The organism is Sphingobium subterraneum, from assembly GCF_014199435.1.
Taxonomy (GTDB): domain Bacteria; phylum Pseudomonadota; class Alphaproteobacteria; order Sphingomonadales; family Sphingomonadaceae; genus Sphingobium; species Sphingobium subterraneum.
Window position 1 is genome coordinate 225596 of record NZ_JACIJP010000004.1, and the last position, 91273, is coordinate 316868.

The window sequence follows — 91273 nt, forward strand, 5'->3', positions numbered from 1 at the left end:
CCGGCGGCAATAAGCTTGTCACGCACTTCATCGAACGCGTCGGCTCCGTTGCGGCTCATCGCGTTCACGATCAGCACGGCTTGCCGTGGCAGAGTTCGGTCAGCAACCTTCGGTTTGTCCAATATGCTCATCCTGTCATGCCGGACATCTCGCTGATGGGGTGCGATGACCAGTTGGTTCCGTCATGCGTGAACCGCTCATGGCTGCGCCGCCGGAATGCGCTGCCGTCCCAGGCTATCACCTGCAACTCGACTTGGTCATAACGGTATGCGTGAATCCAGTTGAAACTCTGTAGCTGATCGTTGCGCAATCTCGTTGAGGTCGCTGTTCCTGCCTGCATGACCAGAACCGAGCCTGCCTTTTCCACCATTTTGTGGGCAGCTTCCGCGAAGGTCTGATGGAAATGACCCGCCAAAGCCAGGTGCACACCGGCTTCACAGACTGCTTTTGCAACATCGCGATGTCGACGGACCGCCTCGGTTAACGTGCCTCCGTCGCCGATGGGCATGGCGTAAAGCGGATGGTGCGTCACAAGGATGCGGGTTTTTTGGGACGGCACAGCTGCGAAACGCTCCTGCAACATGGCGATCTGCTCGTGATTAATGCTCCCGTCTTTTATCGTGAGCGATCGTGCCGTATTGATACCCAGAACAGCCACCTCATCATTTTCGAACCATGGACAGAGATCGTCATCGATATAGCGCTTGTATCGCCTCAGCGGTGCAGCAAAACGACTGACTATATCATAAAGCGGGACATCGTGATTGCCGGGGATCACGAGGATTGGCAGGCCGGCGTCACGCAATCGCTGAAGATAAGCGGACGCCTGACGAAACTGCCCGACCCTTGCCCGCTGCGTCAAATCTCCGCTGATTATAATGAGGTCAGGCCGATGGCTCTCTAACCAAGCTTCTGTGCCCGCGACAATGGAAGGATCATGTGCGCCGAAGTGGATGTCCGAAAGATGCGCGATACGTGCCACCCGTTATGAACTCGGAATATCGCCATTGGTTCAACTCTGGCGTCCAACTCTTTCATCGCGACGATAGGTGTCCGAAGCTGGGCCTCGAGACGATGGGGCATGGGACCACACAGCGTTCAGGCCCAGATGGAAGTCCAATGTGCTGAAAAAAAGGCGACGTTCGCGCTGTATAACGGAACGCCTGAAACTTGCCGTCTGTTCATGGAAGCCAGTCGCGCCAAATCCGGATTGTTGCGGGCCGCTTCTGGAGCAGCCGTTTTAACCAAACAGTGGCAAAATATTGTCGGGCTCTTCAACTCTTTGGTTGGTTGGAACGATAAATTGAACGTCTGGCGATTGGCGTTGCATGCTAGCGAACTTCTGGGTCGGAAACGGACATCATACTGCAGATCTTTGGACATTCTGGCGGCAGCATCCACGAATATCAGCGGCGGGTAGGCAATTTCGGCCTGATGTTCGTGATTTTGCCATCTGTCATGATGTCATGTTCGGTTTGTACCTATCCTTCAAAACCCATTCTCAGTGCTTCGCCACCGCCCTTGGGTAGCACGGTCAGGCGGCCTGCACGCGTCCCACAAATTGCGCGACATGGGCCTTGAGGTCGCTTGCCCCCGCCAGCAAGGACTGCGCCATCCGATTGATGTCCTGTGATTGCGATGCGGCGGCGATCACATCCCGGCTGATGCCGTCGATATTGGTGTAAATTTCTGTCCCCGCCTGAACGACCTGCACGACATTGTCTGCGGCGCTCCGCGTAACCACGCTTTGCGATTCGACGGTGGCGTTGACGGACTGGGAAACCGTGTCGAGGCTGCTGATCAGCTGTTCGATACTGAGGTGACCGGCAACGACATCGGCGACGGCGGTGTCGATATCGCGCACATAATGGGCGACCTGCTGGGCCGCGTCACTCGTCTGGTTCGCCAGCGCCTTGACTTCCTGCGCCACCACAGCGAAGCCCCGCCCGGCATCACCTGCACGAGCGGCCTCGATGCTGGCGTTAAGGGCCAGAAGATTGACCCGGCGCGCCAGCGACTGGATGAGGTCGAGGACGCTCTCGATAGACCGGGCGGATGCGACCAGACTGTCTGCCTTGGCAGTGCCTGCGCGAACCTGCTTAACGGCACCCTCCGCAGCTGTGCGTGCGGAATTGGTCTCGGCATGCAGCCGATCAAGGGCGAGGGCCAGTCCGCGGCTTTCATCCGCCATCTGGCTCATGCTGGCCTGCACCTGCAAGGCTGCACCGGCCACAGACTGGGCGCGCGCGCCGTTTTCGCTCGACCGTGCGGTCGTGTCTGATGTCGCCTCGTGAATACGCGCCGCGACGTCGGCCAACAGCGCCGCAAGTCCGGTGGTGTCGTCATGAAAACGGTCCACTGCCTGCGTCATGCGGTCGATGCGTTCCGCTTCCCGTGCTGCGGCGATCTTCAGCAGCGTTTCGTTGTCCAGCACGCTCTCCAGTACACCGTTGCGGGTCAGGATCATGCCTTCCTTTCCGTCGGCGGAAGCATAGGCATCGAGCATGAACCCAATATCGGCATCGACGTCTACCATCGGGCAGTCCCGAATATAGGCGTCGACGCAGGAGCCCAAGCCGGGATTACGCAGTAGGGAATGTCCAAAAGGGCTGAACAGGATGCGCCGGAAATCCTTTTCGAAGATTGCGCCCACCGGCCGGTGCGCACTATCGACGACCGGCAAGAGGCGCATCTCCGGATGGACTTCGTACAGCTCCATCACACGGGACAGGCGGTCGCTTCTCGTGATGAAAACCGGTTGTCGATTGGCAGGTTTGGGATGGTTCACCGGGGACCCATTATATGTTGCTGTTCGGCCCCTGCTCATAATCATGAGTGGTAAACTCCGCCTTACCGGCGCTGTCATGCTCTTGTCATGATTGAACATTTTCGATGGCGATCCACCGGGACAGTTCCTGCCGATCCGCGCTACGGTGCCGGGCCATTGAACGGCTTTTCCCTGCGGCCACGTCCCTGTTTGGGCGCATTTCAGGACATGTGGTACACAGGTACGTTCAGAAGCAGGTGTCCCGCATGAATCAGGAAATCGAACTCAAACTCGATATCGCCGCTGAAGACGCCAGCAGGCTGCTCGCGGCGAAGCTGTTCCCTGGCCGCCGGACATCCGTGCATCAGGATTCCCTCTATTTCGATACGCCCGATGGTCTGCTGCAGAAAGGCGGCCTGTCCCTGCGCATTCGCACTGTCAAAAAGCGTAAGGTTCAGACCGTGAAGTTGGCGAAGGCCGGTGTGGTCCTGCGGGGCGAATGGGAATTGCCCGTGCTGGACGATGTTCCGGTTCTCGACGGCGCGTCGCCGCTGAAAGATTTTCTCGGCGAGCGCGGCGATGACCTCCGGCCCCTATTTCGCGTCGAAAACCTGCGGTCGCTCTGGACCGTGCGCACTGCCGACGCCGCGGTGGAAATTGCGTTGGACCGCTCCACCCTCCGGGCCGGAGACCGGCAGGCGCAGCGGTGCGAGATCGAACTCGAACTGCAGGGCGGCAGTCCTGCGGTGCTGTTCGCATGGGCGCGCGACATCAACACGGTCGTGCCCGCACGGATCGGTGTGCTCTGCAAAGCCGATGTGGGCTATCGTCTCGTGCAGCACATCGCAGGGGCCAGCAAGGCCGAACCATTGCCTCTCGACGCGACGCTGTCAGCCGGCGAGGCGTTCCGGCATATCGTGCACAGCTGTCTGCGCCAATATCGTCTCAACGAGGATATCCTGCTCACGGACAGCGATCGTTCGGCCGTACATCAGGCGCGCGTCGCCTTGCGGAGGCTGCGGTCCGCGCTCAGGCTCTTCCGCCCGATGGTCAAGGGCCGGCGGCACGATCGGTTCGCCCATGACCTTCAGTGGTTGACACGCATTCTCGGGCGAGCGCGGGACATCGACGTGCTGCTGTCGGAAGAGCTGCCGACCGACATTCAAGTGCTGCTGCACGAAGCACGGCGGAAAGCCTACGCCGATGTCCGCGCCGCGCTGGAATCGCCCAGGGTCCGCCTGCTGATGATCGAACTGACCGAGTGGACCGAGACCGGCCGATGGCGGAGCAAGGCTAAATGCCGGGATTTGCGGGACACGCCAGTGGCAACATTTGCGCGCGAGCGACTCGACGCGCTGTTTCACAATTTAGGGCATGATGGTCATCATCTGGACGATATGGATGAGGAGGAACGCCACACGCTGCGCAAAAAGGCGAAGCGGCTGCGCTATTCCACCGAATTCTTCGCGAGTCTGTATGACGCGGGAAAGACCCGCAAGCAGTGCGTGCGTTTCCTCGCTGCGCTGGAGGAGCTGCAGGACCGGTTGGGCGCATTGACAGACAGAAGCATGCGCCAAGCCTTGTTTGACGAACTCGGCCTCGGCACCGTGGCTATGCCCGATGACGGGAAATCGGCGCAGGCCCATGCGCATATGCTGGCGTCGGCGCAGGACGCGCTCGATCAACTCGTCGATTGCAAGAAATTTTGGCGAGACCTGTAGCACCATCTGTCACGTCGTCGTCACACCTTCCCCCTATGCGCTCAGGAATGAGAAGGCGGAAGGAAATGCCGTGGCACACAGCGCTAAACGCACGATCAAGAACGCCGTCGTCCACCATGACGGCGCAAGCCGCCAAGGCTTGCTGGAGCGGGCGTTCGCCTTCGCCTTCCGGGGACTGGTCTACGCCCAGATCTGGGAAGACCCGGTCGTGGACATGGAAGCGCTCGCAATTACGTCCGATTGCCATGTCGTAACGATCGCGAGCGGGGGGTGCAATGTCCTTAGCTACCTCACCGCCAATCCCCGGTGGATCACCGCTGTCGATCTCAACACGTCGCATGTCGCACTCAACAAGCTTAAGCGCGTCGCTGTTCGCCGCCTGCCCGATTACGCGGCGTTCCGGCGGTTTTTCGTCGATGCTGATACCCCGGAAAATGTCGAGGCGTATGACATGCACATCGCTCCCTATCTCGATGCGACATCGCGTCGCTATTGGGAAGGGCGCGATCTGGTCGGCCGACGACGGATCGGCATGTTCAGGACGGGCGCTTATAAAAAGGGCCTGCTGGGCTCCTTCATTGGCGCAGCGCATCTCTGCGCGAGGCTCTACGGAATTGATCCCTCGGCCATCCTGGCGGCGCGAACGCGGGAGGAACAGCGGGCGCTGTTCGATGCGAAACTGGCGCCCCTGTTCGATCGAAAATTTATCCGGTGGCTGACGGATCAGCCGGCTTCGCTGTTTGGTCTGGGGATCCCGCCCGCGCAGTATACGGCTCTGGCGGACGGGGGCAGCATGGCCGATGTCTTGCGCGCTCGGCTGGAGAAGCTGGCCTGTGACCACGACCTTGGGCAGAATTATTTCGCATGGCAGGCATTCGGACGCGGTTACGCAAAGAATGTGGACGCACCGTTGCCACCCTATCTTCAGGAACGGAATTACCGGCAGGTCGTCGAACGGGCCAACCGGGTATCGGTGGTCCATGCCAACATGACGCATTGGCTGAGCGCACAGGATGATGGAACGCTTGACCGTTACGTTCTGCTCGACGCGCAAGACTGGATGACGGATGCACAGCTCGATGCGCTGTGGCGACAGATTACGCGCACGGCGCGTTCCGGAGCACGCGTGCTGTTCCGGACAGCGGCCGGGCCCTCGCTCCTGCCGGGGCGCTTGTCCCCCGAACTGTTGGACAGGTGGGATTATCATGCGAAATCGTCGGCGGATTATACCCGTCGAGACCGGTCGTCGATCTATGGTGGCGTCCATCTCTATACATTGAAGGCCTGATCCCGTGCTGCAGGCTTCGGAAGCCCATGCCCTGCGCATGGACGCCATCTATGGCGCGCAGCGGCATATCTACGACGCGACCCGCAAATATTATCTGCTCGGCCGCGACAGGCTGCTTGGCACTCTTCGCCCAGGGCACGGACAGGCGGTGCTTGAGATCGGTTGCGGCACCGGACGCAATCTGGCCGCCGCGGGCAAGGCCTATCCGACTGCTCGTCTTCACGGACTGGATATTTCGGCAGCGATGCTGACGTCGGCGTCAGCCAAGTTGGCACGGGCCGGGCTCGCGAACCGGTGCCGTCTGGCCAGAGCCGACGCCGTCGGCTTTCATCCTAAAACATTATTTGGCATTTCCCACTTCGACCGCATTTTTCTGTCCTATACGCTCTCGATGATCCCCGACTGGCAGGCAGCGGTCGCTGCCGGTCTTGACGCGCTCGCTCCGGGCGGCGAGCTTCACATCGTTGATTTCGGCGATCAGGCGGATCTCCCCGACTGGTTTGGGAAAATGCTGGTCACCTGGTTGCGCAAGTTCGAGGTCACGCCCCGCACAGACCTGCTCTACCATTGCGAGACGCTGGCGCGCGATCGCGGCATGCTCTGCACAAGCAAGCGATTGTTTGGCGGCTATGCGTGGAGCGTGGTCATCCGGGCCTGACCGTCCAAGCGCTACAAGCTAAGCATCAACGCCGCCACCGGCAATATGAGGATCAGGTGAAGCCTATCATCAGCGCGGGCTGCGCCGCCGTTGATGCCGGAGCCCAGACCCTGATCGTCTCGCGCGCCGCGGGAGGCGCAGCGATACTGCTCGTTCCGGCCAAAGCTCCAGCATGAGAGCAAGTGCGTCGGCCGACAGGCGAACCGCCCGTTGGATCATGCATGCCCTGTCCCGCTGACGCGCATGGCCCACTACGCCACAGTTAGGTCGGAAACGCAAATTGCGCTCAGCATATCGTGTCAGGGCTTTGCTTTGATGGTTGCGCGCACAAGATGTAGTCCTTCATCGTATGGAGCTACAAGGAAGGGAAAAAACAATGAGCGAATTGATCATATGGACCTACGACTGGGTGCCTAAGGGTCCACGCGGCTTCGTGCGCGACCTACGGCTGAGATGGGCCTGTGAGGAAGCCGGCCTTGCCTACAGCGTGCGTTCGGTCCCTTTCGACGGACGTGAAACCAATCACCTGTCGCGCCAGCCGTTTGGCCAGGTGCCGTATCTTGATGATGGCGAACTGAAGATATTTGAGAGCGGTGCGGGTCTGCTCCATCTGGCCCGCAAAAGCGAAAAGCTGATGCCGAGCGATCCCGTCGGCGAAGCGGAAACGGTTCAATGGATGATAGCCGCTCTGAACTCGGTTGAGATGGTCACGGTCCCTTGGTGGTTCCTCGGATTATCGGGCACGAACGACAATGGTCTTGAAGGCTGGGCAGAAAGCCGCCTCAATCATCTCGAGGCAGTCCTAAGGGATAGGGAGTGGCTGGCAGCCGATCGCTTCACGGCTGCTGATCTTCTAATGGCAGATATCCTTCGCATCCCGAAGGTTCGCTCGTACGGTGATCGACCCGCAACCGAGACCTATCTGGCCCGCGTAATGGACCGCCCGTCGTTCAAGAAAGCCTACGCAGATCAACTGGCGCACTTTGCAGCGGCCGATGAAAGCAGATCGCCTGATGGCTGACCTTAGAGAAAAGTCCTTAGGCTCATGATCATTAACACATGTCCAGGAACATCAACATCGCGGTCATCACGTCTGCCAGGCATTATTTCCGACAGCTGCCATCAGCTGCCATTCGTTCATGGGAGGGGCAGCGCTACGAACGGACTGCGATATCAGGTGTGCTGAGATAAGGTCACAGAGAATTTCCGGGCGTGGTTGACCGATACCCACAGAAGGGCGCGACTTTGCGAGCTAGCAATAGACAAGGAGACTCTGGACCAGATATCCTAAAAGCAAAGCACAGCTCTCTAGCATAGCACCTTAATGTAGCCTCAAGGTCAAAAGCTTTTTGTATCTGCAGGTGTCGACGGTGGGCCGTTCGCGGCTTTGTTGCGTTGGAGCGGGGTGCAACCTTCTTCCTACAGCCCCGACCCATATATTTTGCTGTTGACGGGAGCAGGTCTGCTGATCGCTCTTGTCGCCTGGCTGCCGCTTGCCCTGAAGCGGCTGCCCCTGTCCCTGCCCATCGTCTGCATGGGGCTGGGTGCCGCGATTTTCTCGCTGCCTGTCGTCACGCTCCGTCCTCTGCCACTCGATTTCCCGCAAATCACAGAACGTTTTACCGAGTTCGTCGTGATTATCGCGTTGATGGGCGCTGGCTTAAAGCTGGATCGCCCTTTCAGTTGGCGGAAGTGGGGCGTTACCTGGCGGCTTCTGGCTGTCACGATGCCGCTCGGGATCGTTGCGATTACTCTGTTGGGCACCGGCCTGTTGGGGCTGTCCTGGGTGGCGGCGCTCTTGCTCGCGGCAAGCTTAGCGCCGACCGATCCGGTACTGGCGGCCGACATCCAGGTCGGACCTCCCAAAACCGGCGAGGAGGACGAGGTTCGCTTCGGGCTCACATCCGAGGCAGGCCTGAACGACGGCTTTGCCTTCCCGTTCGTGCATCTTGCGATCGCTCTCGGCTTGGCGGCTACCACCGGTGAGCCATGGGCCAGGCAGTGGCTGCTTCACAATGTCGTGTGGGAGATCGGGGCGGGCGTGATCGGCGGCTGGCTTATTGGCCGACTGTTTGGTTGGTTGACGTTCCATGTCCCTGCCGACACGAAGCTTTCCAAAACGGGAGACGGTCTCATTGCGATCTCTGCCACCTTCTTGTCCTATGGCGTGACCGAACTGATCCAGGCCTACGGTTTCCTTGCTGTTTTCGTTACCGCATTGACATTACGTCGATCGCATCGCGATCATGAATTCAACCGACAAATGCACGACATCACGGAACAGGTCGAACGCCTGGCAATGATGGTCCTGCTGCTGCTGTTCGGTGGGGCACTGGTCAGCGGTTTATTGGGACCGCTGGAAGCTATGGACGTGGTAGGAGCAGCGATCATCCTGCTTATCATCCGGCCACTGAGCGGAATGATTGCTCTGGCCGGGTTCAAGGCCGACCTGTCGGAGAAGATGACGCTAGCCTTTTTCGGTATCCGGGGTGTGGGCTCGTTCTACTATCTCGCTTATGGCCTCAACCATATGCAAACGCCCGTAGGCGAGCGCCTATGGGCAATCGTCGGTCTTGTGGCACTGCTCTCCATCCTGCTTCACGGCCTCACCGTGACGCCGGTCATGCGGCAGCTCGACAGGCTCCAGGGTCGAGATCCAGACGCCGAAGATGCGACGGCGTCCCCCGGTCCACAGGAACCAGCCTCGCACATGCGCTGAACGCGTTCTCGCACCCCCGCGCGGATCGCGGCGTTCGTTCAATTGCTGCCCTTCATTGCGGTTGATACGTAGTCTGGCAGCTGCCGTACATAAGTCAAATAGTCCAATAATGTTATCTTGATGAAGCTGCGGCAATGCGGGCTTGGCCTGAGAAGCGATTGATAATCCGTCCTGACGGATACTGCCATCCTGGTATCATTCTCGAACATCTCTCGACCCGATCTAACCTATAAACGCGGTGGGCCGGAGTGGCGTTGTGCCACTCCGACGTCGCTAAGCCAGCTGTATCAGAGGGCGACAACCCCGCCGTCGTTCTTCGTGATGACGACCGTTGCCGAGCGTGGGCGGCCGCTGGCGGTACCCGATTGGCTCGCAGGCCAGTTACTGGTGATCGTGGAAGACGTGCCGTTCTCGCCGGGATGCTGGATATTGACAAAGATCGTACGGCCATCGGGCGTTGTATCGACACCGGTGATCTCGCATTCCTTCGGGCCGACGAGGAAACGACGCAGATTGGTGCCCGGTGCCGCACCAACGCGGGTGGCCTGCGTGGCGGTCGCACCGGATTGATCCTGATTGGTGATAGTCCGTGTCCCGCCGTCGCCCACGGTGCCCGGTATCGCGGCCAGCATCATGCAGTTGGTGACATCGGTATAGGCACCGTCGTCGGTCTGGATCCACAGTACCGGCTTGACCAAGCCGCTGGCATTAGTCGAGCGGCCGAACCACAACCCATCGGGGCTGGAGAAGTCGTTCGTCGCATCCAGTGCGGAGATGTTGACGTTGGTGGGGTTGAGGTCCGCACCCGCGCCGAAGGCATAGATGTCCCATGCGAATGCCAATGCTTCCGATGTGTCGCCTGTCTCGCGCAGACGGATGATATGGCCATTGGGATTGCCAAACTGGTTCGAGGATCCCTTGGGATCGTTATAGTGTCGCGGGTTGGCGGCATCGGTTGCGTTGAGCGGCCGGGACGCGGCGTTGGTGTTGGTGAGCGTCAGATAGACTTCGCCGGTTACCGGGTTGATGGCGGTCCATTCGGGCCGGTCCATCTTGGTCGCGCCCACCACGTCGGCGGCGATACGGGCGTTGACGAGCACGTCCGCCTGATCCGCGAAAGGATAGGTCGTGTTGCTGCTGGTCAGCGCGCCCTGCCCGAACACGAGCGGGAGCCATTGGCCGCTGCCGTCTGCATTGAACTTTGCGACATAGAGCGTGCCGGTATCCAGATATTTGTCCCCCACCGCGAGCCGGTCCGTGCGGCTGGCATCAGCTGCGTCCCACGCCGCGGCGGAGATGAACTTGTAAAGATATTCGTTCCGCGAATCGTCGCCCATGTAGAAGGCGGGCTTGACACCAGCGACAAAGCGTGAGGGCCAGCATCCTTCGTGCCCCATGCGGCCCAGCGCTGTGCGCTTACGCGGTGTGGACGCGGGATCATAGGGGTCAATCTCGACCACCCAACCGAACTGGTTGGGCTCGTTGCGAAAATCGCCGGTGCCGTCCGCGGCCTTGGTGGCGTCGACGCTGGCGTTCCAGCGCGAGAAAAGCGTGGAGGCGGTCGAGGGCACTACTGTCGCCCAGCCGTAATTGCCGCTGCTGCTCGTCACGCCATAGCGGGTGAGAGAGGTGATTGATTTGGGGTTGATGCCCCCGGCGGCCAAGCGGGCCGGGTTGTCGGTTCCGGTTGGCCGCCGGAAATAGCCCGCCCAGTTTTCTTCGCAGGTGAGGTAGGTGCCCCAGAAGGTGTGGCCGACCGCACAGTTGTTGATCGTCCCGCGACCCTGCGTGCCGTCCGTAGAAAAGGCCGTCTTCATCAGCGCGCTGCCCCGGGCCGGTCCGTTGATCGCCACAGCCGTGTTGGGCGTGATGCGGCGGTTAAGGCTGGAGTTCTGCGCATAGCTCCATGCTCCGCCTGCTGCCTGCGTGACTTCCACGATGCTGACGCCATGGGCCTCGATCTCCTTGATCGCTTCGGCCTCCGGGCGAACGCCGCCGGTGCTGGTCGGGCCATTGGGGTGGAGATAGACTTGCGTGATATTCTCGTGGTTCATGACGAGAACGCCGCGCGTGTTGCTGGCGTCGTCACGCGTGGTGCCGGTGGCGGCCAAGCCAAAGAAGTACATGCCGTCATGATGATCGCCTGCGCGCTTGGCGAAGTCCGTGTCGCTACCATCATTGGCGTAAGCGGCCGTACCGGCCGCAATCGGATCACCCAAGCGATAAAGCACGCTGACGGTGTAACCCGTCGGTACGGTGACGACGTCGTTGAGGTTTTTGGGCACGGCGGTGAAACCGAGGGTCGCCGGGCTGACCGTCACGGTCGTTTCGGCGGACGTCGCCTTGCCCTTGTCGTCGGTTGCCGTGAAGCGGAATTTCAGGTCCGTCGCAGCGCTGACGCTGGGGGCGAGGAAGGTCGCGCTGTTGGTGGTGGCACCGGTCAGTGTGACCGTAGGGCCGGAAAGCTGGGTCCAGCTGACGTTTGAAACCGCCTTGTCGTCGGTTGCGGTACCCGCCAGCGTCACTACCCGGCCAGAGTTGGCGGTGCCGTTCTGTCCGGCGTTGACCACGGGTGCCGCATTGTCATCCCCGCAGGCCGACAGCATCGTCGTGCCGAACAGCGCGAGGGCGGTGGCGGACAGGCCGCCCATCAGCGTCTGGCGACGGGAATAGCGCTCGTCCACGATATGGGAGAGCATCGGATTGGCCGAGTGGTTGGTGTCGATGTCGCCGTCGCTGTAGCCAAATTCAACCGGAGTGGTCATGGGAGAATCCTCTGTTGGAAAACAGATGTTGGGCTAGCTGGGGAATGCGTCACTTTCGTTCCAGAGGCTTTGCGATTCCATGACAATGCACAGCTAATCAGGTCAGCAAGCCTTTCGACCATGCGATCGCGGAAATGCCCCGCTTGCCTCCAGTCCGGTCAAGCTGCACAACGATGTCGATCACGCTCGCCGCATAGTCCAGCGTTTCAGCACGGCTGAGGCCGATACCTGTCTGCATCGCCATCAGCGCAAGTTGCTCCAACGCGCCGCGCGGACTGTTCGCATGAAGGGTGGAAAAGGAGCCGGGATGGCCTGTGTTGATCGCGCGAAGGAACGCGATCGTCTCCAGCCCGCGCAGCTCCCCCAGCACGATGCGGTCGGGGCGAAGGCGCAGCGCTGCCTGTAACAAATCGTTGGCGGAGACCTTCGCCTCACCCAATTCACCCTTCACCGCGATCAGGCCGACGCCATTCTCGCCAGGCAGCTTAAGCTCGGCCGTATCCTCCACCAGCACGACGCGTTCACCAGCCGGAATTTCGCGCAGCATCGCGTTAAGAAAGGTGGTCTTGCCCGTCGATGTGCCACCGGAAATGAGGATCGTTTTTCGCCGCGCGATCGCGTCGCGCAAAAAAGCGATAGGTTGTGCGTGCATATCGGGCATCGGCGCCTCGGACCGTGTCACGATCGGCCCCGCATCGTATGCGTCGAGCGGCAGGTCGAGCAGCCGGTGGCGGCGAATGGCAAGAGCCCAGTGCGCACGGGTGGCAGGGGGACCAACAAGCTGGATGCGCCCGCCCCCTACGCCGTCCGCATCGGGCAGGGTCGCAGCAAGCAGTGGATGCTCACGGTTGATGCCTTGATGGCTAGTGCGCGCCACCTGTTCGGCAAGGCGCTGGAGCAGAACGTCATCCACTTGCGGCATGGCGATGCGCTGCATGCCGGGGTGCAGCGCATCCTCGATCCATAACTCACCAGGGCGGTTGATGAGGATTTCCGTTACGCTTTCTCGTTCCAGCCACGGTCGGAAGGGCGCGAGATAGGCGTCGAGATAGACGCTGCGTGGCGAAGGTATGGAGGCTGGCCCGCCAAGCGTGAGGACCGCACCGCTCATTCCGTCGCAACTTTGGAAAAATCAAGATCGCGGGCGGTGAACACCCGAACCGGTTCGCCCTGACGCACCCTGACGGTCGGACCGATCTGCCCGGTCTGTCCGATCGCTGCCGCCGCGGCGGACTGCCCGCCACCGCCGACCACAACGCTGGGCACCCCACCAGCGATCGTCGACAGGCCGCTGATCACGGACAGCAGCATGGCCGATCCGAAGCGCTCGAAGAAATGGCTGTTGACCTTACCGGCCAGTCCCGTCTCGCCGGAAAAGCCGGTGGCGGGCGACGCAATGTTCACGGACACCCCGTCCGGCCGGATCAAGCGGGTCCAGACGACATAAGCGCGCTTCTGTCCGCCCTGCAGGCCGCTCTTATACTGGCCGATCAGGCGGGACGAGCGCGGCACCAGCACACGGCTTCCATCGAAACTGCGCACATCGGCGCTGACGACCGCGCGCGCATAGCCGGGGACGTCGGTGTCGATGGCAGTCTCCAGCACGGCGGGGATGAGCGTGCCCTGCGCCACGGTTGTCTTGGGATCGATATTGGCCGCTGCGGTGGCCTTGCCTCCGCCCACGCCGCCGATGCGGCTTGCGAACTCATCGTTGGGCGTCCCCCCTGCCGGGTTCCCGCCTGCGGGGGAGGCGAGAGCGGGTGCCGCCGCCTCCGGCATGGCGCTCGCGTCGAACACGATCGTCGGATTAGCATAGGAGTTCGCCGCTGGTGCGGGGACGGGCGCTTGCGACAATACCGGCTGCGGGGGAGGAGCGGCCGGTGCTGGGGCCGGGACGGCGTTCGGCATCGGCTGTGGCGCGGGCGGTGTGACGGGGGCCGGAACCTGCGCGCCCTGCGGCGAGGGGGATGCGTCCCCCTCGCCGGTGCGCACACTGTTCATTGTCCAAAGCGTCACCGCGCCAAGCATCGCGACGAATGCAACGCCCGCCGCCAGCCCGATCCCCTCCCGGCCGCGCCTCTGCTGGCTGACGCTTGGCAGGACCCGACGCGTCGCCAGGTCGATAACATCCGCGCTTTCGCGGGGATCACTATCGGCGTCCCGATCCGGACGGAGGGCGAGATTTTCCTGCATACGCATACGTCATTTCTCCTGGGGTCGTGTGGCGGCGGCGAGCGCCTTAGCGGCCGTATCCGCAGCGACCGGCGCTGGGCGCGGCGCGGTGTTTTCCAGCGTGGCACTGTCGCGTCCCGCGCGCAGGATCAGGACGCCCGGCACGCCCTCGATCACAATCATGTCTCCATGCACGGCATAATTGATCGGCCCCTCCGCACCGCGATCGTCGCGCACGAGGATGGCGGGGACGGGCGCACCTGCGCGCCAGCTCACATAGGTTGCCTGCCCGTCGTCATAGATGCGCGCGGGGAGCAATGCCTGCTTGCCCTTTGCCTTCCACGCGAAGTTGAGGTTCGCAGGATCCACCACCGGCTGACCTATGACGGCCTGCTCGGCGGGGGTGAGTGGAGCCAGTGGCGGCGTCTGCGGCTTCGGGGCATCCGGGTAGGTGAAGCGCAGCGCATAGAGCGGACTGGCGCCGGGCAGCGCCACCAGATCGAAAAAATAGCTATGCCGGTCCGTAACTACCGTCATGTTGGTGCGCGCCCGGGTCGCCAGCGGCTTGACAAACAATAGGTTGGCCCGCTTGTTGGGCGTGATTTGCCATGCTGTGGAGTCGCCTACCGCGACGTTCTCGATATGCTCGTCCTCAGCGAACAGGATGGACGCCTGCACCCCGGCTTTCCCCTCGATCCGCACGACCTGGTCGGGGATATAGAGGCGGCTTACAACGCGCGCGTCTGCCGCGTGAGCGGACGGGGCGGCGAAGGCAAAGCTCGCGGCGAGCAGCGCGGCGCGCAGGGTCATCTCATCATCTCCCGGGAACGATAGGGCTGGGCTGCAAAGCGGCTGCCGATGCCGCGCGCACGGCGGGCGGGGGTGGAAGGCAGCGTTGCGGAAATGGGAGGCGTCGCGGCGATGACTGTGCGGGTGCTCCGAGTCGAAATCACGCCGGACTCGGGTCCACCAGTCGGCATGACGGCAGGCGCGGCGATCAGCGTACGGCGTGACAAGGACGGGGATGCCATCGGCTGCGGACCCGACAGAGCGGCGGGGGCGGAGCGGTCATGCCCTGACGTCCCCTCTCGCCCTTGCTCACCGATGGCGGGCGCGAGGCCGAAGACCTGCCATGCCGCGACCATCGATCCGGCGACCTTCATCACCATGCCCATCAGCGCCATGTGTACCGAGGCAATCAGGAACAGCGCCATGGCGGCGCGTGCGTCGATCCCGGTGTCGCCTGCCAGATTGCCGATCACCGGCACCATCAGTTCGAGCGAAATGCCGCCTCCCACCACGACGAACAGGGGTACCATCGCTGTCATCACCGCGCCGCGCAACCAGCCGACGAACAGGCCCCGCGTGCCGTCGAACAGCGCCAGCACCACGAACACCGGCCCAACCGCCAGCAGCACGGCAAGCGCGATCCGCGCCGTCACCAGCAGGCCGACCGTGCCGAGCAGCAGCAGGACCGCCGCCAGCCAGATGAGGTTGTCCGGGCTGAACGTGCCCTGCGCCGCGACGCGGGCGGTGACGACTGCGGCGCTCGCGTCGGCGACGACCGGGGCATTGTTACGCGCCTGATCGCTGGCCTGCTCGATCGCGGCGAAAATGATGTCGAGCTTGTCGGCGAACATCTGCGTCGCCGGTCCGCTTACGCCGGTCATGGCTCCAGCCAACTGGTCGGGAGCGCCGGTCGCGAGGTTCCACACGACCCCCTGATAGGCCGCCCAGCTTGTTGCAAAGGTCAGCACCAGACCCAGCGTCAGCATCCGCGGCGTCAGCGCCGAAATGCCGATCCGGCTGCGCCCGGTCAGCAGTGAAAGGGCGAAGAACACGATGTAGAGCGTCAGCAGGATGGTCAGTGCTGGTCCCATCGCGCCGGCTGCCCCGAACAGGCGTCCAAATGCACTCGCCGCCGCTTCGTTAGCGAGGCAATCGACGGCGCGCAGCGCGGGCGCAGCCCCCGCCGATGCGTTAGCCGTCAGAGTATCGCATGTGCTCATTCTGCGGCCTCAGTCCAGATGGGTGTATCGCCATCACCCGGCCATGGCGTTCCGGTGAGTTCCGGGAACCAACGGGACGGGGCATCGCCCAGCGTCTCGCGCAGCAGGTCAAGCCGCCGTACAATGCTCTCTCGGCCCGACAGCACGGTCAGCACTTCGGGCATGCCCGACAGGTCGAGCCGGACGACCACCGATGCGTCGCTTTGCCGCACCAGAAAGCAGCGGCTGTGCGCGGGCAGCGTGCGAATGAGATCCAGCTCGTGCAACGTCAGGCCGAAGCCGTCGCAATAATCCTCCTCGCGAGCGCGGGCATTGGGCATGAACAGCATCGTGGCGGTCTGTTCGACCAGCGCCGTGGCAATGCGGCTGTCGAGAGCATCGCGCGCGCTCTGCGTCGCAAACCCGACCAGCGCGTTGCGCTTGCGCAGCGTCTTGAGCCAATCACGGATGCGCGCGGCGAACACCTCGTCGTCCAGCGCCTTCCAGCCTTCGTCGATCAGGATCATCGCGGGCGTGCCGTCCAGCCGCTCTTCGATGCGATGAAACAGGTACATCATCACCGGCGTGCGCAGGCGTGGGCTTTCGAGCAGCGCGGTCATGTCGAACCCGATGACGCGGGCGGAGAGGTCCAGCCGATCCTGGGCATTGTCGAACAGCCAGCCATGTTCCCCATCACGGATCCAGGCCGATAAGCGGCTTGCCAGATCGCCAGATTGCGGACGGCGGCTGCCGGCCAGCAGCTCGCGGAAATGGGTGAGGCGACGCAGTGCGGGGTCGTTGGCATAGGCGGCGTCAACGGCGGCGGCGAGGGTAGCTTCCTCCTCCGGCCCTCTGGCGTCGAGCAGCACGCCGAGCCAGTCGCGCAGGAAGGCACGGTTGGTAGCGGTATCGGGCAGGTCGAGCGGGTTGAACCCGGTGGGCAAACCCGCCGCAATGCGCGAATAGCTTCCACCGATACCGCGGACGAACACTTCCGATCCGCGGTCCTTGTCGAACAGGATCGTGCGCGGCGCGAATTTCTGCGCCTGCGCGGCAAGGAAGTTCATCACCACCGTTTTGCCTGACCCGGAAGGACCGATGACGGAAAAATTGCCTAGATCCGCCTGGTGGAAGTTAAAGAAGAACGGCGTGGCACTGGTGGTCTGGAGGAGCGTCACCGCCTCGCCCCAGTGGTTGCCGCGCGCTTGCCCCATCGAGAAGCCGTGCAGCGATCCGAAACATGCCATGTTGGCGCTGGAAATCAGCGCGCGGCGCACAAGATAATCTTCGTTGCCCGGGAACTGCGCCCAGAAGCCGGGTTCGAGATTCACGTCCTCTCGCACGGCAACAACGCCCGCGTCGGCCAGCGCGGCGGCGCATTGCGCTGCGACATCGTCCAGCTCGGCGAGCCACGCGCTGCGCACGAGTACAGACAGATGATGATCGCCAAAGCCGACCGCACCGCTGCCCAGCGCGTCGCGGGCCGCGCTCATCTCCCGTCGCTCCGCTACGGCTTCCTCATCCGCCGAGCGCAGTCGCCGCAGGGCCAGATCGATGCGCTCACGCGCAACCTGCCGGTCCGAAGGCGCATAGCTCTCCGTCAGCACCATCTCGCACGGCAGGCGCAACAGCGCGTCAGTGAGACCCGGCGCGGTGCTGTCGGGATAATCCTTGAGCGAGACGAGTGCGGCAAAGCTCCGGTCGTCCTGCCCGCCTGCACCCGCCAGTTCCATGGCATCAAGGCCAAAGCTCACCCGGCGATAGGGAAGCATCAGACCGATGTCGGTGCCGTCGGCGGGACGGCGCACGGGGCGCATCTCGCCGTTGTAGAGCGCGGACAACAACTCTAATATCTCTGAGCAGGTGCCGGTCGCGCCTGCATAATCGCCGAGCATGCGCGCTCCATACGAACCCAGCGACGCGGCGAGCGCTCCCGCCGCGGCCCGCAACGCGCGCACATCGCCGGGTTCCGCCTCAACCGCCGCGCGCCCACGCTTCGCCATGCGTGCAAAGCGTTCGCCCCAGCCGGCCTTGCCACGCGCCGGGCGGCGTATCAGCGTCACAAACTGGTCGTTGACGTAGAGAGTCCCGCCCGCGAGCCGGTCCTTCCAGCGCGCATCGATATGCGCGGCCAGCGGATCGTCGAACACGGCATCCAGCTCGACATGCACCCGGCGGCGGATGACATGATGGTAGAGGACGAAACGCGCATCGAGGCTGGCACGTAAAAGCAGTTCGCGAGCCGCGGTGCGCGCATTCAACTCGTCTGCATCTGCCGTTTCAAAGGCGAAGCCCGGCACGTGGAGCGCCAGCATGACCGATCCATCGCGCAGCAGGACAACATTCTCGTCCACCAGTGCCGCATACGGCAGGCGATCGCCCGCCAGCGCTTCCTTTTTCGCCCATGGCAGCGCCCTGTTGTTTCCGGTCATGTCCTGTTCCCAGTCGTTAGGGTGCGTAGCTGTTGCAGTGCCAGCGCCGCCAGTTGCGAATACGCGGGCAGCGGCTGACTTTTGCGATCCACAGGTCGAAGACCCGCGGCTCGCGCAGGCAGGCGAGATAGCCCGCCCCATGCACGCCGAGCGCGACCGGCAAGGCCCAGAAGTTCTTGGTGATAAGGAACGCCTCGGTCGTCACCGCTGCATTGATGATGAAGAAGCTGTAGGTCACGCCCGCGAACATCTGCGGCCGCGTCAGCGCGCGATGCACGGGGTGGCTGACCAGATCCATTGCCTACACCGCCGACTGAATTCCGGACACGATCGCGCCCGCGCCAAACAGGATGAAGCAGCCAATAATGACCGTCGCGCCAAAGCGCCAGTTGAGCCGCCCCGTCAGCATCATGAAGCCCACCGCCGCCACGGCCATTACTGCCACCGCCGTGGCGACATTGCCCAGCAGTGTTCCCTGCAACCAGGCGAGCGCGGCGACGATCGGGCCGGAGCCCTGCGGGTCTACTGCTGCCTGCGCGAAGGCGGGAAGCGGCACGGCCATGCCCAGGGCCGCAGCCAGCCAAGCAAGCTCTTTCAATCGCATGTCTTCATCTCCGTACAGGGTCGGCTAGCCGCGAGAGGATCGCGGCGACATAATCTCGGGTCTCGCGGATGGCGGGGATGCCCCCGGCGCGGCGCACGCGTTCCGGCCCGGCATTATAGGCGGCGAGCGCTTTCTCTACGTCGCCGTCAAAGCTGTCGAGCTGCAGCCGCAGATAGCGCGCGCCACCCTCCAGGTTGGCCGAGGGATCCGAGGCGCTCACGCCCATCTGCCGGGCGGTGCCGGGCATCAACTGTGCAAGCCCTTGCGCGCCGACAGGGGACACGGCATCCTCGCGCCACCGGCTTTCCTGCCATACGACGGCTTCCAGTAGTGCCGGGCTAATGTCGTATTTCGCGGCGAGCTGTCCTACTCGCGCACGCCAGCGATCCGGCCCTGCGTCCGCGGTAGCTTGGGTTATAGGCGTTACGTCCGGTTCAGACCGGGGCGCAGCGGTCGTCGGACGATCGGATACGCGCGTCATCCCTGATATACTGATCTCGAACACGTCGGCATGTGCCGGCATGCTCGAAACGGCCGCCAAGAGGGCGGCCGTCACGCTACTAACTAGAGAATTAAGATTCGTTCTGCGCCGCATGCATTGGCGATGCGTAACTTCGGTTACATGCGTGTGACATCAGACTTCGTTTGCGTCAGGTGGTGTCTGAAACGGAGCCGACGATGGCCGAAAATCCGTGCTCTGCAACGCTATCTCAAGCACAAAATAATGCTCTGTCCCGCTGTTCCGTACCAACCGTGCAGCGCCTCAGATCACGGAGTATAAGCCGCGCTGAACAGGAACATCCCCCAGCCAACTGCCACAATAGGAAGCTTAGACCAGATGCAGATTCCCGTACTCTCCGAGTAAAAAACTTCAGTGCGATCAGCGTGACGGCCATCGCTCAATTACTGCCGTTCATTGCCTCAGATGGGTTCGTCGATACCTGTCGTACGTTCATGAGATGATTCCGGCTTCCCGTGGTCTTGCGAGGAGCCGGAACCAAGATCAAATTTCGGTTCGTTCTGACAAAGTCAGGGCATCGTCGACGTCCACACCGAGTTACCGGACGGTGTTCTCGATGTTCGTATGGCCCAACAAGATTTGGACGGCGCGAAGATTGCCGGTAGCCTTGTAGATGAGCGACGCCTTCGTTCTTCGCATCGCATGAGTTCCATACTCTCGTTTGTCGATGCCGATCGTGGAGACCATTCATCGACAGGACGCGCATACTGCCGTGTGCTCAAGTGACCGAGATAATCGATTCTGCTTGGGAACACGAAGTCTCGGATTGTTCCACCGCGCCGATCAAGCCAAGCTTTCAGGCTCTTGCGCGCCTCGGACATTATTTCGAATTGTACCGGACGGCCAGTCTTTTGCTCGATTACAGTCGCGCGATCACGAAATGAACCTGCGCTCATCAAGTCGCCTATCCTGATTTTGACCAGATCACAGCCACGCAATTTGCTATCGATAGCTAGGTCAAATAATGCGCGGTCACCCAGCCGCCTATGTTCATTAAAATAAAATCGGATTGCCCAGATATCGGGTGGATCAATCGCCGTTTTTGGATAGAAGCATTAACAACTTGCGATGCCCGCCGATGTAACGCCTGGAATGAGCTCAGAAATCGCGACTAGCGTTGGAGGCTATTTATTCCATTCCGCCAAGCTGTCGCCTGTATCTGCATCCTCCAGAACCACTTGCGTAAATTCTACTGCAGCAGCGCAAACCGGCGGCCCTGAGTGCGTAGTCACAACGCAGTGTATTGGCTGGCCGTCGCCATAAGCGCGAATTCGGCCTATCAACTTCAGGTGGAAGCCCTTGGCACCAACAGTTTCGGTTTCCGGGACCTTGCCAGTGTAGGAATAGGGTCTTGATCCGCGCCTGAGAGTCCGGGGCGCATCGGGGGAAAAATACTGGACGAGCGCAAATGTGTGCATTGGCGAAATATCGGGCGCCGCGACCGGCGTTGCTTCTCCAACGGGAGAAGCTGGCGCAGTCTCGGATGATAGGGACGCTGGGCAATTCTCGGAACGCGTCCAGGGACGATCAATCCAGAACCCTTCGGCGGCATCATAAATGACACCCGCAGCGAGGGTCTTGATCGTTGGATCATCGCCCAAAACCTGCGGGCGCGCATTGATCCGCAATACTCTGGTCTTGGGATCGATGCTCCATTCTCCCCAATCCGCGAGCATGCCTTCACCGCAGCCAAATGGAAGTCGCAACTCGAACGTCCTGTCGACAAGCTCGCGATTTGCCTTGGGCAGCGCATTGCCTGCAGCGACTTCGTCAGCGGCCACTGCAGCAGCCGCCAACAGTTCGGCACGCCCGACTGGTTCTATTGCAGCAACTGGCAGAGGCTGTGGCGCTTGAGTATTAGGCGTTTCTACTGTGGCGCTGTTATTGGATGTCGGCTCGGTCCCACCCTGACAACCAGCCGTCGACAACGCAATCAATGCGATTGACAGCACCATGATGCCGCTTTGATGCAGCTTCCCTTTATCTCCAGAAATATCTTTCATTTTCAAAACCTAGCATCGATTGTCCGCAGCGTCATCTACCGGTAAGCAGGGCGACTGATGACGTTGGAACAGATTATAACCTTGGCGGTCCTAGTCGGCGTCGTCGCGGCGCTCATTGCCGACAAGATGCGTGCAGACGTTGTGGCGCTAACGGGTGCGGCCATTCTGCTGGTAACCGGGGCGGTGCGACCCAGCGAAGTCCAGGGCGCGTTTGCCAGTCCGGCAATCCTCACGCTCGCATCGCTCTTCGTCATAGCCCATGCGCTGGAATTGTCAGGCCTGCTCGACAAGGCGATCGAAAAGGCGGTCGTGCTCTGCCGACGCACCGGCGCGGCAGGCTTGTGGGGTCTGATCTCACTGTCAGGCGTAGGCTCGGCGTTCCTGAACAACACGCCGATCGTCGTCGTCGCGGCCCCTGTCATCCGCGATGTGGCGAAATCGATCGGTCTGGATCCACGCCGTTTCCTGATGCCACTGTCCTACGTGGCCGTACTGGGTGGATGCTGCACCCTGATCGGCACCTCGACAAACCTCCTGGTCGATGACATGGCCCGTTCTTCGGGACAGGCACCGTTCGGCATTTTTGAGGTTACCCCAGTGGGCCTCGCGATGGCTCTCGCTGGCGGCCTCTACCTCATGCTGTTCACTGGCAGATTGGTGCGCAGTGGTGGCCCATCAGCAGAACCCCAGACTGCCGACGATACTGACCGCCCATCCGCCATCGAACGCCGCGCCGTCAGCCATGTCGACCTCACGGGAGATTCGCTCGAGGACACGCGGGTCTATGCCGCGGTTCACCCCTTCCGTCCGGGCGTGGCGATGGTTTCTGTCGCAGTATTCATAGGTGTAATCGCGTTCGCGGCGCTGGACCTGGTGCCGATCGCCGCCGCTTCCTTTGCCGGAGCAATCCTCCTCATTCTGCTGCGGGTCATTTCTCCGGACGAGGCTTATTCGGGCCTGCGTCCGGAAATCCTTCTGCTGATCGCTGGCATGGTGGTCATCGGCATCGCGATGGAGCAAACCGGCTTGGCTGCCGAGGCAACCGGATGGATGGTGGCCTCGGTCGATGGGGTCGGGCCGCTTGTGGCTCTCATCCTTCTTTACGGCGTCACCCTGCTTCTCACCGAGCTTCTCTCGAACGCCACCGTAGCCGTTCTGCTGACGCCGGTTGCGGTAGCATTGGCAGAGAGTCTCGCGGTCAGTCCCCGACCTTTTCTGGTGACGATCATGATGGCGGCAAGTGCGGCGTTCGCTACGCCGTTCGGGTATCAGACCAACGTGCTGGTCTACCAGATGGGGGGATACCGTTACACCGACTTCGTTCGGGTGGGTTTGCCGCTGAACCTGCTGACATGGGCGGTCGCGGTCATCGCAATCCACAATTTCTTTCCATTTTGACACGGCTCTGCAATCGCGAACCAGTCGGCACCACCGCGCAGACTGGTTGTCTCACCGTCCCGGCTTGCCTAAGCGGACGGCAAGAAGCTCTGGGCACGATATTGGCGACAAAACTATCGGCTGGACCCCGGTGCTTTGTTGCGCCGCTCGGCAGCGGTGATCGCGGCAGTACTGCTTGGGCTTGTCGCGATTGCATTTGCCAAGAGTGGAGAAGCCGCGCCACAGATAGCTGATCGCGCGTTTGCGGCCTCGCCCTGGCTGGCAGCCACCGCAATCCCCCTTCATCTCCGTACTGGTGGTAAGGGTCACGCGGCGGTGGTTTCCGGAAGCGCCAACACAGCGGCCGTTCATGCTCAGCCGTCCACTTTCTGAAAGCCGACCTAGGTTTATTGAGATCTGACCGCCCTTGGTCCGCTTGACATAGTTGATAGGTGCACGTCAGTGCAGTCGTCATTCAAGCGCAGTGCCGCTATGGCAAGGCATGATATAGGTTCTGATCAATGCTACGCCTGCCTGGTGAAGGATGAGAGCTACAAGGTTGCGATTTGTTACAAGATGTCGACGATGGTCATAAACAACAGCTCAATCCGTGTGCCGCGCGATCTGCTCATTTCGCGCAAAGTCGTGAGCGATGCTTTCGACGCGGCCGACGATTGGATCGTCGAGAACACCGCCGCGGATACCGTTGTGATTACCGCAGACATCCTGTTGGCGGACCGCTGTCTGAAGTTGGAGCCACCGTTATCTCTCCAACTGGCAAACCTTTTACGGGCTCCTCGATAGGTAGCGCCGTCGCCATGCGGGCGATCATGTCCGATCTGCGTGCTGGCGGTGATAACGTGGGCGGACCTGCCCCCTTCAGCAAAGCCGATCGCTCGCGCTTTCTCTCGACCCTCGATCAAGCACTAGTGAAGTTACGACGAGGGACGTGATGCCAGCGTGTCTTTCGGTTTCCGCTCACTATCGGCCGCCGCGTATCAGACGGCCAAGGATCGCTCCAATGAGCCCGATTCCGCCTACCACGAGGACAAACCAGACGATGCGGAAGCTGAGCAGGTAATCAAGGCTACCCGTTGCGATGCTTGCCTTCAAAGCCGCGACGACGCCGGCATCGCCACGCAGGGCCGCACGCTGTTCGGCTTCGAGATTCTTCGCCGCGACCGCTTTGGCGGCAGCTTCTGCCCGTCGCTCAGCCTCCTCGGCGGGCACGGCGCAGGCCATATTGATGACGAGTGTGTTCTTTGTCGGTTCGCCTTTCCATGGCCGTGTACTGCCATCTGGACAGCGCAATTTTCCGGCTTCGGACTGTTCGAGTAGCCCCGTCAGGCCTCCCATAGTATCGGCAGGCTGTTGAGCGACGGCAGGCATCGCCGCCACGGCCAAAGCGATTGCAGTGAACATAGTCGACTGAACTTGGCGCACTCCCATCGCTGTCTCCCTAAAGCATCGTTCCCTATTCGGCGCTACGTCTGGCTGTCAGTTTATCATTTGGACAATTTAATCACCAAAAGAAATTTCTCCACTGCCCCCGCCTCGCTCTTGGTGGGACAGGCAAGCGTAACTGCGTGTTTTCGCTACGATCCGGGCGTGTGGATGATGATGTTCGCCAGCACAGCGAAAAAGGTCAGCGCCAGATTAAGGAAGCCAAGGGTCAGGGTGAAGCGGCGGGCATCGCGCATGACCGGCATCAGCACGAGGGGCAGAATTGCAGATACGGCCAGCAAACCATATTGAAACGGAATCCACCAGTCCGCGTGACCGGGCGGCTCCTCATGCGGAAGATATCCGAGCAGCGGTTCGGCAACGATCGATACGATCCAGGGCAAAAGAAGAAGAATCAAGAGCGGCAGGCGTCGCCGTGCCGGGGAACCCTCGCGTGGTAGAAAGCGCAACGCACTCACAATTATCAGGCCGATGAAGGCGGCAAACAGCGGTAACACGGGGGCGTCAGTGGTCTGAAACGCGGCAACAACCAATAAAAGAGCCAAGCCAAGCGGAACCCATGTCAGCCAGCGATAGCGTGGTGGCCGAGCGCCCGGTGAGATGGGATCTCCGCCCTTTTCAGGCAGCACTGGTTCAGGTTTGGGAGGCACTTCATATTCAACCGGCGGCGGCTCGATCGGTTCTTCTGGCTCAGGTGCGAAGTCAATTGACTCCATTTCAGATAACGCCACCTTGCGTAGCGTTGGTATGTGACTGGAAAGTTCGCCTTCCGGTCCGATGAACGCAAGGCTGGTCTGACGGCTCAGGACGTTGGCCACCAAAAGAACGTCCGCCGCCGTTTTCGGCGTGGCGGATTCGACAAATCCGGCGGCGGCAAAGGCTCTCAATGCGCGCGCATTGGGCGCTATCTCCAGCAATCCTCCGGCATTTGGGTGCGCCCCTTCGCTCGGCAGGGGAGCGGTGACGCAGATTTCGCCTGCCGGTGTCTGCATGGACCCGAAAACCCAGTCGTCCCGGTCGCTGATGATAGTGCCATTGGGATTGCGGGGGTGGCGGAATGTCTCGATGCCGCGTTCAGACGTGACTTCCCAGCCGCCCGGGTGGTCGACGTGCCATTCACGGTGATCGAGTGTGCCGCCATTGATGGCAGCAAAGTGAAGGCAGATCGGTCTGGAACATTCGACGCCTATTTCCTCTTTCGATATCAGGTGCCGGTCGCCAAAGGGCTGGCCGGTTATCCGCACCAGCAAGGACGGGAAATCCGCGCTGACGGATACGCTCGCGCTATGGCGCTCCGCGGTGGTGACCAGAGCGTCGACATCAGAGAGGCTGAAAATAGCGGCCTGTCGTTTGGCGCTCAGCGGAATTGTCAGGCTGGCCCTGTTCTCTTCCGGTCGATCGAGCGGTCGGATGCTCCAGATCTGGACATCCACCTTTGCTCCAGGTTCGATCCCGGCAATAGAGATGAGCTGGATGCCACCCACGAGAAGTTCATACAGAATGGCCCTCCGTCCCTCGGCGACCGCTGCATCATGGGCGCGGCGGGCGTGTTTGCCCGGTTGCGCGCTGGCGTGATACTCGACGCCACCAATAGCAACGATCAGGCGGTAGACTACTTCCTGTGGCGCAATTGGCGGCAAGGTCAGTACCGCCTCAACCATCTGGTCGGTCGAGTTTGTGAATGTCCTGATGACAACGATATGCGCCAGCGGCGGCAGCGGCATGACCTCAACATGGGTCGTCTCCAGTAACAGTGGAGGCAGACCGGTCAATTCTGTCCGGAAAAGCGCGGCGAGAGGGTCAACGAGCAGCGTGCTTGCGTTCATCGGGTGCCTCCTTTGACAACAGTTCCTCAATCTTCATGGCACCCTTGGCTGCAATCGTGGCCACATCGCCACCACTTCCGATCAGTTCAGGCGCGATGACGAGCGTCAGGCCGGGCATGATCGGCACGGGAATGCCTTCCCGCGCATCGAGCAGCAGGCGGATCGCCGCAGGCGGAAAGCCCAGGCTGCGTAGTCGTTCATAGCGGCGGATCGCCGTGACATGCACCGCACTATAGGTCGCGTATGTTCTTCCTCCCATCGGCGGAGGCATGAACCCTTCGGCGATCAGATAGCGGATATGGCGCGGCGTTGCCCCCGTGGCACCGACCAGATCATCAAGTTTCAGACCGGTCATCGCAGGGTCACAACTTCTTCCTGTATTTTGGAGCGAATTCGCATCCAGATGTCCGCCATGATAACACCTGGAATAGTGCGACTGTCCCTACGCACTTTGTGGGTCAGCCATCGCTCCCCGGTAGCGAGCAACGCTTCGCGCGCTTCGCTGTTTTGCGTAAACTTGGCCTCGCAGGCGTTCCGCATCAGCGCCCAGTGCTCGGGGGATCCGGCAGTGATCGAGACGCCCTCATAGACGAACTCGGTCGGCTGATCGACGCTACCGCCCCGGCCCTTGGCTTCTCCCCCCCACAATTTGGCCATGGCCCGACGCTCCACCGGGTCGAGCCGTTTCAAGCCCTGCCAAAAACCTTCAATGCTGGCATAATGCTGGCCACCCAACTCAAATGGCGTGTGCGCCAAATTCGAGATCGGCGCGAAACTTGGCGCAATGCTTTGAACAATGTTGAGCGGCGCGCGGCGCGCATCCTCTTCGGGACCAATTTCACTAAATGCCATGCCGCGATCCGTTGCGGCGTGAAGCTGAAAGATATGGCAGTCCGCTGCCCTCAGAAGCGCGCAAATCGCTCGCTCCTCAGGCGTCTCCGCCGCTAGGCTCACCACATTGTTTCGGAAGCTGAGCTTCATTTTTAGTCTTCCTGCCTCATATTTTCCCAGATCCGGCAATCTGCGCACATTTGTCCGCAATTTCGATCATGTCGGAACGCATCGCGCTTGGCGCGATGCTCAGGACTGTGTCGCCCGATATCAGTTCGACATAGTGTGCGTTCTGAAGCGCTGCATGGAGTTCGGGACTAAAGGGCAGATCGCCCTTTACCTTCACCGCGCCATTTTCGTAGCTCAAAATGCGTTCGTTGTCGGCGTTGAACACGTGGCCATCGACACGCAGAGTGAGCGATTGCGAGACGCGGATGCCATTGACCGTCCAAAAATCTTCGAACCCCTCCAGACGCCGCTCAGGAAATTTACCGACCAGATACCAGATCGTGATCGGATTTCCCGCATCATCGGGATCGCAGCTCAAAGCACCCTCGTAATTCTGATCCTCATCGGCAAATCCGAGGCCGGAGACGGCCGCATTCAGCACAAGCATTCCCACACGATTTGCCTTGGGATAGGACGGCGCACTCGGAACCGGTAGGACATTGGGCGACAGCCCGGCAGACGCAGGTTCCTGTGTTTCCGTCGCCGGTGCCGACGCTTCCGTTGCGGTATTTGATACCCCCTTCGCGCCATCCTCCGATGGCCGCAGGATCATCAGTGCCAGCAGGGGCAGCCCGATCACCAGACCGGCGATCATGATCGCGCGGGCTGAAAAGGGTTGCGTCGATGGCCGGAGCGGTGGCGGTGTATCGCCTTGCGGCGAAGGATCGGAAGCGCTCATCTTGCACCTCCCGCAGCCATCGCAGCGCGCCAGAGCGGCAGGCGCTCAGCCAGCGTCGTACCCTCATGAGAATGCGCCCCGCCATTGGCCAGCCGCCGCTCATTCACCTTGCCGCCTTCGGGCCGGTGGACGAGGGTCAACTGTCCAGGGATGTTGGGATGGGTTACGACGTCGAACAAAGTAACCCACGGCATAAGCGCTGGCGTATCGCCATAAAGCAGATGGATGCCTTTCGGATCCAAGGCATAGGCCAGCTTGTCGACGACAGGCAGTGTTGCTGCTTGAAAACTACGGCGCGCGCCAACGATGCCCCACACAATCAGCCCCAGGCCGATCAAGGGCGAGAAGATATAGGCCGCCAGATAGATTTCATGACCAACCGCAGTGTCTGGGCCACCCCACCACCACATCGATCCAATAGCAAGACCGAGCAGCCCCTTGCCAATCAACTCGCCCCACGCATCGGCACGCGCCTGCTCTACGGTGCGGCCGGGAAGGAAAAACTCTTCGCGCTGTTCGAATGCCATTGTGATCTCCCCAGTCATAGCGTGGAACGACTCGATGGGTTTATAATGACAAATATTTTGTCAAAAGAAAGAAAATTCGTTAAGCATTCGGTACAACCTCTGTTGGAACGGATAGAAAGGCTTAAAATGAGGTACTTGATAGCAATGATCGCGATAGGCGCATCAGCGGTGATCGCGCCTTCGACACGCCTGAACGCTGAGCAATATGTAACCGGCGCAGGCGCGCAAAGCTGTGCAGACTTCGTCCGGCAGGCAGGCAAGGATGGTCTGTCCGATCCGGCATCCCTGCAATGGGCTTTGGGCTATATTACTGGCCGAACGACCGCGACGAACGCGTGGCATCGACCATTTACTGGGCCAGAGGGTATTGCCCTCGACCTTCTCTCCTATTGCCGGGCGCACCCCGTCCGCCAGATTGACGATGCGGCAGCCAGCTTCTTCGAACGAACAAGATACTGCAAGACCAAACACGGCTGTCGTTAGCAGCGTCATACATGCGAGAAGGTGCACGACTGTTCCCGACTATGATGGACGGTGCACATCAGCCATCGCTGCGGACACTCCCGCTCAATAGCCGTCGTTCACGATCTCTGAACTTGTGTTCAAAACCCGCCGTTGCACCCGGTGGCTGGCCATAGGCATCATGGTCAACGTTATGTTATTCCGGTATGTTTAAGCGTCGCGGCAGTCGTCCTTGATTGGAAGGCGTTTGACTGACGTCGCGTGCGCATCCGCCAGAAAAGCACCGGCATAGGTGGCATCTATAAGACCCATTTGCGATTTCTCACTGGCTCGAAGGAATTACTCTTGGGATGCAGCGCATAAAATTGACTTTCCAAGGGCCAGACCGCCAGTTGTCTGGAACAGTGGGCGTCGCGTGCGCCCATATCGGTTTTTGCTTTTCGAAATCACCTCATTGTTCAACGAGGAATGTATGACAAGACTGAGGGTTAAAGCCGCGGTCATAGCGTTAGCAATGCTGACTTCGATCCAATGCCCGGCATATGCAGCAAAGACTGTGGCGAACGAGTCTATGCCATCCGCCGCCCCGACCATTTCCTCCGCGACGCCAAAATCGGCCGCGGCAACACCGTTCATCGTCGAAGATTTTAAGGTTCCGACCGTGGTTGAAACCCCAAACTTCAAGATCATGCCACTGGGCCCCAATTTGGTGAAAATCGATTTTGATGCCTATATGTCGTCGATCAACCACTTGCAGAAGACTTTCACTCGCAGCACTACTTGGCCTCACAAAGATATTTCGGATGCGGATGCCATGCGGGATATGGAAACCGAGCAAGCAAGGTTCAGCAAACGGGAGTCGTTTGCCTATGCTGTGCTGACACCCGATGGCAGCCGCGAGCGTGGCTCGGTGTATGTCCGACCAAGTTCAGTCAAGGGCTACGATGCCGAGGTCAGCATGTGGGTAACCAAGGCCGAGTATGACGCAGGCTTCGATGCTGAGCTTTACGTATGGGTCAAGCGTTGGCTGCAAACGGATTGGCCTTTTGAAAATGTTGCTTATCCGGGGCGTGCCATAGAATGGAACGCCTGGGATTCCGCCGTAGCTGCAAGTGCAACTGGGACGCCGGGGCAGTAATATCGAATTACAAGAGCCGCAGTCGACGACGGCTGCAAGAACGTTCGGCATCGACTTTTCCGTCAGCCACAAAGGATAGGATTTGGTCTGCTGCCGCCAACATAGCGGCCGTTCAATGTGCCCAGTGCAGCGCCTGATACCTGTCCTTCGTTCAGCCGCGGGCGCTGTCGCATTTTGCTACAGTTTTCGCTTCTCTGCACAGGTTCTGCACATCATCAGCGTTGTAAATCCTTGGGTTGAACGACACAGCCTGCGCATCGCGCTGGCAATGCTTCCCGCTATCAATGGGAGGTAATCATGACCGTTTCAGGGTTTCGTTTGCAGCGCAGTTTTATATGGAAACTGGCGGTCGCGTTTGCGCTGGTTGGCATTGGCGATCTGCTGTTTTTCCAGTGGGAACTGGCCGGAGGCAATCTCGGTATATACGGTCTGGCGCTGCTGGCCGGTATGATCGCGGCGCGTCAAGGCGTACGGCGGGACAGGCGCGCGCTGTTTGCTACTGTGGCTGCAACACTGTTCGCGTTCGCGATGATCTATGATGCAAGCCTGCTGGCATGGACCTTGTTCTGGGTCGCCGCCGGAATGGCCGCGCTTCTACCCGCCAGCGGCCACTTCGATGACGGCTGGCGCTGGTTCCAGCGACTGCTCCTGCACGGGTTACGAACGCCGTTTGCGCCGATTCTGGATGCCAGGGGTGTGCTTAAGGCTAAACGCAGACGTCAGAACAGCCGCCTTGACCTACGAGCAGGCATACCAGTGCTGATGCTCCCCTTGATCGGCAGCGCGATCATCCTCGCATTGTTCTCGGCTGCTAATCCGGTGATCGAGCAGATCCTCGCCAGCATCAGCGTGCCCGAGCTATCGTTTCAGACCATCGCCCGAATGATGCTTTGGACCGTGCTCTTCATTGCGGCGTGGAGCCTAATCCACCCCCGTCTTGCCCAGCGCCTCCTGCCCACATTCGATGGCAGCGGCGACCTTGATATGCCTGGTGTTTCCATCGCCTCGGTCAAGCTGTCGCTGATCGCGTTCAATCTGCTCTTCGCGATGCAGAACCTTATGGACGCCGCCTATCTGAGCGGAGCCGTTCCTATGCCCCAAGGCATAACCCTAGCCGAATATGCGCATCGCGGGGCCTATCCATTGATCATGACAGCGTTGCTTGCCGCGCTGTTCGTAATCGTAACGTTGCGCCCCGGTTCCTCCACTGCGGCCGTACCGATGATCCGCAGGCTGGTTGTGCTTTGGATTGCGCAGAACATCCTATTGGTCGGCTCCTCGATCTTGCGGTTGCTCGATTATGTCGAAGCCTACTCGCTTACCGTGCTGCGCATATCCGCGCTGGCATGGATGCTGCTCGTCGCGGCCGGGCTGATGCTGATCTGCTGGCGGCTGCTCCGGGCCAAAAGCGCGAGCTGGCTCATTAACGCGAATCTCACCACCGCTGCGCTCCTGCTGGCGGTCGTAAGCTTGATCGATCTGGGCAACGCCGCGGCATGGTGGAACATCCGCCATGCGCGGGAGGCCGGTGGAAAGGGCGCTGCGCTCGACCTGTGCTATTTGAGCGAACTCGGCAGCTCGTCGCTGTTGCCTCTCATCGATCTGGAGAAGAACCCTGACCTCAAGCCCGCATTTCGAGAAAGGGTTCAGGCGGTAAGGAGTGACATCCACCGGCAGCTTCGCTCACAGATGGTTCACGCCTGGACGATGCGGGGAGAGCAAAGGTTGTCACAGTCGGAGCAATTGATCCAGACGCTGCACCAGATCCCGCTCAAACCCGCCATGAGAAACTGCGACGGCAGTGTTGTTCCGCCCCAACCAGTCATTAGTGTTCCAACGCCTGCAACGCCGACAACACGGCCCCGGCCAGAACCAACTGCATCCGTTCCTACGCCAAAGCCATCAACCACGTTGACAGCCGAGACGCGGAAATGATCATGTGCCCCATGCCGCGCACCATCCTTGTCGTCGATGACGATCCGCACATCCGCCAGTTGCTGGTCTTTGCCTTCGGCAAGGCAGGACTAGACACAATCGAGGCGCAGGACGGCGAGGAGGCGATCTCCCGCGTCGAAGCCCATGCGCCAGATCTCGTTATCCTCGACATCAACATGCCGCGCATGGACGGGCTGGAAGTCTGCCGCCGCCTGCGCGCCGCGGGCGACGTGCCGATCCTGTTCCTATCCTCGCGCGACGACGAGATCGACCGGGTGCTGGGGATCGAACTGGGCGGCGACGATTATGTCGTGAAGCCCTTCTCGCCGCGCGAGGTGGTCGCCCGCTCCATGGCAATACTACGCCGCACGGCCGCCAAGCCGCCGGAGGTCGACGCTGCGGCTGGAGCCAGCCACCATGGCAGCCTGACACTCGACGCCGATGCATGGACTGCGAGCTGGCATGGCGAAGAAATCGCGCTCACCATTACCGAGTTTACGATATTGCGGACGCTCGCCTCCATGCCGTCGCGCATTTTCTCGCGCGAAATGATCATCGACCGGCTACATGGTCCCGGCTTTGCAATCACCGACCGAACGATCGACAGCCATATTCGCAATCTACGGCGAAAGTTCGCCGATGCGGGCTGCGAGGACTTGGTCGAAACGCGCGCCGGCGTCGGCTATCGGCTCGGAAGCTGCACGGGGCGGTCCCAATCCGCATGATTGCGACGCTGAAGGCCTTCGTCGCCCGCCACTGGCCTGTGCTGCGACTGAGGACAATTCTGTTCGGTACACTGCTGTTCGTGGCGGCACTGCCGGGGATAAGCGCCATCTTCCTGCGCGTTTACGAGAATGCGCTGGTGCGCCGGACGGAAGCGGAGCTGGTGGCACAGAGCGCGGCACTGGCGGCCAGCGCTGCCGTCGACTGGCCCGGGCGGAAAGGTAGGATTGCCACGCAGGCCGATCCGTTTCTGGACGCAGTCGACAGAGGCGACAATTCCTATGGAATGCCGACCTTTCGCGATCATCCAACCGAGATCGATCTGCGCTCTTCACCCATTCTTCCACCGCGACCGCCAGCGAAAGCCGCCAGGGAACCGCCCGACCCGGCAGCATTGTCCGTGGCCGATCATCTGCAACCCGCCTTTGAGGAAACCAAACGCACGACGCTGTCGTCGATCATCATGCTCGATGCGCGCGGAACGGTTCTGACCGGCCCGGATCGAGGGCGCAGTCTTGCATTCCTACCCGAAGTCCACTCGGCGCTCGGCGGCAAGCCTATGACAGTGTTACGCATCAACGAGAATTACGGAGCGCATTATCCGTTCGAATGGCTGAGCCGTGCGTCTAACATTCGCTTGCACCACACGCGCCCGATCACGGTTGATGGGCAGGCCAAAGCGGTGGTTCTGGTCTCACGCTCTCCGCGCGCGTTGTTTCGCGGCATTTACGAGGATCGCGGAAAGATCATACTGGGCGTCGTTGCGATCTTCCTGCTGCTGATCGTCCTGTCCGCTGTTCTCTCCCGCGCAATCGTGCGGCCGATCGAAAATCTGAGCCGCACCACCCGGGCCTTGTCTTCCGGAAGGCATGTCAGCCCCGTCCGACCATCGTTGCAAGTGGTCGAAATCCGCGACCTGTTCCGCGATTTCGAGGTGATGGCCGCCAGCATCGACAAGAGGTCGCGCTATCTGCGCGATTTCGCCTCCTCCGTCAGCCACGAGTTCAAGACGCCGCTCGCCGCGATCAGCGGCGCGATCGAGCTGCTGCAGGATCATGCCGAGGATATGCCCCCGACTGACCGGGAACGCTTTCTCGCCAATATGGCGGCGGATGCCGAGCGCCTGTCCCGCCTCGTCCGCCGACTCATGGAGCTGGCGCAGGCCGATCTTCGCATGGACGGGGTGGAGGAACAGACCGACATTGCCCCGACACTGGCCGCTGTGGCGGATGGACTGGGCGGATCAGGCTTTGCTGTTCGGCTGGACCTTCCGGATGCGCTTCCCGCGCTCGCAATTGATGCGGACGCGCTGGAAGCCGTGCTCACCACACTCGTCGAAAATGCCCGGCAGGCGGGTGCAAGCAAATTGTCGGTATCGGCTTCTCGGAATGCTAATGAGGTCAACCTTGATCTTGTCGACGATGGCCCCGGTGTGCCTCCGGCCGATCAGGCTCGCATCTTCGATCCCTTCTTCACCAGCAAACGCGAACAGGGCGGCACCGGCCTCGGCCTGTCGATCGCCCGGTCACTGTTGCAGGCCTATCGCGGTTCGCTGGAGCTGGTCCCATCGGAACACGGGGCGCATTTCAGGATCACGGTCGGGGCGGCGTGAACACGATCATCCCACGCCCGCTGCCGGAGCATTCGCTCCTTTCTGCCTATAACACGAAGGGGTATTACACGGACTGCTTCGCGATCGAAGTTGCCAGGGATATTTCGCAGCAGCAGTTCGTAACGGCATTCTACACAAGCCGCCTGTTCAAGGTCGAACGGTTCATCCTCAAATGGCTCGTTACGAAACCTTCGACCGACCAGGAAGCCAAACAACTGGCCATTGGTTCAACCGACAGCTTTGCCGCCTGGACCGTGGAAGGCCGGATGCCGGAACAACTTCTCCTTTGCGATTATCAGGGGCGAACACGGTCATGGCTGATGGTGGAACCGATTGGGAGCGGCACCGAGACGGCTACGCAGCTCTTCTTCGGCACAGGTGTCGTGTCGGCAACCAATCGAACGACGGGTCGCAAATCGATGCAAATACCCTTCCACCTGCTGCTCGGTTTTCATCGTCTGTATGCGAGGGCATTGCTCCGCTCCGCAGCTGTGAACCTTGCTGCAGGCAAATAGCTCCTCGTCCTAGAAGCCAATCGGCTGGGCCATGGCCGGCTTCACGGCAATTTCGGCTCTCAGCCGCTCGACAATCTCCTTTGCATTGCGTGCCGGATCATGGCGCAACTGGCGCGCAACGACGGCGAGGTCGCCTGGCGTAAGCCCGTGCACGGATGCCAGCGAAGCAGGTGGCTCAACACTGAAAAACGTTCTGAAGGCCCGTTCCACCTTGGCTCCCGAAAGCGCGCGCAACTCCACCTTGAAGATGAAGCGCCGCAAGGTCGCCGGATCCAGCCGCCAGCCATGATTGGTCGCAGCGACCACAGGCAGCGGGTGACGGTCGAGCCAGGTCAGCAGCTCGTTGACCTGGCTGACTTCCCAGTTGACGCGGGCAGTGCTCCGATCAAACAACAACGAATCCACCTCATCGAACAGGAGCACGCTTTCCTTCCGCCGTGCCTCGGCAAAGGCTTCGGCAATGCGCTCCTCCGTCTCTCCGACCCATTTGGAAAGAAGGTCTGAGGTCCGTCGCACCAACAGCGGGCGATTGAGGGCGCGCGCGAAGTGGTGGGCGAGCGCGGTCTTGCCCGTGCCGGGAACGCCGGTCAGAAGCAGCGAGACATCCAGATGCTCGCTTGTCCGCAGGCATTCGAACAGAGGAGCAAGCGGCCTGTCGGTTTCGAACAGGTCAAGATCGACCGGTCCGGGACCATCGAGCGGAAGATCGTTGTCGCCTCGCAGTGCTTTGACCAGAGCGCGGGCAGGACGCAGCCCGCCGTCAGTCTCACCCGCCAGCCGCGCGCCGCGTGCGGAAACGCGCAGCACCGACGCTGCCTCAGGTGTATTTTCCAAAAGCCCTTCCCAGCCGCTGCCGGGCGTAACGGCTTCCTCCTGTGCGACATGGCAAAGCATGCGCATGGCGGTGCTTTTCGAGGGCAGGTCCAGTTTCAGGATGTGGCTCATCCGGCGCAGGATCGCCGGATCGACATTGCCGATGGCGTTGGTGGTCCAGATCACGGGAACCGGATTGGTTTCCAGCAGGCGGTTGACGAAGACCTTGCTGCCCTGACGCCCGCGCATCCAGTCACCTTGAATCGGCTGGGCATCCCCGATCAGATCTTCCATCTCGTCGAAGAGAAGTGCGGCATCGCCCTTACCGGCAAGCAGACGCTGGCCCATCTGGAAGGCGGCGATGCGATCGCGCCGGTCGGGCTCGTCGCCATCCCCGTCTGCCTCGCCCGCACTATGGAGCGAAAACCCGGCCGCTGCGGCTAGGCTGCGCGCAAACTCGGTCTTGCCCGTGCCCGGCGGGCCATGGATCAGAATGTTGATGCCTCTGGCGCGTTCGCGCCTTGTGCCTTCGAGAAGGCGGCAGAGAAACTCGGCATCCTCGACGTGCGCAAAGGCCGACAGCGGCAGGCCTGCGGCATGGCGCGGACCGACCATCTGCGTGATGATACCCGCCTCGCTCTCCGGCTGGCGGTCGAGCAGATTCTCGAGCGCCCAGCGGATTTCGAGCCCCACCTGACCGCGCCAGTCGGCACGAAAAGTAGCAAGACCCATCCGGAAAAGCGGATTAAGCCGCACCCTCCGTTCGGCCTCCTGTGGCTCGGCGCCAGCCGTCTCGCCAATCATCGCAGGCAGGTCATTGCCGGAACGGGAAAGTAATTCGTCGAGTTCACCGGGCAGGCACAGCCGGTCGAGCGCGAACGTCACCCCGACGATCGCGCTGTCAATCTCATCTAGGCGCAGCAGGGCGGACAGCTCGCGCGCGAGCCGAAGCACGCCATTGCCGTCATTGGCGCCGTCGTCCGCGCAAGGTCCATCGACCGCGACCGCACGTTTGAGTGCGGTCCAGCTGAGCTTCTTCGCCTCCACGGCCTTGAGACCGAAGAGCGTGGAGCCATTGGCCCGCCCGAATTCGAGCAGACCTTTGGCCTGTTGCGACGCGGCAGTCATGCCGCGCAGGGCCCGACGCAGCATGCGCCGGGTGATCTGAATCTGGTTCATAAGTCTCGCTTCGCGAACGACCGTGCAGACGCGCGTGGTCGCTGTTTCAGTTTCCATATCTATCGGGAAACCGGGCAGCGGCATTCAGCCCCTGCCACGGCGAGGAGACGCCTAGGCGAAGGGCTGGAACGCGGCGGGCACGGCGCCCGAGAGAATGCGTGAGTCCAGCAATGATTTTCTCCTGCCCACGGCGGAATTGCCGTTCAAGCGGTGGGTCCCTTAGCCGAATCTGGTCGCATCTGCAATGCCGAAATCATATTGAGGCATTGTCCACCGATCGACCGCAAGAACCGTGCCTCACCTCATGATGACGAGGTGGCGTCCGCCATCCTGACGTTCGAGCCTGACAGTCTTGCCGGTGAAGCGTCGCGCGATGTCGATTGCCGTCAGCATGTGCTGGCTGGGTTTCACGGTCGTGAAAGCGCCACCGCTCGCAAGCACGAAGGGCAGGATCACCTGGTCCGCGAGATAGGGCCCGGCGAAAGCTGTGCTCTCGATATAGCCTTTCATCCGCGCTGCCGACGTCTTCGCCAGCCGCTCGGCGGGCACGCCAAGTTGGCCGAAGCCGCTGACGACCTCGGTGACATTGGCATAGCGCGCTTCCAGCAGGAGGATCACGCCCGGCCCCTGATCCACGGGCAGTTCACGGATCGCAAAGGCGTCTTCGGGCCAGCTGGCAAGGTCCAGCCTTGCCCGGTTCAGCATGCGCTCGGCGATATCGAATGGTAGGCCGGTAAAGACCGCCTGTCCAGCGACACCAAGCTGCTCGCCGCGATCCATGCAATCGATCGAGTTCAACGCCGCAGGTGTGATTTCAACCTCGATCCGCCCTCCGCCACGCGGATAGAAGCCGTGGCGGATCAGCTTGGCTGAAACCATTGGACCCATGCGGTTGATGATCGGCAGGAAGGTTCGCTCGATGAACTCGAACGGCGGCGCCAGCATATTGTGTGTGCCGCCCTCCAGCACGACGCGCGAAGGCGCATCCGCCAAAACGAGCGGCATCAGGATGGTCTGCAGGACAAGTCCGGTGCTTCCGGCGGTTCCCACGGCAAAATGATACTCGCCGGGCACGACGCGGCCCGGACTGAAGATCAGCTCCGACGAACCGACGCTCAATCCCTGGCATTCGGCATTGCCGATAACGGAGGCCGCCTCGACTGCGGTCACATGCTGACGCATGAGGCCTGGCTTCGAGCGGTTGCCGCGCACGTTGGTGATGCGGAATGGCTCGCCGGTAATTAGCGACAGCGCGCAGGCGTTACGTACGATCTGCCCACCGCCTTCGCCCTCCGATCCATCGATTGTGATCATATTCATCTCGATTTTTGCTTGCATTCTAATTTCGTTCTCTGGGCGGCCACCAGAACATCCAGTGTTCAGCCCTTCGATTATCCGAAGTTCTTATCCCGAAATCCCCACCGTCAATCTCAACATCCGTGAACGCAGAAGCCAGTTTTTGCAGCCGCCGATTACCCACTGTCAGGACAAGCCGATCATTTTCCGGATGGAGAGAGAGGTCTTGCGCATCGGGTTGATATTCGATCCTCACTCTCGAAAATTGGCCAAAAGATTTTTGATCATAATTGGGCACCCGTAAAACATCGTCGGTAATCGAATCGAGCTTCAATGTTCTGTGGCACGCACCACCGCCACTCATTCGATCGAGAAGATTCCGGACGGAGCGGCAGCCGGCCGGGTCGGCTGAAAAATGCCAGCCACGCCAATCACGCCGGGGATTTGCGTAACGCCAAATCCACAGCCGGCCCTCCTGAACCCACTTGCTGACCCATTCCGTCATGGTCGACCACCCCCGAGATTATGTGCGTGAAGAGGATCACCCCTTCACGCAGACCACCTGCTTCAGTGTGTGCACGATCTCCACCAAATCGGCCTGCGCGGCCATCACGGCTTCGATCGGTTTGTAGGCCTTGGGCGTCTCGTCGATGACGCTCTCATCCTTGCGGCATTCGACGCCGGCGGTATCGGCGATATGCTCGTCGAGTGTCACCAGCTTCTTGGCCTGGGTGCGTGACATTACGCGCCCAGCACCATGGCTGCAGCTCTCAAACGACTCCGCATTGCCGAGACCGCGTACGATGAATGATTTCGCGCCCATCGAGCCCGGGATGATACCCATGACGCCCTTCGCCGCGCGCACCGCACCCTTGCGGGTAACGAGCACATTTTCGCCGAAGTGGTTCTCCCGCCGCACATAATTGTGATGGCAGTTCACCGCTTCGAGCTCGGCGTCGAAAGGCTTTGCGATCTGTCCGCGCAGCGCCCGGATCACATTGGTCATCATCATGCGCCGGTTGAGCGCCGCGAAATCCTGCGCCCATTCGACCGCTTCGACATAATCGTCGAAATGATCTGTCCCTTCCGGGAAGTAAGCGAGGTCCTCGTCGGGAAGGTTGATGAACCACTTGCGCATGTCCTGCTTCGCCAGCTCGATGAAGAAGCTGCCGATCGCATTGCCAACGCCGCGCGAACCCGAATGGAGCATGATCCACACGCGCTGCTCTGTATCGAGGCACAGCTCGATAAAGTGGTTGCCTGTTCCCAGCGTCCCCAGATGAATGAGGTTGTTGGTGTTCTTGAACCGCGGATATTTCTCCGTGATCCGGTCGAACCGCTCCACCAGCGTTGCCCAGGCATCGACGATCGCGGCCGGCGGGTCACCCCACGAACCGACATCACGCTTGCCACGGCCGACATCGCGGCCATGCGGTACGGCACGTTCGATGGCCGAACGGATGCCTTCCAGATTATCCGGAAGGTCGCTCGCCATCAGCGAGGTGCGCGCCGCCATCATGCCGCAACCGATGTCGACGCCGACCGCTGCCGGGATCACCGCGCCCTTGGTCGGGATCACCGAGCCAACGGTCGCACCGATCCCGACATGCACGTCCGGCATCACGGCGACATGCTTGAAGACGAACGGCATCTGCGCCGCCTTGGCAAGCTGCTCACGCGCCTTGTCGTCGACGGGAACGCCGCGCGTCCACATCTTCACCGGCACACTGCCTTCGACATGCTGCACATCAAATGTTCTCGTCTCGGACATTGCAAAATTCCTATAGCTGGATTTGGGCGGCCGGCCCATTCCGGCCGCCCCGGTTCCGCACGCCGGTCGCATAATCCGCTACGACCGACGCAGAAATATATAGCAGGAGCCGTGCCAACTCTTCGGAATCGGCGAAATAATTCTCACAGATGATTGATTTCAATGAATTTAATTTAAATTTGCGCAAATCGCCGTCTAAAGGCGCGTTTACATTTTCTTATCGAAATGAATAGTATTTTATCCTATGGGATAAGAATGAAACCGCTTACTGTAATCGGATTTCTTGGTTCAAGGCTGGACGCAAGCAAATTAGGGCCATCGCGCTGGAGCAAGTGGCGTCCCACCGTTGGACTCACCATGCATGAGGATCTGCGCGTCGATCGTCTGGTGTTGCTCCATGGTACACCGCATCGCCGCCTCGCCGAATATGTGTCCGAGGACATCAGTTCCGTCTCTCCCGAGACAAGCGTCGACATGCGCGTTCTCGACTTCAAGGATCCGTGGGATTTCGAGGAGGTCTATGGAAAGCTGCTCGATTTTGCCCGCGCAGAGCCGTTCGATCCCGACTTGGAAGACTATCTCGTTCATATCACTACCGGCACCCACGTCGCCCAGATTTGCTTGTTCCTGCTGACCGAAGCGCGCTACCTGCCGGGTCGCCTGCTGCAGACCCAGCCTAGACGCGGATCGCCCGACCCCGCCGGGACGTGGAGTGTGATCGATCTCGACCTCTCGCGCTACGACAGCATCGCAACGCGCTTTGCTGTGGCAAGCTCGGAGAGCACGTCTTTCCTCAAGTCGGGCATCGATACGCGCAATGCCGCCTTCAACCGGATAATCGACGAGATTGAGCAGGTTGCCGGACGATCTCGTGCACCCATGCTACTGATGGGACCGACCGGCGCGGGCAAGAGTCTGCTCGCGCGGCGTATCTACGAACTCAAGAAACTGAAGCACCAGACCGTCGGCCCGTTCGTCGAGGTGAACTGCGCGACGCTGAAGGGTGACAGCGCGATGTCGGCGTTGTTCGGGCACAGAAAGGGCGCTTTCACCGGCGCGGTGGCGGACAGGCCTGGTTTGCTGCGTTCGGCGGACAAGGGCATGCTGTTTCTCGACGAGATCGGGGAGCTTGGTCTTGATGAGCAAGCGATGATCCTGCGTGCGATTGAGGACAAGCGCTTCCTGCCGGTCGGTTCAGACAGGGAGGTTGGGTCTGATTTCCAATTGATTGCCGGCACCAACCGCGATCTGGGCGATGCGGTCGCCGCTGGTGCGTTTCGCGACGACCTCTATGCGCGCCTTAATCTTTGGACATTCCGCTTGCCGGGCCTTGCCGACCGGCGCGAGGATATCGAACCCAATCTGGACTATGAGCTCGATCGCTTCGCGGAGCGCGAAGGCGCCATGGTGAGTTTCAACAAGGAAGCGCGGCTGCGATATCTCGCTTTCTCCACCTCGCCCCAAGCCATTTGGGCAGGCAATTTCCGCGATCTCGCCGCGAGCATAACACGCATGGCAACGCTCAGCCCCAAGGGACGCATCGATCTGGATTGCGTGGAAGCGGAAATCAGCCGATTGCAACGACTGTGGTCGGGGCAAAGCGACAATCACACCGATGTTATTACCGAAATCCTCGGTGAACAGGCTGTTTCGGATATGGACCTTTTCGACCGTGTCCAGCTTGCCGAGGCGCTCCGCGTCTGCCGCGCCAGCCGCTCGCTGTCCGAAGCAGGGCGCACCTTATTTAGCGCGTCACGCACTCGGCGTAACAGTTCCAACGACGCCGATCGTCTGCGCAAATATCTCGCACGCTTCGAACTATCATGGAGTGAGGTTGTAGATCGTTTCGACTGAGGTCGCCAACAAAGCGGACTCTCCTTGTTCCAAGGGTATCACCCGAGAGCTGTCGTTCATTCAGTCAATCCCGGCGATCCAAAAAGCGACAAGGGTATTTTATTAGCGAAGTCGACGTTATGTAGTGGCGGGACGATTGCGGACGGTTGATTAAACGAGAGATAGCGTTTTTGTCCGCACCTGCCAGATGAGTAGCGCAACCGCGGCGAGTACGCCCACTAGCCCGGCAAGCAAGAAGGCCGCATCGTAAGCGCCAACAATTTCACGAATGAGGCCTGCCCCAAAGGCCGCGGTCGCGGCACCCGCTTGATGGCCAGTCTGAATCCATCCAAACACGATCGGTGCTTCGCTCTCGCCGAAAGCTTGGTTGGTCAGCTTTACGGTCGGCGGGACAGTTGCAATCCAGTCCAGACCATAAAATACGGCAAACAGCCCGAGGCTCGTGGCATCGAAGGTCAGAAACGGCAGGGCCAGCAAAGAAAGGCCGCGAAGACCATAATATGCCACCAGTAATTTGCGCGGATCGTAGCGGTCGGTGAGCCAGCCCGAAGCGGTTGTACCAACAAGATCAAATAGCCCCATCGTTGAAAGCAGGCCCGCTGCGGCTATTGGTGCGATCCCGCGATCTCCACAAAATGCAATGAGGTGGGTGCCGACAAGCCCGTTTGTGGTCAGCCCACAAACAAAGAACGTACCGAACAGCAACCAGAATATCGGACGCCGTATAGCTCGCCCAAGCACCACAAAAGGCATTCCCAGCGTCCCGCGCGGACTAGGCTCCACCGGGGCATCCACAGCTTCGCCAAAGCGCGTCGTGCCGATGTCTGCGGGTCGCTCGGGTACCAATATTGCCACCAAAGGTATAAGCAATGCGCAGGCAATGCTCACAGTCAACACAGCCGGACGCCATGCACCGGCGCTGGAAAGCCAGGCCAGGAACGGCAGGAAGATCAACGCGCCGGTTGCGGTGCTGGCGCTCAGGATTCCCATCACCAGCCCTTGATGCTTGGCAAACCAGCGGTTGACCACTGCTGCCCCCAACACCGAGGCGACTGCTCCTGTTCCTAAGCCCGATATCACGCCCCAGCTCAGAATGTAGTGCCACGGTTCGCGCATCCAGAGGCTGCTGAGCGTCGCTGCGGACATCAGGATCAGCCCCCCGAGCATCGTCCGGCGAATGCCGATGGTGACCATCAGTGATGCTGCAAAAGGGCCAACCAAACCGTAAAGGAAGATGCCTACCGCTGCCGAGAATGAGATTGTTGTGATGCTCCAGCCGAAATGAAGCGTAAGCGGCACCATCAGGACGCCAGGCGTCGCCCGCAACCCCGCCGAGATCAGCATCGCCTGAAACGTGGTCGCGACCACCAGCATGATCCGCGTCCGTGGCGATATCCGCAACTGGCGGATCATGCGGGAAGCGCCTGACTTGCGCTAACGATACCGCCCAGCGCTACTGCAAGGTCGCGCCATTCGTCAGCACCGATCGCGGTGAGCATCGCGTTCTGGGCATACTCCCATTGTCCCGTGGCATTGGACATGGCCACTTTGCCGTTCGCGCTGAGAGTCGCCACCTTCGTACGCTGCCCCGCGCTAGATATTATGACCCAGCCCTCGCGCTCCAAGGGAGCCAGCGCGCGATAGAGCGAAGTGCGATCCATCACCATCGCTTCGGCAAGCCGACTCAGTGGAAGCTTGCCGAAACGGTCCAGATGACGAAGTATGGCGAACTGGGTAACTGTCATCCCGGTCCCTTCCATAACCAGATCATACGCACGGGTGACCGCGCGCGACGCTTTGCGCAGGGCGGTACAGATGCATGGAGTGAGGGAAAGACTCGGGCCTTTATGATGCATATGCATCAAATAGAGCGGTTGGTAGAACAGTCAATGTGCCGCGTGATCGCTCCAATTCCGGTCGTTCGCGAGGGCCGATTTACCTGTTGATACCTGCCAGTCGTTCATATGGATGAAGGCCACATAAAGAGCGACCCTTACTCGGTTCGAGAAAGTCAACCGACAAGCGAATTCGCTTGTAAATCCTTTTCGATTTGCATCTTCCTCGCTTTCAAAGAAGATATGCGGAAATGAGGGGAATTGAATTGCGCTTTCTAACTTCGGCCTTCCTAGTCTTGATTCTCGCGCCTGGATTGGCCCGTGCCGATAATAACCAGATAACTATCGGGCCTGCCCCCCGGTGGGTCACTCCATCCGAATTGATGGCGGTTCCGGCAAATGCAAGCGGTGCGGCCTTTATTCGGCTGCAGGACGCCCTCGTCCATTTGAACGAACAGGGCCAAGAGCAATATGCTGGCTACCGCGTCAAGATTCTTCAATCCAGCGCGCTTGAAGCTGGCAATATCTCGATTTCATGGAACCCTGCAGCTGGCTCTCCGATCATCCACAACATAAAGGTCTATCGCGGCGATCAGGTCACTGACGTTCTGAAGACCACGTCTTTCGAGATACTGCGGCGGGAAGATCAGTTGGAAGCCGCGAGACTGGACGGCAGATTGACCGCAGTACTTCGCGTTCCCGACCTTCGGGTCGGCGACGAGTTGGAAGTGAGCTACACGATCCATGTCAATGATCCCACCCTAGGAAAGGATGACGCTGGATTGCTATTTCTCGGGTCCAGTCCTCTCCCCGGCCGCTATCATCTGGAGTTGAGTTGGGACGATGGCTGGAAGCCCAGCCTTAAGATGACGCGGGATATGACGGCGGTTGTTCAGAATGGTGAGCGTGCCGTCGATTTTCGGTTCGACAACCCAGGTATCTTGGTTCCGTCCAAGGATGCACCGGGGCGTTTCCAATGGCAACGTGTTGTCGAATTTAGTAGCTTTTCGGAGTGGGCGGGTGTTTCGCGCCGCCTAGCGCCGATTTTCGCCAAAGCAGCCATCCTGTCGTCCGGATCGACGATCAAAAATGAGGCGAGCGCAATTGCTGCCAGCAATCCTACCAAGTTGGGCCGTGCAAGCGCCGCCCTCAATCTGGTGCAGCAGAATATACGCTACATCTTTATCGGCCTTAATAGTGGAAATCTGACACCAGCGATGGCCGATGAGACCTGGCAGCGCCGTTATGGCGATTGCAAGGCCAAGACGGTGCTGCTTCTGGCACTCCTTCGCGAAATGGGCATTGAGGCAGAGCCAGTGCTTGTAAATAACAGCGGGACTGATGATGGCCTTGACGAGCGCCTGCCTAGCCCGCGCATGTTCGATCATGTTCTTGTACGAGCGCATATCGATGGCACTTGGTACTGGCTTGACGGCACACTTCCTTCAGTTGTTCCGCCGAGCACTACGCCGACTTTGCCGTATCGATGGGTTCTACCACTGACCACACAAGGAAGTTCTTTGGAACACATCGAGTGGCGTCCGGCAAACCGACCTGACGAAATCAACTTGACAGACATCGACACGCGCGCCGGTTTCGATCAACCCGCGCATGTGGTCAGCACATCGATCAAGCGCGGGATCGAAGGACTTCAACAACAAGTTCAGCTATCCGGCGCAACCCCGGATCAGCTAACCAATGCGCTCAGACAGAGCTTGGTGGGCAATACATGGCAGACGGTCGAAGACGTCAAATGGCGCTACGACGAAAAGGCTCAGGCGAGCGTGCTTACCATCGTTGGCACCTGGAAGCTCGACTGGGAAGATGATGGAGATGGTGCTCGTTCCATGGCTTTGCCCGGCGGCGGCTTCAGTCCGCCTGATCGGCGGGGTCGTGCTGCCGATCAGGACCAGAATCTGCCTTATTACAACAAGCCAGACTATGATTGTTACGTCACGACCGTCCGGCTCCCCACCTCGACTCGATCCGGGCAGTGGGCCTCCAAACCGGGGTTCGATACCCACATATTCGGACGGAATTATTACCGTGCCTTTGCGTTGCGGGGCGGAGCCATCCGCATGATCCGTGGCTCTCGCGTTGAGCGTCAGGAGATTGATGCCGCGTCCGCACGAAAGGACAATGAGCGCATTGCCGCATTCGATAATAGTAGAGGCTATATATTTTTCGATCCAGCGGGGCAGCAAAAACCAATCGCAAGCGCACCCAATGTCCCATCTACTGACGAAATCGACTGGACGGCGGACAATGTGCCATGCCTCTCAGCAGATGCCCGGGATAAACCTGCTGGGTAACTAGCTGTAGCCGTCACCCCGCGATTAGAAATGGTCCCGCTGGTAGCACAATGGCTCGTGGCCGAGCACTGCAGGAAGGGAAACAGTATGAATTCGATTAGAATGTTGCTGATTCCCTTGGCGATTATAGCCTGCGTTTCATCTGCTTCCGCCGATACGCCGGAGGCAAGTCCTCCGACGGCGACGCCTCTGGGTTCGCCCGGATTATGGTTGGAATCTGATGATTATCCCGCAACCGCCTTGCGATATGCCATGACTGGCATGACGTCATTCAGAATGACGGTCGACGCCACCGGCAAGCCCAGTCGCTGCGACATTGTCGAGAGCAGCGGGTTTGACGTGCTTGATCGCGCCACTTGCAGCCGTCTCATGGCCAATGCAAAGTTCTCGCCTCCGCGCGATCCAGCGGGCAAGCTTGCGGAAGGCACATATGCGGGTCGTGTCAAATGGGTCATGCCAGCCGGTGCGCAGTCTCCAGTGAGTGAAAATTTCGCGTCGATGCTGCTGTCAATCGATCAGGCGGGCAAGGTTATGACATGCAAGGTCGCGGTCCATATACCGGCGATAGCGGCGACGCGCGAAAAGCCCTGCGAACATGAGGCAGAAATGATGCCGCTCGTCATGGGTATTGCGCTGCGTGGAAATTATCAGGGGGCATCGGCTGAAGTCGAAATCCGTCAAGCGGATGTCTTCACACCTGACCTATTGGCGCGTGTGCTGGCTCCAATGCCCGGTTATGAGCAGCGCGCGCTCAATGTTACCGTTTCACAGCGAATACGGACGGCAGGCTTGGCCAATGCAAGTATATGGAACAGCGTGGAAGCGATCAAATGGCGACGGACTTTTGCGGCACTGTCGTTGACCAGAAATTTGATCCGCCATTCTCCACATTCGACAAAGATGGCAATGCGAGCGGATGGCATATTGTCCGAATGCTGCTGAAAACCGAAAATAAATGAGATTATGATAGCGCGCAGTCAGGCGATTTCTTACCGTAGGTAGATCGACAGCCTCGTTAAATTGGTTGGGCGGATCGAGAAAATACCACCCGATTTCTCGAACGGTAGGGTTGAAGCCGCTCAGTTGCAGACATTGACCCTGTAGTTTGCGCTCCTTGAAACCGGACGTCCGTTCATTCACGCATCTCGGAAGGGCGGAGCAGGCGGTTAAGAAACCAATGGCCAATAGGAATATGTCCGCCCCCGGCATAATAGGTCGGATTGGTTGACGTTCGAGCGGCACCGCTCTCCCCAGCAGGGCCTTGTTGACGAGGTAACGCAAAAGGGCAATCTGATCACATGGCGCAAAAGGATATCGAGGTGGTCGGACGCGATAGGGAGCGCCTTGTTTCGGCGTTGCAGCTCGCCGCTGTTGGCGACGCTTCCAGCCTTCGTATCGTCTATAAACTCACCTCGGCGAAACTATTCGGCATTTGCCTCCGTATCTGTGGGAACAGGCAAGCGGCGGAGGATATCTTGCAAGATGTCTATGTGAAGGTCTGGCGCCGGGCAGGCTCCTTCGACTCCCAGCGTGCCAGCCCCATCTCCTGGCTGGCGATGATTGCGCATAACGCCGCCGTCGACTGGCGGCGAGCGCAGCATCACCATGGCACGCTTGATGATGACGCCGTGCTTTCCATCGCTGACGAAGCTCCGTTGGCCGATGCCGTTGCCGAACAGGATGAGGATCGCCGCCGCCTTCTTTCCTGCCTAGATGGACTCGACGAAAGCCAGTCGAGTGTGATCCGCCGCGCCTTTCTGGACGGCATGACCTACCAGCAATTGTCGGACGAAAGCGGCACCCCGCTGGGCACGATTAAGAGCTGGATCCGGCGCGGCTTACAGAAATTGAAGGAGTGCCTCAACGATGGTTGATCCATCCCCTCCCACGCCCGATCGCGACACCCTCGCCGCCGAGCTAGCCTTGGGACTGCTCGAGGGGACCGATCGCGTGGAAGCATTGCGTCTGTGTCTCTCCGATCCGGCCTTCGCGGCAGCGGTCGAGACCTGGAGCCTGCGACTTTCACCGTTGTTGCATGCCATTCCGCCCGTTCAACCGCCCGAGCATATCTGGAAAGCCGTGGAGGCCCGGACCGGCATTGGCCTTAGCAGGGATGTCTCCAATATACACAGCCTCCGCCTGTGGCGTGGCGGTGCGCTGGTCTGCGGGGCCATCGCGGCCAGCCTGGCGCTGTTCATCGCAGTGCGACCTTCCGATTTGAACGCGCCGGCGCCTATGGCTGTATCCCAACTGGTGGGGGCACAAGGCCCGGCCATCATGGCCATCGCCTTTGACGCCCGGCAGGGCGTGCTGCGCCTCAGTACGACATCGCTTCCGACCGGCGACAAAAGTCCCGAACTGTGGGTCATCCCCGAGGACGGCGTGCCGCGCTCGCTGGGCATTATCGGAACCGAAGGACAAGAACTGACGGTCGACCCGGCTCACGCCAAATTCCTCAAAAGCGGGGTGACGCTCGCGATCACGATGGAGGATACCGCTTCCGCGCCACACAAGGCGCCAAGCTCGCAGCCGGTTCTTACGGGCAAAATCACCGTTATTTAACGACGCCTGCATCCATTTCGTGTCCGCTTGCGTATCTTCACCTGCATCCCACTATCCGGGGTGCCAGATCAAGGATGCTCGACATGAAAGCCTATTCTCGGACGCTCGCACTCGCTTTCGCTACCACCCTCTTCCTCACTGGCGCCAGCGCGGTGCAGGCGAAGAATCCGATGGTCGGCGGCGCTGCCATGTACCCGACCAAGGACATCATCGACAACGCCGTTAACTCCAAGGATCACACGACGCTCGTCGCCGCCGTCAAGGCTGCCGGCCTGGTGGATACGCTGAAAGGCCCTGGCCCCTTCACGGTCTTCGCGCCTACCAACGCTGCCTTCGCGAAACTGCCTGCCGGCACGGTCGAGACTTTGGTGAAGCCCGAAAACAAGGCGACCCTCACCAATATCCTGACCTATCATGTCGTCCCCGGCCGCATGACCGCGATGGACATTGCCGCTAATGCCAAGGCTCATGGCGGCAAGGCCGTGCTGACCACGGTCCAGGGTGAAACGCTGACGGCGTGGAAAGACAAGGCCGGTGCCTGGTGGCTGACCGATGCCAAGGGCGGCAAGGCCAAGATCACGATCGCCAACGTGATGCAGTCCAATGGGGTCATCCATGTTGTCGACACGGTGCTGATGCCCTGATCGAAGGCGGGGCCGCCGGTCATGCCCGGCGCCCCGCGCCCTATTCTTGAGGAGGATACGCAATGGACGTGTTTGTTGTTCTTCCAGCCGCCGCACCTTTGCCAAGCTTTGCATAACCGGTGCTGTCGGCGCAGCCGTATGGCCGACGCCGGGGATTGGCAGCGATGCCGCTGCCGCAACGTCGGCACCCGTCAAGCTGACCGACGCTGAATGGCGAACGCGCCTGTCTGCGCAGGCTTATGCCGTTCTGCGCAAGGCGTCCACCGAACAGCCGTTCACCAGCCCGCTGTCGAAGGAACACCGCAAGGGCCGGTTCGTCTGCACAAGCCGACATTTCACTCGACTTCGCCTGTGTTTCGAGCATTGCTATCCGCACTGAATCGCGCTGGCTGAGCCCGGCGCACCCCTGACCGAAGCGCTCGGCGGGGCTTGGGGTGGTGGAAGCAGCAACGGTGCGGCTTCACATCAGGAGACTACCCATGCCCAAGATCATGACCTCAAACTCTACCGCGAAGTCGCCGCTGAGCGGCAAGCTTCGGCGCGTCCTTGCTCTGCTGGCGCGGGAGGAGGGGGCCAGCGTTGCCGAGCTCATCGAGGCAACCGGCTGGTTGCCCCATACTGCCCCTGCGGCGCTCTCGGGGCTGCGCAAGAAGGGCTACGCAATCACCAAGCCGAAGGTCGATGATGTCACCCGCTACCGGATCACCGTCGATGCGTAAGGCGGAGCAGGAGCTGGCGGCGTTGGCCGGGCTGTCGGGTACCCAACTGCGCGAGTGTCGGTTGGCTCTGGAGAAGACGCCACTGCCATCCGTGCCCGAAGCGCTGCTGCGGCGCCTGCTGGCGCAGCGTCTGCAGGAGCGGCGGCTAGGCGGCCTGCCGCCGCTGGTGGCGCGCGAGTTGGAGCGGTCGTTGAGCAGGCAGGCTCCGACACTGTCTCCTTCGCGACCCGATCAGCCGCGCACGCTGACTCCACGCTCGCTGCTTTCTGTCGATCTTCCACTCGCCTGGACCGACCAGCGCATAGCCCTCGGGTTCGCCTGAGCCAAACCTCCTGCAGTCAGAATTTTCGCGCCTGAGACGGCGGGCGATAGCGCGCACGGAACGATCGCGCTATCGCCCGTCTCTGGCTGCACCCACAGTTGTGTGACAGCCACAATCCCCCCATAACTGCGCCGCTCCGAGGGCTAGCCGCTCACTGGTACCCTTTAGGGGATGTCTTGCAGGACTGTTTGGTGCGGTCGAGAAGACTCGAACTTCCACGGCCTTTCGGCCACAACGACCTCAACGTTGCGCGTCTACCAGTTCCGCCACGACCGCACATCACAGGTAGAAACCGGTCACCCGGCATCTGGTAGGCGCTGGCCATTAGCAAAGGGGCGGGGGCCATGCAAGCGCCCTTTCTCCGCTTTGTGGGTAGCGGCGAAAACGCCTCAATTTCCGCGGTTGACGAAGCCCAACGACAGATTTTCCGCGTTCTTGGGGATGTCGAGGCGGCTCTCGTTGATGCCCGCTTCTTCATTGGGCTTCAGTTCCGCCTTGTCGGCCTTGGTGATCCAGCTGAACACCAGACGGTTCTGCCCGTCGCGCAGCTCCACCAGTACCGGCGGTACTGGCAAGGTGGACGTACCGCTGTTCACCAGCCGCGCGTTGAAGGCGAAATATTCCGAGCCGTTGGGAAGTTTTCGTCGTTCCGGTGGCTTGGGGAGGTAGAAGAGCAGGTCCGGCTCGCCCGGATCGGCAACCAGTCCGGCGCGCACCGCCCATTCCGGTGGCCCGTAATACCACAGTGCTCCGCCGAGCAGGGCAACGACAAGGAAAAAGCCGACCGCGACCATGGTCCATAGCTTTGCGGGATTGCGCCGGGGCCGGAACGGGACTTCGGAGGCAAAGGGGCTCGCGTCGTCGTCCCCGCCGGTCGAACCGAGTGAACGGTCGAAGACATCGTCGACAGCGAAATTGCTTGCCACTTCGGCGGTGGGAGTAGGGGGAACGCTTTCCGTCGCGGCCGCCGGTTCCACGGGGGGAGCGTCGGCCGGGACGATGTCGAACCCGGCATCCTGCGCGATCGCATCGACGCTGTCCCGAGACGCCAGGGGTTCGTCCGATGCGGGCGCGGCAGCGGTTTCTGCCGCGCTCGCCGATATTTCGTTGAACCAGTCGTCCATCCCATCATCGGCCGTAATTTCGGCAGTCGGTTCCGCCACAGGCGCAGCCTCTGGGGCGGGGGCCACCGGCTGCGGAGCGGGGGGCGGGGATGGTTCCGCAGGCGGGGGCGCCGTCTCGGGCCGTGCAGCCAGCACGACGCCATCCTGGAACCAGCTGTGCTTGCATGCTGCGCAGCGAACCTGACGGCCGTTTACGCCAATGGCATTATCGGGGACGACATAACGGGTCGCGCAACTGGGGCAGACGAGGATCATGACGCTTCATAAGCGCGCAAGGGATCGACGCGCAAGTGACCACGCGCAAATGACGTCATGATTGCAGCACGATCGGCAGGGCACGCGCGGCAAAGCGCAGCATTCCCCTCCGACAGGCACGGAATAAACGCGGGACAGGGAAGGGCGTTCCCGTCCCATATCCTTGCTTTACGGCCCCCTCCGCTTGTGCGATGGACAGCAAGCGGGCTGTTCGCACAGCAGTGTTCTGGGGCGTTTCTCTCTCACTCATGTCGACGATCATTCAGTTCGAAAATGTCGGCCTGCGCTATGGTCCGGGGGCGGAAACGCTGTCCGATATCTCCTTTTCGCTCGTGACCGGGGGTTTTTATTTCCTCACCGGCACGTCGGGCGCGGGCAAGACCTCGCTGCTCAAGCTGCTCTACCTCGCCCAGCGGCCGAGCCGGGGCGTGCTGCGCCTGTTCGGCGAGGATGTGGTCATGCTGCACCGCTCACGTCTGCCAGGCTTTCGGCGCAGGATCGGGGTGGTGTTCCAGGATTTCCGGCTCGTGCCGCATCTCTCGACCTATGACAATATCGCCCTGCCGCTGCGTGTAGCCGGGCTGGGTGAGGACCGGATCGCCGAGCCGGTGCGCGAGATGATGGAATGGGTGGGGCTGGGTGATCGGGCTGATGCGCGGCCCGCCACCTTGTCAGGTGGAGAGCAGCAGCGCGTGGCGATTGCCCGGGCCGTCATCGGCCGTCCGGACATCTTGGTGGCGGACGAGCCGACCGGCAACGTCGATCCGGACATGGCGCAACGGCTCATCGGCCTGTTCGAGGCATTGAACCGGCTGGGCACGACGATTGTGATCGCGACCCACGACTTGCCGCTTATCAGCACCATAGCGCATGCGCAGATGATGCGGCTGGACAAGGGGCGGCTGATCGACCCGACCGGCAGTCTCCGCTATCCCCCCGGCCATGCTCCCGCGCCGGTGGAGGAGGGGCGCGCATGAGCCGCGTCGATAATCCCCGCCGCGCCGCAGCGGCAGCACGTAACCGCCTGCTTCCGGAGGGCCGCGTCGGCGGTCCGATGCCGTGGGTTATCGCAATCATGATGTTCCTTACGATTTTAGCGGCGGCGGCAGGGCTAGGGCTTGCCAACGGGTTGTGGACCCTCCGCGGCGAATTGGCAGGACGGTCCACGGTGCAGCTTGTCGAGGCGGACCGGGTCGTCCGCGATGCGCTGGCTCAGCGGATCGCGACGCGACTTCGCGCGCTTCCCGCAGTCGCAGCGGTGGACATCGTGCCGCAATCCGCGCTGGCCGACCAGTTGCGGCCGTGGTTGGGCGAGGCGGCGGATGGCACGGATCTGCCCGTCCCGGCACTGATCGACATCAGCGTGCGGCCAGAGGCCAGCGCGCAGGCGATGGCCGAGATACGCACGGCGCTGAACCGGATCGCGCCGCAGACACGGATAGAGGCGCACGCCGCCTATCTCGCCCCGGTGGAGCGGCTGATGCGCTCGCTGATGTGGCTCGCCGCGCTGCTTGTCGCGCTGATGCTTGTCGCGACGGGTGCGGTGGTGATGCTCGCCGCACGCGGAGCGCATGCCGCCAACCGCGCGACGATTGATATTTTGCATCTGATGGGCGCGACGGACGTGCAGGTTGCTCGTCTCTTTCAGCGCCGCACCGCGCTCGACGCGTTGTTCGGTGGAGCGCTGGGGCTGGTGACGGCGGCGGGTGCGATCATGCTGTTGGGCGACCGGCTGGCGGCGACAGGGTCGGAACTGACGGGACTCGTGCACCTCCCGGGATGGGCGTGGGTCATTCTGCCGCTGATCCCGGTGGGCGCGGTGCTTCTCGCGATGCTGACGGCGCGCACGACGGTGCGCCGCGCACTGGAGCGCAGCCTGTGATCGCGCGGCTGCTCGGCTTTCTGACCCTGCTCTGGGCGCTGGGCTTCGCATGGTTTGCGTTGCTGCTGCCCCAGCCGCTCGACGGGCGGCAGACGGACGCTATTGTGGTGCTGACCGGTGGGGCAGGGCGCATCGACCGGGGCCTTGCGCTGATGCAGGCGGGAGCGGCGCGGCGTATGTTTATCTCCGGCGTTGACCGGACGGTCCGCCCGCGCGAACTCGCGGCCCGCTACCACGCTCCGCGGAAGCTGTTCGACTGCTGCATCACGCTGGGCCGGGAAGCCATCGACACGCGCTCCAATGGCATAGAGACCGCGCACTGGCTCGACCGGCGCGGCTATGACACGGTGCGCCTCATCACCACGGACTGGCATATGCGCCGCGCCGCGTTCGAGCTGCGTCAGGCGCTGCCCGAGAACATTGTGCTGGTCTACGACGCGGTCCCGAGCCAGCCGCGCTTTTCGGTGCTGTTCAAGGAGTATCATAAATATCTCCTGCGCCGCGCCGCCGCTCTGATCGGGATCTGAACGCGCCATGTCGATCATCATTCTGGCCATCCGGTCCACGCTCTTCGCCATTACCTTCTACGGTCTTTCCGTGTTCTGGATTCTCGCTGCGATTCCCGCCGGATTGTATGGGCAGCGCGCGATGCTCCCCTTCGTGCGAAGCTGGGGATGGATGCACCGGCTGGCCTGCCAGTGGATCTTGGGTCAGCGCGTTGTCATCATCGGCGAGCTGCCGCAGGAACCCATGCTGTACATTTTCAAGCACGAGTCGATGTTCGAGACGATTGACCTGCTCTGTCTCTTTCCCGAACCAGTGATCGCCGCCAAGCAGGAACTGCTCGACATTCCCGGCTGGGGTTGGATCGCGCGGCGGCATGGTGTCATCCCGCTCGAACGCAAGGCGGGTGCAAAGGCGATGCGCCAGTTGCAGCGCAAGGCAAAAGAAGCAGTGACCTCGGGCCGGCCCATATGCCTGTTCCCGGAAGGCACCCGTGTGCCGCATGGGGAGTGCCCGTCGCTGCGTTCCGGCTTCGCGGGCCTGTACCAGTTGTTGAAGCTGCCGGTTGTGCCGGTCGCGATCGACACCGGGCGCCTGTCTCCGCGCAATGGCTTCCTCAAGCGTCCTGGCGTCATCACCTACAAGGTCGGCGAAATCGTTCCGCCCGGTCTTCCGCGCGACGAGGCGGAAGCGATCGTCCATGCCGCGATTAATGCGCTCAATACGTGCGATTGCCTGACGGGGAACGGCGCTCGCTGAGCGCGTCGATCGCCGCCCATCCGGTTCCGCCCAGCGCCGTTAACCGCTGCCCTTGCCGCGCGGTCATTCCGCCGAGCGGCACGACCGGCAGGTCCACGCCACGCCGCGCCAGCCCGAAGCGCACCGGTCCCAGCGTCGGCGCGCCGGTGTGCGATCGCGTGCTGAAGACGGGGGAAAGGAACGCGACGTCTGCTCCTGTGCGCCGTGCCACCAGAAGCTCCGGCCGGTTGTGGCAGGGGGCGGTGTGGATCAGACCTCGGGAATGCGTGCTGGGCCGCGTCTTGCCATGCCAGCCATCTGCGCCCCATGCCCGCGCCTGCCGCGCATTCCCTGCGAGGATCAGCCAAAGCCGACGTCTGCGCGCCACCGCCCGCATCTGTTCGAACAGCGCCCGCCGAGCCCTAAGCGCCAGTCCATAGTGGCGAAAGACGATGGCCGACCCGGCGGGGAGCCCCGTCATCGCCGCCATCAGCGCATCGTCATCGATCCGCTCGTCCGTGAACAGCCAGCGTCGCGGCATATCTGGTCGGAAGGGGCGGAGGGCGGTTCCGATTTTGCGGTGGCACGGTGGCATGCCCCTGCCTATAGCGGGCGGCATGAGCGGAGAAAACACCATGAATGCGGCGGATCGTCTGGCGGATGTCACCGCCCGCATCGCGACTGCGGCGCGCCCCGCCGGGCGCAAGCCCGAGGACGTCACCCTGATTGCGATTTCCAAGACGCAGGACGCCGATGCCATTGCGCCGCTTATCGCGGCGGGCCAGCGCCATTTTGGGGAAAACCGCGTGCAAGAGGCGCAGGCAAAATGGCCCGCCTTGCGCGCTCAGGCGCCCGGCATCGTTCTGCACCTCGTCGGCCAGTTGCAGAGCAACAAGGCCGAGGACGCCGTGGCGCTGTTCGATGTGATCCATTCGCTTGACCGCCCGTCGCTCGTCACAGCACTGGGGAAGGCAATGGCCGCGCAGGACCGCTCTTTGCCGTGCTTCGTTCAGGTCAATATCGGGGCGGAGGAGCAGAAGGGCGGCTGCGCCATTGCCGACGTGCCAGCTTTGCTGGAACAGGCGCGCGCCGCGCATATTCCGGTCGCAGGACTCATGTGCGTGCCACCCGCGGATGTGGAGGCCGCGCCCTATTTCGCCTTGCTCGCCAAAATGGCGCGAGAGCAGGGGCTCTCGGAGCTCAGCATGGGCATGTCGGGCGACTATGAAACCGCCGTCATGCTCGGCGCCACTTATGTGCGGGTGGGGACGGCGCTTTTCGGCGCACGTAGCTAAAAAAGGGCCGCTCCCCCGATGGAGAGCGGCCCGCGCGACCCCGGTTTTCCGGTTGTTCTAGAATTTCCCGCGCAGCGTGATGCCGTAGGTGCGCGGTTCGCCCAAATAGGCGGAGAAGATCTGCGTACCCGATGCGAAGCTTGGTGATCCGAAGGTCTGCACCTGAGCGACCGATCCGCTGCCCTGCAACGGCGAGTTGAACGCGACCTGCGTATATTCGGTGTCGAAGATGTTCTGGCCCCAGAACTCGATCGCCCAACGCTGGTCAGGTCCGCGAATACCGATGCGGGCATTGAAGATCGAATAGCCGTCCTGCGTCTTTTCGGGGAACAGGTCAGACCCCGTGTTGTAATCGCCCGTCATACGGCCATCGATGTAGAACAGTGCCGACAGCCCGTTGGAGCCGATGTCCGGCGTCCACGCAAAGCTCATCGTCGTGACGATCTTGGGAGCATTGCTGTTAATGTTGCCGGGAAGCAGGAACAGCGCCGGGTCAAGCGGCGTCTGGCCATTGCTGCTGCCGACCAGCCGGTTCTTGAACTGCGCCTCGGTATAGGTGAAGCCACCGCTCACCCGTACATTGCGGACCGGCGATGCGGTCAGTTCCAGTTCGACGCCCTGGCTGACGAGGCCTGGTGACACGTCGCCGGAAGCGCAGCGCCCGCCACCTGCGTTGATCGTGCCTGCTGTCAGTCCGCTGTCGCAGCCGTTGATGTTCTGCACGACGAAGCTGGTGCCGTTGAAGGTGTTGAGCTGGAAGTCCTTGAACTCCTGCCGGAATGCGGCGACGTTCGCGCTCCAGTGACGCTGGTTGTATTTCAGGCCGACCTCGAACGCGTCAACCTTTTCGGCGGCGAAGCGCAGGCTCCCCGCGTCGGCGTTGCTACGGCCTGAGAAATACGTCGCGGGCGAAGATGTCCCCGTCGACAGCCCTGTATTGCCCAGCTCGAACCGGTCGAGGTTATACCCGCCCGCCTTGTAACCACGCGAATAGCTACCATAAACCAGCAGGTTGTTCGTCGGCTTGTAGGACAGGACGGCGGTGCCCGACAGCTCGTTGTCCGTGAAGCCGTCCTTCGGGTTGAGCGCGTTCAGGCCCGTGCTGCTGTTGCCGAGGCAGGCGAGGGTCAGAACGCCCCCTGCCGCATTCGCAGCCGCAGCGCCCAGTCCGCCGCTTACAACCGGCGCGAGGGCTGTCTGCAAATTTGCGCAGGTCAAATTGTTGTTGGCGAATGTCGCGGAGAAGTCTTTCTTCTCATGCGTCCAGCGCAGGCCCAGCGTCAGATCGAGCTGATCGGTGACATGCACAATATTGTGAGTGAAGGCAGCAAACGTTTCGCTCTTCTGCCGGTAGCGCGCATCGGTGTCGCCGGTCCCCGTCGGGATATTCAGCAACGCCGTAAAGGCTGGCCGGAGAGGGGCAGGCACCGCTCCGTTGATCAGGGCCGTTACGCCAGCGGTCGAAGCGCAGGCTGCGTAAGGGAAGTTCGCAGTATTGAACGGTGCGCTTGTCGTCGTCAGGCTGTTCGTCAAGAGGCGGCACGTCGCGAACTTTCCATAATCCGCGCCAAAGCGGATGTTGTCCACCAGCGTCAGATCCTCGTGCGAATAATAGCCGCCGACCAGCCAGTCGAGCTTGTTGTTAAACGCCTCGCCCTGCAACCGCAGTTCCTGGGTGAAGGTCTTGAACTGGCGATAGGTGTTGGGATCGCGGTAGAGAATATCCGCACGATTATAGTCGTAATCGCCGAAATCGCGCGACTTGTAATTGCGATAGGCAGTGATGCTGGTCAACTTCGCCCCGCCCAGATCGTAGTTGATCTCGCCGGACAGGCCCCAGTCCTTCAGCTTGCTCACATATTCGCGGCCCGGCGTGATTGTGGCGTTGCGCGCATAGGGATCGACCGTGATCGGCTGGCCCGCGATGGCGGCGAGAATGGTCGCGATCCGGTTCGTCGGGTTGGTCACGAAATCGCCCGGCACGCCCGGCGTGACGTCCGCAGTTTCCCGCGTGCCGATATACACCGCCCCGCAGCAATGCTCGTCGCGGTTGGTATAGTCGCCAATCAGGCGGATGGAGAGCGCGTCATTCGGCTCGAGCAACGCCTGCCCGCGCAGCAGATAGCGGTCACGGTCGTTGGTGTCGCCGACCTTCTGGCCCGCCGCGTTGACGAGGTTCATGAACCCGTCGCGCTTCGACCATACGCCGTCGAGACGCAGGGCGATCTTTTCGCTCACCGGTCCCGTGACGCTACCCGACACCCGCCAGAAATCATAATTGCCATAGGTGATTTCACCCTTGGCCCCGAATTTGAATTCGGGCGCCTTGGTGACGATATTGATGAGGCCCGCCGAAGCGTTGCGGCCGAACAGCGTGCCCTGCGGCCCGCGCAGCACCTCGATCCGTTCAACTTCGCCCAGGTCGGTGAGGCCCGCACCGGTGCGGGAGCGGTAGACGCCGTCGATAAACACCGCGACCGAGCTTTCGAGGCCGGGGTTGTCACCCACCGTACCGATGCCGCGAATGCGCGCAGAACCATTCGCTTCCGATCCGGTCGAGGACACGAGCAGCGACGGCGCAAGCTGGTTAAGCTGACGGATGTCGTTCGCACCGCTGTTCTGCAGACTTGCCGCCGTCACGGCCGAGACGGCAATCGGCACATTGGAAAGCGGGCTGGCGCGACGTGTCGCCGTAACGATGATCGTGTCGTCCGGTGCCGCTTCCGCAGCGGGTGCGGCGGGCGGAGCAGGCTCCTGTGCATGGGCGGACAGATTGGCGATGGCGATGATTGCGACTGCACTGCTCGAAAGCAACCGAAGGCTCTGTGTCATATTTGCACCCTCTATTTATATGCGCTTATGCGTCATATTTTATGAACGACAGTATGAACGATAATCCGCATGAGACAAGTATTCTCCCAAAATCCCGAACAGCGCGACAGTTATGCAACACCGTAGAAATACAGACGTTAAAACTTGATGATGCCGTAGGGGCAGGAACGTTTTTTCTTGCGGTAACGCCCACTCCGCACGATTCGCCAGTTCAATTTTCAAACGATTGTTGGCGGTGCGGAAGAGCGAATGCTGCGATGCAAGAGAAGTAGTGCATTCTCGCCCGTCATCACTGCGTTATGCCTGTCGGGGCATTGAAAGGAGGGGTGAATGTTGGGGCGCCCATAATCCATTGGCGTCCGCTTGGTTCCCGCCAAAACTAATCCCATGTCAATCTGTTCATCGATGACATGCGCCAGCCAAAAAAAAGCCGCCCCGGAGGGCGGCTGAAAGTTTTAGGAGAGGATGCCTGAAAGGCAGGTTCTTTATGTCGCGAATCGGATTATGCTGCAACTGCGAAATAGGACTATTGCATTGCAAAATTTGCAATCGTCATAAAAGCGTCGCATTCCGTAACGTCAACGCGCTCCGATTTTTTTGTTTCAGTGTCCGTCCTGCTCGCCACGCTTCAATCCTGACAGTGCCAACTGCGAATCAATTTGCTCCAGTAGGCGATCGAGTCCGGCCTGATCTTTTGCCTCTGCGCGGGCGACCAGCACATCCTGCGTGTTCGATGCGCGCAGCAGCCACCAGCCGTCGGTCGTGTTGACGCGCGCTCCGTCGGTGTCGTTGACGGTCGCGCCGTCGGCCTGCAGGCGGGCAAGCACTTCGTCGATCACGGCAAACTTGCGGCTCTCGTCGACCTGAAAGCGCATTTCGGGCGTGTTGACCATCGCGGGCATCTCGCTGCGCAGCTGCGTCACGCTCTTGCCCAGGGTGCTCGCGGCACGAATCAGGCGTACGGCGGCATAAAGCGCGTCGTCATAGCCATAATATTCATGCTTGAAGAATACATGGCCGCTCATTTCTCCGGCGAGTGGGCTGTCCGTTTCCTTCATTTTGGACTTAATCAGGCTGTGCCCTGTCTTCCACATCAGGGGCTTGCCGCCCAATTCTGCAATCCGGTCGTACAGCGCCTGACTGGCTTTCACATCGGCGATAATCGTGGCGCCGGGCAGCTCCTTCAGGACCGGTTCGGCGAAGATCGCGAGCAATTGATCGCCCCATATCACCCGGCCTTCTCCGTCGATGGCGCCGATACGGTCGCCGTCGCCATCGAAGGCCACTCCGAAATCGAGCTTCTTCTCGGCGACAAGCGCTTTCAGGTCGGCCAGATTCTTCTCTTCTGTGGGATCGGGATGATGATTGGGAAAATTGCCGTCGACATCGGTGAACAGCGTGTAATGCTCACCCGGCAGGAGCTTGACGAGCTTCTCGACGACAGGGCCGGCTGCGCCGTTGCCCGCGTCCCAACCGATGCGGAAGGCCTTGCCATCGAAACCCTCCAGCAGCCGCGCGGTGTAGCGGTCCATGATGTCGACCGTTTCGCTTCCCGCGCTGCCGTCGACCCAGTCGCCCGCGCTCGCCATCGTGCCGAGCTTCTGGATATCCTGGCCGAAAAAGGGACCGTGCTGAAACACCATCTTGAAGCCGTTGTAATTGGCGGGATTATGGCTGCCGGTTATCTGGATGCCGCCGTCTACGTCGAGCACCGCTTCGGCATAATATAGCATTGGCGTCGGACCCATGCCGACGCGCACCGCATAAATGCCGCTGTCATTAAGGCCGCGCACCAGCGATTCTTCGAGCACCGGCGAGCTGACCCGGCCGTCATAACCGACCGCAACGCGCGATCCGCCCGCGCGCGCGATGAGCGTGCCGAAGCCGCGCCCGATCGCATAGGCATCCGCCTCGCCGAGTGTTTCGCCGATGATGCCGCGAATGTCATATTCCCGCAAGGATGTGGGATGGAAGCTGTGAGTCATGGGTTTCCTGTCTGTTCAGGGTGGGAAGAGGGATGCGACCCCGCTCGTTCAACAAGATGGCGTAACAATATGTTGCGCGCGCCGTTTATTTTTTCGGCGAGGGCCTGCGTGCCCCCGGCGTCGGGATGGATTTTCGCGATAAGATGACGGTGCGCGGCGCGGATCGCCGCTTCATCCGCGTCAGTGGACAGACCGAGCAGCGCGCGCGCTTCGGCCACCGCCTCGGTCTCGGCCATCGAGGCCGCAAAGGTCGTGGGCTTAGGTGCCCGCTTTCCACCCTGCCACCGCCGCCACGCATAGAGCAGCGCAAGACCAAGAGGCACACCGCCGATCAGCGCATTCCCCTTGGCCGCCATCGCCGCCCCGACGATCGCCATGCCGAGCATGATGCCATCTGTGCCGGTCATGCGCCGCAACCGCCCGGTAAAGACCAGCCAGGCCGCCAGCCCGACGACCAGCAGAAGCAACAATCCGCCCATCAGGCCGCGCTCTGCTCCATCGCTTCGTTGACGGTGGGGAGGGCGAACCCAGCCAGCATCTCACGCAGTTCCTGCCGCGCGGCGACATGGCTGATGGCGAGGTCGGGCAGATGCGCCTTGTCGAGCATGGTGAGGCCCGAAGGGAAGAGTTCGCGGAAAATCACACGCTCGGACAGTCCCGGCACCACGCGGAAGCCGACCCGGCGGGACAGCTCGTTGAGGGCATCGCCGACGCGCTTCTTGTTGCGCGCTTCCTGATGCTGGACGCGGTTGCGCAGGACCACCCAGTCGATCGATACGCCATCGACCTTGGCGCGGGCCTTGCGCGCCTCGAAAATCAGCTCGGAATAGAAGCTCAGGCGCTTCACCTTGAAATTCTCCGGGTCGACCTGCCCAATGAGGTCAAAGTCGACGAAGCTGTCGTTCATCGGCGTGACCAGCGTATGCGCGCGCGCCGCCATGGTGCGCGCCAGCGGATCGTCACGGCCTGGCGTATCGATGATGAGGAAATCGAGATCGCCCTGAATTTCGTTTAGCGCTTCCTCCAGCGCCTCCGCACTGTCCTCACGCAGAACGACATAGCGTGCGGTGGGCAGGTCGATACCCTTGCGCTTGGCTGTGTCGGCGCGGTTTTCCAGATAGCGGGCCGATGTCTTCTGCCGCCGGTCGAGGTCGATCAGCCCGACCTTGCGTCCCATGCTGGCAAGCGCCACGGCGACATGCACCGCCGTGGTGGATTTGCCCGTGCCGCCCTTTTCGTTGGCGAATACGATGATATGTGCCGGTCCGGCCGTCATTGACCCTCTAGTCCCCTGCATAATGGCGATCCCCGATTGACGTCGTCCCTGCGCCGCCATAGCTGCGTGTGGCGGCGCACGTTCGGCGTGTGCCCTCCCTATCGGAGCAAGTCCCGCCGTGCAAATCATCCGTGACCTTTCCACCCTCCGTTCGGCCATTCGGGCGCTCCGGCATGAGGGAGCGAGAGTCGCGCTCGTCCCCACTATGGGCGCGCTGCATGACGGGCATATGGCACTGGTGGAAGCCGCGAAAGCCCATGCCGATCATGTGGTAGCCTCGATTTTCGTCAACCCGACGCAGTTCGCCCCGAACGAGGATCTCGACGCCTATCCCCGGCGCGAAGCAGAGGACGCGGCATTGCTCACCGCCCATGGTGCGGCGCTGCTGTGGGCGCCCCCCGTTTCCGTGATGTACCCGCAGGGGTTCGCAACCACCATTACGGTCAGCGGTGTGAGCGAGGGGCTGTGCGGCGCGGCCCGCCCCGGCCATTTCGAGGGCGTGGCGACCGTCGTCACCAAACTGCTCAATCAGGTGCGGCCCGATGTCGCGCTGTTCGGGGAAAAGGATTACCAGCAACTCGCCGTTATCCGCCGGATGGTTACAGACACCGACCTGCCGGTCGAGATCGTCGGCGTGGCGACGCAGCGCGCCGACGATGGCCTCGCGCTCTCGTCGCGAAACGCCTATCTCTCGCCGGGGGATCGCGTACGGGCTGCCGTGCTGCCGCAGGCGATGCAGGACGCCGCACAGGCGATCGTCGGGGGCGGGGATGTCGCCACCGCGCTCCGGACTGCGAAGGATCGCCTTATCGAGGGGGGCTTCACGTCCGTAGACTATATCGAGTTGTGCGATGCAGGTTCGCTCGCGCCGCTCGACCAACTCGATCGTCCCGCCCGATTGCTCGCCGCAGCCCGCATCGGCGCGACTCGCCTGATCGATAATATCGCTGTTAACCCTTTGATAGTGATGTAGGATTATCAGTTCGTCGCATCCGTTTTCACCGTTAACCAAATCTTAGCCATGATTCGCGACTTTGCTCCCAACGTGAAACCGCGAAGGGGGTACGTGTGGCTAACAGTATCAAGACGGCGCAGTTCCTGCTGGAGAGCAGATTGGGTGATGCGGCTTATGGAAGCCCGCAGGCCTGTTTCGATTTGGGTATCGCCTATAGCTGTGGCACCGGCGGGGTCGATATTGACCTGATAGAGGCTCATAAATGGTTTAACCTCGCCGCATTGGCGGGGAGCGAACAGGGCCAGCAGATGCGTGCCGAGATCGCCGAGGAAATGACCGCCCGCGAAATCGCCGAGGCCCAGCGGCAGGCCCGTGCGTGGATCGTCGCGGCGAGCCCTCGGGCGGCATAGAAATCGCTCCACTTCGACAATGTTCGAGATATTTGTCATTTGATGCGTTAACAGGGTCGCGTAATCAGCGGGCCGGAGGAACAGGTGCCAGGAATTTTGGCGGTATCGTCCGGCGGCGGGCATTGGGAAGAACTGATGCTGCTGCGTGACGTGCTCGACGGGCCGGATGTCCATTTCGCCACGACCGTCGCCGATCTGCCCGAGCGAGCGGGAATCGTAAATGCAACGATCCTGCCCGATTGCAACCGCGACAAGCCGCTGAGTTCGCTTCGTTGCCTAATCGCCGCGTTCCGCCTCGTGCAACGGCTGCGCCCGGACGTGGTTCTCTCGACCGGAGCGGCCCCCGGCTTTTTCTGCATCGTCGCAGGCAAGCTCTTTGGCGCGCGGACATTGTGGGTCGAAAGCTTCGCCAACGCCGAAGAACTTTCCCTGTGCGGCAAGCTCTCTGTGAAGATCGCTGACCGCTGCATGGTGCAGTGGGAACATCTGGCCCGGCCCGGTGGCCCGGTATTCGAAGGGTCGCTGCTGTGATCGTCGTGACCGTCGGCACGCAATTGCCGTTCGATCGGCTCGTCGGCGCGATGGACGCGCTCGCTCCGACGCTGTCCCGCCCCGTATTCGCGCAGATCGGCACGGGCGGCTATCAGCCCCTTCACATGGATTGGAAAGCATCCGTCCCGGCACGCGAATTCGACACGCTCTTGCAATCGGCGGACGCGATCGTTTCGCACGCGGGCACCGGTACCATTTTGCTCGCGCAGAAGCTGCACAAGCCGGTCGTCATCATGGCGCGCCGGGCTGCGCAGGGGGAGCATCGCAACGATCATCAGGTCGCCACGGCCGCCCAAATGGTCGGGCGTTCCGGCATCTATGTCGCGGACGATGAAACGGGGCTCGCCGAAGCGCTCCACCGCGCCCTCACGGTGCCCTATGTTCCCGACAGCCCCGGCGACCGCACGCGAATCAAGGACGCGATCCGGCACTTTCTTGCGGGTTAATCCGTCTTCCTGAACGGCGTCCGCTCATCCAGCAGCGCCCGGTTTTCCGCCACAGCCTCGCGCTCTTGCGCCAGGAACCCGGCCACCGCCCGCCGGAATCCGGGGTCGGGAATATAATGCGCCGAATAGGTTGCGACCGGCGCATAGCCGCGCACCAGCTTGTGCCCGCCCTGTGCGCCAGCTTCCACGCGTTTCAGCCCATGGGCGATGGCAAAGTCGATCGCCTGATAATAGCAGAGTTCGAAATGCAGGAACGGTACGTCGTCCGTGCAGCCCCAATAGCGCCCATACAGCGTGTCCGTGCCGATCAGGTTGAGCGCGCCCGCGATCGGCTGCCCATTGCGCAGCGCGAGGATCAGCAGCACCCGATCCGCCAGCCGCTCCCCCAGCAACGAGAAGAACGCACGCGTGAGGTAGGGCGTCCCCCATTTGCGCGCGCCGGTATCCTGATAGAAGCGCCAGAACACATCCCAGTGCTCCTCACCCAGCGCAGCGCCGGTCAGGTGAACGATCTCCAGCCCCTCCTGCGCCCGTGCCCGTTCCTTGCGGATCGCCTTGCGCTTGGCGCTCGACAGCGCAGCGAGGAAGGCGTCGAAGCTCTCATAATCCCTGTTTTCCCAGTGGAACTGGCTATCCTCGCGGATCAGCCACCCCGCCGCCTCGAACAGCGGAACCTGCGCGGGCGCAACGAACGTCGCGTGCGCAGAGCTCATGCCGTTCTGGTCGACCACCGCTTCGGCCGCACCGATCAGCGCGGCTGCGTAAGCTGCTTCGTCGACCCCCTCGCGCACCAGCAGCCGACGCCCGGTGACGGGGGAGAAGGGCACCGCGATTTGAAGCTTGGGATAATAGGACCCGCCGGCGCGATGCCACGCATCGGCCCACCCATGGTCGAACACATATTCGCCCTGGCTGTGCGCCTTCACATAGCTGGGGAGGCAGGCGACCGGTGCGCCATCCTCGCCGTCGATCAGGATCGGTGCCGCTTGCCAACCCGTTCCCGGCCCGACGCTGCCCGATTCTTCGAGCGCGGAAAGGAACGCGTGGGAGAGAAAAGGGTCGTCAGGCCTGGCACATGCGTTCCACGCCGACCCGTCGATGTCGCCCACTGCGGGCGCGATTCGCGCGATGATCGACTGGTCAGCCACGCCCTTCGCCTTCGAAAATCGGCGCGTCCGCATGCGCTTCCGCTGTAGCGCGTTGCGCCGCGTCGCGGACCGTCCAGCTCACCACCGGAATGCCCCGCAGACGTGCGCGCGCAGCGAAAGAACTGGGGAAATCGCGAATGTCATAGGCAAGGAAATCGGGACGCGCCGCCAGCATATCAAGGGTCCGCCGCAGGGAACCGGCCCAGCGGTGGGGCATGACGCGGGTGTAGCCGGGGGAGAAAGTTTCGCTCACCACCAGTCCGCGCACGATGGCCGGTGCATGGTGAAACAGCCAGCGCGGCACGAGCGGGTTGAAGGACATGACACCGACCGGCCCGGCATAGCCGTCCAGTGCCTCTGCGATGGCCTGCCCCAGCGGCGCGGCGATGAGCGCCTGTTCTGCCTTCGCTTCGATTAGCAGCGGCACTGCGCCCGCCACCTTTTCCAGCAACACAGACAGCGGCGGCAGGGTGCTGCCATCAGGGAGACGGAGTGTTGTCAGTTCAGCGGCGTCGCGAGCATCGAGCCGCCCCGCCGCTTCCGTTAGCCGGTCAAGCAGCACGTCATGAAACACAAACGGCACGCCGTCGCGGCTCAGCCGCACATCGCATTCAATGCCGAAACCGGCCTCCAGCGCTGCTTCGAATGCGGGCATGCCGTTTTCGCTATGGCGCGCGTCGTGCAGCCCACGATGGGCAAAGCCCGGATGGTGCAGGAAATCGGTGCGGCCCGGATCGGATCGCGCGCTTTGCTTCAAGCGCCCGTCACGCCGACTTCACGGCGACAATGGCGTCGATTTCGACCACCGCGCCGAGCGGCAACACCGGCACGCCGACCGCGCTACGTGCGTGCTTGCCCGCATCGCCGAACACCGACACCATCAGGTCCGATGCGCCGTTCGCCACCTTGGGCTGGTCGGTGAAGTCCGCGCCGCTGCTGATGAACGCGCCCAGCTTGACGATGCGCTCCACACGGTCGAGCGAACCCAGCGCCGCCTTGATCTGCGCGATCAGCATCACGCCGCACATCTTCGCGGCAGTCTGGCCATAGTCCACGTCGCGGTCCTCGCCCAGCCGCCCGGTCATCAACTGCCCGTCGACGAACGGCAGTTGCCCGGAAATGTGCAGCAGGCCGTTAGCCTCCACTGCGGCGACATAGGACGCCACAGGAGCGGCGGGCTGGGGCAGGGTGATGCCGAGTTCGGCAAGGCGCGTTTCGATGCTCATGCCCGTTTCAAAGCATCACTCCGGCGCACAGGTCAAGCCGCTTCGTCGGCAGGCACGCCCGACAGCCGTTCGCGGATCCAGCCTTCCGCCGCTTCCCAGCTGTCGATCCGCGCATGGGCGTGTGGCGCGGGCGGAATGTCCGCTGCCATCGATGGTTCGCCGACCATATGCAGCCGCCAGACGCCCGGTGCATGCTCCCGCACTGATTCGTGATGCTGGGGCAGGTCGTCTACGAACAGCGCGACGCTGGGGTCATAGCGCGCCACCATCTCCGCCACCGGTTTGCCCTTGCCGCCCTGATTCCAGTAGACCGGATATTCGACGCCGAGCTTGCGCAACTGCTCGATCCGTCCTTCATGCGCCCGCTCGGTGATATTGGTGAGCACCACGATATCGGCGATCTCGGACAGGCGGGCCACGGTTTCCAGCGCCCCGGCGATCGGTTGCTGCCGATCCATCTGCGTGTCGAAAAACTCGATCAGTAGCTCCCACACCCGGCCGCGCTCTACCACGGTGCCACACGCCTTGTGGCGCAGCGCGTTGACGAAATCATGGCCGGTCAGGCTGAAATGCACGTCGTGCGCCTCATCGAGCCAGTCGCGGAACGGCACGACCATGTGCAGCAGCACTTCGTCGCAGTCGGTAATGATCAATGGCCGTTTCATGCGTCCCACTCCGGTCCTGAAAGAGCTCGGTGCGCCGCCATCAGTTCCTCAGGGGCCACCGCAATGGCCTGCGCGCATGCAATCAGGTCCGGCTCGTGATTGGCCAGAAATCCCAGAACTGCCGCTTGCGTGTCTGGTAACCCCGCCGTCTCGCGCAGCGTGCCGGGTTCCAGACCCGTTATGGCGAGCAACCGTTCGGCCCGGTCTTCGTCCTGGCACAGCCAACCCAGTGCTAGCAGCGCGACGAGATGCGGGTCCGAGGCATTGCCAATTGAGTCGCGGGGGAGCATGAATTTCTTCCTGTGCTGTTCATGGCCGCTTAACCGTGAAGCGACGAAAGCGGTGTGGCAATTTCGGGGTGACTGGTGACAAAGCGCATACTCGTTGTCGAGGACAATGAACTCAACCTCAAACTTTTTTGCGACCTGCTGCGGGCGCATGGCCATGAAGCACGTCCGTTGAGTGATGGCCGGGATATTCTCAATGAAGCCCGTTCGTTTCAGCCGGACCTCATTATCATGGACATCCACCTGCCGCATGTCAGCGGGCTCGACCTGATCGCCGCGCTGAAGCGCGATCCCGCACTCGCCCCCATCCCAATCATGGCCGTCACCGCCTATGCGGGAAAGGGCGACGAGGAACGAATCCGCGGGGCAGGGGCGGAAGCCTATGTCTCGAAACCGATTTCCGTAATGAAGTTCATCGAGACGGTCGTGGGGCTGCTGTATCCTCCGAACGACGACGCGCTTTCAAAACCTATCGCCGTTCGTCCTGAGTAGGGGCTGAACTCATCGAAGGGCCGTACCGATGGTCCGGTGCTTTGACACGCCATTTCGACGACTCTATCGCACTCAGCACGAACGGCGGATAAGGGTGTAGTCACCCGTACCCCCCAAAAAAACAGCAAAAAGCCCGCCCCGACTGATTCGGGCGGGCTCTTGCTCGGCAAGCGATCCCGGCCCCAGCCGGAACGCGGCTTACTTGATCTTGGCTTCCTTGAACTCGACATGCTTGCGCACGACGGGATCATATTTGCTGAAGCTCAGCTTTTCCGTCTTGGTGCGCGGATTCTTCTTCGTAACATAGAAGAAGCCCGTGTCCGCGCTGCTGACGAGCCTGATTTTAACTGTGGCTGGCTTGGCCATGGCCCAATCCTTCAAAAAATCCGTTGAAAAAATAAGGCGGCCTGCTCGCCGCCCCGTTTCAGGCCGCGCTCATGCGTCATCGATGCGCGCTTGTCAATGGTCCGCCGGTTGCGCGTCTCGTTTTTCCGCGGAAATTCTGCCCGAGTGCCCGTATGAATGGCCTTCCTTTAGGCGCTGTTAACTTCTCTCGCGCATCATGACGGCAGGGGACGGGCAAGGGAGACACGCCCATGAAGCACGATGCGATGATGGTAGTTCGTTCCGGCCTCAAGAACCGCATCGATGCGATTGCCGCCCAGCAGGGCCATATCAGCCTCGCGCGGATCTGCGAGGAAATTGATATCATCCGCCATGACGCTCGCACTTACGGGCTGGAGCCGGTAGAGCGCCTAGCCTCTACACTGGAATCCGCACTGGCGCTCAATGGCCTTGGTCCGGTCATCTTGTCCTATCTTGACCTGATGCGTGACGCGGTGGAGTGCGAAGACACCACGCCCGAAGCGAGCACCGCCTATCTGGCGGCGATGTCGCTGCGTATGGGGCATTAAAGCTCCCTTCTTATGGATACCCTGCTGCTGACACTGCTCGCCTGCCTGTGGGGCGAGACGGGGGACCGCAGCCAGATGCTTACGGCTGCGTTTGCCCGTCGTTGGCCGGGTCGGCTCACGGTGATTCTCGGTCTGGTGGTCGCGGCGGCTGCCAATGCCGCGCTGTCGGCGTGGGCGGGGTCCTTTATTGCGACCAGTATCGGAGTGGGTGCGCGGGGGCTGTTCCTCGCGCTGGCCTTGCTGGCCGCTTCGGTGGCCATGCTGATGCCGGTGAAGACGCCTGACCTGCTCGTCCGTTGGCGGGTGGGCGCGTTCGGCACAAGCGCGCTCGGCCTGTTCATTCTCGGCTTCGGCGAAAGCGCGCAGTTTCTGATTGCAGGGATGGCAACAGCCCGGGCAGAACCGTCCTGGGCGGCAGTAGGGGGGGCAACCGGTGTCATCCTCGCCTGTCTGCTCCCGCTTATTTGTGGGCCGGATATCTTTTCGCGTCTGCCGCTGCGCATGGTGCGCCGGACGGGCGCGGCGATTTTCTTCCTGATTGGCTCCGCGATGGCGCTCGCCGCACTCGGGCTGCTCTAGCGCCGTCCAACTGATCGCCTTTTCCGATTACACAGACGGATATTATAAGCGGGCAATCCGGCACCAAAAATGCGATGAAGCGTTACGCAGCCAACGTCCAACAGGAGTGTGAACATGCCCGCGAAGCCGCTGAAAACCCCCACTGATCTGCCCCGCAACGCCACATCGACTGTTGCGCAGGCGCTTAATACGATCTTGGCCGACAGCTACGCGCTGTATTTCAAGACGAAGAATTTCCATTGGCACGTGTCCGGCCCGCATTTCCGCGACTATCACCTCATGTTCGACGAGCAGGCCGCACAGATCCTGGCGACGACCGACCTCATCGCCGAGCGCGTACGCAAGACGGGCAACGTCACGCTTCGCTCGATCGGCGACATTTCCCGGCACCAGACGTTGAGCGACAACGACGCTGATTTTGTCAGCCCGCGTGACATGCTGACCGAGTTGCGGGAGGATAATCTGCGCTTGGTCGAAGCGTTCCGCGCGGCCAAGCAGGCGGCGACCGATGCTGGCGACAACGCCACTGAAGGCATTATCGACGACTGGACGGACCAGGCGGAAACGCGTGCGTGGTTCCTGTTCGAGGCTGGCCGGGACAGCTGATCCGCTGGCGCCTGATCGGCCGTGGGTCGGTCAGGCCGCCTTCGACTGGACGATACTGCTCAGGAATTCGTCGGTGCGATGGCGCATGCGCGCCAGATGCTCGTCGATCTGGTAGGACGATTTGTCGAGCTGGGCGATCTGCTCGACCATGGCGCTGACTTCGGTACGAATCTGGCCGATCGTCGTAGAGATGGCGTCTGCCGTTCGCGCGGTTTCGTCCACGGACGCCGCAATAACCGTTACCGTACCCGATTGCCGCTGCATCGCGGTCGTTACCCGTTCGCCACTGTGAAGGATCGCCGAGACGGTCTCGCGGATGCCCGCATTGGCGTTGACGGTGTCGAACGTCGCCTTCTGGATGCCTGCGATCTTCGCTGCGATGTCGTCGGTCGCCCGCGCTGTCTGGCTGGCAAGCGACTTGACCTCCTGCGCCACCACGGCAAAGCCACGTCCGGCGTCGCCCGCTCGCGCCGCCTCGATCGTTGCGTTGAGGGCGAGGAGATTGGTCTGGCCCGCGATGGCGCGAATGAAGCCAAGGATCGATTCGATGGCTTCGGTCTGTTGCGACAGCCATTCACCGGCCTGTTCGGCTTTGGTGGTGTTATCGGATGCCTGGTGGAGCACCGCTTCGCCCAGCTTCGTTTCCGCTTCCACTTCGCGAATCGCGTCAGAAAGGCCCGCCGCTGTCCGCGCCGCATCCAGCATGGCGATGGAAGACTGTTCCGCGGCCGCAGCGACCTCCAGTGCATGCTCGAGCGTCTTGCGTGCGACTTCCGACGTGTTTTCCATCTCGTGCCGCAGATTGCTCGATTCGGATTGAACATGACGGAGCTGCTCGGCAAACTCCTTTTGAAAGACCTGTCCGGCCTGCTCAAGGGCCTGGGCGGATTCGCGCAACTGCAAGGTGCCGATCTGCGCGCCGAGGATCTCGCTCTCGATATGCGTGTCCTTGATGCCGATCTCGATCAGTTGCAGCGCGGTGGGCATGTCGTCGCCAAAGCGGTTCATGATTTTCCGCACCAATCCGCTCAGCCGTGTATTGGCGAGCGATGCGACATGTGCTGTTGTGACGCCGCTCCGGAACAATTGTTGCCCGCGCTTTGCGGTTCGCGTCATCCAGGCAGTACCCTGAGTATCGACGTAACGGGGTTCAAGATAGCCGCGGGGATCTCTCATCATCTGAGCAAAGAGATCCTGCACAATGAGATCGGGTTGTGTTGCAGCCAGATCTTGCCACTGTTCCAGCCGGGTCTCGATCAGCAGATCGCCGCATTTGTCCCACAGCAGCTTGAGTTCGTCGCTCAGCGTTCCGTTCGGATCATAGATTGCGCGTCGGGCAATTAGCTCCTGTTCGGGAAGGGCGTTCTCGTTTTCAAATTCTGCATTGGCGACCATTTTGCGGTACCCTGTGTGGTGTCTAAACCATGATAGGCAAACAGGGTAAAAACTCTCTTAACGTTCTGGAAGGAATGTAAAAGATCGCATTGAAATTACAGGATAAAATTTTGACGGAGAATAACGTCACCGCCAAACAAAAACGGCGCCTCTCACGAAGCGCCGTTTTTCAAAATTTAACCTTATGAGCCGGTTCAGTCGGCCTTGTTCTGAAGGTTGACGGCGGCCATCTTGCCGCGACGGTCCACCTCCAGCTCGAAGTCGAGCCGGTCGCCCTCGTTGAGGTTCGACATGCCGGCACGTTCTACCGCACTGATGTGCACAAATGCGTCGGGCTGGCCATCATCGCGCTGAATGAACCCGAAGCCCTTCATCGCATTGAAGAATTTGACTGTGCCGCTCGCGCGCTCACCGGTCAGCTGACGCTGCGGACCACGATCGCCACCGGCACCGCCGAAACCACCAGGAGCCCGTGGCTCACGCGGCGGGCCGCGATCGGTCACGGGCAGGGGCTCGCCTTCAATCTTGAGATCCGTCGCGGAAATCTTACCGCCCCGATCAACGAGGGTGAAACCCAGCGGCTGCCCCTCGGCAAGACCGGTCAGACCCGCCTGTTCGACCGCGCTGATGTGCACGAACACATCTTCCGCGCCATCATCGCGAACGATAAAGCCGAAGCCCTTCTGACCGTTAAAGAATTTTACGACGCCAGTGCCTTCCCCGACGACCTGCGCAGGCATGCCCCCACGTGCGCCGCCACCGCCACCGCGGAAGCCACCACCACCGGCACCGCCACCGCCGAAACCGCCGCGATCACCGAAACCGCCCGACGGAGCGCCAAAACCGCCACGGTCGCCCCCACCGAAGCCGCCTCTGTCGCCGAACCCACCGCCAAAACGGCCGCCAGCCGCCTGATCTGGAAAACCGCCAAAATCGTCGCCGCCGAAACCGTCCCGCTTGTCCTTGCCGCGTCCGCGGCGACCTCTATCAAAACTCATGCCCTGTTAGTCACTTTCGCATCGTCCACCACTGTACCGGATGAACATGTCGGACGAAGGGACATGCAGAATCCGCCGTATTATACGGTTTGGGAATCACTATAGCCATGTTTCCGGCGCAGTGCGAACATTTTTACTGCCGATATCAATCCGCTTCTTCTTGAACGCTGTACCTGTCGCGTAAAAGCCACAACTTTGCTCCACCGCGGTGTGGAGGGAGCGGCAATATGCCTTCAGGGACGGGTCTGGCCGGTTCCGCGCACGACCCATTTATAGGTCGTCAGCCCTTCCAAAGCGACCGGGCCACGGGCGTGCAGTCGCCCCGTGGAAATGCCGATTTCCGCGCCCAGACCAAATTCACCACCGTCCGCAAATTGGGTGGATGCGTTCCACATCACGATCGCGCTGTCGACCGCGTTGAGAAAACGCTCGGCGGCGGGCGCATCTTCTGCGATGATGGCGTCGGTGTGGTGGCTGGCATGCGCGGCGATATGTGCCAGAGCGTCGTCCAACCCGTCGACCATTGCGATGGACACAATCGCATCGAGATATTCGGTGTCCCAGTCCTCGTCACTTGCGGGGCTGACGCGGGGGTCTAGCGCACACACCGCCGCATCGCCGCGCACCGCGCACCCGGCTTCGATCAGTGCCTTCACAATGCTCGCTGCATCGGGAAAGCCGGTGTCGATCAACACCGTCTCGGTCGCGCCACAGATGCCGGTCCGCCGCATCTTGGCGTTGACGACCAGCGCGCGCGCCATGTCCGGGTCGGCGGAGCTGTGGACATAGCTGTGGTTGATCCCGTCGAGATGCGCGAGCACGGGTACGCGTGCCTCTTCCTGCACGCGCGCGACCAGCGACTTGCCGCCGCGCGGCACGATCAGGTCGATCATCCCCGCCGCGCGCAGCAGCGCGCCGACCGCCGCGCGGTCGGTTGTCGGAACCAGTTGCACCGCATCGACGGGCAGGCCGGCCGAGCCGATGCCCTGCGCCATGGCTGCGTGGATGGCCCGATTGCTTTCGACGGCTTCGCTCCCACCCCGCAGGATGGCCGCGTTGCCCGCGCGCAGGCAGAGGGCGGCCGCGTCGGCGGTGACGTTCGGGCGGCTCTCGTATATGATGCCGATCGTGCCGAGCGGTACGCGGACGCGTTGTAGCGTCATGCCGTTGGGCCGCACCGTCTCCTCAATAATCTCGCCCAGCGGGTTGGTAAGGCGTGCCACCTGCTCCACCCCGGCGGCTGTGCTTTCGATCCGCGCTTCGTCGAGCCGCAGCCGGTCAAGCATGGCGGGCGACAGTCCATTGGCAGCCGCATTTTCCATGTCGCGTGCATTGGCCGCGCAGATCGCAGGCGTGGCCTCACGCAGCGCCTGCGCTGCGAGCATCAGAGCACGCACCTTCTGCTCGTCACTGGCCTGCGCCAGAATGGCTCCGGCCGCCCGCGCCCGCGCGCACATTGCGGCGATCAGCATTTCCGGCGTCTGGGTCATGTCGTTCATCGTCGGCTCAATTCTCATTAGGTACAGCGGGTATTCAAAGGTCCTAGCATGAAGCGGCCTAGGGTTAAAGTCGCGCGGCGGTTGAGTTGTGCGCTTGCCCCCGATAAGGGAGACGGATGACAGTCTATTTTCATGAGGAAGACCTGCCCGCCGGTGTGCTGGGCGAAGGTCCGGTCGCCATCGATACGGAGACCATGGGTCTTATCACCCCGCGCGACCGTTTGTGCCTCGTGCAGATCAGCGACGGCAAGGGCGACGAGCATCTCGTGCGCTTCGCGCCGGGCAGCGCCTATGACGCGCCCAATCTGAAGGCAATTGTCGCCGATCCGGCGCGCCTGAAACTGTTCCATTTCGGCCGGTTCGATATCGCCGCGCTCCAGCATTATCTGGGTGTGCTGGCGACTCCGGTTTACTGCACCAAGATCGCGTCAAAGCTGGTGCGCACCTATACCGACCGCCATGGCCTCAAGGAACTGGTGCGCGAATTGCTCGGCCAGGAAATCAGCAAGCAGCAGCAAAGCTCGGACTGGGGTGGGGCGGTCCTGTCGGATGCGCAGCGCGATTATGCCGCGTCCGATGTACGTTTCCTCCACGCCATGCGCGAAGAACTCAATCGTCGCCTCGAACGGGAAGGGCGGATGGAACTGGCACAGGCCTGTTTCGATTTTCTGCCCCACCGGGCCTTGCTCGACCTCGCGGGTTGGCCGGAAACCGATATTTTCTCGCACATGTGATCGGATAAGCGCGCACCCATGTCCCTCAAGGCCGACAGCCAGCGTACCGCGCGCCAACACTGGGCGGCGCCGGGGGGCGTGCACGACCGGGTGGTCGGTTTGCTCAAGACCGTGCTGCCTATCGCCGTGGGCGTGGTGCTGGCGGCGCTCGCCTTTGCGCCTTTCGTGATGCAGAGCGAAGTCAGCTTTGTGCTCGACAAGAACGACGTCGATGTGGCCGGTGAACGCATGCGCGTGCAGGAAGCGCTTTATCGGGGCGAGGACAGCAAGGGTCGTCCCTTCTCGCTGCGGGCGGGATCGGCGGTGCAGAAAACCTCTCGCGAGCCGATTGTCGAGTTGCGCGATCTCTCAGCGCGAATCCTCATGGCGGACGGTCCGGCACTGCTCAACGCGCGGAACGGGCGTTACAATCTGGACAATGAGCGTGTCGGTATCGTCGGCCCCGTCCAGTTCCAGTCGGCGGGCGGCTATCGGTTGACCACGCGCGATGTGGGCATCGATCTGCGCACCCGCCGGATGCAGAGCGCTGGCCGTGTCGATGGGCGCATGCCGATCGGCACCTTTGACGCCGATCAATTGAAGGCCGATCTGGGCGCGCGCACGGTGGAGCTTACCGGCCATGCCCGCTTGCGTATCGATCAAAATGCCATCAAAGGGCGTACACGATGAAATCTTCCCTGCTTCTTGCCCTTGGTTCCGCTGCCCTTACGCTGACGGCGCTTGGCGTGACCGCACAGGCGCAGCTGATGCGCGGGCATGACAGTAACGCGCCGGTCAATTTTTCCGCCGACCGGATCGAGGTGCAGGACCGTGCCGACCGCGTGCTGGTATCGGGCAATGTGCATGTGACACAGGCAGACCTGACGCTCGATTCGACGCGCATGACCGTCGCCTATCGCAACGCGGGCGGCATCCAGATCGACCGGATCGACGCGGCCGGTAACGTCCGCATCGTTCGCCAGGGCGATACCGCGCGTGGCGATGTGGCGATCTACGACCTCAATGCGAAGATCATAACGCTGCTCGGCAATGTCGAGCTGATGCAGCAGGGCAACCGCTTGACGGGCGGGCGGCTGACGATGGATCTCAACACCGGGCGCTCCACTGTTGACGGCCGCGCGGCCGCAGGGGCGGGTGGCACCACCACGTCGAGCGGCGGCCGTGTGTCGGGCACGTTCACCGTGCCGCAACGCGAATCCAAGTAAGCCAAAAGCCGCTCAAGCGACCGTTTTTTCGGAAGGATTTGGCACGCGCTGCGCGGGAGGGCTTCCCTCCATGCAGGAATCTTGCCAAATGGGCGTGCGTGCTCCGTTTTTCAGTTTTAATTAACCACGGGACCCTAAGGCAGGGACCAGCAAGGATCGGTTATGGATGACATTGCGCTGATGGACAGGTCGGTAGCGGAACGCGCGGCGCACCACAACGCGGCGGAGGTTCTCGGCGGCCTCGAAGTCGTCTCGCTTGCCAAGACCTATGACCGCCGTCCGGTCATCACCGACGTGTCGCTGACCGTGGGGAAGGGTGAGGTTGTCGGTCTGCTCGGCCCGAACGGGGCGGGCAAGACAACCTGTTTCTATTCGATCATGGGCCTAGTCCGCCCCGACAGCGGACGGATTACGCTCGACGGCCAAGACATCACCAGCCTCCCCATGTACCGCCGGGCCATTCTGGGCCTGGGCTATCTGCCGCAGGAAACCTCGATCTTTCGCGGCATGACGGTTGCGCAGAATATCAGCGCTGTGCTGGAACTGGCCGAGCCGGATGCCGCCGCGCGATCCGAGCGGCTGGAGCAGTTGCTGGGGGAATTTGGACTCGCCCGACTGCGCGATTCGTCTGCCATGACGCTGTCGGGGGGTGAACGTCGCCGCTGTGAAATCGCCCGCGCGCTCGCCGCGAATCCTTCGATCGTTCTCCTCGACGAGCCGTTCGCGGGCATCGATCCGCTCTCGATCGCCGACATCCGCGATCTCGTGAAGCAATTGAGCACGCGTGGCATCGGCGTGCTCATCACCGATCATAACGTTCGCGAAACGCTGGAAATCGTCGATCGCGCTTGTATCATTTACGACGGCAAAGTGCTCTTCGCGGGTAGCCCGACGGAACTGGTTGCCAATGCCGAGGTCCGCCGCCTCTATCTCGGCGAGAGCTTCTCTCTGTGAGATGATGGCGCGGACGTCCTCCTGTCCCGCGCCGTACGCAGGGGACGCGCTCTGATGGCGCTCGGCCCACGCCTCGATCTGCGTCAGAGCCAGTCCCTGGTCATGACGCCTCAGCTGCAGCAGGCAATTCGTCTGCTCGCGCTGTCGAATATTGAGGTGGAAGCGTTTCTCGCAGGGGAACTGGAACGCAACCCCTTGCTCGAACTGGCACGCGGGCCGGATGCCGCCTCCGCCGACGATGCGCCGGCGCGGCCAGACGCGGCGCCCCTCTCCGCCGACACGCCCAGCGACAGACTGATGGGGCAGGACGGCCCAGCCGCCGACAATCCGCTCGACGTTGACTACGCCGCCGAAACGTTCATCTCAGATGGTCCGGGCGATCGCGCCGCGGACACTCGGCGAGGAGATGACGGCGCTGGCGGTCCGTCGCTTGCCGGTTCCTATGACACGCCGGGCTTCGGCAATGATGGCGCGGATTTTGACAGCTTCGCGGGGGAAGATGTTGGCCTCTACGAGCACCTGATGGATCAGGCGCGGCTACACTTTTCCGGCACCTCGCTGCTGATTGCAGGGCAGCTCATCGGCCAGATCGATGAGGCAGGCTATCTGGAAGCCGACCTGCTCGCGCTTGCCTACGCCCTTAACACCTCTCGTCGGGAGGTGGAGGCGGTGCTTGCGGTTATTCAGAGCTTCGACCCCATCGGTGTGGGCGCCCGCTCGCTTGCCGAATGCCTGGCGCTGCAGGCACGCGAAGCCGATCGCTATGATCCTGCCATGGCAGCGCTGATCGACAATCTCGATCTCCTCGCGCGCGGCGCGCTTCCGCAGCTGCGCCGGATCTGCGGTGTGGATGAGGAAGACATGGCCGATATGATTCGTGAGCTGCGCGCTTACGACCCCAAGCCTGGCCTGCGTTTCGCCCACCATAATATGCAGGCGGTTATCCCCGACCTCTTCATCGCGCAGACCGCCGACGGCTGGTCGATCGAGATCAACGCCGCCACCCTGCCGCGCGTGCTCATCAACCGAAACTATTATCTCGAACTCAGCAGCGGCGCACAGGACAAGACGTCGAAGGCGTGGATTTCCGACTGCCTCGCCAGCGCCAACTGGCTGCTCAAGGCGCTCGACCAGCGGCAGAAAACGATCGTCCGCGTCGCTGCCGAGATCGTGAAGCAGCAAGAGGAATTCTTCCGCCACGGGGTCGCGCATCTCAAGCCGTTGACGTTGCGCACGGTCGCCGATGCCATCGGCATGCACGAATCGACCATCAGCCGCGTCACCAGCAACAAATATCTGTCCTGCGCGCGTGGCGTCTATGAGTTGAAATTCTTCTTCACCAGCGGCATCGCGTCCGCAGCCGGGGGTGAGGCCGTGTCGGCCGAGGCTGTAAAGAGCCGCATCAAGGCGCTGATCGGCATGGAAGACCCTGCGGCTATCCTCTCGGACGACACGCTCGTCGACATGCTCCGTAAGGATGGGTTCGACATCGCGCGCCGCACGGTCGCCAAATATCGCGAGGCGCTGGGGATCGGTTCGAGCGTGCAGCGTCGCCGTCAGAAGGCGCTGGCGGGGTAGGGGGACGCCCTTCACCCTCACCGTTCGTGCGTACCGAAGCACCATTTGATACGGGGCTTCGCCTAGCTCAGTCCCTACTCAGGGCGAACGGATGCTGCCGTATGCCCCTAACGCCCTTGGTTTCTCCAGCGCGTGATCGTGCGCTCCAGTATCTCGTCCTCGCCGCCGGACTCCTGCCACAGCTTGGAGAAGCTCGGGTCACTGGAGGCCGGGCGACGATGTTCTTCCAGATTGTCGAGCGACACGCGGATCGGGATCGACACGCCTTCGCCGCAGATGATGCATTCGCGGTTGCGCAAGGCCGGGATGGAATCAAGAAACCCGCGCGCGCCTTCCGGCATGGCGGCCTTGACGAACTGCTGGTCTCGGTCGTTGTTGAGGCGCATCGAGATGATCGTGCCGCACTGCGACAGCACACCTTCGGCCAGATCGGACGGCCGCTGCGTGATCAGGCCTAGGGAAACGCCATATTTACGGCCTTCCTTGGCGATGCGCTCCAGGATCTTGCGGACCGATTGCCCCGCGCCGCTCGTGCTGTTGGGAATATAGCGATGCGCTTCCTCGCAGACGAGGAGGATCGGTCGCTTGGGTTCCGTGCGCGCCCAGATGGCGTAGTCGAACACCAATCGCGAGAGCACCGATACCACGACCGAGGTAATCTCGGACGGCATGGCGGAAACGTCGATGATCGAGATCGGGCGGCCATTGGCGGGCAGACGGAAGATCTTCGCGATGAAGTCCTGCATCGAATCGGCCACCAGCATGCCGGAAAACATGAAGCTGTAACGGGGGTCGGCCTTCACTTCCTCGATACGGGTCTTGAGGCGCATATAGGGGAGGGAGGTCGTGCCCTTGTCGAGCTTGCCCATCTCGTTGGAAAGAATGGCGGTGAGGTCGGACAGCAGATAAGGCACGGGCGAATCCACGGTCAGCCGTGCCATGCCCTCTGCTAGCCTGTTGCGCGAACGCGCCGCCAAAATGCACTTGGCGAGAATATCGCTGTCCTGCGTCCGGTCGGATCCTTCCGACGTCACGAACACCTCGCAATGTTCCTCAAAATTCATCAGCCAGTAAGGCAGCGCCAGATTGTTGACGTCATAGATCGCGCCATTGTCCTCGAAGGCGGCCGAATATTCGCCATGCGGGTCAATCATGACGATGTGGCCGCGCGGGGACAGGTCGCAGATGCGGTGCAGGATCAGCGCGGCCGACGTCGATTTACCGGTGCCGGTCGAGCCGAGCAGCGCGAAATGCTTGCCGAGCAGCGCATCAACATACAGCGCTGCGCGGGTGTCACGCGTGGGATAGACCGTACCGATCTGTACATGCGCGCGGTCGTCGGCGGCGTAGATGCGGCGCATGTCTTCGCTCGAAACCGGGTAGATTGGCGAACCCGGTGTCGGATAGCGTGTCACGCCGCGGCGGAAGCCGGAGATTGTGCCTGTCCCGAAATCCTCATGCCCTTCGCCCAGAAAATCGACATCGGCAACGATATGTGTGGGATTGCGCCGGTCGACCACCATGGAGCGGACATTGGCGATCACCCACATTGCGCCCAGGCGCATCTTCACCTGGCTGCCGACCTGGCCGACCATTGCGATACACGGATCGTCATGGTTGGCGAGCGCTTCGATATGCTCCATGTCGATCAGGATCTGCGAACTCGACCCACTGATCTGGAACACCGCACCGATCGCCTCCATGCTCGCATCCCGCGGCGCGGTTGCTGGTGCGGCGGTATGCGTCGTCTGCATCCCTTCCGAAAAATTCGAAAATCCAGTCATGTCGTTCATACTTCGCCCCATATGCCGACAATCTGCCGGATAAACATACGCATCTGGCGGTCAGTCTACGCGACCAAGGTAAACAAGGCTTTTACGCGGCAAAGAGGGGCAGAGAGTTACGAGAAAGGCGTCTAGCGTCACACCCGTCGACCGATGGTCCCGGCGATCCAGCCCATGGCCACCGCAACGAAGATCGCGGCCATGCCATAGAAGAACGAATATTGCTGTGCCGCGAAGGCCATGAACCGTTCGAACCCGGATTTGCGCACGACAATGTCGCGGATGGCGGCTGCGACCACGCGCCCGTCCTGGATCAGAAAGGTCTCGGCCGTGTAGTTGCCGACGATGGCCCGTGCGGACAGCGGCAAGCGCGCGCGATACAGCACGCCTCCGGTAATTTCGACCGTTCCCTGCTTCTCGACGAACAGCCCGCGCCGTGTCTGGAGGTCGATCAGCCCGCGCTCGAACCGGGGAATTTGCTCCAGATTGTCGAAGGACGCAGGAGAAAGCTGGATGTTGTTGATCCCCAGTTCGTAAATGGCGGCGGTCCGTGCATCCGTCAGATGGTCGAGCGAGCGTGAACTGGCGATCGCATAGAAACTCGGCGTCGACTGGAAGCGCATCGTCTCGGCATTGACCCAGATGCCTGCGATCTTCTGCTTCTCCCGCATGACCGTCGCCTGTTCGGGGCCCTTGAGGACCACGACGATATCGGGAGCTTTCTTGGGCACCACCCCGTCGGGGTAGACGATCGCGCCGAACAGGAGCAGTTCCGCGCCCTTGAAACTATACTGGATCTCGACCTCGCGCTGTGAAACGTCGGGCACCAGCGTCGGTAGGCTCGCACCGCCACTCGCCCATGCCACCAGCGGCAGGCCGATGAACCGCAGCCACCGTTTCATCGCACGTCCAGAGTGTAGATTTCGTCCGGCCGCCAGCCCAGCCCCAGCGCCATGCGGATCGCCACGACCAGCACCACGAACGCGAGGCCGATGCGTAGATATTCCGGGCGGATCTTGCGCGACAGGCGCGTGCCGATCTGCGCGCCGGTGACGCTGCCCAGCAGCAACAGCATCGCCAGCACGAGATCGACCGCCTTGGTCGTCAGGCTGTGGACCAGCGTCGATGCCATCGTGACGAACAGGATCTGGAACAGCGACGTGCCCACCACGACCTGCGTCGTCATGCCGAGCAGATAAAGCATCGCCGGGACCATGATGAACCCGCCGCCCACGCCCAGCAGCATCGTCAGCACGCCAGTGGCGATTCCCAGCAGAAACGGCGCGAGAGGCGAGATGTAGAGGCCCGATTTGTAAAAGCGCCAGCGGAACGGCAACGCCGCGACCAGCGGGTGGTGGCGGCGCTTGCGGGCCGGCGGGCGCTGCCCGGTGCGCATGGCGACGATGCTGTGGACCGATTCATACGCCATCAACAGGCCGATCGACCCCAGCAGCACGACATAGAGGATGGCGATCACCGTATCCATCTGTCCGGCGGCCTGGAGCAGGCTGAATATTCCCGCGCCAAACACAGCGCCGACGACACCGCCCCCGACCAGCACCGCGCCCATCCGCACATCCACTGTGTCGCGCGAAAGATGATCGATCACGCCGGACACGCTCGCCCCCGTTACCTGGGTTGCGGCGGATGCGGCGGCGACAGTGGGCGGTATGCCATAGAAGATGAGCAGCGGCGTGGTCAGGAACCCTCCGCCCACGCCGAACATGCCGGACAGCAGCCCGACCAGACCACCCAGCCCGACGATCACGAAAATATTGACCGACAGATTGGCTATGGGAAGATAGAGGTCCATCTCTGCTTCCTATATGGCAAAATGGCGGGGACGTAAGCCGCTTTGGCGTTTCGCGCTCCTAAAAATCGCCCCCGATCGTGATGGCGAGTCCAGATCCCGGGCGCGCGTTCCCGCCGATCCGTTCGCGCCACTCGACCGACAGGCGCGGGCGCATCGCGCCCACCGGCACGCGCAGGTCGAGGCGCGGTCCGATGTCGAGCCTCCGCACGCCCGGCTGAAACCCGCCTGACGCGCTCAACCCGATGGACATCCCGTCCGATACGAGCGGGTGGGACAGCGCGATTCGTCCGTCGCCGAAGGCGTCGCGGCTGTTCAGTCCGACAAAGCCCGCCTGTCCATAGCCTTCGATATCGAGGCCGCCAGTGACACGGGATGGCCCGAAGCCTGTGACACTCACCAGCGCAAAGGCGTCACGCGCACCTTGGCCGAGTGCGACGCGGCGTTCCATGCCGACGCGTACCGGTATTTGGCCGCCGATCGCCTGCCAGTTCAGCCCCAGCGCCGCTTCTGGCGCATGCGGCCGGTCGATCGCGGCGGACAGGCGTACATATGCGTCGATCGGACGCCTCAGTGACCGGTCGAGCCGCAGCCCCGCCTGCGACCCTCCCAATTGTCCGGCATTGGCGAGGGCAGGGCCGCGTCCATGGTCCCGCCACAGCAACCAGAACCCGGCCCGCCAATCGTTTCGTCCGTTCGGAGACGGTGATCGGGTAGGGCGGGGCGGGGCAGAGGTGGATGGCGGCCAGGGTGTATCCGTCTGCGCCCTCTCTCCGGCGAGGTCCGCGTCCGGTTCCGCCGAGCGAACCAGAAGCGGCGGAGCAACGGCTCTGCCCTGCCAAGCTAAGCCGGAAATGCGTGAGGCGAACGGGACGGAGCGGCTGACCCCGGGTGTCGGGGCGCGCCGTGGGATTGTTGTCGTCGCGACGCCGGAGGGTGGACCGCCAACGTGCCGTAGTAGGGTGGGTGCTTTTGGGACATCTACCCTCGCCGTGGTCATTTCCGGAGCAAGAGGCTGGCCTGCATCGCGCGTCACCATCATGATCCGCGCCCCGGCCCATAACGCCAGCGCAGCCAGCAGGAACCGCAGCGGACGTCCGCGCAACGATCCTGCGGTGCTCACGCGGCAGCGTGCGGCGGATGATCTCCACCATGGGGAAAGCGGTGCGTGGTCTTGTCCCAGACGACCGCGCCTCCGCGCCATTGGCGGACGTAGATCCACACCGCCCGCCGAGCCGCAAGCATGGCGATGACATTCGCGATCACCGAACGCGGTATCGCCAGCAGTCCCTGTCGCCATCCATATGCGCGGGTTGAGAAGGCAAAGCGCATCGCCAGCCGCCAGAGCATCAGACCAGCGGTGCACTCCATGGCCAAGGCCAGTGTCGGTGACAGCGGTTCGGGCACGAAGACCCCGGTCCACGCGCCGATCAGCATCAACCCATAGCCGATGGTCGCGCCATAGGCCGCAAGCAGAACCAGAGCCGAGAACACCGCCCGGCGGTCATGCAGCCGCATCCAGCGCTCGCGCCACGATCCCGCCCAGCCCATCCGGTCCCAGCCCGCGAGTGCGATCCCGGCGAACCAGCGCGACTTCTGCTGCACTGCCTCGCGGATTGTCTCCGGGAAGTGCTCTTGCGTGCAGATCAGCACACCGTCTGCGTCGCGCATGGCGATAAACGCCGTCCTGCGTCCGGCTTCGGCCATGCGCAGGCCGATCTCGTAATCCTCGGTAAGCGATTGGGGATCGAACGGATCGCCGCCTCGCGTTGCCGCAAGTTCGCCCAGAACATCGCGGTCGAACGCGCAGCCTACCCCCGCCGATGGCACGCTGGCTCCCAAAGCTTCGCGTGTCCGCAGCGTTTTGCCATGTGATTCTGCGAATTCATCTGCATAATGGCCCGCAATCCATTGGGATTGCTGACTTATCAGTGGGCGGACCGGCAGTTGGACCATCGCAAAGCGGTCGATCATGGTGTCGAACAGTCGCGGTTCGTCCCGGTGGACGACATCTTCCGCGTCGTGCAGCACCACGGCCTTGAACCGTGTGCCAGTGGCGTTTTCTTCGCGCACCATCGCGTGCCACAGCCGGTTGAGGCAGTCCGCTTTAGTCGTCGGTCCGTCAACCGGGACGATGACCAGATGCACATGTGCGTAGTTGCGTGCGACCGAAGCGACAGCCGCGATGGTATCCGCGTCGTTGGGATAGGTGCCCACGAAGATCCGGCATTGTTGCTCGGTCCAGAGCCCGCAGGCGCGCGTCAGCATGGCACCGATGACCGCCGCCTCGTTCCATGCGGGGACGAATACCGCCATCCGCCCAGGCGCAACGGAAGCGGGCAGGGTGGAGGCGGTCATGCGTTCATGTCGGCTGTAGACGAACAGTCTGCGCCATCCCCATCGGGCCAGAAACAGCAGATCGAACGTCAGATCGTCGATCCCGCCGATCAGCAGGCCCGCGACCGCAAAAAGCAGACATTCATGCTGCACGACTTCCACCCAGTGAAAGCCCATTCCCCCCGTCGTAATGGCCCTTCCCCCGTCGTGCCATCAGCGTTCCACTGTCCCGGCCATGCCGGGCTTGTTGAATGGATAAGCGATCGATTAGAAATTACCAGAATTATTGTATCGATTGCATCCCTTTTGGAGGCTTTATGGATGCGGTAACCTTGCCACGGCTTCCCGCCGCTCTACACTGTAACGGGCACTCCATCTGACAGGGATTTGTATTGATGACATCGCCCGAACGTCCATCGCTGCTGCGCGCCTTTCTGCGGAGCGAGGCGGCGAGTGGCGTCCTCCTGATCCTCGCGGCGGTCCTCGCCATGCTGCTCGCCAACGCCACGGCGGGAAGCGCGGACTGGTATCATCATCTCGTCCACGCCACGACCGGACCGGAACTGACGCCGAAGCTCGGGCCGATGACTGTGCATCTGTGGATCAACGACGGGCTGATGGCGATTTTTTTCCTTGTCGTCGGACTGGAAATCAAGCGGGAATTTGTCGACGGCCGACTGGCGACCTGGAAGGGGCGGCGTCTGCCATTCGTTGCGGCGGCTGCCGGAATGGCGGTGCCCGCGCTCGTCTATTTGCTGGTTACGGGGGGACAGACCGAGCTGCTGCGTGGCTGGGCGATCCCGGCCGCAACCGATATCGCCTTCGCGCTGGGTGTACTGGCTCTGCTCGGATCCCGCGCACCGACTTCGCTTAAACTGCTGCTCACGACCATTGCGATTGTCGATGACATGGGCGCGGTCGCCATCATAGCGTTCGTTTATACCGCTGACCTCAATATGGTTGCGCTCGGCTGCGCGGCGGCGATTCTCGCCGTTATGGCCGCGATGAACAGGGCCGGGGTCAAGGCGCTGACGCCCTATCTGCTGGCGGCAGCTGTGCTGTGGTATGCGGTGCTGCTGTCGGGGGTGCATGCCACGATTGCGGGGGTCCTTGCGGCGACGATGATCCCGATCACCCGCACACCAGGCGCGCCTGATGCGGTCGACAGCCCCTTGCACCGGCTGGAACATGCGCTCCACCCGTGGAGCGCGTTTCTGATCGTGCCGCTGTTCGGCTTTGCCAATTCCGGCGTCAGCCTGTCAGGGATCGGGTGGGGAGCGGTCGTGGCGCCCCTGCCGCTCGGTATTGCCGCTGGTCTGGTGCTGGGCAAGCAGATCGGCATCTTCGCGAGCATCTGGCTGTGCGTACGTACCGGCTTTGGCGCCATGCCGCGCGGCGCGACCTGGACGCAGGTCTACGGCCTGTCTCTGCTGTGCGGTATCGGCTTTACGATGAGCCTGTTCATCGGCGCGCTCGCCTTTCCCGCCGCGCCGTTGATGGTCGAGGACGCGAAAATCGGGATTCTTATGGGATCGGCCGTGGCCGCGCTGCTGGGCTTTACCGTGCTTCGCCTTGCGCGCCCTCACCCCGATCATGCCGCGATTGAGGCGGCACTGGCGGGCGAGATTGATGCCGACGGGGACGTGGCGGGTTAGATGTCACAACAAAGCCCCGACACGCAGGGTTGCGCGCCGGGGCTTGTGATAGGATCTGGCTCTGGCGGATCAGAGTTTTTCGGTGAGTTCCGGCACGATCTTGAACAGATCCCCGACCAGGCCGATGTCGGCGACCTGGAAGATGGGGGCGTCCTCGTCCTTGTTGATGGCGATGATGGTCTTGGAGTCCTTCATGCCAGCCAGGTGCTGGATCGCGCCCGAGATGCCGACCGCGACATAAACTTCCGGAGCGACGATCTTGCCGGTCTGCCCGACCTGATAGTCGTTCGGGGCGTAGCCCGCATCGACCGCCGCGCGGCTCGCGCCCACGGCCGCGCCGAGCTTGTCAGCGAGCGGATAGATCGTGCTCTGGAACGTCTCGGCGTCCTTCAACGCCCGGCCGCCCGACACGATGATCTTTGCGCTGGTGAGTTCCGGACGCTCGAGCTTGACGATCTCCGCGCCGACAAAGCGCGACGTACCCGCTTCGCCGGTGGACGAGACCGCCTCGACACTGCCGCTGCCGCCGGATGTCGCCGCCTTGTCGAACGCCGTGCCGCGCACGGTGATGACCTTCTTGGCATCCTTCGACTGGACCGTCGCGATCGCGTTGCCCGCATAAGTGGGCCGCGTGAACGTGTCCTCGCTCTCGACCGACAGGATGTCGGAGATCTGCATCACGTCCAAGAGCGCAGCGACGCGCGGCGCGATGTTCTTGCCGTGCGAAGTGGCGGGCGCGATGAACGCGTCGTGATGGCTCATCAGCTCCACGATCAGCGGCGCCACATTCTCAGCGAGCGCATGTTCATACGCCGCGTCGTCGGCCAGATGCACCTTGCCCACGCCCGCGATCTTCGCGGCTTCGTCGGCGACGCCCGCGCAGCCCTTGCCCGCGACCAGCAGATGCACTTCGCCCAGCTTGCTCGCGGCCGTCACGGCAGCGAGCGTTGCGTCCTTCACCGACGCATTGTCATGTTCGACCCAAACGAGCGTCTTCATGCGGCTACTCCCATGGCTTTCAGCTTGGCGACCAGTTCATCGACATCGGCGACCTTGACGCCTGCACTGCGCTTGGGCGGCTCGACAACCTTCAGCGTCGCGAGGCGCGGGCTCACATCCACGCCATAATCCGCCGGGGTCTTGGTCGCCAGCGGCTTCGACTTCGCCTTCATGATGTTGGGCAGCGAAGCATAGCGCGGTTCATTGAGGCGCAGGTCGGTCGTCACGATCGCCGGGAGCGTCAGGCTCACCGTCTCGAGCCCGCCATCGACTTCGCGCGTCACCGCTACGGCATCGCCCGACACTTCGACCTTGCTTGCAAACGTGCCCTGCGGACGGCCCAGCAGCGCGGCGAGCATCTGGCCCGTCTGGTTGCTGTCATCGTCAATCGCCTGCTTCCCCAGGATGATCAGGCCCGCCTGTTCCTCCTCCTGCACCTTCGCCAGCAGCTTGGCGACGCCCAAAGGCTCGACCTCATCATCGGTCTGGATCAGGATCGCCCGGTCCGCGCCCATCGCGAGACCCGTACGCAAAGTCTCCTGCGCCTTGGCAGGCCCGATCGAGACCACGACGACCTCGCTCGCCACGCCCTTCTCGCGCAGCCGCAACGCTTCTTCCACCGCAATCTCGTCAAACGGGTTCATGCTCATCTTCACATTCGCAAGATCAACACCGCTCCCATCCGCCTTCACACGCGGCTTCACATTGTAATCAATCACCCGCTTTATCGGGACCAACAGCTTCATGATAGTGCCTCCAGTTATCGCTCACCTGGGGAGTTTGGGTTGCCATGCGCGTTTTCGCCGGACCATGCAAGAGCCTCGCGATAGTCCGGAGATGCCCTAGGGGCATCCCAGGCCTAAACCTATAACAGACGCAAATCAGCCGACGGCTTTAACCTGTGCGACGATCTTCTGCGCGGCGTCGCCCAGGTCATCAGCCGATACGATCGGCAGACCCGAAGCGGCCAGAATGTCCTTGCCCTGCTGCACATTGGTGCCTTCCAGGCGAACGACGAGCGGAACCGACAGATTCACTTCCTTCGCAGCGGCGACGATGCCGTCGGCGATGATGTCGCAGCGCATGATGCCGCCGAAGATGTTGACGAGAATGCCCTTTACCGCCGGATCGGACAGGATGATCTTGAACGCCGCCGTCACCTTCTCCTTGGTCGCGCCGCCGCCGACGTCGAGGAAGTTGGCCGGGAACATGCCGTTCAGCTTGATGATGTCCATCGTAGCCATGGCGAGTCCTGCACCGTTCACCATACAGCCGATGTCACCGTCGAGCTTGATATAGGCGAGGTCGTATTTCGAAGCCTCCAGCTCGGCCGGATCTTCCTCGGTCTCGTCGCGCAGTTCCATCAGATCCTTGTGGCGGAACAGCGCGTTGCCGTCGAAGCCGACCTTGGCGTCGAGCACCAGCAGTTGGTTGTCGGCGGTCAGGGCCAGCGGGTTGATTTCGATCTGCGCAGCATCGGTGCCCAGGAACGCGGCGTAGAGCGCGCCCGCGACCTGCGCCGCCTGCTTGGCGAGGTCGCCCGTCAGGTTGAGCGCGGCGGCGACACTGCGGCCATGATGGGGCATGAAACCGGTCGCGGGATCGACCGCAAAGGTGTGGATCTTTTCGGGAGTGGAGTGCGCCACTTCCTCGATGTCCATGCCGCCCTCGGTCGACACGACAAACGCAACGCGGCCCGTACCCCGGTCGACCAGCAGCGCGAGGTAGAATTCGCTCGCGATGTCCGCGCCGTCGGTGATGTAGAGGCGGTTGACCTGCTTGCCCGCCGCGCCGGTCTGGATCGTCACCAGCGTGTTGCCCAGCATGTCGGTCGCCGCCGCGCGCACTTCGTCCGCGCTCTTGGCCAGACGTACACCTCCCTTCGCGTCGGGGCCGAGTTCCTTGAACTTGCCCTTGCCGCGTCCACCGGCGTGAATCTGCGCCTTTACGACATACAGCGGCCCGGGCAGCTTGCCCGCCGCGGCGACGGCTTCATCGACGGAGAAGGCCGCAAAGCCTGCCGGGACGGGCGCGCCGAATTTCGCGAGAAGTTCTTTCGCCTGATATTCATGGATGTTCATTGCTGCGGCTCCTGCCATCGAAAAGTTGGCGGGTCTAAAGCATAGATCGCAGCGGGGTGAAAGTGCCGCTTCGCAATTTCACTTTGCAAAGTTGCAAAGCCGCATCAGACGTTCACAGTCGTAAGGCGCAGGACAGTGCAGCCTTGCTGGTTACGCTCAGAATTTCTGGATCCTTGAGCGCGCGAATGCGGTAGAGATATTCGTCGACCGACACACGGCGATAATCGACCTTGTTCAATCCAGACAGCGACTGGAGACGGCGCAGCTGCGTCAGGCTCAGCCGTTCGACCATGCGCCCCGCCATGCACGCCGCAAGGGGATCGGGCAGACCGGCATTGACCAGCCCCGTGCGCACACGCGCTTCCGGACTCGCGCAACCGGAAAGCAGCAGCGGCAGAGCAATCAGCGATGTCAGAAAAATGTGTCGTGCTGTCACGGATGGCTCCCTGCGGGAATCGGATACCGTGATATGGCGCAACTCACATGAACGGAACTTTACCAGCTTCGCGGTGCGCCCGTTCCTCCGCGATGCGTTCCGCGCGGTCAGCCATGTCGAGCCACACCGCCATGGAGCGGAGGCAACGGTCACGGACATTGTCGAGCGACGTGGACTGCGCGTCGGTTCGCGCCTTTTCAGCCTGCGCTTTGCAATGTTCGATGTGGTTCATGCCAGCCTGCCTTTCGGGGATGAGGGAAACGCCGGGCCCCCGGAACGAAGAGAGGCGGTCAGAGAGTGTGCAGCGGATCACAAGGATCCGCTGCACATAACGTTCAGGCGGCCTGAAGGTTCACCGCAGCCATCTTGCCGCGACGGTCTTCCGCCAGTTCATAGGACACGCGCTGGTTCTGCGACAGCGTGTGCATGCCAGCCTGTTCTACTGCGGTGATGTGGACGAACGCGTCATTGCCGCCATCTTCGGGCGCAATAAAGCCATAGCCCTTGTCCGCGTTGAAAAATTTGACTGTGCCGATAGGCATAAGAATAGTCCTTCAAAAAGTTCGTGATACCGCCCCCGACATGGGGACAGTATTGCCGTAAGAAGCGTCGTTTGGAAGGAGTTCTGCGCACTTATGCGCTATCGTCCGTCGCCGCGTGCGACATATAGCCGCGCCTCTATAGGCTATTTGCCGCGCCGTGGCAAATGAGCGCCGCCGATTAGGCGACACGCCGTACTTAATAGCGGCTGGTAGGCACCGGACGCCGTGCGACATACAGGCCGGACCGGGTTGTCGGTCCTTCCATGATGCTGCTCTTCATCTTGCGGCGCAGTTCGGCCGCGCCCGCGCTGCTAAGCACAACGATCCGCGTTCCACCCGATTCCAGCGGCTCGATCGAAGATATGCCGATATTATGGGTGGCACAGGTGGCGGTGACGACATCGGGCGACGCCTTGAGGTTCATCGCGCGGCTCATGCGGGCGCACCCGCGCGGGGTAGGGCGGTGCAGGGGGATGATGTCATGATATTCCCGTCAGATCAGCCGGCGGAAGCCCGATTGTCTCCCCGCCGCGCGATGCCGTGAGAATGCGCGCGATAAATGCTGTTAGCAGACCGGAAGGTTTTTGTCGCCCAGAAAGCACGCATGCGTGATGCTATGGCCCCGCATAGAGCGCGGGCGCCATTCCCCAATGGAAAGCGCCCGGACCGCATGTTTGCGATCCGGGCGCCGTGGACGATAAATCGTCTCCCCCTTTGTTCCGCGTCAACCAGCCAAAGTGCCCCCTCACATGGGGATTATCGAGTCAAGCGCCTGTGCGGAACCATTGCACGGGCGCTTTGCTTGCCAAGCTTGGCTGTGGAGAGATCGGCTGA

General features: G+C 61.7%; 92 protein-coding genes, 1 tRNA gene and 2 pseudogenes (1 of these 95 only partly in view). 42 read left to right on the plus strand and 53 right to left on the minus strand.

Annotated elements, in window-relative coordinates:
• Both FHS92_RS13105 and FHS92_RS13110 read right to left on the minus strand, forming a co-directional pair.
• Positions 1-122 carry the 5' end (the start) of a YegS/Rv2252/BmrU family lipid kinase gene (locus FHS92_RS13105; RefSeq protein WP_281377818.1) on the minus strand. Its footprint begins 790 nt before the window's first position, so the window shows 122 of its 912 coding nt (coding positions 1-122); its start codon is at positions 120-122; its stop codon lies beyond the left edge, outside the window.
• 5 nt (positions 123-127) lie between these two features.
• Positions 128-982, minus strand: a complete 855-nt coding sequence (locus FHS92_RS13110) for a metallophosphoesterase (protein ID WP_184081174.1) — start codon at positions 980-982, stop codon at positions 128-130.
• A gap of 99 nt (positions 983-1081) precedes the next feature.
• Between FHS92_RS13110 and FHS92_RS13115 the strand changes: the two genes are divergently transcribed.
• Positions 1082-1420 (plus strand): hypothetical protein, encoded by a 339-nt coding sequence (locus FHS92_RS13115; RefSeq protein WP_184081175.1) that lies wholly within the window; start codon positions 1082-1084, stop codon positions 1418-1420.
• 114 nt (positions 1421-1534) lie between these two features.
• Here the strand turns inward: FHS92_RS13115 and FHS92_RS18665 are convergent, their stop codons facing one another.
• Positions 1535-2788, minus strand: a complete 1254-nt coding sequence (locus FHS92_RS18665; protein ID WP_221231045.1) for a methyl-accepting chemotaxis protein — start codon at positions 2786-2788, stop codon at positions 1535-1537.
• A gap of 245 nt (positions 2789-3033) precedes the next feature.
• Between FHS92_RS18665 and FHS92_RS13125 the strand changes: the two genes are divergently transcribed.
• The 5 genes from FHS92_RS13125 to FHS92_RS13145 all read left to right on the plus strand — a co-directional run bounded on the left by FHS92_RS13125 (position 3034) and on the right by FHS92_RS13145 (position 9153).
• Positions 3034-4488, plus strand: coding sequence for a CYTH and CHAD domain-containing protein (locus FHS92_RS13125; protein WP_184081177.1), 1455 nt, complete (start codon positions 3034-3036; stop codon positions 4486-4488).
• 70 nt (positions 4489-4558) lie between these two features.
• On the plus strand, positions 4559-5776 hold the full coding sequence (locus FHS92_RS13130; protein ID WP_343056731.1) for a BtaA family protein: 1218 nt from the start codon (positions 4559-4561) through the stop codon (positions 5774-5776).
• 37 nt (positions 5777-5813) lie between these two features.
• Positions 5814-6434 carry a class I SAM-dependent methyltransferase gene (locus tag FHS92_RS13135; protein WP_184081280.1) on the plus strand — a complete coding sequence of 207 codons (621 nt, stop codon included), beginning with the start codon at positions 5814-5816 and terminating at the stop codon, positions 6432-6434.
• Between the two features lie 376 nt (positions 6435-6810).
• Positions 6811-7455, plus strand: a complete 645-nt coding sequence (locus FHS92_RS13140) for a glutathione S-transferase family protein (RefSeq protein WP_184081179.1) — start codon at positions 6811-6813, stop codon at positions 7453-7455.
• A 384-nt stretch (positions 7456-7839) separates the two neighbouring features.
• Complete coding sequence (locus FHS92_RS13145; protein ID WP_184081180.1) at positions 7840-9153, plus strand: cation:proton antiporter domain-containing protein; 1314 nt, start codon at positions 7840-7842, stop codon at positions 9151-9153.
• 287 nt (positions 9154-9440) lie between these two features.
• Here FHS92_RS13145 and FHS92_RS13150 read toward each other — a convergent pair whose 3' ends face one another.
• The 11 genes and pseudogenes from FHS92_RS13150 to FHS92_RS13195 form a co-directional block, all read right to left on the minus strand.
• Positions 9441-11918 (minus strand): PhoX family protein, encoded by a 2478-nt coding sequence (locus FHS92_RS13150; RefSeq protein ID WP_184081181.1) that lies wholly within the window; start codon positions 11916-11918, stop codon positions 9441-9443.
• Between the two features lie 97 nt (positions 11919-12015).
• Positions 12016-13029 (minus strand): P-type DNA transfer ATPase VirB11, encoded by a 1014-nt coding sequence (gene virB11 / locus FHS92_RS13155; RefSeq protein WP_184081182.1) that lies wholly within the window; start codon positions 13027-13029, stop codon positions 12016-12018.
• Positions 13026-14117 carry a TrbI/VirB10 family protein gene (locus tag FHS92_RS13160; protein ID WP_184081183.1) on the minus strand — a complete coding sequence of 364 codons (1092 nt, stop codon included), beginning with the start codon at positions 14115-14117 and terminating at the stop codon, positions 13026-13028. The genes virB11 and FHS92_RS13160 overlap by 4 nt, the downstream gene beginning before the upstream one ends.
• 3 nt (positions 14118-14120) lie before the next feature.
• Positions 14121-14900 carry a TrbG/VirB9 family P-type conjugative transfer protein gene (locus FHS92_RS13165; protein ID WP_184081184.1) on the minus strand — a complete coding sequence of 260 codons (780 nt, stop codon included), beginning with the start codon at positions 14898-14900 and terminating at the stop codon, positions 14121-14123.
• Positions 14897-16099, minus strand: a complete 1203-nt coding sequence (locus tag FHS92_RS13170) for a TrbL/VirB6 family protein (RefSeq protein ID WP_184081185.1) — start codon at positions 16097-16099, stop codon at positions 14897-14899. The genes FHS92_RS13165 and FHS92_RS13170 overlap by 4 nt, the downstream gene beginning before the upstream one ends.
• A complete protein-coding gene (locus FHS92_RS13175) occupies positions 16096-18510 on the minus strand; it encodes a VirB4 family type IV secretion/conjugal transfer ATPase (protein WP_184081186.1) in 2415 nt (804 codons plus the stop codon). The genes FHS92_RS13170 and FHS92_RS13175 overlap by 4 nt, the downstream gene beginning before the upstream one ends.
• Before the next feature lie 16 nt (positions 18511-18526).
• Positions 18527-18808 carry a VirB3 family type IV secretion system protein gene (locus FHS92_RS13180; protein ID WP_184081187.1) on the minus strand — a complete coding sequence of 94 codons (282 nt, stop codon included), beginning with the start codon at positions 18806-18808 and terminating at the stop codon, positions 18527-18529.
• A 3-nt stretch (positions 18809-18811) separates the two neighbouring features.
• Positions 18812-19114 (minus strand): TrbC/VirB2 family protein, encoded by a 303-nt coding sequence (locus FHS92_RS13185; RefSeq protein ID WP_184081188.1) that lies wholly within the window; start codon positions 19112-19114, stop codon positions 18812-18814.
• A gap of 4 nt (positions 19115-19118) precedes the next feature.
• Positions 19119-19637: a lytic transglycosylase domain-containing protein gene (locus tag FHS92_RS13190; RefSeq protein ID WP_184081189.1), complete on the minus strand. Its 519-nt coding sequence runs from the start codon at positions 19635-19637 to the stop codon at positions 19119-19121.
• A gap of 534 nt (positions 19638-20171) precedes the next feature.
• Positions 20172-20677 (minus strand): annotated as a pseudogene (locus FHS92_RS18390) (tyrosine-type recombinase/integrase); the annotation flags it as partial.
• 81 nt (positions 20678-20758) lie between these two features.
• Entirely contained in the window at positions 20759-21637 is an 879-nt protein-coding gene (locus FHS92_RS13195; RefSeq protein ID WP_221231046.1) for a hypothetical protein, read from the minus strand.
• Positions 21638-21694: 57 nt separating this feature from the next.
• Here FHS92_RS13195 and FHS92_RS13200 point away from each other — a divergent pair, with 57 nt between their 5' ends.
• The 3 genes and pseudogenes from FHS92_RS13200 (at position 21695) to FHS92_RS13210 (ending at position 24352) form a co-directional block, all read left to right on the plus strand.
• On the plus strand, positions 21695-23035 hold the full coding sequence (locus FHS92_RS13200; RefSeq protein WP_184081191.1) for an SLC13 family permease: 1341 nt from the start codon (positions 21695-21697) through the stop codon (positions 23033-23035).
• A gap of 471 nt (positions 23036-23506) precedes the next feature.
• Positions 23507-23967: pseudogene (locus FHS92_RS13205) on the plus strand (YaiI/YqxD family protein).
• Between the two features lie 7 nt (positions 23968-23974).
• Complete coding sequence (locus FHS92_RS13210) at positions 23975-24352, plus strand: hypothetical protein (protein ID WP_184081192.1); 378 nt, start codon at positions 23975-23977, stop codon at positions 24350-24352.
• A 257-nt stretch (positions 24353-24609) separates the two neighbouring features.
• On the opposite strand, the gene FHS92_RS13215 is transcribed toward FHS92_RS13210, so the two are convergent.
• Genes FHS92_RS13215 through FHS92_RS13235 form a run of 5 tightly spaced genes read right to left on the minus strand, consistent with a single transcriptional unit; the run spans position 24610 to position 28569 of the window.
• Positions 24610-26304 (minus strand): VIT domain-containing protein, encoded by a 1695-nt coding sequence (locus FHS92_RS13215; protein ID WP_184081193.1) that lies wholly within the window; start codon positions 26302-26304, stop codon positions 24610-24612.
• Positions 26279-26659, minus strand: coding sequence for a helix-turn-helix domain-containing protein (locus FHS92_RS13220; RefSeq protein WP_184081194.1), 381 nt, complete (start codon positions 26657-26659; stop codon positions 26279-26281). The genes FHS92_RS13215 and FHS92_RS13220 overlap by 26 nt, the downstream gene beginning before the upstream one ends.
• Positions 26656-27285, minus strand: coding sequence for an NADAR family protein (locus FHS92_RS13225; protein WP_184081195.1), 630 nt, complete (start codon positions 27283-27285; stop codon positions 26656-26658). Before FHS92_RS13225 ends, FHS92_RS13220 begins: the two co-directional genes overlap by 4 nt.
• Before the next feature lie 16 nt (positions 27286-27301).
• Positions 27302-28042 (minus strand): hypothetical protein, encoded by a 741-nt coding sequence (locus FHS92_RS13230; RefSeq protein WP_184081196.1) that lies wholly within the window; start codon positions 28040-28042, stop codon positions 27302-27304.
• The gene (locus tag FHS92_RS13235) at positions 28039-28569 is read right to left on the minus strand and encodes a hypothetical protein (RefSeq protein ID WP_184081197.1); all 531 of its coding nucleotides are present in this window, start codon (positions 28567-28569) and stop codon (positions 28039-28041) included. Before FHS92_RS13235 ends, FHS92_RS13230 begins: the two co-directional genes overlap by 4 nt.
• Positions 28570-28614: 45 nt before the next feature.
• On the opposite strand from FHS92_RS13235, the gene FHS92_RS13240 reads away from it, so the two are divergent.
• The 6 genes from FHS92_RS13240 to FHS92_RS13265 all read left to right on the plus strand — a co-directional run bounded on the left by FHS92_RS13240 (position 28615) and on the right by FHS92_RS13265 (position 34954).
• A complete protein-coding gene (locus FHS92_RS13240) occupies positions 28615-29052 on the plus strand; it encodes a hypothetical protein (RefSeq protein ID WP_221231047.1) in 438 nt (145 codons plus the stop codon).
• A gap of 493 nt (positions 29053-29545) precedes the next feature.
• Positions 29546-30169 (plus strand): twin-arginine translocation pathway signal protein, encoded by a 624-nt coding sequence (locus FHS92_RS13245; protein ID WP_246351986.1) that lies wholly within the window; start codon positions 29546-29548, stop codon positions 30167-30169.
• A 297-nt stretch (positions 30170-30466) separates the two neighbouring features.
• Positions 30467-32104 carry a DUF4153 domain-containing protein gene (locus FHS92_RS13250; RefSeq protein WP_184081200.1) on the plus strand — a complete coding sequence of 546 codons (1638 nt, stop codon included), beginning with the start codon at positions 30467-30469 and terminating at the stop codon, positions 32102-32104.
• A gap of 11 nt (positions 32105-32115) precedes the next feature.
• Positions 32116-32829: a response regulator transcription factor gene (locus tag FHS92_RS13255; RefSeq protein ID WP_221231048.1), complete on the plus strand. Its 714-nt coding sequence runs from the start codon at positions 32116-32118 to the stop codon at positions 32827-32829.
• Positions 32826-34439, plus strand: a complete 1614-nt coding sequence (locus FHS92_RS13260; RefSeq protein ID WP_184081201.1) for a sensor histidine kinase — start codon at positions 32826-32828, stop codon at positions 34437-34439. The genes FHS92_RS13255 and FHS92_RS13260 overlap by 4 nt, the downstream gene beginning before the upstream one ends.
• Complete coding sequence (locus FHS92_RS13265) at positions 34436-34954, plus strand: hypothetical protein (RefSeq protein ID WP_221231049.1); 519 nt, start codon at positions 34436-34438, stop codon at positions 34952-34954. The genes FHS92_RS13260 and FHS92_RS13265 overlap by 4 nt, the downstream gene beginning before the upstream one ends.
• A gap of 9 nt (positions 34955-34963) precedes the next feature.
• On the opposite strand, the gene FHS92_RS13270 is transcribed toward FHS92_RS13265, so the two are convergent.
• The 4 genes from FHS92_RS13270 to FHS92_RS13285 form a co-directional block, all read right to left on the minus strand.
• On the minus strand, positions 34964-36946 hold the full coding sequence (locus FHS92_RS13270; protein ID WP_184081283.1) for an AAA family ATPase: 1983 nt from the start codon (positions 36944-36946) through the stop codon (positions 34964-34966).
• A gap of 297 nt (positions 36947-37243) precedes the next feature.
• On the minus strand, positions 37244-38260 hold the full coding sequence (rtcA, locus tag FHS92_RS13275) for an RNA 3'-terminal phosphate cyclase (protein ID WP_184081202.1): 1017 nt from the start codon (positions 38258-38260) through the stop codon (positions 37244-37246).
• 25 nt (positions 38261-38285) lie between these two features.
• Positions 38286-38747 (minus strand): hypothetical protein, encoded by a 462-nt coding sequence (locus FHS92_RS13280; RefSeq protein WP_184081203.1) that lies wholly within the window; start codon positions 38745-38747, stop codon positions 38286-38288.
• 36 nt (positions 38748-38783) lie between these two features.
• On the minus strand, positions 38784-40013 hold the full coding sequence (locus FHS92_RS13285; protein WP_184081204.1) for an RtcB family protein: 1230 nt from the start codon (positions 40011-40013) through the stop codon (positions 38784-38786).
• 255 nt (positions 40014-40268) lie between these two features.
• Between FHS92_RS13285 and rtcR the strand changes: the two genes are divergently transcribed.
• Positions 40269-41867, plus strand: a complete 1599-nt coding sequence (gene rtcR, locus FHS92_RS13290; RefSeq protein ID WP_184081205.1) for an RNA repair transcriptional activator RtcR — start codon at positions 40269-40271, stop codon at positions 41865-41867.
• A gap of 150 nt (positions 41868-42017) precedes the next feature.
• Here the strand turns inward: rtcR and FHS92_RS13295 are convergent, their stop codons facing one another.
• Both FHS92_RS13295 and FHS92_RS13300 read right to left on the minus strand, forming a co-directional pair.
• On the minus strand, positions 42018-43280 hold the full coding sequence (locus FHS92_RS13295; RefSeq protein WP_184081206.1) for an MFS transporter: 1263 nt from the start codon (positions 43278-43280) through the stop codon (positions 42018-42020).
• Entirely contained in the window at positions 43277-43612 is a 336-nt protein-coding gene (locus tag FHS92_RS13300; RefSeq protein ID WP_184081207.1) for a MarR family winged helix-turn-helix transcriptional regulator, read from the minus strand. Before FHS92_RS13300 ends, FHS92_RS13295 begins: the two co-directional genes overlap by 4 nt.
• 341 nt (positions 43613-43953) lie before the next feature.
• On the opposite strand from FHS92_RS13300, the gene FHS92_RS13305 reads away from it, so the two are divergent.
• The 7 genes from FHS92_RS13305 to FHS92_RS13340 all read left to right on the plus strand — a co-directional run bounded on the left by FHS92_RS13305 (position 43954) and on the right by FHS92_RS13340 (position 50261).
• Positions 43954-46014 (plus strand): DUF3857 domain-containing transglutaminase family protein, encoded by a 2061-nt coding sequence (locus FHS92_RS13305; RefSeq protein WP_246351987.1) that lies wholly within the window; start codon positions 43954-43956, stop codon positions 46012-46014.
• Positions 46015-46044: 30 nt separating this feature from the next.
• Positions 46045-46956, plus strand: a complete 912-nt coding sequence (locus tag FHS92_RS13310) for an energy transducer TonB (RefSeq protein WP_184081208.1) — start codon at positions 46045-46047, stop codon at positions 46954-46956.
• 356 nt (positions 46957-47312) lie between these two features.
• Positions 47313-47888: a sigma-70 family RNA polymerase sigma factor gene (locus FHS92_RS13315; RefSeq protein WP_184081209.1), complete on the plus strand. Its 576-nt coding sequence runs from the start codon at positions 47313-47315 to the stop codon at positions 47886-47888.
• On the plus strand, positions 47881-48576 hold the full coding sequence (locus FHS92_RS13320) for an anti-sigma factor (protein WP_184081210.1): 696 nt from the start codon (positions 47881-47883) through the stop codon (positions 48574-48576). The genes FHS92_RS13315 and FHS92_RS13320 overlap by 8 nt, the downstream gene beginning before the upstream one ends.
• A gap of 83 nt (positions 48577-48659) precedes the next feature.
• Complete coding sequence (locus FHS92_RS13325) at positions 48660-49220, plus strand: fasciclin domain-containing protein (RefSeq protein ID WP_184081211.1); 561 nt, start codon at positions 48660-48662, stop codon at positions 49218-49220.
• A 479-nt stretch (positions 49221-49699) separates the two neighbouring features.
• On the plus strand, positions 49700-49939 hold the full coding sequence (locus FHS92_RS13335) for a DUF3489 domain-containing protein (RefSeq protein WP_184081212.1): 240 nt from the start codon (positions 49700-49702) through the stop codon (positions 49937-49939).
• Positions 49932-50261, plus strand: coding sequence for a DUF2924 domain-containing protein (locus tag FHS92_RS13340; RefSeq protein ID WP_184081213.1), 330 nt, complete (start codon positions 49932-49934; stop codon positions 50259-50261). The genes FHS92_RS13335 and FHS92_RS13340 overlap by 8 nt, the downstream gene beginning before the upstream one ends.
• Positions 50262-50450: 189 nt before the next feature.
• On the opposite strand, the gene FHS92_RS13345 is transcribed toward FHS92_RS13340, so the two are convergent.
• Both FHS92_RS13345 and FHS92_RS13350 read right to left on the minus strand, forming a co-directional pair.
• A tRNA-Leu gene (locus FHS92_RS13345) sits at positions 50451-50537 on the minus strand.
• A 113-nt stretch (positions 50538-50650) separates the two neighbouring features.
• On the minus strand, positions 50651-51640 hold the full coding sequence (locus FHS92_RS13350) for an MJ0042-type zinc finger domain-containing protein (RefSeq protein WP_184081214.1): 990 nt from the start codon (positions 51638-51640) through the stop codon (positions 50651-50653).
• A 248-nt stretch (positions 51641-51888) separates the two neighbouring features.
• Between FHS92_RS13350 and ftsE the strand changes: the two genes are divergently transcribed.
• Genes ftsE through FHS92_RS13370 form a run of 4 tightly spaced genes read left to right on the plus strand, consistent with a single transcriptional unit; the run spans position 51889 to position 54785 of the window.
• Positions 51889-52617, plus strand: a complete 729-nt coding sequence (gene ftsE, locus FHS92_RS13355) for a cell division ATP-binding protein FtsE (protein WP_184081215.1) — start codon at positions 51889-51891, stop codon at positions 52615-52617.
• Entirely contained in the window at positions 52614-53522 is a 909-nt protein-coding gene (locus tag FHS92_RS13360; RefSeq protein ID WP_184081216.1) for a cell division protein FtsX, read from the plus strand. The genes ftsE and FHS92_RS13360 overlap by 4 nt, the downstream gene beginning before the upstream one ends.
• The gene (locus FHS92_RS13365; RefSeq protein WP_343056733.1) at positions 53519-54049 is read left to right on the plus strand and encodes a YdcF family protein; all 531 of its coding nucleotides are present in this window, start codon (positions 53519-53521) and stop codon (positions 54047-54049) included. Before FHS92_RS13360 ends, FHS92_RS13365 begins: the two co-directional genes overlap by 4 nt.
• A gap of 16 nt (positions 54050-54065) precedes the next feature.
• The gene (locus FHS92_RS13370) at positions 54066-54785 is read left to right on the plus strand and encodes a 1-acyl-sn-glycerol-3-phosphate acyltransferase (protein WP_184081286.1); all 720 of its coding nucleotides are present in this window, start codon (positions 54066-54068) and stop codon (positions 54783-54785) included.
• On the opposite strand, the gene FHS92_RS13375 is transcribed toward FHS92_RS13370, so the two are convergent.
• Positions 54745-55305 (minus strand): thiamine phosphate synthase, encoded by a 561-nt coding sequence (locus FHS92_RS13375; protein WP_184081218.1) that lies wholly within the window; start codon positions 55303-55305, stop codon positions 54745-54747. The two genes, FHS92_RS13370 and FHS92_RS13375, sit on opposite strands and share 41 nt — an antisense overlap.
• A gap of 76 nt (positions 55306-55381) precedes the next feature.
• On the opposite strand from FHS92_RS13375, the gene FHS92_RS13380 reads away from it, so the two are divergent.
• Positions 55382-56059, plus strand: coding sequence for a YggS family pyridoxal phosphate-dependent enzyme (locus tag FHS92_RS13380; protein WP_184081287.1), 678 nt, complete (start codon positions 55382-55384; stop codon positions 56057-56059).
• 57 nt (positions 56060-56116) lie between these two features.
• Here FHS92_RS13380 and FHS92_RS13385 read toward each other — a convergent pair whose 3' ends face one another.
• The 4 genes from FHS92_RS13385 to FHS92_RS13400 all read right to left on the minus strand — a co-directional run bounded on the left by FHS92_RS13385 (position 56117) and on the right by FHS92_RS13400 (position 62152).
• Positions 56117-58891, minus strand: coding sequence for a TonB-dependent receptor (locus FHS92_RS13385; RefSeq protein WP_184081219.1), 2775 nt, complete (start codon positions 58889-58891; stop codon positions 56117-56119).
• A gap of 602 nt (positions 58892-59493) precedes the next feature.
• The gene (gene pgmG, locus FHS92_RS13390) at positions 59494-60876 is read right to left on the minus strand and encodes a phosphoglucomutase/phosphomannomutase PgmG (protein ID WP_184081220.1); all 1383 of its coding nucleotides are present in this window, start codon (positions 60874-60876) and stop codon (positions 59494-59496) included.
• Positions 60873-61355 (minus strand): J domain-containing protein, encoded by a 483-nt coding sequence (locus FHS92_RS13395; RefSeq protein WP_184081221.1) that lies wholly within the window; start codon positions 61353-61355, stop codon positions 60873-60875. Before FHS92_RS13395 ends, pgmG begins: the two co-directional genes overlap by 4 nt.
• The gene (locus FHS92_RS13400; protein WP_184081222.1) at positions 61355-62152 is read right to left on the minus strand and encodes a division plane positioning ATPase MipZ; all 798 of its coding nucleotides are present in this window, start codon (positions 62150-62152) and stop codon (positions 61355-61357) included. Before FHS92_RS13400 ends, FHS92_RS13395 begins: the two co-directional genes overlap by 1 nt.
• A gap of 118 nt (positions 62153-62270) precedes the next feature.
• Here FHS92_RS13400 and panC point away from each other — a divergent pair, with 118 nt between their 5' ends.
• From panC to FHS92_RS13420, 4 genes are all read left to right on the plus strand, one after another.
• Positions 62271-63125 carry a pantoate--beta-alanine ligase gene (gene panC, locus FHS92_RS13405; RefSeq protein ID WP_184081223.1) on the plus strand — a complete coding sequence of 285 codons (855 nt, stop codon included), beginning with the start codon at positions 62271-62273 and terminating at the stop codon, positions 63123-63125.
• 95 nt (positions 63126-63220) lie between these two features.
• Positions 63221-63517: an SEL1-like repeat protein gene (locus FHS92_RS13410; protein ID WP_184081224.1), complete on the plus strand. Its 297-nt coding sequence runs from the start codon at positions 63221-63223 to the stop codon at positions 63515-63517.
• Positions 63518-63601: 84 nt separating this feature from the next.
• On the plus strand, positions 63602-64048 hold the full coding sequence (locus FHS92_RS13415) for a glucuronosyltransferase (RefSeq protein WP_343056734.1): 447 nt from the start codon (positions 63602-63604) through the stop codon (positions 64046-64048).
• Positions 64045-64515 carry a glycosyltransferase gene (locus tag FHS92_RS13420; protein ID WP_184081225.1) on the plus strand — a complete coding sequence of 157 codons (471 nt, stop codon included), beginning with the start codon at positions 64045-64047 and terminating at the stop codon, positions 64513-64515. Before FHS92_RS13415 ends, FHS92_RS13420 begins: the two co-directional genes overlap by 4 nt.
• Here the strand turns inward: FHS92_RS13420 and FHS92_RS13425 are convergent.
• The 5 genes from FHS92_RS13425 to FHS92_RS13445 are packed head-to-tail and all read right to left on the minus strand — an operon-like array spanning position 64512 to position 67844.
• Positions 64512-65645, minus strand: a complete 1134-nt coding sequence (locus FHS92_RS13425; protein ID WP_425506254.1) for a GNAT family N-acetyltransferase — start codon at positions 65643-65645, stop codon at positions 64512-64514. The genes FHS92_RS13420 and FHS92_RS13425 overlap by 4 nt on opposite strands.
• A 10-nt stretch (positions 65646-65655) precedes the next feature.
• Positions 65656-66420, minus strand: a complete 765-nt coding sequence (locus FHS92_RS13430) for a glycerophosphodiester phosphodiesterase family protein (protein ID WP_246351988.1) — start codon at positions 66418-66420, stop codon at positions 65656-65658.
• A gap of 7 nt (positions 66421-66427) precedes the next feature.
• Positions 66428-66889, minus strand: coding sequence for a RidA family protein (locus FHS92_RS13435; protein WP_184081227.1), 462 nt, complete (start codon positions 66887-66889; stop codon positions 66428-66430).
• A gap of 32 nt (positions 66890-66921) precedes the next feature.
• On the minus strand, positions 66922-67554 hold the full coding sequence (locus FHS92_RS13440) for an HAD family hydrolase (protein WP_184081228.1): 633 nt from the start codon (positions 67552-67554) through the stop codon (positions 66922-66924).
• Complete coding sequence (locus FHS92_RS13445) at positions 67551-67844, minus strand: DUF3572 domain-containing protein (RefSeq protein ID WP_184081229.1); 294 nt, start codon at positions 67842-67844, stop codon at positions 67551-67553. The genes FHS92_RS13440 and FHS92_RS13445 overlap by 4 nt, the downstream gene beginning before the upstream one ends.
• Positions 67845-67919: 75 nt before the next feature.
• Between FHS92_RS13445 and FHS92_RS13450 the strand changes: the two genes are divergently transcribed.
• Entirely contained in the window at positions 67920-68333 is a 414-nt protein-coding gene (locus tag FHS92_RS13450) for a response regulator (RefSeq protein ID WP_184081230.1), read from the plus strand.
• A 198-nt stretch (positions 68334-68531) separates the two neighbouring features.
• Here the strand turns inward: FHS92_RS13450 and rpmG are convergent, their stop codons facing one another.
• Positions 68532-68699, minus strand: a complete 168-nt coding sequence (rpmG, locus tag FHS92_RS13455; RefSeq protein ID WP_184081231.1) for a 50S ribosomal protein L33 — start codon at positions 68697-68699, stop codon at positions 68532-68534.
• Positions 68700-68929: 230 nt separating this feature from the next.
• Between rpmG and FHS92_RS13460 the strand changes: the two genes are divergently transcribed.
• The 3 genes from FHS92_RS13460 to FHS92_RS13470 all read left to right on the plus strand — a co-directional run bounded on the left by FHS92_RS13460 (position 68930) and on the right by FHS92_RS13470 (position 70432).
• Positions 68930-69247 carry a hypothetical protein gene (locus tag FHS92_RS13460; RefSeq protein ID WP_184081232.1) on the plus strand — a complete coding sequence of 106 codons (318 nt, stop codon included), beginning with the start codon at positions 68930-68932 and terminating at the stop codon, positions 69245-69247.
• A gap of 12 nt (positions 69248-69259) precedes the next feature.
• A complete protein-coding gene (locus FHS92_RS13465; RefSeq protein WP_184081233.1) occupies positions 69260-69826 on the plus strand; it encodes a TMEM165/GDT1 family protein in 567 nt (188 codons plus the stop codon).
• Positions 69827-69940: 114 nt separating this feature from the next.
• A complete protein-coding gene (locus FHS92_RS13470) occupies positions 69941-70432 on the plus strand; it encodes a Dps family protein (protein WP_184081234.1) in 492 nt (163 codons plus the stop codon).
• Positions 70433-70462: 30 nt separating this feature from the next.
• Here the strand turns inward: FHS92_RS13470 and FHS92_RS18570 are convergent, their stop codons facing one another.
• The 3 genes from FHS92_RS18570 to FHS92_RS13485 form a co-directional block, all read right to left on the minus strand.
• Positions 70463-71827 carry a methyl-accepting chemotaxis protein gene (locus FHS92_RS18570; RefSeq protein ID WP_184081235.1) on the minus strand — a complete coding sequence of 455 codons (1365 nt, stop codon included), beginning with the start codon at positions 71825-71827 and terminating at the stop codon, positions 70463-70465.
• A gap of 194 nt (positions 71828-72021) precedes the next feature.
• Entirely contained in the window at positions 72022-72825 is an 804-nt protein-coding gene (locus FHS92_RS18575) for a cold-shock protein (protein ID WP_184081236.1), read from the minus strand.
• Positions 72826-73058: 233 nt separating this feature from the next.
• Positions 73059-74324, minus strand: coding sequence for a glutamate-5-semialdehyde dehydrogenase (locus tag FHS92_RS13485; protein ID WP_184081237.1), 1266 nt, complete (start codon positions 74322-74324; stop codon positions 73059-73061).
• Positions 74325-74440: 116 nt separating this feature from the next.
• Here FHS92_RS13485 and FHS92_RS13490 point away from each other — a divergent pair, with 116 nt between their 5' ends.
• The 5 genes from FHS92_RS13490 to rpoN all read left to right on the plus strand — a co-directional run bounded on the left by FHS92_RS13490 (position 74441) and on the right by rpoN (position 78795).
• On the plus strand, positions 74441-75058 hold the full coding sequence (locus FHS92_RS13490; RefSeq protein ID WP_184081238.1) for a ribonuclease D: 618 nt from the start codon (positions 74441-74443) through the stop codon (positions 75056-75058).
• An 18-nt stretch (positions 75059-75076) separates the two neighbouring features.
• Entirely contained in the window at positions 75077-75727 is a 651-nt protein-coding gene (locus FHS92_RS13495) for an LPS export ABC transporter periplasmic protein LptC (RefSeq protein WP_184081239.1), read from the plus strand.
• Entirely contained in the window at positions 75724-76263 is a 540-nt protein-coding gene (locus FHS92_RS13500) for an LptA/OstA family protein (RefSeq protein WP_184081240.1), read from the plus strand. The genes FHS92_RS13495 and FHS92_RS13500 overlap by 4 nt, the downstream gene beginning before the upstream one ends.
• 162 nt (positions 76264-76425) lie before the next feature.
• Complete coding sequence (gene lptB, locus FHS92_RS13505; protein WP_184081241.1) at positions 76426-77217, plus strand: LPS export ABC transporter ATP-binding protein; 792 nt, start codon at positions 76426-76428, stop codon at positions 77215-77217.
• 54 nt (positions 77218-77271) lie between these two features.
• Positions 77272-78795 carry an RNA polymerase factor sigma-54 gene (rpoN, locus tag FHS92_RS13510; RefSeq protein ID WP_184081242.1) on the plus strand — a complete coding sequence of 508 codons (1524 nt, stop codon included), beginning with the start codon at positions 77272-77274 and terminating at the stop codon, positions 78793-78795.
• Between the two features lie 107 nt (positions 78796-78902).
• Here the strand turns inward: rpoN and FHS92_RS13515 are convergent, their stop codons facing one another.
• The 5 genes from FHS92_RS13515 to FHS92_RS13535 all read right to left on the minus strand — a co-directional run bounded on the left by FHS92_RS13515 (position 78903) and on the right by FHS92_RS13535 (position 84903).
• A complete protein-coding gene (locus FHS92_RS13515) occupies positions 78903-80588 on the minus strand; it encodes an ATP-binding protein (protein WP_184081243.1) in 1686 nt (561 codons plus the stop codon).
• A gap of 128 nt (positions 80589-80716) precedes the next feature.
• A complete protein-coding gene (locus tag FHS92_RS13520) occupies positions 80717-81481 on the minus strand; it encodes a TIGR02186 family protein (protein WP_184081244.1) in 765 nt (254 codons plus the stop codon).
• Positions 81478-82392 carry a sulfite exporter TauE/SafE family protein gene (locus tag FHS92_RS13525; protein ID WP_184081245.1) on the minus strand — a complete coding sequence of 305 codons (915 nt, stop codon included), beginning with the start codon at positions 82390-82392 and terminating at the stop codon, positions 81478-81480. The genes FHS92_RS13520 and FHS92_RS13525 overlap by 4 nt, the downstream gene beginning before the upstream one ends.
• A gap of 58 nt (positions 82393-82450) precedes the next feature.
• Positions 82451-83512, minus strand: a complete 1062-nt coding sequence (locus FHS92_RS13530; RefSeq protein ID WP_184081246.1) for a hypothetical protein — start codon at positions 83510-83512, stop codon at positions 82451-82453.
• Entirely contained in the window at positions 83509-84903 is a 1395-nt protein-coding gene (locus tag FHS92_RS13535; RefSeq protein ID WP_184081247.1) for a glycosyl transferase family protein, read from the minus strand. Before FHS92_RS13535 ends, FHS92_RS13530 begins: the two co-directional genes overlap by 4 nt.
• 218 nt (positions 84904-85121) lie before the next feature.
• Here FHS92_RS13535 and nhaA point away from each other — a divergent pair, with 218 nt between their 5' ends.
• Positions 85122-86381, plus strand: a complete 1260-nt coding sequence (gene nhaA, locus FHS92_RS13540; protein ID WP_184081248.1) for a Na+/H+ antiporter NhaA — start codon at positions 85122-85124, stop codon at positions 86379-86381.
• A 69-nt stretch (positions 86382-86450) separates the two neighbouring features.
• On the opposite strand, the gene FHS92_RS13545 is transcribed toward nhaA, so the two are convergent.
• The 7 genes from FHS92_RS13545 to FHS92_RS13575 all read right to left on the minus strand — a co-directional run bounded on the left by FHS92_RS13545 (position 86451) and on the right by FHS92_RS13575 (position 90875).
• The gene (locus FHS92_RS13545) at positions 86451-87380 is read right to left on the minus strand and encodes an electron transfer flavoprotein subunit alpha/FixB family protein (protein WP_184081249.1); all 930 of its coding nucleotides are present in this window, start codon (positions 87378-87380) and stop codon (positions 86451-86453) included.
• Positions 87377-88126: an electron transfer flavoprotein subunit beta/FixA family protein gene (locus tag FHS92_RS13550; protein WP_184081250.1), complete on the minus strand. Its 750-nt coding sequence runs from the start codon at positions 88124-88126 to the stop codon at positions 87377-87379. Before FHS92_RS13550 ends, FHS92_RS13545 begins: the two co-directional genes overlap by 4 nt.
• Positions 88127-88261: 135 nt before the next feature.
• Positions 88262-89461: an ADP-forming succinate--CoA ligase subunit beta gene (gene sucC / locus FHS92_RS13555; RefSeq protein WP_184081251.1), complete on the minus strand. Its 1200-nt coding sequence runs from the start codon at positions 89459-89461 to the stop codon at positions 88262-88264.
• Between the two features lie 112 nt (positions 89462-89573).
• Complete coding sequence (locus FHS92_RS13560; protein WP_343056736.1) at positions 89574-89897, minus strand: hypothetical protein; 324 nt, start codon at positions 89895-89897, stop codon at positions 89574-89576.
• 43 nt (positions 89898-89940) lie between these two features.
• A complete protein-coding gene (locus FHS92_RS13565; protein WP_184081252.1) occupies positions 89941-90129 on the minus strand; it encodes a hypothetical protein in 189 nt (62 codons plus the stop codon).
• A 103-nt stretch (positions 90130-90232) separates the two neighbouring features.
• Positions 90233-90439 (minus strand): cold-shock protein, encoded by a 207-nt coding sequence (locus FHS92_RS13570; protein WP_184081253.1) that lies wholly within the window; start codon positions 90437-90439, stop codon positions 90233-90235.
• A gap of 196 nt (positions 90440-90635) precedes the next feature.
• A complete protein-coding gene (locus tag FHS92_RS13575; RefSeq protein ID WP_184081254.1) occupies positions 90636-90875 on the minus strand; it encodes a hypothetical protein in 240 nt (79 codons plus the stop codon).
• Positions 90876-91273: the final 398 nt, after the last annotated feature.

Coding starts and splice junctions, on each gene's coding strand:
- FHS92_RS13115 (WP_184081175.1), top strand. CDS start 1,082: ATGGGACCACACAGCGTTCAGGCCCAGATGGAAGTCCAATGTGCTGAA.
- FHS92_RS13125 (WP_184081177.1), top strand. CDS start 3,034: ATGAATCAGGAAATCGAACTCAAACTCGATATCGCCGCTGAAGACGCC.
- FHS92_RS13135 (WP_184081280.1), top strand. CDS start 5,814: ATGGACGCCATCTATGGCGCGCAGCGGCATATCTACGACGCGACCCGC.
- FHS92_RS13140 (WP_184081179.1), top strand. CDS start 6,811: ATGAGCGAATTGATCATATGGACCTACGACTGGGTGCCTAAGGGTCCA.
- FHS92_RS13150 (WP_184081181.1), bottom strand. CDS start 11,918: ATGACCACTCCGGTTGAATTTGGCTACAGCGACGGCGACATCGACACC.
- virB11 (WP_184081182.1), bottom strand. CDS start 13,029: ATGAGCGGTGCGGTCCTCACGCTTGGCGGGCCAGCCTCCATACCTTCG.
- FHS92_RS13160 (WP_184081183.1), bottom strand. CDS start 14,117: ATGCGTATGCAGGAAAATCTCGCCCTCCGTCCGGATCGGGACGCCGAT.
- FHS92_RS13165 (WP_184081184.1), bottom strand. CDS start 14,900: ATGACCCTGCGCGCCGCGCTGCTCGCCGCGAGCTTTGCCTTCGCCGCC.
- FHS92_RS13170 (WP_184081185.1), bottom strand. CDS start 16,099: ATGAGCACATGCGATACTCTGACGGCTAACGCATCGGCGGGGGCTGCG.
- FHS92_RS13175 (WP_184081186.1), bottom strand. CDS start 18,510: ATGACCGGAAACAACAGGGCGCTGCCATGGGCGAAAAAGGAAGCGCTG.
- FHS92_RS13180 (WP_184081187.1), bottom strand. CDS start 18,808: ATGGATCTGGTCAGCCACCCCGTGCATCGCGCGCTGACGCGGCCGCAG.
- FHS92_RS13185 (WP_184081188.1), bottom strand. CDS start 19,114: ATGCGATTGAAAGAGCTTGCTTGGCTGGCTGCGGCCCTGGGCATGGCC.
- FHS92_RS13190 (WP_184081189.1), bottom strand. CDS start 19,637: ATGCCGGCACATGCCGACGTGTTCGAGATCAGTATATCAGGGATGACG.
- FHS92_RS13195 (WP_221231046.1), bottom strand. CDS start 21,637: ATGAAAGATATTTCTGGAGATAAAGGGAAGCTGCATCAAAGCGGCATC.
- FHS92_RS13200 (WP_184081191.1), top strand. CDS start 21,695: ATGACGTTGGAACAGATTATAACCTTGGCGGTCCTAGTCGGCGTCGTC.
- FHS92_RS13215 (WP_184081193.1), bottom strand. CDS start 26,304: ATGAACGCAAGCACGCTGCTCGTTGACCCTCTCGCCGCGCTTTTCCGG.
- FHS92_RS13220 (WP_184081194.1), bottom strand. CDS start 26,659: ATGACCGGTCTGAAACTTGATGATCTGGTCGGTGCCACGGGGGCAACG.
- FHS92_RS13225 (WP_184081195.1), bottom strand. CDS start 27,285: ATGAAGCTCAGCTTCCGAAACAATGTGGTGAGCCTAGCGGCGGAGACG.
- FHS92_RS13230 (WP_184081196.1), bottom strand. CDS start 28,042: ATGAGCGCTTCCGATCCTTCGCCGCAAGGCGATACACCGCCACCGCTC.
- FHS92_RS13235 (WP_184081197.1), bottom strand. CDS start 28,569: ATGGCATTCGAACAGCGCGAAGAGTTTTTCCTTCCCGGCCGCACCGTA.
- FHS92_RS13240 (WP_221231047.1), top strand. CDS start 28,615: ATGACAAATATTTTGTCAAAAGAAAGAAAATTCGTTAAGCATTCGGTA.
- FHS92_RS13245 (WP_246351986.1), top strand. CDS start 29,546: ATGCTGACTTCGATCCAATGCCCGGCATATGCAGCAAAGACTGTGGCG.
- FHS92_RS13250 (WP_184081200.1), top strand. CDS start 30,467: ATGACCGTTTCAGGGTTTCGTTTGCAGCGCAGTTTTATATGGAAACTG.
- FHS92_RS13255 (WP_221231048.1), top strand. CDS start 32,116: ATGCCGCGCACCATCCTTGTCGTCGATGACGATCCGCACATCCGCCAG.
- FHS92_RS13260 (WP_184081201.1), top strand. CDS start 32,826: ATGATTGCGACGCTGAAGGCCTTCGTCGCCCGCCACTGGCCTGTGCTG.
- FHS92_RS13270 (WP_184081283.1), bottom strand. CDS start 36,946: ATGAACCAGATTCAGATCACCCGGCGCATGCTGCGTCGGGCCCTGCGC.
- rtcA (WP_184081202.1), bottom strand. CDS start 38,260: ATGATCACAATCGATGGATCGGAGGGCGAAGGCGGTGGGCAGATCGTA.
- FHS92_RS13280 (WP_184081203.1), bottom strand. CDS start 38,747: ATGACGGAATGGGTCAGCAAGTGGGTTCAGGAGGGCCGGCTGTGGATT.
- FHS92_RS13285 (WP_184081204.1), bottom strand. CDS start 40,013: ATGTCCGAGACGAGAACATTTGATGTGCAGCATGTCGAAGGCAGTGTG.
- rtcR (WP_184081205.1), top strand. CDS start 40,269: ATGAAACCGCTTACTGTAATCGGATTTCTTGGTTCAAGGCTGGACGCA.
- FHS92_RS13295 (WP_184081206.1), bottom strand. CDS start 43,280: ATGATCCGCCAGTTGCGGATATCGCCACGGACGCGGATCATGCTGGTG.
- FHS92_RS13300 (WP_184081207.1), bottom strand. CDS start 43,612: ATGACAGTTACCCAGTTCGCCATACTTCGTCATCTGGACCGTTTCGGC.
- FHS92_RS13305 (WP_246351987.1), top strand. CDS start 43,954: ATGAGGGGAATTGAATTGCGCTTTCTAACTTCGGCCTTCCTAGTCTTG.
- FHS92_RS13310 (WP_184081208.1), top strand. CDS start 46,045: ATGGTCCCGCTGGTAGCACAATGGCTCGTGGCCGAGCACTGCAGGAAG.
- FHS92_RS13315 (WP_184081209.1), top strand. CDS start 47,313: ATGGCGCAAAAGGATATCGAGGTGGTCGGACGCGATAGGGAGCGCCTT.
- FHS92_RS13320 (WP_184081210.1), top strand. CDS start 47,881: ATGGTTGATCCATCCCCTCCCACGCCCGATCGCGACACCCTCGCCGCC.
- FHS92_RS13325 (WP_184081211.1), top strand. CDS start 48,660: ATGAAAGCCTATTCTCGGACGCTCGCACTCGCTTTCGCTACCACCCTC.
- FHS92_RS13335 (WP_184081212.1), top strand. CDS start 49,700: ATGCCCAAGATCATGACCTCAAACTCTACCGCGAAGTCGCCGCTGAGC.
- FHS92_RS13340 (WP_184081213.1), top strand. CDS start 49,932: ATGCGTAAGGCGGAGCAGGAGCTGGCGGCGTTGGCCGGGCTGTCGGGT.
- FHS92_RS13350 (WP_184081214.1), bottom strand. CDS start 51,640: ATGATCCTCGTCTGCCCCAGTTGCGCGACCCGTTATGTCGTCCCCGAT.
- ftsE (WP_184081215.1), top strand. CDS start 51,889: ATGTCGACGATCATTCAGTTCGAAAATGTCGGCCTGCGCTATGGTCCG.
- FHS92_RS13360 (WP_184081216.1), top strand. CDS start 52,614: ATGAGCCGCGTCGATAATCCCCGCCGCGCCGCAGCGGCAGCACGTAAC.
- FHS92_RS13375 (WP_184081218.1), bottom strand. CDS start 55,305: ATGCCGCGACGCTGGCTGTTCACGGACGAGCGGATCGATGACGATGCG.
- FHS92_RS13380 (WP_184081287.1), top strand. CDS start 55,382: ATGAGCGGAGAAAACACCATGAATGCGGCGGATCGTCTGGCGGATGTC.
- FHS92_RS13385 (WP_184081219.1), bottom strand. CDS start 58,891: ATGACACAGAGCCTTCGGTTGCTTTCGAGCAGTGCAGTCGCAATCATC.
- pgmG (WP_184081220.1), bottom strand. CDS start 60,876: ATGACTCACAGCTTCCATCCCACATCCTTGCGGGAATATGACATTCGC.
- FHS92_RS13395 (WP_184081221.1), bottom strand. CDS start 61,355: ATGGGCGGATTGTTGCTTCTGCTGGTCGTCGGGCTGGCGGCCTGGCTG.
- FHS92_RS13400 (WP_184081222.1), bottom strand. CDS start 62,152: ATGACGGCCGGACCGGCACATATCATCGTATTCGCCAACGAAAAGGGC.
- FHS92_RS13435 (WP_184081227.1), bottom strand. CDS start 66,889: ATGAGCATCGAAACGCGCCTTGCCGAACTCGGCATCACCCTGCCCCAG.
- FHS92_RS13440 (WP_184081228.1), bottom strand. CDS start 67,554: ATGAAACGGCCATTGATCATTACCGACTGCGACGAAGTGCTGCTGCAC.
- FHS92_RS13445 (WP_184081229.1), bottom strand. CDS start 67,844: ATGCTCCCCCGCGACTCAATTGGCAATGCCTCGGACCCGCATCTCGTC.
- rpmG (WP_184081231.1), bottom strand. CDS start 68,699: ATGGCCAAGCCAGCCACAGTTAAAATCAGGCTCGTCAGCAGCGCGGAC.
- FHS92_RS13460 (WP_184081232.1), top strand. CDS start 68,930: ATGAAGCACGATGCGATGATGGTAGTTCGTTCCGGCCTCAAGAACCGC.
- FHS92_RS13465 (WP_184081233.1), top strand. CDS start 69,260: ATGGATACCCTGCTGCTGACACTGCTCGCCTGCCTGTGGGGCGAGACG.
- FHS92_RS13470 (WP_184081234.1), top strand. CDS start 69,941: ATGCCCGCGAAGCCGCTGAAAACCCCCACTGATCTGCCCCGCAACGCC.
- FHS92_RS18570 (WP_184081235.1), bottom strand. CDS start 71,827: ATGGTCGCCAATGCAGAATTTGAAAACGAGAACGCCCTTCCCGAACAG.
- FHS92_RS18575 (WP_184081236.1), bottom strand. CDS start 72,825: ATGAGTTTTGATAGAGGTCGCCGCGGACGCGGCAAGGACAAGCGGGAC.
- FHS92_RS13485 (WP_184081237.1), bottom strand. CDS start 74,324: ATGAACGACATGACCCAGACGCCGGAAATGCTGATCGCCGCAATGTGC.
- FHS92_RS13490 (WP_184081238.1), top strand. CDS start 74,441: ATGACAGTCTATTTTCATGAGGAAGACCTGCCCGCCGGTGTGCTGGGC.
- FHS92_RS13495 (WP_184081239.1), top strand. CDS start 75,077: ATGTCCCTCAAGGCCGACAGCCAGCGTACCGCGCGCCAACACTGGGCG.
- FHS92_RS13500 (WP_184081240.1), top strand. CDS start 75,724: ATGAAATCTTCCCTGCTTCTTGCCCTTGGTTCCGCTGCCCTTACGCTG.
- lptB (WP_184081241.1), top strand. CDS start 76,426: ATGGATGACATTGCGCTGATGGACAGGTCGGTAGCGGAACGCGCGGCG.
- rpoN (WP_184081242.1), top strand. CDS start 77,272: ATGGCGCTCGGCCCACGCCTCGATCTGCGTCAGAGCCAGTCCCTGGTC.
- FHS92_RS13515 (WP_184081243.1), bottom strand. CDS start 80,588: ATGAACGACATGACTGGATTTTCGAATTTTTCGGAAGGGATGCAGACG.
- FHS92_RS13520 (WP_184081244.1), bottom strand. CDS start 81,481: ATGAAACGGTGGCTGCGGTTCATCGGCCTGCCGCTGGTGGCATGGGCG.
- FHS92_RS13525 (WP_184081245.1), bottom strand. CDS start 82,392: ATGGACCTCTATCTTCCCATAGCCAATCTGTCGGTCAATATTTTCGTG.
- FHS92_RS13535 (WP_184081247.1), bottom strand. CDS start 84,903: ATGGGCTTTCACTGGGTGGAAGTCGTGCAGCATGAATGTCTGCTTTTT.
- nhaA (WP_184081248.1), top strand. CDS start 85,122: ATGACATCGCCCGAACGTCCATCGCTGCTGCGCGCCTTTCTGCGGAGC.
- FHS92_RS13545 (WP_184081249.1), bottom strand. CDS start 87,380: ATGAAGACGCTCGTTTGGGTCGAACATGACAATGCGTCGGTGAAGGAC.
- FHS92_RS13550 (WP_184081250.1), bottom strand. CDS start 88,126: ATGAAGCTGTTGGTCCCGATAAAGCGGGTGATTGATTACAATGTGAAG.
- sucC (WP_184081251.1), bottom strand. CDS start 89,461: ATGAACATCCATGAATATCAGGCGAAAGAACTTCTCGCGAAATTCGGC.
- FHS92_RS13565 (WP_184081252.1), bottom strand. CDS start 90,129: ATGAACCACATCGAACATTGCAAAGCGCAGGCTGAAAAGGCGCGAACC.
- FHS92_RS13570 (WP_184081253.1), bottom strand. CDS start 90,439: ATGCCTATCGGCACAGTCAAATTTTTCAACGCGGACAAGGGCTATGGC.
- FHS92_RS13575 (WP_184081254.1), bottom strand. CDS start 90,875: ATGAGCCGCGCGATGAACCTCAAGGCGTCGCCCGATGTCGTCACCGCC.